Origin of the sequence: Streptomyces sp. NPDC007983 (genome assembly GCF_042958345.1) — a bacterium.
GTDB lineage: Bacteria > Actinomycetota > Actinomycetes > Streptomycetales > Streptomycetaceae > Streptomyces.
Genome location: NZ_JBIBJI010000002.1, coordinates 547,119 through 659,809, shown reverse-complemented (window position 1 = coordinate 659,809; position 112,691 = coordinate 547,119). Strand labels below are relative to the sequence as shown.

Annotated in this window: 96 protein-coding genes and 5 pseudogenes (2 of these 101 cut by a window edge); 60 read left to right on the top strand and 41 right to left on the bottom strand. The window is 72.3% G+C overall.

The window, feature by feature from the left end; all coding sequences use genetic code 11:
- Positions 1-1,428 carry the 3' portion of a hypothetical protein gene (locus ACFZCY_RS07365; protein WP_391170044.1) on the top strand. 24 nt of this gene lie to the left of the window's left edge, so the window shows 1,428 of its 1,452 coding nt (coding positions 25-1,452); its start codon lies beyond the left edge, outside the window; it ends in the stop codon at positions 1,426-1,428.
- A gap of 84 nt (positions 1,429-1,512) precedes the next feature.
- Here the strand turns inward: ACFZCY_RS07365 and ACFZCY_RS07360 are convergent, their stop codons facing one another.
- Positions 1,513-1,866 carry an iron-sulfur cluster assembly accessory protein gene (locus ACFZCY_RS07360; protein ID WP_020871998.1) on the bottom strand — a complete coding sequence of 118 codons (354 nt, stop codon included), beginning with the start codon at positions 1,864-1,866 and terminating at the stop codon, positions 1,513-1,515.
- Positions 1,867-2,091: 225 nt separating this feature from the next.
- Between ACFZCY_RS07360 and nadA the strand changes: the two genes are divergently transcribed.
- Positions 2,092-3,279, top strand: coding sequence for a quinolinate synthase NadA (gene nadA / locus ACFZCY_RS07355; RefSeq protein WP_391170043.1), 1,188 nt, complete (start codon positions 2,092-2,094; stop codon positions 3,277-3,279).
- 19 nt (positions 3,280-3,298) lie between these two features.
- Here the strand turns inward: nadA and ACFZCY_RS07350 are convergent, their stop codons facing one another.
- From ACFZCY_RS07350 to ACFZCY_RS07335, 4 genes are all read right to left on the bottom strand, one after another.
- Complete coding sequence (locus ACFZCY_RS07350; protein ID WP_391170042.1) at positions 3,299-3,976, bottom strand: response regulator; 678 nt, start codon at positions 3,974-3,976, stop codon at positions 3,299-3,301.
- A complete protein-coding gene (locus ACFZCY_RS07345) occupies positions 3,973-5,208 on the bottom strand; it encodes a histidine kinase (RefSeq protein ID WP_391170041.1) in 1,236 nt (411 codons plus the stop codon). The genes ACFZCY_RS07350 and ACFZCY_RS07345 overlap by 4 nt, the downstream gene beginning before the upstream one ends.
- Positions 5,209-5,318: 110 nt before the next feature.
- Positions 5,319-5,597 carry a hypothetical protein gene (locus tag ACFZCY_RS07340; RefSeq protein WP_361474463.1) on the bottom strand — a complete coding sequence of 93 codons (279 nt, stop codon included), beginning with the start codon at positions 5,595-5,597 and terminating at the stop codon, positions 5,319-5,321.
- Positions 5,598-5,643: 46 nt separating this feature from the next.
- Complete coding sequence (locus ACFZCY_RS07335; protein ID WP_391170040.1) at positions 5,644-6,429, bottom strand: PspA/IM30 family protein; 786 nt, start codon at positions 6,427-6,429, stop codon at positions 5,644-5,646.
- A gap of 308 nt (positions 6,430-6,737) precedes the next feature.
- Between ACFZCY_RS07335 and ACFZCY_RS07330 the strand changes: the two genes are divergently transcribed.
- Entirely contained in the window at positions 6,738-7,334 is a 597-nt protein-coding gene (locus ACFZCY_RS07330) for a DUF3043 domain-containing protein (protein ID WP_361474457.1), read from the top strand.
- Between the two features lie 80 nt (positions 7,335-7,414).
- The gene (locus ACFZCY_RS07325) at positions 7,415-8,125 is read left to right on the top strand and encodes a methyltransferase domain-containing protein (RefSeq protein ID WP_391170420.1); all 711 of its coding nucleotides are present in this window, start codon (positions 7,415-7,417) and stop codon (positions 8,123-8,125) included.
- A 59-nt stretch (positions 8,126-8,184) separates the two neighbouring features.
- Here the strand turns inward: ACFZCY_RS07325 and ACFZCY_RS07320 are convergent, their stop codons facing one another.
- Entirely contained in the window at positions 8,185-8,388 is a 204-nt protein-coding gene (locus ACFZCY_RS07320) for a hypothetical protein (RefSeq protein ID WP_391170039.1), read from the bottom strand.
- Positions 8,389-8,537: 149 nt separating this feature from the next.
- Here ACFZCY_RS07320 and ACFZCY_RS07315 point away from each other — a divergent pair, with 149 nt between their 5' ends.
- Complete coding sequence (locus ACFZCY_RS07315; protein WP_391170038.1) at positions 8,538-9,752, top strand: bifunctional adenosylcobinamide kinase/adenosylcobinamide-phosphate guanylyltransferase; 1,215 nt, start codon at positions 8,538-8,540, stop codon at positions 9,750-9,752.
- A 383-nt stretch (positions 9,753-10,135) separates the two neighbouring features.
- The gene (cobT, locus tag ACFZCY_RS07310) at positions 10,136-11,185 is read left to right on the top strand and encodes a nicotinate-nucleotide--dimethylbenzimidazole phosphoribosyltransferase (RefSeq protein ID WP_391170418.1); all 1,050 of its coding nucleotides are present in this window, start codon (positions 10,136-10,138) and stop codon (positions 11,183-11,185) included.
- 7 nt (positions 11,186-11,192) lie between these two features.
- Here cobT and ACFZCY_RS07305 read toward each other — a convergent pair whose 3' ends face one another.
- On the bottom strand, positions 11,193-11,933 hold the full coding sequence (locus ACFZCY_RS07305; RefSeq protein ID WP_391170037.1) for a hypothetical protein: 741 nt from the start codon (positions 11,931-11,933) through the stop codon (positions 11,193-11,195).
- Between the two features lie 34 nt (positions 11,934-11,967).
- On the opposite strand from ACFZCY_RS07305, the gene ACFZCY_RS07300 reads away from it, so the two are divergent.
- The 7 genes from ACFZCY_RS07300 to ACFZCY_RS07270 all read left to right on the top strand — a co-directional run bounded on the left by ACFZCY_RS07300 (position 11,968) and on the right by ACFZCY_RS07270 (position 22,560).
- Positions 11,968-12,897 carry an adenosylcobinamide-GDP ribazoletransferase gene (locus tag ACFZCY_RS07300; RefSeq protein WP_391170036.1) on the top strand — a complete coding sequence of 310 codons (930 nt, stop codon included), beginning with the start codon at positions 11,968-11,970 and terminating at the stop codon, positions 12,895-12,897.
- 97 nt (positions 12,898-12,994) lie between these two features.
- Positions 12,995-14,563, top strand: coding sequence for a leucyl aminopeptidase (locus tag ACFZCY_RS07295; RefSeq protein WP_391170035.1), 1,569 nt, complete (start codon positions 12,995-12,997; stop codon positions 14,561-14,563).
- Positions 14,564-14,797: 234 nt separating this feature from the next.
- The gene (lpdA, locus tag ACFZCY_RS07290; protein WP_391170034.1) at positions 14,798-16,186 is read left to right on the top strand and encodes a dihydrolipoyl dehydrogenase; all 1,389 of its coding nucleotides are present in this window, start codon (positions 14,798-14,800) and stop codon (positions 16,184-16,186) included.
- 54 nt (positions 16,187-16,240) lie between these two features.
- Complete coding sequence (gene sucB, locus ACFZCY_RS07285; RefSeq protein ID WP_391170033.1) at positions 16,241-17,989, top strand: 2-oxoglutarate dehydrogenase, E2 component, dihydrolipoamide succinyltransferase; 1,749 nt, start codon at positions 16,241-16,243, stop codon at positions 17,987-17,989.
- Positions 17,990-18,150: 161 nt separating this feature from the next.
- Positions 18,151-18,774: a GntR family transcriptional regulator gene (locus ACFZCY_RS07280; RefSeq protein ID WP_055551003.1), complete on the top strand. Its 624-nt coding sequence runs from the start codon at positions 18,151-18,153 to the stop codon at positions 18,772-18,774.
- Between the two features lie 93 nt (positions 18,775-18,867).
- Entirely contained in the window at positions 18,868-21,543 is a 2,676-nt protein-coding gene (gene aceE, locus ACFZCY_RS07275; protein ID WP_391170032.1) for a pyruvate dehydrogenase (acetyl-transferring), homodimeric type, read from the top strand.
- A gap of 36 nt (positions 21,544-21,579) precedes the next feature.
- The gene (locus tag ACFZCY_RS07270; RefSeq protein ID WP_391170031.1) at positions 21,580-22,560 is read left to right on the top strand and encodes a WYL domain-containing protein; all 981 of its coding nucleotides are present in this window, start codon (positions 21,580-21,582) and stop codon (positions 22,558-22,560) included.
- Positions 22,561-22,563: 3 nt separating this feature from the next.
- Here ACFZCY_RS07270 and ACFZCY_RS07265 read toward each other — a convergent pair whose 3' ends face one another.
- Positions 22,564-23,493 carry an SDR family oxidoreductase gene (locus tag ACFZCY_RS07265; RefSeq protein ID WP_391170030.1) on the bottom strand — a complete coding sequence of 310 codons (930 nt, stop codon included), beginning with the start codon at positions 23,491-23,493 and terminating at the stop codon, positions 22,564-22,566.
- A gap of 150 nt (positions 23,494-23,643) precedes the next feature.
- On the opposite strand from ACFZCY_RS07265, the gene ACFZCY_RS07260 reads away from it, so the two are divergent.
- Complete coding sequence (locus tag ACFZCY_RS07260) at positions 23,644-24,162, top strand: DUF4240 domain-containing protein (RefSeq protein ID WP_391170416.1); 519 nt, start codon at positions 23,644-23,646, stop codon at positions 24,160-24,162.
- A gap of 70 nt (positions 24,163-24,232) precedes the next feature.
- Here ACFZCY_RS07260 and ACFZCY_RS07255 read toward each other — a convergent pair whose 3' ends face one another.
- Entirely contained in the window at positions 24,233-24,763 is a 531-nt protein-coding gene (locus ACFZCY_RS07255) for a GNAT family N-acetyltransferase (RefSeq protein WP_391170029.1), read from the bottom strand.
- A gap of 68 nt (positions 24,764-24,831) precedes the next feature.
- On the opposite strand from ACFZCY_RS07255, the gene ACFZCY_RS07250 reads away from it, so the two are divergent.
- The 4 genes from ACFZCY_RS07250 (at position 24,832) to ACFZCY_RS07235 (ending at position 29,037) form a co-directional block, all read left to right on the top strand.
- The gene (locus ACFZCY_RS07250; RefSeq protein ID WP_391170028.1) at positions 24,832-25,731 is read left to right on the top strand and encodes a TIGR01777 family oxidoreductase; all 900 of its coding nucleotides are present in this window, start codon (positions 24,832-24,834) and stop codon (positions 25,729-25,731) included.
- Positions 25,732-25,914: 183 nt separating this feature from the next.
- Positions 25,915-27,243 (top strand): FAD-dependent oxidoreductase, encoded by a 1,329-nt coding sequence (locus tag ACFZCY_RS07245; RefSeq protein ID WP_391170027.1) that lies wholly within the window; start codon positions 25,915-25,917, stop codon positions 27,241-27,243.
- A gap of 219 nt (positions 27,244-27,462) precedes the next feature.
- Positions 27,463-28,263, top strand: a complete 801-nt coding sequence (locus tag ACFZCY_RS07240) for a nucleotidyltransferase domain-containing protein (RefSeq protein WP_391170026.1) — start codon at positions 27,463-27,465, stop codon at positions 28,261-28,263.
- A 9-nt stretch (positions 28,264-28,272) separates the two neighbouring features.
- Positions 28,273-29,037, top strand: a complete 765-nt coding sequence (locus ACFZCY_RS07235; RefSeq protein WP_391170025.1) for a metalloregulator ArsR/SmtB family transcription factor — start codon at positions 28,273-28,275, stop codon at positions 29,035-29,037.
- An 18-nt stretch (positions 29,038-29,055) separates the two neighbouring features.
- Here the strand turns inward: ACFZCY_RS07235 and ACFZCY_RS07230 are convergent, their stop codons facing one another.
- Entirely contained in the window at positions 29,056-30,576 is a 1,521-nt protein-coding gene (locus tag ACFZCY_RS07230) for a regulator (protein ID WP_391170024.1), read from the bottom strand.
- A 190-nt stretch (positions 30,577-30,766) separates the two neighbouring features.
- On the opposite strand from ACFZCY_RS07230, the gene lipB reads away from it, so the two are divergent.
- From lipB to ACFZCY_RS07210, 4 genes are all read left to right on the top strand, one after another.
- The gene (gene lipB / locus ACFZCY_RS07225; protein ID WP_391170023.1) at positions 30,767-31,585 is read left to right on the top strand and encodes a lipoyl(octanoyl) transferase LipB; all 819 of its coding nucleotides are present in this window, start codon (positions 30,767-30,769) and stop codon (positions 31,583-31,585) included.
- A gap of 147 nt (positions 31,586-31,732) precedes the next feature.
- Positions 31,733-32,677, top strand: a complete 945-nt coding sequence (lipA, locus tag ACFZCY_RS07220; RefSeq protein WP_361474413.1) for a lipoyl synthase — start codon at positions 31,733-31,735, stop codon at positions 32,675-32,677.
- A gap of 233 nt (positions 32,678-32,910) precedes the next feature.
- Positions 32,911-33,108: a hypothetical protein gene (locus ACFZCY_RS07215; protein ID WP_179933831.1), complete on the top strand. Its 198-nt coding sequence runs from the start codon at positions 32,911-32,913 to the stop codon at positions 33,106-33,108.
- A gap of 10 nt (positions 33,109-33,118) precedes the next feature.
- Positions 33,119-33,799, top strand: a complete 681-nt coding sequence (locus ACFZCY_RS07210; protein ID WP_055550980.1) for a DUF4191 domain-containing protein — start codon at positions 33,119-33,121, stop codon at positions 33,797-33,799.
- 103 nt (positions 33,800-33,902) lie between these two features.
- On the opposite strand, the gene ACFZCY_RS07205 is transcribed toward ACFZCY_RS07210, so the two are convergent.
- Positions 33,903-34,370 carry an RDD family protein gene (locus ACFZCY_RS07205; protein WP_391170022.1) on the bottom strand — a complete coding sequence of 156 codons (468 nt, stop codon included), beginning with the start codon at positions 34,368-34,370 and terminating at the stop codon, positions 33,903-33,905.
- A 202-nt stretch (positions 34,371-34,572) separates the two neighbouring features.
- On the opposite strand from ACFZCY_RS07205, the gene glnA (ACFZCY_RS07200) reads away from it, so the two are divergent.
- The gene (gene glnA / locus ACFZCY_RS07200; RefSeq protein WP_391170021.1) at positions 34,573-35,982 is read left to right on the top strand and encodes a type I glutamate--ammonia ligase; all 1,410 of its coding nucleotides are present in this window, start codon (positions 34,573-34,575) and stop codon (positions 35,980-35,982) included.
- Positions 35,983-36,064: 82 nt separating this feature from the next.
- Here glnA (ACFZCY_RS07200) and ACFZCY_RS07195 read toward each other — a convergent pair whose 3' ends face one another.
- The gene (locus tag ACFZCY_RS07195; RefSeq protein ID WP_391170020.1) at positions 36,065-36,922 is read right to left on the bottom strand and encodes a hypothetical protein; all 858 of its coding nucleotides are present in this window, start codon (positions 36,920-36,922) and stop codon (positions 36,065-36,067) included.
- A gap of 297 nt (positions 36,923-37,219) precedes the next feature.
- Between ACFZCY_RS07195 and ACFZCY_RS07190 the strand changes: the two genes are divergently transcribed.
- The 3 genes from ACFZCY_RS07190 to ACFZCY_RS07180 all read left to right on the top strand — a co-directional run bounded on the left by ACFZCY_RS07190 (position 37,220) and on the right by ACFZCY_RS07180 (position 39,941).
- Entirely contained in the window at positions 37,220-38,599 is a 1,380-nt protein-coding gene (locus ACFZCY_RS07190; protein ID WP_391170019.1) for a hypothetical protein, read from the top strand.
- 383 nt (positions 38,600-38,982) lie between these two features.
- Positions 38,983-39,747 (top strand): hypothetical protein, encoded by a 765-nt coding sequence (locus tag ACFZCY_RS07185; protein ID WP_391170018.1) that lies wholly within the window; start codon positions 38,983-38,985, stop codon positions 39,745-39,747.
- A complete protein-coding gene (locus ACFZCY_RS07180) occupies positions 39,744-39,941 on the top strand; it encodes a hypothetical protein (RefSeq protein WP_391170017.1) in 198 nt (65 codons plus the stop codon). The genes ACFZCY_RS07185 and ACFZCY_RS07180 overlap by 4 nt, the downstream gene beginning before the upstream one ends.
- A 59-nt stretch (positions 39,942-40,000) precedes the next feature.
- On the opposite strand, the gene ACFZCY_RS07175 is transcribed toward ACFZCY_RS07180, so the two are convergent.
- Together ACFZCY_RS07175 and ACFZCY_RS07170 are read right to left on the bottom strand one after the other, a co-directional pair.
- The gene (locus ACFZCY_RS07175) at positions 40,001-40,591 is read right to left on the bottom strand and encodes an Ig-like domain repeat protein (protein ID WP_391170016.1); all 591 of its coding nucleotides are present in this window, start codon (positions 40,589-40,591) and stop codon (positions 40,001-40,003) included.
- Between the two features lie 326 nt (positions 40,592-40,917).
- Complete coding sequence (locus ACFZCY_RS07170) at positions 40,918-41,646, bottom strand: SDR family oxidoreductase (protein ID WP_391170015.1); 729 nt, start codon at positions 41,644-41,646, stop codon at positions 40,918-40,920.
- 78 nt (positions 41,647-41,724) lie between these two features.
- Here ACFZCY_RS07170 and ACFZCY_RS07165 point away from each other — a divergent pair, with 78 nt between their 5' ends.
- From ACFZCY_RS07165 to ACFZCY_RS07155, 3 genes are all read left to right on the top strand, one after another.
- Positions 41,725-42,267: a MarR family transcriptional regulator gene (locus ACFZCY_RS07165; protein WP_391170014.1), complete on the top strand. Its 543-nt coding sequence runs from the start codon at positions 41,725-41,727 to the stop codon at positions 42,265-42,267.
- A 74-nt stretch (positions 42,268-42,341) separates the two neighbouring features.
- The gene (locus ACFZCY_RS07160) at positions 42,342-43,694 is read left to right on the top strand and encodes a histidine kinase (protein WP_391170413.1); all 1,353 of its coding nucleotides are present in this window, start codon (positions 42,342-42,344) and stop codon (positions 43,692-43,694) included.
- A gap of 16 nt (positions 43,695-43,710) precedes the next feature.
- Complete coding sequence (locus tag ACFZCY_RS07155) at positions 43,711-44,391, top strand: response regulator (RefSeq protein ID WP_391170411.1); 681 nt, start codon at positions 43,711-43,713, stop codon at positions 44,389-44,391.
- 42 nt (positions 44,392-44,433) lie between these two features.
- Here ACFZCY_RS07155 and ACFZCY_RS07150 read toward each other — a convergent pair.
- A pseudogene (locus ACFZCY_RS07150) lies at positions 44,434-45,051 on the bottom strand (phosphatase PAP2 family protein); the annotation flags it as partial.
- Positions 45,052-45,251: 200 nt separating this feature from the next.
- On the opposite strand from ACFZCY_RS07150, the gene ACFZCY_RS07145 reads away from it, so the two are divergent.
- Entirely contained in the window at positions 45,252-47,171 is a 1,920-nt protein-coding gene (locus ACFZCY_RS07145; protein WP_391170013.1) for an ATP-binding cassette domain-containing protein, read from the top strand.
- A 19-nt stretch (positions 47,172-47,190) separates the two neighbouring features.
- On the opposite strand, the gene ACFZCY_RS07140 is transcribed toward ACFZCY_RS07145, so the two are convergent.
- Complete coding sequence (locus tag ACFZCY_RS07140; protein ID WP_391170012.1) at positions 47,191-47,679, bottom strand: inorganic diphosphatase; 489 nt, start codon at positions 47,677-47,679, stop codon at positions 47,191-47,193.
- 53 nt (positions 47,680-47,732) lie between these two features.
- Complete coding sequence (locus ACFZCY_RS07135; RefSeq protein WP_391170011.1) at positions 47,733-48,401, bottom strand: WHG domain-containing protein; 669 nt, start codon at positions 48,399-48,401, stop codon at positions 47,733-47,735.
- 151 nt (positions 48,402-48,552) lie between these two features.
- Here ACFZCY_RS07135 and ACFZCY_RS07130 point away from each other — a divergent pair, with 151 nt between their 5' ends.
- The gene (locus ACFZCY_RS07130) at positions 48,553-49,587 is read left to right on the top strand and encodes a zinc-binding dehydrogenase (protein WP_391170010.1); all 1,035 of its coding nucleotides are present in this window, start codon (positions 48,553-48,555) and stop codon (positions 49,585-49,587) included.
- Between the two features lie 72 nt (positions 49,588-49,659).
- Entirely contained in the window at positions 49,660-50,286 is a 627-nt protein-coding gene (locus ACFZCY_RS07125; protein WP_391170009.1) for an FCD domain-containing protein, read from the top strand.
- Positions 50,287-50,378: 92 nt separating this feature from the next.
- Here ACFZCY_RS07125 and ACFZCY_RS07120 read toward each other — a convergent pair whose 3' ends face one another.
- The 3 genes from ACFZCY_RS07120 to ACFZCY_RS07110 form a co-directional block, all read right to left on the bottom strand.
- Positions 50,379-50,780, bottom strand: a complete 402-nt coding sequence (locus tag ACFZCY_RS07120) for a cupin domain-containing protein (protein ID WP_391170008.1) — start codon at positions 50,778-50,780, stop codon at positions 50,379-50,381.
- Positions 50,777-51,583 (bottom strand): nitrilase-related carbon-nitrogen hydrolase, encoded by an 807-nt coding sequence (locus ACFZCY_RS07115; protein ID WP_391170007.1) that lies wholly within the window; start codon positions 51,581-51,583, stop codon positions 50,777-50,779. The genes ACFZCY_RS07120 and ACFZCY_RS07115 overlap by 4 nt, the downstream gene beginning before the upstream one ends.
- A 92-nt stretch (positions 51,584-51,675) precedes the next feature.
- Complete coding sequence (locus tag ACFZCY_RS07110) at positions 51,676-53,031, bottom strand: MFS transporter (RefSeq protein WP_391170006.1); 1,356 nt, start codon at positions 53,029-53,031, stop codon at positions 51,676-51,678.
- Positions 53,032-53,229: 198 nt separating this feature from the next.
- Here ACFZCY_RS07110 and ACFZCY_RS07105 point away from each other — a divergent pair, with 198 nt between their 5' ends.
- Entirely contained in the window at positions 53,230-53,943 is a 714-nt protein-coding gene (locus ACFZCY_RS07105) for a DUF2848 family protein (protein ID WP_391170005.1), read from the top strand.
- 110 nt (positions 53,944-54,053) lie between these two features.
- Here the strand turns inward: ACFZCY_RS07105 and ACFZCY_RS07100 are convergent, their stop codons facing one another.
- Both ACFZCY_RS07100 and ACFZCY_RS07095 read right to left on the bottom strand, forming a co-directional pair.
- Entirely contained in the window at positions 54,054-54,494 is a 441-nt protein-coding gene (locus ACFZCY_RS07100) for an SPW repeat protein (RefSeq protein WP_391170004.1), read from the bottom strand.
- A 146-nt stretch (positions 54,495-54,640) separates the two neighbouring features.
- Entirely contained in the window at positions 54,641-55,012 is a 372-nt protein-coding gene (locus ACFZCY_RS07095) for a 5-carboxymethyl-2-hydroxymuconate Delta-isomerase (RefSeq protein ID WP_391170003.1), read from the bottom strand.
- A gap of 102 nt (positions 55,013-55,114) precedes the next feature.
- Between ACFZCY_RS07095 and ACFZCY_RS07090 the strand changes: the two genes are divergently transcribed.
- Both ACFZCY_RS07090 and ACFZCY_RS07085 read left to right on the top strand, forming a co-directional pair.
- Positions 55,115-55,246 carry a hypothetical protein gene (locus ACFZCY_RS07090; RefSeq protein WP_257231808.1) on the top strand — a complete coding sequence of 44 codons (132 nt, stop codon included), beginning with the start codon at positions 55,115-55,117 and terminating at the stop codon, positions 55,244-55,246.
- Positions 55,247-55,382: 136 nt separating this feature from the next.
- A complete protein-coding gene (locus ACFZCY_RS07085; RefSeq protein ID WP_391170409.1) occupies positions 55,383-56,000 on the top strand; it encodes a winged helix-turn-helix domain-containing protein in 618 nt (205 codons plus the stop codon).
- A gap of 64 nt (positions 56,001-56,064) precedes the next feature.
- Here ACFZCY_RS07085 and ACFZCY_RS07080 read toward each other — a convergent pair whose 3' ends face one another.
- On the bottom strand, positions 56,065-58,260 hold the full coding sequence (locus ACFZCY_RS07080) for an MMPL family transporter (RefSeq protein WP_391170002.1): 2,196 nt from the start codon (positions 58,258-58,260) through the stop codon (positions 56,065-56,067).
- A 247-nt stretch (positions 58,261-58,507) separates the two neighbouring features.
- Between ACFZCY_RS07080 and ACFZCY_RS07075 the strand changes: the two genes are divergently transcribed.
- The 4 genes from ACFZCY_RS07075 to ACFZCY_RS07060 all read left to right on the top strand — a co-directional run bounded on the left by ACFZCY_RS07075 (position 58,508) and on the right by ACFZCY_RS07060 (position 65,851).
- A complete protein-coding gene (locus ACFZCY_RS07075; RefSeq protein ID WP_391170001.1) occupies positions 58,508-59,785 on the top strand; it encodes a histidine kinase in 1,278 nt (425 codons plus the stop codon).
- 85 nt (positions 59,786-59,870) lie between these two features.
- Positions 59,871-60,539 (top strand): LuxR C-terminal-related transcriptional regulator, encoded by a 669-nt coding sequence (locus tag ACFZCY_RS07070; RefSeq protein WP_391170000.1) that lies wholly within the window; start codon positions 59,871-59,873, stop codon positions 60,537-60,539.
- A gap of 102 nt (positions 60,540-60,641) precedes the next feature.
- A complete protein-coding gene (locus tag ACFZCY_RS07065) occupies positions 60,642-63,779 on the top strand; it encodes an alpha-N-acetylglucosaminidase TIM-barrel domain-containing protein (protein ID WP_391169999.1) in 3,138 nt (1,045 codons plus the stop codon).
- Between the two features lie 95 nt (positions 63,780-63,874).
- A complete protein-coding gene (locus ACFZCY_RS07060; protein ID WP_391169998.1) occupies positions 63,875-65,851 on the top strand; it encodes a hypothetical protein in 1,977 nt (658 codons plus the stop codon).
- A 6-nt stretch (positions 65,852-65,857) separates the two neighbouring features.
- On the opposite strand, the pseudogene ACFZCY_RS07055 reads toward ACFZCY_RS07060, so the two are convergent.
- From ACFZCY_RS07055 to ACFZCY_RS07035, 5 genes and pseudogenes are all read right to left on the bottom strand, one after another.
- Positions 65,858-66,010 (bottom strand): annotated as a pseudogene (locus ACFZCY_RS07055) (alpha-1,6-glucosidase domain-containing protein); the annotation flags it as partial.
- A 74-nt stretch (positions 66,011-66,084) separates the two neighbouring features.
- Positions 66,085-67,476, bottom strand: coding sequence for an alpha-amylase family glycosyl hydrolase (locus ACFZCY_RS07050; RefSeq protein WP_391169997.1), 1,392 nt, complete (start codon positions 67,474-67,476; stop codon positions 66,085-66,087).
- Positions 67,477-67,499: 23 nt separating this feature from the next.
- Positions 67,500-68,330 (bottom strand): ABC transporter permease subunit, encoded by an 831-nt coding sequence (locus ACFZCY_RS07045; protein ID WP_391169996.1) that lies wholly within the window; start codon positions 68,328-68,330, stop codon positions 67,500-67,502.
- 5 nt (positions 68,331-68,335) lie between these two features.
- Positions 68,336-69,211 (bottom strand): ABC transporter permease subunit, encoded by an 876-nt coding sequence (locus ACFZCY_RS07040; protein ID WP_391170407.1) that lies wholly within the window; start codon positions 69,209-69,211, stop codon positions 68,336-68,338.
- A 71-nt stretch (positions 69,212-69,282) separates the two neighbouring features.
- Positions 69,283-70,557, bottom strand: coding sequence for an extracellular solute-binding protein (locus ACFZCY_RS07035; protein ID WP_391169995.1), 1,275 nt, complete (start codon positions 70,555-70,557; stop codon positions 69,283-69,285).
- A 264-nt stretch (positions 70,558-70,821) separates the two neighbouring features.
- On the opposite strand from ACFZCY_RS07035, the gene ACFZCY_RS07030 reads away from it, so the two are divergent.
- The 5 genes from ACFZCY_RS07030 to ACFZCY_RS07010 all read left to right on the top strand — a co-directional run bounded on the left by ACFZCY_RS07030 (position 70,822) and on the right by ACFZCY_RS07010 (position 76,243).
- Positions 70,822-72,483 (top strand): alpha-amylase family glycosyl hydrolase, encoded by a 1,662-nt coding sequence (locus ACFZCY_RS07030; protein WP_391169994.1) that lies wholly within the window; start codon positions 70,822-70,824, stop codon positions 72,481-72,483.
- A gap of 25 nt (positions 72,484-72,508) precedes the next feature.
- Positions 72,509-73,534 (top strand): substrate-binding domain-containing protein, encoded by a 1,026-nt coding sequence (locus ACFZCY_RS07025; RefSeq protein ID WP_391169993.1) that lies wholly within the window; start codon positions 72,509-72,511, stop codon positions 73,532-73,534.
- An 83-nt stretch (positions 73,535-73,617) separates the two neighbouring features.
- Complete coding sequence (locus ACFZCY_RS07020) at positions 73,618-74,496, top strand: phosphatase PAP2 family protein (protein WP_391169992.1); 879 nt, start codon at positions 73,618-73,620, stop codon at positions 74,494-74,496.
- Between the two features lie 204 nt (positions 74,497-74,700).
- Positions 74,701-75,501 (top strand): Cof-type HAD-IIB family hydrolase, encoded by an 801-nt coding sequence (locus tag ACFZCY_RS07015; RefSeq protein WP_391170405.1) that lies wholly within the window; start codon positions 74,701-74,703, stop codon positions 75,499-75,501.
- 85 nt (positions 75,502-75,586) lie between these two features.
- Positions 75,587-76,243 carry a PAS domain-containing protein gene (locus tag ACFZCY_RS07010; RefSeq protein ID WP_391169991.1) on the top strand — a complete coding sequence of 219 codons (657 nt, stop codon included), beginning with the start codon at positions 75,587-75,589 and terminating at the stop codon, positions 76,241-76,243.
- A gap of 6 nt (positions 76,244-76,249) precedes the next feature.
- Here the strand turns inward: ACFZCY_RS07010 and ACFZCY_RS07005 are convergent, their stop codons facing one another.
- The 3 genes from ACFZCY_RS07005 to ACFZCY_RS06995 all read right to left on the bottom strand — a co-directional run bounded on the left by ACFZCY_RS07005 (position 76,250) and on the right by ACFZCY_RS06995 (position 80,767).
- Complete coding sequence (locus ACFZCY_RS07005; protein WP_391169990.1) at positions 76,250-77,827, bottom strand: hypothetical protein; 1,578 nt, start codon at positions 77,825-77,827, stop codon at positions 76,250-76,252.
- Positions 77,824-80,013, bottom strand: coding sequence for a hypothetical protein (locus ACFZCY_RS07000; protein ID WP_391169989.1), 2,190 nt, complete (start codon positions 80,011-80,013; stop codon positions 77,824-77,826). The genes ACFZCY_RS07005 and ACFZCY_RS07000 overlap by 4 nt, the downstream gene beginning before the upstream one ends.
- A gap of 76 nt (positions 80,014-80,089) precedes the next feature.
- Positions 80,090-80,767: a response regulator gene (locus ACFZCY_RS06995; RefSeq protein WP_391169988.1), complete on the bottom strand. Its 678-nt coding sequence runs from the start codon at positions 80,765-80,767 to the stop codon at positions 80,090-80,092.
- 164 nt (positions 80,768-80,931) lie between these two features.
- Here ACFZCY_RS06995 and ACFZCY_RS06990 point away from each other — a divergent pair, with 164 nt between their 5' ends.
- From ACFZCY_RS06990 to ACFZCY_RS06955, 8 genes are all read left to right on the top strand, one after another.
- Positions 80,932-81,909, top strand: a complete 978-nt coding sequence (locus tag ACFZCY_RS06990; RefSeq protein WP_391170403.1) for a tripartite tricarboxylate transporter substrate-binding protein — start codon at positions 80,932-80,934, stop codon at positions 81,907-81,909.
- Positions 81,906-82,445 carry a tripartite tricarboxylate transporter TctB family protein gene (locus ACFZCY_RS06985; RefSeq protein ID WP_391169987.1) on the top strand — a complete coding sequence of 180 codons (540 nt, stop codon included), beginning with the start codon at positions 81,906-81,908 and terminating at the stop codon, positions 82,443-82,445. The genes ACFZCY_RS06990 and ACFZCY_RS06985 overlap by 4 nt, the downstream gene beginning before the upstream one ends.
- Positions 82,446-82,448: 3 nt before the next feature.
- The gene (locus tag ACFZCY_RS06980) at positions 82,449-83,942 is read left to right on the top strand and encodes a tripartite tricarboxylate transporter permease (RefSeq protein ID WP_391169986.1); all 1,494 of its coding nucleotides are present in this window, start codon (positions 82,449-82,451) and stop codon (positions 83,940-83,942) included.
- 57 nt (positions 83,943-83,999) lie between these two features.
- Positions 84,000-84,548: a GNAT family N-acetyltransferase gene (locus tag ACFZCY_RS06975; protein WP_391169985.1), complete on the top strand. Its 549-nt coding sequence runs from the start codon at positions 84,000-84,002 to the stop codon at positions 84,546-84,548.
- 88 nt (positions 84,549-84,636) lie between these two features.
- A complete protein-coding gene (locus ACFZCY_RS06970) occupies positions 84,637-85,266 on the top strand; it encodes a maleylpyruvate isomerase family mycothiol-dependent enzyme (RefSeq protein WP_391169984.1) in 630 nt (209 codons plus the stop codon).
- 87 nt (positions 85,267-85,353) lie between these two features.
- Complete coding sequence (locus tag ACFZCY_RS06965; protein ID WP_391169983.1) at positions 85,354-86,436, top strand: hypothetical protein; 1,083 nt, start codon at positions 85,354-85,356, stop codon at positions 86,434-86,436.
- Positions 86,433-87,560, top strand: coding sequence for a hypothetical protein (locus tag ACFZCY_RS06960; RefSeq protein WP_391169982.1), 1,128 nt, complete (start codon positions 86,433-86,435; stop codon positions 87,558-87,560). Before ACFZCY_RS06965 ends, ACFZCY_RS06960 begins: the two co-directional genes overlap by 4 nt.
- 130 nt (positions 87,561-87,690) lie before the next feature.
- Entirely contained in the window at positions 87,691-90,909 is a 3,219-nt protein-coding gene (locus ACFZCY_RS06955; RefSeq protein WP_391169981.1) for a bifunctional [glutamine synthetase] adenylyltransferase/[glutamine synthetase]-adenylyl-L-tyrosine phosphorylase, read from the top strand.
- Positions 90,910-91,004: 95 nt separating this feature from the next.
- On the opposite strand, the gene ACFZCY_RS06950 is transcribed toward ACFZCY_RS06955, so the two are convergent.
- Together ACFZCY_RS06950 and ACFZCY_RS06945 are read right to left on the bottom strand one after the other, a co-directional pair.
- Positions 91,005-91,397 carry a universal stress protein gene (locus tag ACFZCY_RS06950; protein WP_391169980.1) on the bottom strand — a complete coding sequence of 131 codons (393 nt, stop codon included), beginning with the start codon at positions 91,395-91,397 and terminating at the stop codon, positions 91,005-91,007.
- Between the two features lie 45 nt (positions 91,398-91,442).
- The gene (locus tag ACFZCY_RS06945) at positions 91,443-93,068 is read right to left on the bottom strand and encodes a sugar porter family MFS transporter (RefSeq protein WP_391170401.1); all 1,626 of its coding nucleotides are present in this window, start codon (positions 93,066-93,068) and stop codon (positions 91,443-91,445) included.
- Between the two features lie 212 nt (positions 93,069-93,280).
- Here ACFZCY_RS06945 and ACFZCY_RS06940 point away from each other — a divergent pair, with 212 nt between their 5' ends.
- Together ACFZCY_RS06940 and ACFZCY_RS06935 are read left to right on the top strand one after the other, a co-directional pair.
- Entirely contained in the window at positions 93,281-94,264 is a 984-nt protein-coding gene (locus ACFZCY_RS06940; RefSeq protein ID WP_391169979.1) for a substrate-binding domain-containing protein, read from the top strand.
- Between the two features lie 54 nt (positions 94,265-94,318).
- Positions 94,319-94,737: pseudogene (locus ACFZCY_RS06935) on the top strand (hypothetical protein); the annotation flags it as partial.
- Positions 94,738-94,808: 71 nt separating this feature from the next.
- Here the strand turns inward: ACFZCY_RS06935 and ACFZCY_RS06930 are convergent.
- Both ACFZCY_RS06930 and ACFZCY_RS06925 read right to left on the bottom strand, forming a co-directional pair.
- Positions 94,809-97,535 carry a DUF6493 family protein gene (locus ACFZCY_RS06930; protein ID WP_391169978.1) on the bottom strand — a complete coding sequence of 909 codons (2,727 nt, stop codon included), beginning with the start codon at positions 97,533-97,535 and terminating at the stop codon, positions 94,809-94,811.
- On the bottom strand, positions 97,532-98,959 hold the full coding sequence (locus ACFZCY_RS06925) for an SWIM zinc finger family protein (RefSeq protein WP_391170399.1): 1,428 nt from the start codon (positions 98,957-98,959) through the stop codon (positions 97,532-97,534). Before ACFZCY_RS06925 ends, ACFZCY_RS06930 begins: the two co-directional genes overlap by 4 nt.
- Positions 98,960-98,987: 28 nt before the next feature.
- On the opposite strand from ACFZCY_RS06925, the pseudogene ACFZCY_RS06920 reads away from it, so the two are divergent.
- Both ACFZCY_RS06920 and ACFZCY_RS06915 read left to right on the top strand, forming a co-directional pair.
- Positions 98,988-99,259: pseudogene (locus ACFZCY_RS06920) on the top strand (hypothetical protein); the annotation flags it as partial.
- Positions 99,260-99,340: 81 nt separating this feature from the next.
- A pseudogene (locus ACFZCY_RS06915) lies at positions 99,341-99,862 on the top strand (tyrosine-type recombinase/integrase); the annotation flags it as partial.
- 75 nt (positions 99,863-99,937) lie between these two features.
- Here ACFZCY_RS06915 and glnA (ACFZCY_RS06910) read toward each other — a convergent pair.
- Positions 99,938-101,299, bottom strand: coding sequence for a type I glutamate--ammonia ligase (gene glnA, locus ACFZCY_RS06910; protein WP_391169977.1), 1,362 nt, complete (start codon positions 101,297-101,299; stop codon positions 99,938-99,940).
- A gap of 422 nt (positions 101,300-101,721) precedes the next feature.
- On the opposite strand from glnA (ACFZCY_RS06910), the gene ACFZCY_RS06905 reads away from it, so the two are divergent.
- Together ACFZCY_RS06905 and ACFZCY_RS06900 are read left to right on the top strand one after the other, a co-directional pair.
- Positions 101,722-103,398, top strand: a complete 1,677-nt coding sequence (locus ACFZCY_RS06905) for a multicopper oxidase domain-containing protein (protein ID WP_391169976.1) — start codon at positions 101,722-101,724, stop codon at positions 103,396-103,398.
- A gap of 133 nt (positions 103,399-103,531) precedes the next feature.
- Positions 103,532-105,292 carry an NAD+ synthase gene (locus ACFZCY_RS06900; protein WP_391169975.1) on the top strand — a complete coding sequence of 587 codons (1,761 nt, stop codon included), beginning with the start codon at positions 103,532-103,534 and terminating at the stop codon, positions 105,290-105,292.
- 391 nt (positions 105,293-105,683) lie between these two features.
- Here the strand turns inward: ACFZCY_RS06900 and ACFZCY_RS06895 are convergent, their stop codons facing one another.
- Positions 105,684-106,280, bottom strand: coding sequence for a helix-turn-helix domain-containing protein (locus ACFZCY_RS06895; RefSeq protein ID WP_361474285.1), 597 nt, complete (start codon positions 106,278-106,280; stop codon positions 105,684-105,686).
- Between the two features lie 80 nt (positions 106,281-106,360).
- Between ACFZCY_RS06895 and ACFZCY_RS06890 the strand changes: the two genes are divergently transcribed.
- Positions 106,361-107,293 (top strand): zinc-binding dehydrogenase, encoded by a 933-nt coding sequence (locus ACFZCY_RS06890; RefSeq protein WP_391169974.1) that lies wholly within the window; start codon positions 106,361-106,363, stop codon positions 107,291-107,293.
- Between the two features lie 48 nt (positions 107,294-107,341).
- Here the strand turns inward: ACFZCY_RS06890 and ACFZCY_RS06885 are convergent, their stop codons facing one another.
- From ACFZCY_RS06885 to ACFZCY_RS06870, 4 genes are all read right to left on the bottom strand, one after another.
- A complete protein-coding gene (locus tag ACFZCY_RS06885; protein WP_361474280.1) occupies positions 107,342-108,547 on the bottom strand; it encodes an MFS transporter in 1,206 nt (401 codons plus the stop codon).
- Between the two features lie 139 nt (positions 108,548-108,686).
- A complete protein-coding gene (locus ACFZCY_RS06880; protein WP_391169973.1) occupies positions 108,687-109,712 on the bottom strand; it encodes an endonuclease/exonuclease/phosphatase family protein in 1,026 nt (341 codons plus the stop codon).
- A gap of 229 nt (positions 109,713-109,941) precedes the next feature.
- Positions 109,942-110,544: a TetR/AcrR family transcriptional regulator C-terminal ligand-binding domain-containing protein gene (locus ACFZCY_RS06875; protein ID WP_391169972.1), complete on the bottom strand. Its 603-nt coding sequence runs from the start codon at positions 110,542-110,544 to the stop codon at positions 109,942-109,944.
- Positions 110,541-112,136, bottom strand: coding sequence for a DHA2 family efflux MFS transporter permease subunit (locus ACFZCY_RS06870; RefSeq protein WP_391169971.1), 1,596 nt, complete (start codon positions 112,134-112,136; stop codon positions 110,541-110,543). Before ACFZCY_RS06870 ends, ACFZCY_RS06875 begins: the two co-directional genes overlap by 4 nt.
- Before the next feature lie 189 nt (positions 112,137-112,325).
- Here ACFZCY_RS06870 and panB point away from each other — a divergent pair, with 189 nt between their 5' ends.
- Positions 112,326-112,691, top strand: partial view of a 3-methyl-2-oxobutanoate hydroxymethyltransferase gene (gene panB / locus ACFZCY_RS06865; protein WP_391169970.1) — the start only. Its footprint extends 495 nt past the window's final position; 366 of the gene's 861 nt are visible here — the first part of the coding sequence; it begins with the start codon at positions 112,326-112,328; its stop codon lies beyond the right edge, outside the window.

The following is a 112,691-nucleotide window of genomic DNA, read 5'->3' as shown; positions in this document are numbered from 1 at the left end:
CCGCAGACCCCCGAGGACGACCATCCGCGGCCGCGTCGGCGTTCCCGGCTGGCCGTCGTATCGGTGGCGGCCGCGGTGCTGGTCGCCGGTGGCGGCGGCGCCTACTGGGCCTCGACCGCGGCGAACGGCGGCGCCCGGGGCCCGGGCTCGGCGGACGGGTCCCCCCAGCCCCTCGCACTGGACGCGTACGCCGCCCCGGCGGGGCACGAGGGGATCGCAGTCGGCGAGCCCGATCCGCACGGCGGCGGCCGCTATGTGGTCGACGGAAAGCTGCCGGACGGACCCGATGAGGCGCCCGTCTACCGGACCGACGCCAAGGTCGCCAAGGCCGACGTGGCGCGGCTGGCGAAGGCCCTGGACGTCTCCGGCAGCCCCCGCGACGACCACGGCAACTGGAAGGTCGGCGGCGCGAAGGACGGCCGGGGCCCGGTGCTGCGGGTGAGCCAGAAGGGGCCGGGCAGCTGGTCGTACTCCCGCTTCGGTACGCCGGGCGGCGACACCTGCGTACACCCGCCGGGCGCGGGGCCGAAAACCGCCGACGAGCGCTGCCCGACCTACCGCGAGGGCGACAAGAAGACCGACAAGGCCGACGAGGCTGACAAGGCCGACAAGGCCGTGTCCGAGGAGAAGGCCGAGCGCGCCGCCGAGCCGGTGCTGAAGGCGCTCGGGCTGACGGAGGCGAAGCTCGACGCGAGCGGCCGCTACGGCGCCGTGCGCATGGTGAACGCGGACCCGGTGCTGGACAAGCTGCCCACCCAGGGCTGGACGACCAGTCTCCAGGTGGGCGCGGACGGCCGGCTGACCGGCGGGAACGGCGCGCTGTCGGCGCCGAAGGAGGGCGACAGCTATCCGCTGATCAGCGCGGAGCAGGCGCTGAAGAAGCTCAACGCCACGGCCCCCAGGAGCGGCGCGGGCGACTCCGGCAAGGTGACCGTGAAGTCGGTGACCTTCGGGCTGGCCGCGCACTCCGTGGAGGGGCGGCGGGCGCTGGTGCCGTCGTGGATCTTCAAGACGGAACCGACCGGGGCCAACGGCGTCGAGGCGACCCTCCCCTACCCGGCCGTGAAGCCGGAGTTCATCAAGAAGAAGGCGGACACCCGCGACGCCCCGGGCCAGGGCCGCAAGCACAGCGAGCCGGGCACCCCGGGGCGCGGCTCCAGGACCGACGACATCACCTCGTACAGCGCGAACGGGAAGACCCTGACGCTGCGCTTCTGGGGCGGGGTGTGCGACACCTACTCGGTCTCCGCCGACGAGACGCCGAAGCGGGTGACGGTTGAGATCGAGGGCAAGCCGAAGCATCCGGGCCAGGCGTGCATCCTCATGGCCAAGGAGATGACGAAGAAGGTCACGCTCGACAAGCCGCTGGACGGCCGTCAGGTCGTGGACAAGGCCACCGGCGAGAAGGTCCCGGCCCAGAAGAAGTAAGCCCGGAAGAAGTAGGCACCCCGCACACACGCCGGAGGCGGCGGGTCCGGATGGACCCGCCGCCTCCGTGTGCCGTGCTCGGGCCTAGCTGAAGGAGTCGCCGCAGGCGCAGGAGCCCGTGGCGTTCGGGTTGTCGATCGTGAAGCCCTGCTTCTCGATGGTGTCGACGAAGTCGATCGAGGCACCGCCCAGGTACGGGGCGCTCATCCGGTCGGTCACGACCTTGACGCCGCCGAAGTCCTTGACGACGTCTCCGTCGAGCGAGCGCTCGTCGAAGAAGAGCTGGTAGCGCAGGCCGGAGCAGCCACCGGGCTGGACGGCGACGCGCAGCGCGAGGTCGTCGCGGCCCTCCTGCTCCAGCAGGCTCTTGACCTTCGACGCGGCGGCGTCGGACAGGATGATGCCCTCGCTCGCGGTGGTCTCGTCCTGAACGGTCATCTGCTTCTCTCCCGGGTCGTACGGACTGCTTGCCGTCGGAACCAACCAACGGCACCCCGGATTCATTCCGGGCCCAGCGCATGTTCCTGGCTCTTCATGCTCGCACACAGGACCGGTGGACCGTAATGCGTCACATCGACGCGATGTCCATCGTCAATATGACGTGAAGGAGCTATGATAGATAGCGTCAAATTGACGATTAGGGTTCCGAGTGAAGAAAGAAGGGTGCGTGTTGTGACCACCGCCCAACCCCTCGACGTCCAGCCGACCCCGCTCGCGCTGCTGCTCCTCGGCCGTGACGCCGACCCCAGGAGCGAGCGCGGCGTGGAGTGCCCCGGCGACCTCCCCGCGCCCTCCGACCCGGACCTGGTGGCCCGCGCCCGGGCGGCCAAGGAGAAGCTCGGTGACAAGGTCTTCGTGCTCGGCCACCACTACCAGCGCGACGAGGTCATCGAATTCGCCGATGTCACCGGTGACTCCTTCAAGCTCGCCCGTGACGCGGCGGCCCGGCCGGACGCCGAGTACATCGTCTTCTGCGGTGTGCACTTCATGGCGGAATCCGCCGACATCCTGACCGGCGACGCCCAGCAGGTCGTCCTCCCCGACCTGGCGGCGGGCTGTTCGATGGCCGACATGGCCACCGCCGAGCAGGTCGCCGAATGCTGGGACGTGCTGACCGAGGCGGGCGTCGCCGAGGCGACGGTGCCCGTCTCGTACATGAACTCCTCCGCCGACATCAAGGCCTTCACCGGCCGCCACGGCGGCACGATCTGCACCTCCTCCAACGCCCGGCGCGCGCTGGACTGGGCCTTCCAGCAGGGGGAGAAGGTCCTGTTCCTGCCCGACCAGCACCTGGGCCGCAACACCGCGGTGCGGGACATGGGCATGTCGCTGGACGACTGCGTCGTCTACAACCCGCACAAGCCCGGCGGCGGGCTGACCACCGAGCAGCTGCGCACCGCCAAGATGATCCTGTGGCGCGGCCACTGCTCGGTGCACGGCCGCTTCTCGCTGGAGTCCGTGCGCGAGGTCCGCGAGCGCATACCGGGCGTCAATGTGCTGGTGCACCCCGAGTGCAAGCACGAGGTGGTCGCGGCTGCCGACCTGGTCGGCTCGACCGAATACATCATCAAGACCCTCGAGGCCGCCCCGCCCGGCAGCAAGTGGGCCATCGGCACCGAGCTGAACCTCGTCCGGCGGCTGGCGAACCGATTCGCCGCGGAGGACAAGGAGATCGTCTTCCTCGACAAGACGGTGTGCTTCTGCTCGACCATGAACCGGATCGACCTGCCGCACCTGGTGTGGACCCTGGAGTCGCTGGTCGCGGGCAAGGTCGTGAACCGCATCCAGGTCGACGCGGAGACCGAAGCCCACGCGAAGGCCGCGCTGGAGCGGATGCTGGCGCTCCCGTAGGTCCTCCTCCGCCCGGGGGTCACGCCCCCGGGCGGACCAGGCCCGTTTCGTACGCGATGACCACCAGCTGGGCCCGGTCCCGGGCGCCCAGCTTCGCCATCGCCCGGTTGACGTGCGTCTTCACGGTCAGCGGGCTGACCTCCAGGCGGCCGGCGATCTCGTCGTTGGAGTGGCCGCCGCCGACCTGGACCAGGACCTCGCGCTCGCGGCCCGTGAGGGCGTCCAGCCGGGAGGCGTCGTACGCGGCGTCGCCGGAGCCCGGGGCGCCCTGGGCCAGGAAGCGGGCGATCAGGCCCTTGGTGGCGGCCGGGGAGAGCAGTGCCTCGCCCGCCGCGGCGATGCGGATCGCGGAAAGCAGCTCGCCGGGTTCGGCGCCCTTGCCGAGGAAGCCGCTCGCCCCGGCCCGCAGCGAGTCCACCACGTACTCGTCGACCTCGAAGGTGGTCAGCATGACCACCCGGACGTCCGAGAGCCGCGGATCCTCGCTGATCATGCGGGTGGCGGCGAGCCCGTCCGTGCCGGGCATGCGGATGTCCATCAGCACCACGTCGGCGCCCTTGGCCCGCACGATCTCGACCGCCTCGGCGCCGTCCGACGCCTCCCCCACCACCTCCATGTCGGGCTCCGAATCGACCAGTATCCGGAACGCGCTGCGCAGCAGCGTCTGGTCGTCGGCGAGCAACACCTTGATCGTCATGACTCCCCTCCCCTGCGGGTCTGCAGGGGAAGTGTCGCCCGTACCTGGAAGCCGCCCTCGGGGCGGGGTCCCGCCTCACAGGTGCCGCGCAGCGCGGCGACCCGTTCGCGCATCCCCAGCAGCCCGTGTCCGCCGCCGGCGTCGTCGGCCGGGGTTCCGACGCCGTCGTCCCGGACCGTGATCTCCAGCGCGCCGTGCGTGCGGACGATACGGACCTCGGCCTTGACCTCGGGCCCGGCGTGCTTGTGCACATTGGTCAGCGCCTCCTGGACGACCCGGTACGCGGTGAGGTCCACCGAACCGGCGAGCGTCCCGAGGCCCTCCCGTGGGTGCGCCTCGACCTCGACCCGCATCCCGGCCCGTACGAACCCGTCCACGAGCTGGTCGAGGACGCCGAGGCCCGGCGCGGGCTCGGTGGGGGCGGCAGGGTCGCCGTACTGCCGGAGCAGACCGACGGTGGCGCGCAGCTCGTCCAGCGCCGAGCGGCTGGCCTGGCGTACGTGCGCGAGCGCCTCCTTGGCCTGGTCCGGGCGGTTGTCCATGACGTGCGAGGCGACCCCGGCCTGGACGTTGACCAGCGCGATGTGGTGCGCGACGACATCGTGCAGCTCGCGGGCGATCCGCAGCCGCTCCTCGGCGACCCTGCGCCGGGCCTCCTCCTCGCGGGTGCGCTCGGCCCGCTCGGCCCGCTCCTCGATCGCGGCGATGAAGGCGCGGCGGCTGCGGACGGCGTCGCCCACGGCGGCGGCGAGCCCGGTCCAGGCGAAGATGCCCCAGTTCTCCTGCGCGTACCAGGGGGTGAGCCCGAACAGCATCCCGGTGCCGGTGAGCAGCACGGCCGTGACGGCGCCGATCCGCCAGGTGGTGGACCGGTCGGTGCGCGCGGCGACGGTGTAGAGCGCGACCACGACCCCGAACACGATCGAGGTGCGCGGCGGCCCCTGGTCGTTGGTGACGATCTCGATGACGCTGATCGCGCAGGTGAACGCCAGCACCGCGCGCGGCAGCTCGCGGCGCAGGACGAGCGACGCCGAGGAGAGGGTGGCCAGCAGCCCGAAGAAGACACCGATGTGCTGGTGCTCGTGCAGATGCGGGTTGGACGCCGCGCCGATCAGGATCAGGGCGAGGCAGCCGAGGGCCACCAGGGTGTCCAGGGCGCGTGGATGGGCGGCCAGCCAGCGGTGCGGACGGGCCAGGCCAGGCCCGACGGCGAGGGGAGTCACGGGATCCAACGGTAAACGCCACGCCCGGCCGCTTCGGCGGCGTCCTGCCCCCACGCCTCGTACGGCATCGCTGGGATCCGCTGTGACCTGGGACGGCGCACGGTCTGCGGGCACGGTGCTCAGCCCGGGATGAGGCCGTCGTCCTTGAGCATCGCCTTGACTTCCTCCAGCGTCGCCTCCGGGGCGGGCAGGATCAGCCCCGATGGTTCCAGCGCGTCCGCGGGCAGCGGCTCGCCGGCCGAGCGCACCGCGTCGAGGAGCGCGCCGAGCGTGCGCCGGAAGGCGTCATGGTCGCCGCCTTCGATGGCGGCGAGCAGATCGTCGTCCAGCTGGTTGAGTCCGGGCAGATGGCTGTCGTCCACCCGCATCTGCCCCTCCCCCATGATCCGTACGATCATGACGACCTCCTTGGGACGCCGGAGACCACGCCCGGGCGAGGGGCGGCTACTGCTTGTCGAACTTGTGCTGGTCCTGCGACTGCTGCGACTGCCCCTGGCCGCCGCTCTCGATCGCCTGCTGCGAGCCACCACCGGACAGCTCGGCCTTCATCCGCTGCAGCTCCAGCTCGACATCCGTGCCGCCGGAGATCCGGTCCAGCTCGGCCGCGATGTCGTCCTTGGCCATCCCGGACTGGTCGTCGAGCGCGCCGGAGGCCAGCAGCTCGTCGATCGCGCCCGCGCGGGCCTGGAGCTGCGCGGTCTTGTCCTCGGCGCGCTGGATCGCCATGCCGACGTCGCCCATCTCCTCGGAGATGCCGGAGAACGCCTCGCCGATCCGGGTCTGCGCCTGGGCCGCGGTGTAGGTGGCCTTGATGGTCTCCTTGCGGGTGCGGAACGCGTCGACCTTGGCCTGCAGCCGCTGCGCGGCCAGGGTGAGCTTCTCCTCCTCGCCCTGCAGCGTCTGGTGCTGCGTCTCCAGGTCGGTGACCTGCTGCTGCAGCGCGGCACGGCGGGACAGCGCTTCGCGCGCCAGGTCCTCCCGGCCGAGCGCGAGCGCCTTGCGGCCCTGCTCCTCCAGCTTGGCGGACTGGCCCTGCAACTGGTTCAGCTGCAGCTCCAGGCGCTTGCGGGAAGTGGCCACGTCGGCCACCCCGCGCCGCACCTTCTGCAGCAGCTCCAGCTGCTTCTGGTACGAGTAGTCCAGGGTCTCGCGCGGGTCCTCGGCCCGGTCCAGGGCCTTGTTGGCCTTCGCGCGGAAGATCATCCCCATACGCTTCATGACACCGCTCATGGGCCTCGCGCGCCCCCTTCTGACGGACTTGTGACACCGGCACACCCAACAGACCCAGCCTACGGGCCCTGCTTCCATTACCGCACTGTTCCGTCCGTCCCGCGCTCCTCCTCCAGAACGATCGCGGTCCGGGCGCCTCCGGCGCAGGGAGGAGCGCGACCACTCCGGCACCCCCGCCCGCCCCGCCCGGCTTGTCCGGTTGGCCGTGATTCGCCGCGGCTTCACCGCGGCTCACCGCGGAAAGCGGTTGCCGGATCTTTCCCCCTGACGCTGGGGCCCACACCCGGCAACCCGTACCCTTGGGCTTTGTGTTCCGAAGCCGTTCCAAGGATGAGCAGGCCGCCACCGCCAAGGTGACCGCGGGCCAGCCGCAGCAGCCCCGTGACCCTCAGGCGCCCAAGGGCCGCCCCACACCCAAGCGCAGCGCGTCGCAGTCGCAGCGCCGCAGCCTGGCGAATACGCCGACCAACCGCAAGGACGCCGCCAAGCGGCAGCGGGAGGCCCGGCGCTCCGACCTGGCGCGTCAGCGCGAAGCCCTGGCGGGGGGTGACGAGCGCTACCTCCCGGCCCGCGACAAGGGTCCGGTGCGCCGGTTCGCCCGTGACTTCGTGGACTCGCGATTCGTCATCGCCGAGTTCTTCCTGCCGCTCGCCGTGCTGATCATGGTGCTCAGCATGATCCAGGCCGGTGCCATGCAGAGCTATGTGCTGCTGCTGTGGATGGTCGTCATCGTGCTGATCGTTTTGAACTCGTTCGTGATCGCCTTCCAGCTCAAGCGGCAGCTGCGCCAGAAGTTCCCCGACGGGAACACCAAGGGCGCCATCGCGTACGCCCTCATGCGCACCCTCCAGATGCGCCGGCTGCGCCTGCCCAAGCCGCAGGTCAAGCGCGGAGAGCGGCCCTGAGCGGGACCTCCGGCTTCGCCGGAGGGGCGGCCGGCTGGCTCGGTGGCCTCGGGGGGTTACGGAACACGGTCCGGCAGGCCCTGGTCGCCCATCAGCTCGATGAGCAGATCACCTCGCGGTTCCGGTTCGACCAGCGCCTGAAGGTCCTCGACGTCGGCCCCGGCCAGGGCACCCAGGCACTGCGATTAGCCCGCGCGGGCCATGAGGTGACAGGGCTCGAATCCGATCCGGCGATGCTGGAGGCGGCCCGTACCGCCCTGGCCGACGAGCCCGAGGGCATCCGGCAGCGGGTGCGGCTGCTGGAGGGCGACGGCCGCGACACCGGGGCGCACTTCCTGCCCGGCGCCTTCGACGTGGTGCTGTGCCACGGGGTGCTGATGTACGTGGCCGAACCGGACCCGCTGCTCGCCGGGCTGGCCCGGGTCCTCGCCCCCGGCGGACTGCTCTCGCTCCTGGTGCGCAACGCCGACGCGCTCGCGATGCGGCCGGGGCTGGCCGGTGACTGGAGCACCGCGCTCAGCTCGTTCGACTCCCCGACGTACACCAATCGCCTCGGGCTCCAGGTGCGCGCCGACCGGCGCGAGGAGCTGACCACCACGCTCACCGCGATCGGGGCGCCCCTGCACGCCTGGTACGGGGTGCGGGTCTTCACCGACCAGGCCCCCGACGCCGCTGAGCCCCCGCCGTCCCCCGAGTGGGACCGGCTGCTGGCCGCCGAGGAGCGGGCCGGGCGCACCGACCCCTACCGCTCGGTGGCGGCGCTGCTGCACCTGTGCGGGGTGCGCGGCTGAGGCCGACGGATGGGCGGCGCCCTCCCGGCGCCGCCACCGCCCCCGCTCCCTGTGGTCGGCTACTCCGCCTGCAGGCTCATCGGGCCGTAGATCTTCGACCCGTCCTCGAAGAGCGTGACCTGTTCCGCCCCGCCCTCCAGGAGCGCCTTCCACTCCTCACCGATCCACGACTCCGCGTCCCCCTGGGTCGGGAACTCCTCGGGCTGCACCGCGGGCGCCGTCTCCGTCCCGTCGGACTTCTCGAACCGCCACGTCCAGGCCATGTTCGCCTCCTCCATCCCACCGGTCCACACGTGATGTCTGCCCGCAGCCTAGGCGACTGATCACTCCGTACGGCTCCGAACAGATCGGTACGTCTCCGCGGAGGGTGACCCGGCGCGCCCGCCCCGCGGGGACGCGAGACGATCGGGGCGTGGAACTCACTCTTCTGGGCACCGGGGCCCCCGACGGACTGCCGCGCCACGGCTGTCCCTGCGCGGCCTGCGCGACCGCCGTCGGCGACGAGGCGCGGGCGGCGACGGCACTTCTGATCGACAGCGCGCTGCTCCTCGACCTCACCCCCGGCGCCGCCTTCGCGGCGGCGCGGGCCGGATACTCGCTGGTCGGGGTGCGGCAGGTGCTGCTGTCTCATCCGCACGCGGGCCCCGCCGTCGAGTTCCCGGCCGGGCTCCCGGCGCCGGGGCGGGTCCCGGACGGGCGCGAACTGTCCCTGATCAGCGGGCACCGGGTGCGGGCGGTCGCCCTGGACTCGCCCGGTACGGGGTACGAGGTGACCGGGCCCGACGGCACCCGCCTGCTGTATCTGCCGCCGGGCGGCGCCCCGTCCGGGCTGTCCGGGCCGTCCGGGCCCGGGCACGCCGAGCCGTACGACATGGTGGTGCTCGACGTACTCGGCCGCCCGGACGCGCTGGCCCGGCTCCGGTCGTCCGGCGCCGTGGGGGCCACCACCGATGTCGTGGCCGTCCACATCGACCACACCGTGCCCCCCGGCGCCGAGTTGCACCGCCGCCTCGCCACGGCGGGCGCGCGGACCGTCCCGGACGGCAGCACGCTGAACGTCGGCGAGTACCACGAGGTGCCGGACCTGCCGCGGCGCACCCTGGTGCTGGGCGGGGCGCGCTCCGGCAAGTCCCTCGAAGCGGAACGGCGGCTGGCCGCCTTCCCCGACGTGCTGTACGTGGCCACCGGCGGCACCCGCGACGGCGACCGGGAGTGGGCCGCCCGCATCGCCGCCCACCGCGACCGGCGGCCCGGCTCGTGGCGTACCGCCGAGACCTGCGACCTGGTGCCGCTGCTCGCGGAGGGCGGCGCGCCGCTGCTGATCGACTGTCTGGCGCTGTGGCTCACCGACGCGATGGACTCGGTCGGCGCCTGGGATGACGAGAAGTGGTCCCACGGCGGTGAACGCGCCCTCCACGAACGGGTCGCCGCCCTCGTCGCTGCCGTGCGGTCGACGGAGCGGACGGTGGTGGCGGTCAGCAACGAGGTCGGCGCCGGGGTGGTCCCCGCGACGGCGGCGGGGCGCCGCTTCCGGGACGAACTGGGGCGGCTGAACGCGGCGTTCGCGGGCGAGTGCGAGCAGGTGCTGCTGGTGGTGGCGGGCCAGCCCCTCCCGCTCCGCGGCTGAGGCGGGGGCCCTTCCCCCACCCCGCCCCTCCCCGAAACCGGGGCTCCGCCCCGGCCCCCCGCTTGGGGGCTCCGCCCCCAAACCCCCGCTCCTCAAACGCCGGAGGGGCTGGAGGTGGGGCACCACCGCCCGGCCCCCGGTCGGCCGCGCCCCCGATTTCCGCTCCTCAAAAGGGCCCCAGCTACCGCTGGGCAGGCGGCCGAGCCGCCGGGGGGCCGGGGGTATCCCCCGGATTCGGGAAGGGGCGGGGCAGGGGACAGAACCCGCTCGCCTCGGCTCGGCGGTGGGCAGGCGGCCGAGCCGCTGGGGCCCGGGGTGGGCTCTTCGTGGGGCGTGGGCCCCAACAGCGCATGGCCGGTAGGGTTCACGCCGTGAGCAGCGGCCTGAATCTCGATGACTTCGTCGACCTGATCGAGCGCCCCGACGGGGGCATACGACGTGACGCCGAGGAGCGGCGGGAGCGGCTGGTGCCGCCGCCCGGGGCGCTCGGGCGGCTGGACGAGCTGGGTGAGTGGCTGGCCGCCGCTCAGCAGCAGGTGCCCGTCAAGCCCATCGAGCGGCCCCGGGTGGTGCTGTTCGCGGGCGACCACGGCATCGCGGAGCTCGGCGTCTCCGCCCGCCCCGCGGGAAGCGCCCACCGGCTCGTCCGGGCCGTGATCGACGGCGAGAGCAGCGTCGCCGTGCTCGCCCGCCGGTTCGGCGTACCCGTCCGCGTCGTCGACATGGCACTGGACTGCGACCCCGCCGAGCTGCCCGCGGAGGTCACCCGGCACCGGGTGCGCCGGGGTTCGGGGCGGCTCGACATCGAGGACGCGCTGACCGCCGAGGAGGCCGAGCAGGCGTTCCGTACGGGCATGGCCATCGCCGACGAGGAGGCCGACGCGGGGACGGACCTGGTGGTCCTCGGCGACCTCAGCGTGGGCGGCACCACCGCCGCGGCCACGCTCACCGCCGCGCTGTGCGGCACGGACGCGTCCGTGGTGACCGGGCGCGGCGGGGCCGGGATCGACGATCTGGCGTGGATGCGCAAGTGCGCGGCGATCCGTGACGGGCTGCGCCGGGCCCGCCCGGTCCTCGGCGACCAGCTTCAGCTGCTGGCCACGGTCGGCGGCGCGGACCTCACCGCGATCACCGGCTTTCTGCTCCAGAGCGCGGTGCGCCGCACTCCCGTGATCCTGGACGGCGTCGTCTCGGCGGCCTGTGCCCTGGTTGCCCAGCGGGTGGCGTTCCGTGCGCCGGACTGGTGGCTGGCGGGCCAGGCGAGCGGCGAACCGGCGCAGGAGAAGGCGCTCGACCGGATCGCGCTCACCCCGCTGATGGACCACGGCGTCACCGTGGGCGAGGGCGCGGGGGCCCTGCTGGCGCTGCCGCTGGTCCAGGCGGCCGCGGCGCTCGCGGGGGAACTGCCCGAGCGCGAGCCCGAAAAGGACTGACAGACGCTCAGGACGGTTCGGAGAAGCCGCCGATCCAGTCCTGGAGCCTGCGCCGCAGCCTGTTCCAGCGCGCGTCGTGGCGGGCGGCCCGGCGGCGGGCCCGCGCCAGGGCGCGCGGCCGGTGGCGGTAGACGCGGCGCGCCCACGGCGATCCGGGGCGCGCCAGCCGTACGGCGCCGACGATCGCCACCAGCGGCACCAGCACCCCGATCACCGCGACCCGCAGCTTGCCCTTGACGAGGGCCAGCAGGGCGAAGCCGAAGTTGACGGAGACCTCCGCGACCACCGCCCCGCGGTCGCCGCGCTCGGCGTCCGACACCTCGTTCACCCCGAACGGCAGGAAGCCGCTGAGCACGAGGGCGACCAGGGCCGCGGTGACCACGACGACCTCGACGCTCTGTCTGCCCTGCTCGGACCAGTAGACGTCGTGCAGATGGAGAATCAGCGCGAACTCGTCCAGCACCAGGCCCGCGCCCACCCCGAAGAGCACCGCCGAGACCGCCGCGCCCACCCCGTGCCGTCCGCTCCCGACCGCGCCGAAGCCGCCGATGACGATCAGCACGACGCCGGGCACCACATGGTGGATGTGCGTCCCGTCGGAGGAGACGTCGTGGAACGGGCCCTTGCCCGCCCTGATCAGCCGGGTGATGGTGCGCGTGATCACGAACGAGAGGATGAACGAGGCCAGCGCGAGGAGCAGTGGCAGCTTGCCGGGCTCGACGATGTTGCGTTCCCACCAATGGCCCATGGCCCGTCAGCGTCGCGCGATACTCTGCGGCGCGATGGACACCACGCCGGAGCAGTCCCCCGACCGCCAGCCGGACCCGGACCCGGAGCAGCCGCCGGAACCGGACCCGGAGATACCGCCGCACCCCGGCGCGGACATCCCGCCGGACCCCGGTGCGGAGATACCGCCGCGTCCCGCGCACCCGCCGCGCGCCTCCCTCGACGACGGCCTCCGCTTCGCCTTCGGCACGCTCACGGCGCTGCCCGTACGGGTGGCGCGCTGGGATCGCGAGGCGGCGCGCGTCGGCATGCTGTGCGCCCTGCCAGTCGGGCTGACGGTCGGGCTGTGCGCGGCCGCGGTGGGCGGTGTGCTGCTGTTCCTGGGTGCCGGGCCGCTGCTCGCGGCGGTCGCCACCGTCGCCGTACCCGCCGTACTGACCCGCGGCCTGCATCTCGACGGGCTCGCGGACACCGCCGACGGGCTCGGCAGTGGCAAGCCCGCGGACGAGGCGTTGCGGATCATGAAGCGGTCGGACATCGGCCCGTTCGGCGTCATCACCCTGCTGTTCGTGCTGCTCGCGCAGGTGGCGGCGCTGGCCGAGCTGTACGGGCAGAGCTGGACGCGCGGCGCGGTGGCCGCCGCCGCGTCGGGGCTCGTCGCCCGGTGCGCCCTGACGCTCGCGGCCCGTCAGGGGATGCCCGCGGCCCGGCCGGAGGGGCTGGGCGCCGCGGTGGCGGGGGTGGTGCCGTCACGGGCGGCCGTCGGCGCGGCCGCGCTGGCCGTCGTCGCTTGCGCGGCGGCGGGCGCGCTGGTCGATGTGTACGCCATGCCGAGGCACGGGCTGGCGGCACTGGCCGGGCTCGCGGCCGCGGATCTGCTGTCGCGCCACTGTGTGCGCCGTTTCGACGGTGTGACGGGTGACGTCTTCGGCGCCCTCGCCGAAACCGCGGGCACGGCGGCGCTGCTGGTCCTGACCTTCGGCTGATGGGCCCAGAAGGCGCGCCGCGCCTCGGAATAAGCTGGGCGCACGGCTGACCACACCCGACGTCGGCCGGACCTATCGGAAGAGGGATCCGACCACTGTGACTGCACTGACTCTCAGCACCTCCTCCGCCGCGACGCTGCGCGCGGATGCCATCGTCGTCGGCGTCGCGAAGGGGCCCAAGGGCCCCGTCATCGCCCCGGGCGCCGAGGCCGTGGACAAGGCGTTCGGCGGGAAGCTCGCCACCGTTCTGGAGACCCTCGGCGCGACCGGAGCCGAGGGTGAGGTGACCAAGCTGCCCGCCGCGTCCGGGCTCAAGGCCCCGGTCGTGCTGGCGGTCGGCCTGGGCGAGGCTCCGGCGAAGGGCGACGGCTTCGACGCCGAGGCGCTGCGCCGCGCGGCGGGCTCGGCCGCCCGGGCGCTCGCGGGGTCGAAGAAGGGCGCGTTCGCGCTGCCGGTCGAGGACGCGGCGGCCGCGGCCGCGGTCGCCGAGGGCGCGCTGCTCGGCGCGTACGCGTACGACAAGAGCAACAGCAACGGCAACGGCGCCAAGAGCGGCAAGGACGCCAAGGGCGGCAAGAACAAGGGCGACGAGGACAAGAAGAACAACGGTCCGCTCGCCGAGGTGGCCCTGCTCGGCGCCAAGCCGCGCGACAAGGCGTACAAGGCGGCGGCCGAGCGGGCCACAGCGCTGATCGCCGAGGTCAACCGGGCCCGCGACCTGATCAACACCCCGTCCAACGTGCTCGACCCGGCCTCGTTCGCGGCGGCCGCCGTGACCGCGGCCAAGGAGCACGGGCTGAAGACGGAGGTGCTGGACGAGAAGGCTCTCGCGAAGGGCGGCTACGGCGGCATCCTGGGCGTGGGCCAGGGCTCGGAGGCCCCGCCGCGGCTGGTGCGGATCGCGTACACCCACCCCAAGGCGGAGAAGACGCTCGCGCTGGTCGGCAAGGGCATCACGTACGACTCGGGCGGCATCTCGCTGAAGCCGGCCGGTCACAACGAGACCATGAAGTGCGACATGAGCGGCGCGGCCGCGGTGTTCGCCGCGGTGGTGACGGCGGCCAAGCTGGGGCTGCGGGTCAACGTCACCGGCTGGCTGGCGCTGGCCGAGAACATGCCGTCGGGTTCGGCGACCCGCCCCGGCGATGTGCTGTCGATGTACAGCGGCAAGACGGTCGAGGTGCTGAACACGGACGCCGAGGGCCGGCTCGTGCTCGCCGACGCGCTCACCCGCGCGTGCGAGGAGAAGCCGGACGCGATCGTGGACGTGGCGACGCTGACCGGTGCGATGGTGCTGGCGCTGGGCAACCGCACGTTCGGGATCATGTCGAACGACGAGGCGTTCCGCACCACGCTGCACGAGATCGCGGACGAGGTGGGCGAGGCGTCGTGGCCGATGCCGCTCCCGGCCGACCTTCGCAAGAGCATCGAGTCCCCGGTCGCCGACCTGGCGAACATGGGCGAGCGCATGGGTGGCGGTCTGGTGGCCGGTATCTTCCTGAAGGAGTTCGTCGAGGACGGCATCGCCTGGGGTCACCTGGACATCGCGGGTCCCGCCTTCAACGACGGCGGCCCGTTCGGCTACACCCCCAAGGGCGGCACGGGCTCGGCGGTCCGCACCCTGGTGCGGCTGGCGGAGCGCACCGCCGACGGGGATCTAGGCTGAGCGGCAGACCCCCTTACCGGGTACCGCCGGGTAACCCCCGATCCCACCAGATCCGGGGGCCGGAGATATCTCACACAGCGGCCCCGCGTCCCGCCTTCCGTCAACAAGTGCGAAGATGTTGTCCCGGCAGGACAGGGCCCCCACACCAGGGCTGCGAGCAAGAAGCGGCCGAACAATCGCCGCCGCCCGGCCACCCACGGTCGGCCCGGCGCACCCATGCATGGAGGACGTGACGTGGCGAACGACGCCAGCACCGTTTTCGACCTAGTGATCCTCGGAGGCGGTAGCGGCGGTTACGCCGCTGCCCTGCGCGCGGCGCAGCTGGGTCTGGACGTCGCCCTGATCGAGAAGGACAAGCTGGGCGGCACCTGTCTGCACCGCGGCTGCATCCCCACGAAGGCTCTGCTGCACGCCGGTGAGCTCGCCGACCAGGCTCGTGAGGGCTCGGAATTCGGCGTGAAGACCACCTTCGAGGGCATCGACATCGAGGGTGTGCACAAGTACAAGGACGGCGTGGTCTCGGGCCTGTACAAGGGCCTGCAGGGTCTGATCGCGTCCCGCAAGGTCACCTATGTGACGGGCGAGGGCCGGCTGTCCTCGCCGACCTCCGTCGATGTGAACGGCGAGCGCTACACCGGCCGCCACATCCTGCTCGCCACCGGTTCGGTGCCGAAGTCCCTGCCGGGCCTGGAGATCGACGGCAACCGCGTCATCTCCTCGGACCACGCGCTGGTCCTGGACCGGGTTCCGAAGTCCGCGATCGTGCTGGGCGGCGGCGTCATCGGCGTCGAGTTCGCCTCCGCGTGGAAGTCCTTCGGGGCCGACATCACCATCGTCGAGGCGCTTCCCCACCTCGTCCCGGTCGAGGACGAGAACAGCTCCAAGCTGCTGGAGCGCGCCTTCCGCAAGCGCGGCATCAACTTCTCCCTGGGCTCCCGCTTCTCGGGCGTCGAGTACACCGACGACGGCGTGAAGGTCTCGCTGGAGAACGGCAAGACGTTCGAGGCCGAGGTGCTGCTCGTGGCCGTCGGCCGTGGCCCGGTCTCGCAGGGCCTGGGCTACGAGGAGGCCGGGGTCGCCATGGACCGCGGCTACGTCCTGGTCGACGAGTACATGCAGACCAACGTGGAGACCATCTCGGCCGTCGGCGACCTGGTCCCCACGCTCCAGCTGGCCCACGTCGGCTTCGCCGAGGGCATGCTGGTGGCCGAGCGGCTGGCCGGCCAGAACCCCGTTCCGGTCGACTACGACGGCGTGCCCCGGGTGACGTACTGCCACCCCGAGGTCGCCTCCGTCGGCATCACCGAGGCCAAGGCCAAGGAGCTGTACGGTGCGGACAAGGTCGTCGCCCTGAAGTACAACCTCGCGGGCAACGGCAAGAGCAAGATCCTGAAGACCGCGGGCGAGATCAAGCTCGTCCAGGTCCGCGACGGTGCTGTCGTCGGCGTCCACATGGTCGGTGACCGCATGGGTGAGCAGGTCGGCGAAGCTCAGCTGATCTACAACTGGGAGGCGCTGCCGGCCGAGGTCGCGCAGCTCGTCCACGCCCACCCCACCCAGAACGAGGCGCTCGGCGAGGCCCACCTGGCACTTGCCGGCAAGCCGCTGCACTCCCACGACTAGTAGTCCGAGCGCGCGACCCATTCCGCACAGATCGTTAAGGAGCAACCGAACACCATGGCGGTATCCGTAACCCTGCCGGCGCTCGGCGAGAGCGTGACCGAGGGCACCGTCACCCGCTGGCTCAAGGCCGAAGGTGAGCGCGTCGAGGCCGACGAGCCGCTGCTCGAGGTCTCGACCGACAAGGTCGACACCGAGATCCCGGCGCCCAGCGCCGGTGTGCTGACGTCCATCAAGGTGGCCGAGGACGAGACGGTCGAGGTCGGCGCCGAGCTGGCCGTCATCGACGACGGCGAGGGCGCCCCCGCCGAGGCCCCCGCCCCGGCGGCCGAGCCCGAGCCGGCTGCCCAGCCCGAGCCCACCCCTGCCCCCGCCGCCGAGGCCCCGGCCCCGGCCGCCGCCCCGGCCGGCGGTGCCGAGGGCACCGACGTCGTCCTGCCCGCGCTGGGCGAGTCGGTGACCGAGGGCACCGTGACCCGCTGGCTCAAGGAGGTCGGCGAGTCGGTCGAGGCCGACGAGCCGCTGCTCGAGGTCTCCACCGACAAGGTCGACACCGAGATCCCCGCCCCGACCGCCGGCACCCTGCTGGAGATCCTGGTCGGCGAGGACGAGACCGCCGAGGTCGGCGCCAAGCTCGCCGTGATCGGCGCCGCCGGTGCCGCTCCGGCCGCCGCGCCCGCCGAGGCCCCGGCCGCCCCCGCCCCGGCCCCCGAGCCGGCCAAGGAGGAGGCCCCGGCCCCGCAGGCCCCGAGCGCCCCGGCGCCGCAGGCCGCCACCCCGGAGCCGGTCGCTCCGGAGCCGGCCCCGGCCGCTCCGGCGCCCGCCCCGGCCCCGGCCGCCAAGGCCCCGACCATCCCGGCTCCGGCCTCCCCCGAGGCCGAGGGCGCGTACGTGACCCCGCTGGTGCGCAAGCTCGCCGCGGAGCACGGCGTGGACCTGGGCACCGTCAAGGGCACCGGCGTCGGCGGCCGCATCCGCAAGCAGGATGTCGTCGCCGCCGCCGAGGCCGCCAAGGCCGCGGCCCAGGCCCAGGCGCCGGCTCCGGCCGCCGCCGCCGCGCCGAAGGCCAAGCAGGAGGTCTCCCCGCTGCGTGGCCAGACCATCAAGATGCCGCGGATGCGCAAGGTCATCGGCGACAACATGATGAAGGCGCTGCACGGCCAGGCCCAGCTGACCAGCGTGGTCGAGGTGGACGTCACCAAGGTCATGCGGCTGCGCGCCCAGGCCAAGGAGTCGTTCGCGCAGCGTGAGGGCGTCAAGCTCTCGCCGATGCCGTTCTTCGTGAAGGCCGCCGTCCAGGCGCTGAAGGCCCATCCGGCCGTCAACGCCCGGATCAACGACGACGACACGATCACGTACTTCGACGTGGAGAACGTCGGCATCGCGGTGGACGCCGAGAAGGGCCTGATGACCCCGGTCATCAAGGGCGCCGGTGACCTGAACATCGCGGGCATCGCCAAGAAGACGGCGGAGCTGGCGGGCAAGGTCCGCTCCAACAAGATCACCCCGGACGACATGTCCGGTGCCACCTTCACGATCAGCAACACCGGCTCGCGCGGTGCGCTGTTCGACACGATCATCGTGCCCCCGAACCAGGTCGCCATCCTGGGCATCGGCGCGACCGTCAAGCGTCCGGTGGTCATCAACCACCCGGACCTGGGCGAGACCATCGCGGTGCGCGACATGACGTACGTGGCGCTCTCCTACGACCACCGCCTGGTGGACGGTGCCGACGCGGCCCGCTACCTGACCGCGGTCAAGGAGATCTTGGAGGCCGGCGAGTTCGAGGTCGAGCTCGGCCTCTGAGCCCCCTGCGGCAGACGGCCGCGCCCCGCACGGGCTTTCCGTGCGGGGCGCGGCCCTTTTTCGTGTCTTCCGGCTCCGTGTCTTTCCGGCTCCGGACCGCGATGCTTCCGCTGCCTGGATAATGACTTCCGTTCACCGCTGGTTCCGAAGGAGCGCTCCCTATGATCCCGCCCGTCGTCCACTCGCTGCGCGAGCAGATCCGCGAGCACATCGTGGAGGGGATCGTCAGCGGGCGGTGGAAGCCGGGCGAGCGGATCGTGGAGCGGCGTATCGCGACCGAGCTGGAGGTGAGCCAGACGCCCGTGCGGGAGGCGCTGCGCGAGCTGGAGACGCTGCGGCTGATCGAGTCGGCCCCGAACAAGGGCGTCCGGGTGCGGAATCTGACCGCGGCCGATCTGGAGGAGATCTATCCGGTGCGGGCCGGTCTGGAGCAGATCGCCGCCGAGCTGGCGGCGCCCCGGCTGGCCGAGGACACCTCGGCGCTGGAGCCCGAGGTGCGGGCGCTGTACGAGGCGGACCGCAGGGCCGACGGCGAGGCCCAGGTGCGGCACACCGTGGCCTTCCACCGGGAGCTGGTGCGGGCGTCGGGCAACAGCGTGCTGCTGCACACCTGGGAGTCGCTGGGCATCGAGATCTGGACGACGCTGTCGATCCGCTGGCTGGGCACCGTGCAGCAGTCGTACGCGGAGGAGCACCAGGCCGTCGTGGACGCGTTCCGGCGGCGTGATCCGCGGGTGGGTGAGCTGGTCAAGGCGCATGTCCTCGGCTGTGCACCGCGTGCCTGATTTCGCGGCACGGAATGCCAATTTCGGCCTACGGACAAGTTTTTCCCTTCATCTACTTTGATCGATCATCGATCAGAACTTACAGTCGACCGCATGACCGATCTCGCTAGCACGCAGCCGAGTGCGCTCGACCAGTTCCCCGACCGGGACCCCGAGGAGACCGCCGAGTGGGGCGCCTCGCTCGCGGCCGTCACCCAGGCCGCCGGCCCGCATCGCGCCTCGTACCTGATGCGCCGCACCCTGGAGCGCGCCGAGGGCGCCGGTCTGTCGCTGCCGCCGCTGCTGGAGTCGGACTACGTCAACACCATCCCGACCGCCGCGGAGCCCGCGTTCCCCGGTGACGAGGCCATGGAGCGCCGGATCACCGCCTGGAACCGGTGGAACGCGGCGGCGATGGTCACCCGTGGCAGCGCGGACGGCCTCGGCGGCCACATCGCCACCTTCGCCTCCGCCGCCTGGCTCTACGAGACGGGCTTCCAGCACTTCTTCCGCGGCAAGGAGGCCGACGGCAGCGGCGACCAGCTCTACATCCAGGGCCACGCCTCCCCCGGCATCTACGCCCGCGCCTTCCTCGACGGCCGGCTGACTGAAGCGCACCTGGACCACTTCCGCCGGGAGGCCGGCGGCGACGGCCTGCCCTCCTACCCGCATCCGCGCCGGATGCCCTGGCTGTGGGAGTTCCCCACCGTCTCCATGGGCCTCGGCCCGATCTCCGCGATCTACCAGGCCCGCTTCAACCGCTACCTGGCCGCCCGCGGCATCAAGGACACCGCCGACTCCCACGTATGGGCCTTCCTCGGCGACGGCGAGATGGACGAGCCGGAGTCGACCGCCGCACTCGCCCTCGCCGGGCGCGAGGGCCTGGACAACCTCACGTTCGTCATCAACTGCAACCTGCAGCGCCTCGACGGCCCGGTGCGCGCCAACTTCAAGATCGTCCAGGAGCTGGAGGCCCAGTTCCGCGCCGCCGGGTGGAACGTCGTCAAGTCGCTGTGGGGCTCCGCCTGGGACGAGCTGTTCGCGGCGGACACCTCCGGCGCCCTGGCGCGGCGGCTGCGCGAGGTCCCCGACGGCCAGTTCCAGACGTACGCGACCCGCGACGCCGCGTACGTCCGCGAGCACTTCTTCGGCACCGACCCGGCCCTCGCCCAGCTGGCGAAGACGCTGACCGACGCCAAGCTGGCCGAGTGTTTCCACACCTCCCGCGCGGGCCACGAGCCGCGCAAGGTGTACGCGGCCTACCGCGCGGCCGTGGAGCACAAGGGCGCGCCGACCGTCATCCTCGCCCAGACCGTCAAGGGCTACACGCTCGGCCCCGGCTTCGAGTCGCGCAACGCGAACCACCAGATGAAGAAGCTGACGGGCAAGGAGTTCCGCGCCATGCGCGACCTCCTGGAACTGCCCATCCCGGACAGCGCGCTGGACGACAGCCTCGTCCCGTACGCCCACCCCGGCCAGGACTCCCCCGAGGTCCGCTACCTCCAGGAGCGCCGCGCCGAACTCGGCGGCCCCGCCCCGGCCCGCAAGGTCCACGCCGTGGCCCTGCCCGAGCCCTCGGCGAAGCCCTTCGAGACCCTGGCCAAGGGCTCCGGCAGCCAGGAGATCGCCACGACCATGGCCTTCGTGCGCCTGGTCAAGGACCTGATGCGGGACAAGGAGACCGGCCGCCGCTGGGTGCCGATCGTGCCCGACGAGGCCCGTACCTTCGGCATGGAGTCGCTGTTCCCGACCGCCGGGATCTACTCCCCGCTCGGCCAGACCTACGACCCGGTCGACCGCGATCAGCTCCTGTACTACAAGGAAGCCGAGAACGGTCAGATCCTCAACGAGGGGATCACCGAGGCCGGTTCGATGGCCGACTTCACCGCCGCCGCCACGTCGTACGCGACGCACGGCGAGCCGATGATCCCCTTCTACATCTTCTACTCGATGTTCGGCTGGCAGCGCACCGCCGACCAGATGTGGGCGCTCGGCGACCAGCTCGGCCGCGGCTTCCTGATCGGCGCCACCGCCGGCCGGACCACCATGACCGGTGAGGGCCTGCAGCACGCGGACGGCCACTCGCACCTGATCGCCTCCACCAACCCGGCGGCGCTCGCCTACGACCCGGCGTTCGCGTACGAGGTCGGCGTGATCGTGCGGGACGGGCTGCGGCGGATGTACGGCCCGCAGGCCGAGGACGTCTTCTACTACCTCACGGTCTACAACGAGACCAAGGTGCAGCCGCCGATGCCGCAGCGCGAGGGCATCGAGGAAGGCATCGTCAAGGGCCTCTACCGGTTCCAGGAGGCCGAGGCGCCCGCCGCCGACGCCCCCCGGATCCAGCTCCTCGCCTCCGGCACCGCCATCCACTGGGTGCTGGAGGCCCAGAAACTCCTCGCCGACGACTGGGGCGTGGCCGCCGACGTGTGGTCCGCCACCTCCTGGAGCGAGCTGCGCCGCGACGCCCTGTCCTGTGACGCGGCGCAGCTCAACGGCGAAGACCGGGTCCCGTACGTCACCCGTGCCCTGGCAGGCGCACCGGGCCCGGTCCTCGCGGTCAGCGACTGGATGCGGGCGGTACCGGACCAGATCAGCCAGTGGGTCGAGCAGGACTGGTACTCGCTCGGCACCGACGGCTTCGGCCTCTCCGACACCCGCGACGCGGCCCGCCGCCACTTCGGGGTGGACGTCCCGTCGATCGTGGTCGCCGCGCTCGCCCGGCTCGCCAAGCAGGGCGCGGTCAAGGCCACGGCCCCCAAGGAGGCCGCCCAGCGCTACGGCATCTGAGCGCGCACCGCCGCCCCGTCACGGCATGATGGGGCGGTGCGTGCCGCGCGACTGATCAAGATGGTGCTTCTGCTCCAGGCTCGGCCCTCGATGACGGGGGCCGAGCTGGCGCGTGAGCTGGAGGTTTCGGAGCGCACGGTGACACGGGACGCCGCCGCGCTCTCCGAGGCCGGGGTCCCGGTCTACGCGGACCGCGGCCGGGCCGGTGGCTACCGGCTCATCGGCGGCTACCGCACCCGGCTGACCGGCCTCGGCCGCACCGAGGCCGAGGCGCTGTTCCTCTCCGGGGTGCCCTCCGCGCTGCGCGAGATGGGCCTCGCCGACGCGGCCTCCGCCGCCCGGCTGAAGGTCTCCGCCGCGCTCCTGCCCGAGCTGCGCGACGCCTCCCACACGGTGGCCCAGCGCTTCCACCTCGACGCCCCCGGGTGGTGGCAGGAGCCGCAGACGCCCTCGCTGCTGCCGGACGTCGCCGAGGCGGTGTGGGACGACCGGCGGCTCACCGTCCGCTACCGCCGCCGGGACACCGAGGTGGACCGCGAGCTGGAGCCGTACGGGCTCGTCCTCAAGGCGGGCGTCTGGTATCTGGCGGCCCGCGCCGACGGTCCGCAGGGCGACTTCCGGGTCTACCGGGTGGACCGTCTCGCCGCGGTCGGGCCCGCGCCCGGCGAGGGCCGTTTCCGGCGCGACGAGACGTTCGACCTGCCCGCCTTCTGGGAGGAGCGGGCGGCGCAGTTCGCGCGCTCGATCCTGCGCGAGGAGATCACCGTGCGCCTCACCCCGGAGGGCGCCCGCGGCCTGCGTCACGTCATGGACCGTACGGCGGTCGAGGAGGCCGTACGGTCCGCCGGGGAGCCGGACGGGGAGGGGCGGATCACCGTGAGCCTGCCCGTGGAGTCGGCCGAGGTCGCGTACGCCCAGCTCCTCGCCCTGGGCCCGGAGGCGGAGGTGCTGGCGCCGCCGGAACTGCGGGAGCGGTTCGCGGCGGCGGCGCGGCGGATGAACGACCTCTACCGGTGAGGCTCACCGGTAGTCGGCTGCGGTGCCTTCCTTGCCGCCGAGGACGACGTCCCGGAAGTACCCGGCGGCGTCCGGCCGCGAGCCGTCGAGGTCGGTGAAGCCGTAGACCTTGGCCAGGTCCCCGCTGAAGACGGACTTCCCGTTCCAGCGCGCCCGGTCCGGGTCGGCGGCGAGCGCGGCGACCCCCCGCCCGACGAAGCGCGGGGTCTCGGCGATGGCGAAGTGCGGCTCCTTCTCCACCGCGTCCCGCCAGTTCTCCTCGGCCACCCCGAAGTGATCCAGCATCTGCTCGGAGCGCAGGAAGCCCGGGGAGACGCACACCGCCGTGCCGTCGAACTCCTTCAGCTCCTGGGCGAGCCCGAAGGCCGTGCGGATGGGGGCGTTCTTGGCGAGGTCGTAGAAGAGGTTCTCCCGATAGGTCTTGTTGAACTCCTCGTTACCGTCGGTCACCTCGACCACCAGGCCGCCCGGATTCCGGATCAGCAGCGGCAGCGCGTAGTAGCTGGTGATCAGGTGGGTCTCGACGCCGAGCCGGAGCATCCGCAGGCCGCCGTCCAGGTCGGTCTCCCAGGACTTCTTGCCGAACGTGATCAGATGCTCACCGCCCCAGACGTCGTTGACCAGCACGTCCAGCCGCCCCTGCTCCCGGTCGACGCGCTCGATGAGCGCCTTGACCTGCTCCGGCTCCAGATGGTCGGTCGGCACCGCGTGCCCCGTGCCGCCCGCCGCCGTGATCAGCTCCGCGGTCTCCTCGATGGTCTCCGTCGTCCGCCCGACCTCGCTGACCCGGTCCCGGGTGGTGCGCCCCGTCGCGTAGACGGTGGCGCCCGCCGCGCCCAGTTCGACGGCCATCGCCCGGCCGGCGCCCCGCGTCGCGCCCGCGACGAGTGCGACCTTGCCCGCCAGTGGCCCCTGTGCGCCCTGTGTGCTCACGTACGTGTCCTCTCCGTGGAGCCGTCATCAGTGACGCGTTCGACGATCGCAAGGAAACCCGACATCTCCTGTCGCATATAACAAGAGAGCCGCATCTGGGTCGCTCCGCGTGCGGGGGTGGGCGCGAGGGCCGATGCTGGTCCCGTGATGATGGACGAGACGGAGTTCTGGGGGCTGGTCGACAGCGCTCGGGAGGCCGCCGAGGGCGACCCCGAGGAGCAGTCCGACCTGCTCGTCGAGCAGCTGTCACAGCTCGACCCGGACTCCGTGCTGGACTTCGCCCGGCACTTCGAGGCCCGCGCCAACCGGGCGTACCGCTGGGATCTGTGGGGCGCCGCGTGGGTGCTGCTGGGCGGCGTCAGCGACGACGCCTTCGAGGCGTTCCGCTACTGGCTGATCGGCCAGGGCCGGGACGTCTTCGAGGGCGCGCTGCACGACCCGGACGCCCTGGCCGAACTGCTCGAGGACTTCGACGAGCAGGTGGACGGCGACTGCGAGGACCTGGGGTTCGCGGCGGACGAGGCGTACGAGCAGCTGACCGGCGCGGTGCTGCCGGAGCTGGCGCTTCCGCCGCGGCCGGACGAGCCGATCGGCACGACGGTCGACTTCGAGGACGACGCGGTGCTGGCGGAGCGGTATCCCCGGCTCTGGGAGCGCTTCCGAGGCTGACCGGTCTCCGGAGCCGGGCGATCGGCGGGTGAGGACGGTCCGGAGCCTGGCGGGCGGCCGGTGAGGACGGTCAGCCGGTGAGGGCGCGGCCCATCAGCACGTCGTCCACGTATCCGCCGTCCAGCAGGAACTCCCCCGGCAGGACGCCCTCGACCACGAAGCCCTCCGACTCGTAGAGCCGCCGCGCCGGGAGGTTGTGGCCGAGCACCCGCAGGGTGATCCGGCTCGCGCCCTGCCGCAGCGCCTCCTCGTACGCCGCGTTCAGCAGCGCCCGCGCGACGCCCCGGCCGCGCGCCTCCGGGGACACCGCGAGCCCCTGTATCTGGCGGACGTGGGCGTTGCTGGCCAGCTGCGTCGGCGGGACGAGCCGCAGATAGCCGACGGGGCGGCCCTCCAGCTCGGCCACCGTGACGTGCACCGGGCGGTTGCGGTGGGTGAAGAACGCGTCGTACGGCGGCTCCGGGGCCGGCAGTACGGAGTGCAGCGTGGACCAGGTACGGCGCTCCAGGGCGACCAGCGCGTGCTCGTCGTCGAGCACGGCGCGCCGGATGAGCGGCGCGGGCAGGGCTGACGGCTGGGGCGGGGCGGAGGGCTCGGACATGCCGGCCACTCTGCCACGCGCTCCTCGACGTCCGACATCCCCCGGAAGATCGGGGGCAGGATGGGGCCATGCGCATCGCGGTCACCGGTTCCACCGGGCTCATCGGCACGGCCCTCGTCCACTCTCTGCGCCGGGACGGCCACCAGGTGGTGCGGCTGGTGCGGCGAACTCCCCGCGAGGAGGCGGAGGTCGAGTGGGATCCGCACCGGCAGTGGGTGGACACCGCCGGGCTGACGGGGTGTGAGGCCGTCGTCCACCTCGCGGGCGCGGGCATCGGCGAGCACCGCTGGACGGCGGCGTACAAGAAGGAGCTGCGGGACAGCCGGGTGCTGGGCACGGCCGCCATCGCGGAGGCCGTGGCCTCCCTGGACACCCCGCCCCGGGTGCTGATCAGTGGAAGCGCGGTCGGGTACTACGGGGACACGGGGGAGCGCGCGGTCGATGAGAGCGCGCCCCCTGGGCACGGTTTCCTCCCCGACCTGTGCCAGGACTGGGAGGAGGCGACCGCCGCGGCGCAGGAGGCGGACGTGCGCACGGTGTTCATCCGCAGCGGTCTGGTGATCGCGCCCGAGGGCGGGGCGTGGGGGCGCCTCTTCCCGCTGTTCAAGGCGGGCCTCGGTGGACGGATGGGCAACGGCCGGCAGTACTGGAGCTTCATCGCCCTGCACGACCACATCGCCGCGCTGCGCCACATCCTGGACACGGCGGACCTCAGCGGCCCCGTCAACCTCACCGGCCCCTCCCCCGTGACCAACCGTGAGATCACCGAGGCCATGGGCCGGGTGCTGCGCCGTCCCGCGCGCCTCCATGTGCCCGCCCCGGCCCTGCGGATGGCCCTGGGCGAGATGTCCACCGACATCCTCGGCAGCGTGCGGGCCCTCCCCCGCAGGCTGCTGGACTCCGGCTTCTCGTTCACCTATCCGCATATCGACGAGGCCCTGAAGGCGGCGGCGGGCGGACGGCGCTGAGAAACCGCCGACGGCCCCGCTGACAGGTCCGAGAGGGCCCGAAAGGTCATCGAGAGGCCATACCCGATCAGCGTGCGACCGTTGTGCGCCCGTGCTCGGTCGATGCGCGTCTGTCATCGACCGTTTTTGCCCCTACCGTCGTGACCGTTCCGATCCGCTCCATCCCGATCCCGGGGAGGGCATGTGTTCAGCAGCGCGCACCGCACGGACGTCGTCATCGTGGGAGCCGGACTCGCGGGGCTGGCCGCGGCCCAGTTGCTGACCGGCGCGGGGATGGAGGTCACCGTCCTGGAGGCCGCGCCCCGGGTCGGCGGCCGTATGACGACCGATACGGTCGACGGCTTCCGGCTGGACCGCACCGGGCAGCTGGTGAACACCTCCTTCCCCGAGCTGCGGCACACCCCGGGACTCGACGCCCTCGCCCTGCGCCCCTTCTCCCAGGGGGTGCTGGTGCACAGCGACGGCCGTACGCAGCGGATCGGCGCACCCCGCGGCCCCCGGAGCACGAGGGGCGCACTCACCACGGCGCGCGCTCTCGCGAGCGCCGCCCGTGCGCCGCTGGGCGGCGGACTCGATCAGGCCCGACTCGGTGCCGCGCTCGGCAGGCTCGCCGCCCTGCCCGCGGACCGCCTCCTCGCCCGCCCCGACCGGCCGGTCCACGAGACCCTGGCGGGGCGGGGCCTTCCCGCTCGTACCGTCGAGGGCGTGCTGCGCCCGCTCCTCGTCTCGCTGCTGAGCGATCCGGGCCTGAACACGTCCAGCCGCTGCGCCGACCTGGTGCTGCGCGGCTACGCCCGCGGCCGGCTGTGCCTTCCGGCGGGCGGCGCCTCCACCATCCCCGAGCTGCTGGCCGCCACGCTGCCGCCGGGGACCGTGCGCACCGACGTACGGGCCACCTCGGCCGCCACCACCACCGTGACCACCGCCGGACACGGCGAGATCCGCTGCCGCGCGGTGCTGGTGGCCACCGGGGCGCACGACGCCGCCGAACTCCTCCCCGGGCTGCGGCTGCCCGCCTTCCACCCGGTCACCGTGCTGCACCACACCGCCGGCCGGCCGCCGCTGCGCGAACCCGCGCTGATCCTCGCCGCGGGCGGCCAGGGCCCCGTCGCGCACACCACGGTCGCGAGCGAGGTCGACCCCTCGCGCACCCCGCCCGGCCGGGTGCTGATCACCTCCACCGTGCTGGGCGCCTCCGCGGGCCTGCCGACCGCCGAACTCGACAGGCAGGCCAGGGCCCAGCTCGCCACGGTCTACGGCACCTCCACCGCCGACTGGGAGCTGCTGGCCGCCCACCACGACCCGCACGCGGTGCCCGCCATGCCCGCACCCCACGACCTGCGGCGCCCGGTGCGGCTGCTGTCCGGGCTGTACGTATGCGGCGACCACCGCGACGCCAGCACCGTGCAGGGGGCCCTCGTCTCCGGCCGCCGCGCCGCCCGCGCGGTGCTCCAGGACTTCGGCGCCACCCCCGGCTCCGACACCCCCGTCGTCCCCGCCGCGGCGGCCTGACCGCCCCTGCCGCCAAGACCCGCGTCCGCCAAGACCCGCGTCCGCCAAGGTCCGCGTCCGCCAAGGTCCGCGTGCGCCAAGTCCCGCGTCCGCTAAGGTCCGTGTCATGAAGCGATGGCCCCGGCGCACCGATCCGCATGACGCCGTCCGAGCCGCCCGCTCCGGCGTCCGTCCCGTGCGCCCGCATGGCCGTCATCCACCGCGCACGATCGGATCCTCATGACTCCCATGACCGACGACGACACCTTCCTCGACCACGCCGCCGACCGGCTGGCCGCCCTGCCCGGCGTGCACGCCGTCACCCTCGGCGGCTCGCGCGCCCAGCACACCCACACCCCGGACAGCGACTGGGACCTGGCCCTCTACTACCGGGGCGGCTTCGACCCGGCCGAGCTGCGCGCGCTCGGCTGGGAGGGCGAGGTCTTCGGGATCGGGGCCTGGGGCGGCGGTGTCTTCAACGGCGGCGCCTGGCTCACCGTCGACGGCCGCCACGTCGACGTCCACTACCGCGACCTCGACGTCGTCGAGCACGAACTCGCCGAGGCCCGGCAGGGCCGCTTCCACTGGGAACCGCTCCTCTTCCACCTCGCGGGCATCCCCAGCTATCTGATTGTCGCCGAACTCGCCATCAACCGGGTGCTCCGCGGCGCCCTGCCCCGCCCCGCGTACCCGGAGGCGCTGCGCGCGGCGGCTCCCCCGTTCTGGCGCGAGAGGGCCGCCCTGACGCTTCGGTACGCCGAGGGCGCGTACGTCCGGCGCGGCCAGGCCACCGAGGTCGCGGGTGCGCTGGCCACCGCCGCTCTGCAGACCGCCCACGCGGTGCTGGCGGCACGCGGTGAGTGGGTCACCAACGAAAAGCGGCTCCTGCGGCGGGCGGGCCTGGGCCACCTCGACACGATCATGGCCGGGCTGCGGCCGGAGCCCGAGGTGCTGGCGCGGGCGATCGCCGAGGCGGAGGAGGTGTTCGGCGCCGCTCGACGCGCCAACGCTTCGCCGGGCGCCGAAGCGACCGCGTCCTAGGCTGAATGCATGGCCGCCTCCCCTGTCTCCCCCGCCCGCGACGCGGACATCGCCCGCGCCGCCACCGCCCTCGCGGACGCCTCCCGCGCCCGGATCCTGCTGGCGCTGGCGGAGGGGCGGGCGCTGCCCGCGAGCGTGCTGGCCACCGAGGCGGGGGTGAGCGCGTCCACGGTGAGCGGTCATCTGGCGAAGCTGCTGGAAGCCGGTGTCGTACGCGTCGAACGGCAGGGGCGGCACCGCTACTACCGGCTGACCGGCCCCGCCGTCGGCGAGGCCATCGAGGCGCTGGCCAGGATCGCGCCGCCGCTGCCCGTCACCTCGCTGCGGGCGGCCACCCACGCCAACGCCCTGCGCCGGGCCCGCACCTGCTACGACCATGTCGCGGGCGGCCTGGGCGTGGCGCTGATGGGCGCCCTGCTGGAGCGCGGCGTGCTGACCGGCGGCGACGGACACCACCACCCGGAGACGGCCCAACGCGACCGGCTGTCCGCCCCCGGCAACGACACCCCGTACCGGCTGACCGACCGGGGGCGGGCCGAGCTGGCCGTGTTCGGCGTGCACACCGACCGGCTCCGCGGCCGCCGCCCCCTGATCCGCTACTGCGTGGACTGGACCGAACAGCGCCACCACCTGGCGGGCGCCCTCGGCGCCGCGATCACCGACCGCCTCTTCGAGCTGGACTGGATCCGCCGGGGAACGCGGCGCCGGGCGATCGACGTGACGAAGGCGGGCACGGCGGGCCTGGCGCGCACGTTCGGGGTGAGCACGGGCTAGCCCCGGCACCGCGACCCACTACCCCAGCGCCGCGACCCGCTCGCGGTAGCCACGCACCGGGGCCGCGTCCCGGTACGGCTCCAGTCGGCGTTCGAAGTCGCGTACGTAGTCCAGCGCCCGCGCCGACCGCATCTCCGAGGCCTGCTGCGCCGCCTCCGCGCCCAGCGTGCACGCCTGCTCCAGCTCGCCGAGGCCCAGCCGGGCCGTGGCCAGCACCACCCGGCTGAAGAGGCGGCTGCGGGCGAATCCGGCGCCGCGCAGCCGCAGCGAGCGCTCCGCGTGCTGGGCGGCGGCGCGGTACTGCTGGAGGTCCCGGTGGCAGTGGCCGAACTCGTCGGCCAGCTGCGCCTCGTCGAAGGTCCGCACCCAGTACGGCACGTCGTCGCCCGGCCGCGACGTCTCCAGCGCCCGCTCGGCGCGGGCGAGCGAGGCGGTGCAGGCCCGTACCTCGCCCAGCACCGCGTGCCCCCGCGCCTCGACCGCGTGCAGCAGGGACTGGAGCACCGGCGGGGCGCCGCCGCCCACGCCCTGCTGGGCCACCCGGGCGAGCTGGACGGCCTCCCGGCCATGGCCCAGGTAGACGGCCTGGCGGCTCATGGTCACCAGCACATAACTCCCGTACGGCCGGTCCCCGGCGGCCTGGGCGAGCCGCAGCGCCTGGACGAAATACCGCTGGGCCAGACCGTGCGCGGCGATGTCGTACGACGTCCACCCGGCCAGCCGGGTCAGGTCCGCCATGGCGCCGAACAGCCGCCGCCCGGTCGTCTCGCCGTAGGTGCCGCGCAGCATCGGCTCGCCCTCGTGCTCCAGGTAGCGCACCAGGGCCTGCCGGGCGTGGCCGCCGCCGTACGTCTGGTCCAGCGTCCGGAACAGCTCGCTGACCGAGCGCAGCGCCGCGATGTCGCCCGGGGTCACCCGGTGGCCGGGCCCGCGCTGGACCCGGTCGGCCTGCCGCTGCCGGGGCACGGGCGCCCGTTCGGCCCGGTCGGCGGTGGCCGCCCGGCCCGCGGCGGCTCCACGGCCCGCGGCGGGGCCCCTGCCGCCCTGGGCGGGGACGGTCGGGCCACCGGCGGCCGGGGGCTCACCGCGCGCCACCCGGTCGTCGGGCCGCCCGATCAGCCAGTCCCGGCTGGGGACGACCAGCCCGGCCGGGGTGAAGGCGATCTTCCGCAGCTCCGCGTGGCTGCCGGAGTCCTTCCGCCACAGCCCGCTGACGATGTCCACCGCCTCCTGCGGGGTGGCGGCGAACTCCAGCCCCGCGTAGACCGGCGCACAGGCGTCGAGGCCCAGGTCCTGGGCGGTCAGCCGGCGTCCCAGTCGCCGGGTGAAGACCTCGGCGATCAGCGCGGGCGTGGTGCCGCGCGGCTGCTGGCCGCGCAGCCAGCGGGTCACCGATGTCTTGTCGTACCGCAGGTCGAGGCCGTGCTCGATGCCGAGCTGGTCCACCCGCCGGGCCAGCCCGGCGTTGGAGAAACCTGCCTCGGAAATCAGCGCGGCGAGCTGACGGTTGGGGATGCGCTGTGGGGGTCGTTCCGTCATCAGCCTGCCGGTCTCCCTGATTCGCTCTCTGGAACGGCGTGAATTTAACTGCCTGTAGCGGGCTGATCGCGCTCGTCGGACTCCTTTCATCCGATCGTGTGAGAACGAGCCGGATACGGGTCGGAAAGCGCGCGGTCGTACAGTGGCGGAGGCACCGCCAACTGTTACGAGGTCCGAAAAGGAGCTTGCCGTGACCGCAACGTCCCCGGGGACGACCCCCGCTTCGCAGCTGCGACTGCGCTACGTCCATCTGGGGTTCGGGGCGGACGCCGTCGATTACCAGGAGGCGTGGCAGGAGCAGCGGCGCGTGCACGCGGCCCGCTTCGCGGACGAGGTCCCGGACACCTGTCTGCTGCTCGAGCACCAGGCCGTCTACACGGCGGGGCGGCGCACGGCCGACAACGAACGCCCGCTGGACGGCACCCCGGTGGTGGACGTGGACCGCGGCGGCAAGATCACCTGGCATGGCCCCGGCCAGCTGGTGGGCTATCCGATCCTCAAGCTGCCGCGCCCGGTGGACGTCGTCGCGCATGTCCGGCGGCTGGAGGAGGCCATGTTGCTGACCTGCGCCGACTTCGGCGTGGAGGCCACCCGGGTGGAGGGCCGCAGCGGGGTGTGGGTGCTGGGCGACCCGGTGGACCGGCGCCCGTCGCTCGGCGGGCTGAAGCTGGACTTCGACCCGCGGGTGGAGGACGAGGAGTTCGACCCGCGCCTCAACGGCCCGGAGTACGCCCCGTCCAACGCCGGACAGCGCCGCGAGGACCGCAAGCTCGGCGCGATCGGCGTGCGGGTCGCCAAGGGCGTGACCATGCACGGCTTCTCGTTCAACTGCAACCCGGACAACACGTCGTACGACCGGATCGTGCCGTGCGGCATCCGGGACGCCGGGGTGACCTCGCTCTCGGCGGAGCTGGGCCGGGACGTGACGGTCGCCGAGGTGATCCCGGTGGTCGAGAAGCATCTGCGGGCGGTCGTGGAGTCCTCCGTCCCGCTGCCGCGCGCCGTATAGCGGCGTCGCCGCCCCAGGGGAATGCGCCCCCGAGGTCGCCGGTTGCCCTGGACGTAAATCCGTACGAATGACGGGCGTACCCTGGTGACCGCCGACGATTCGAAAGCCGCGCCACCCAGACTCGCCAAGCAAAGAGGAGTGCCGGACGTGTCCGCAGTCGCACCCGACGGACGCAAGATGCTGCGTCTGGAGGTCCGGAACAGCCAGACCCCCATCGAGCGCAAGCCCGAATGGATCAAGACCCGGGCGAAGATGGGCCCCGAGTACACCGAGCTGCACGGCCTGGTGAAGCGGGAGGGCCTGCACACGGTGTGCCAGGAGGCGGGCTGTCCCAACATCTTCGAATGCTGGGAGGACCGCGAGGCCACGTTCCTCATCGGCGGCGACCAGTGCACCCGGCGCTGTGACTTCTGCCAGATCGACACCGGCAAGCCGCAGCCGCTGGACCGCGACGAGCCGCGCCGGGTGGCCGAATCCGTACGGACGATGGAGCTGCGGTACGCGACGATCACCGGCGTCGCCCGCGACGACCTCGACGACGGCGGCGCCTGGCTGTACGCCGAGACCGTACGGCAGATCCACTCCCTCATGCCGGACACCGGCGTCGAACTGCTGATCCCGGACTTCAACGCGGACCCCGACCAGCTCGCCGAGGTCTTCTCGTCCCGCCCCGAGGTGCTCGCGCACAACGTCGAGACCGTGCCGCGGATCTTCAAGCGCATCCGCCCCGGCTTCCGCTACGAGCGCTCGCTCGAGGTCATCACCAAGGCCCGCGAGGCGGGGCTCGTCACCAAGTCCAACCTGATCCTGGGCATGGGCGAGGAGCGCGAGGAGATCAGCCAGGCGCTGCAGGACCTGTACGACGCGGGCTGTGAGCTGATCACGATCACCCAGTATCTGCGCCCCTCCGCCCGGCACCACCCGGTGGAGCGCTGGGTCAAGCCGCAGGAGTTCGTGGAGCTGCAGGAGGAGGCGGAAGAGATCGGCTACGCCGGTGTCATGTCCGGCCCCCTCGTCCGCTCGTCGTACCGCGCGGGACGCCTGTACCAGCAGGCCATCGACCAGCGTGAGAGCACCGCGCAGGCGGTGTGACGCCGAAACAGCGATGGCCGGTGTGAGCAACACGCTGTGTGAGTACGGGCACACCGGCCACCCTGTCCGTTTCGGAAAACCGCAGGTCACGGGAGCGATAGAAGCCGCAGCTCAGGCTTCATCGGTGTTTGACCGGCCGGTCACACACTGGTAACACCATTGGGTAACGATAAAACCACGCACCGCTCATGGCCGCGTGTTTCGTGATAATCCACCGCTCCCGAGGGGTACCCATGCCGGCTGCGCCCGTACGCCCGTCCGTGACCGACGCGCTGCTCGCCCTGGAGGGACTGCTGCTGCGCGGCGGCCAGCGCACAGCCCGGCGCAACGCCTGGACCGCGGTCCTGGAGGACCGCCGCCGCGCCAAGGACCGGACCGAGGCCCAGCACGTACTGGAGGCCGTGTCCACCGGGGCTTCCCAGGCCACGTAAACTTCGCCTTATGGCGCGGAAGGAAACATCCGAGAACCCCGGGCGACTGAAGCAGATCGCCCTGACCTACAAGATGACCAAACGGGTCGACTCGAAGGTCGGCCTTGTGGTTGCCGGCGTGGGGATCATCACCTTCGGTGTCCTCCTCGCCATCGGCTTCCTGGTCGGTCACCCCGTCTTCCTGGGCATCCTGGGCTTCGTCCTGGCCTTCCTCGCGATGGCGATCATTTTCGGCCGCCGCGCCGAGCGGGCGGCCTTCGGCCAGATGGAGGGCCAGCCGGGCGCGGCCGCCGCCGTTCTGGAGAACGTGGGCCGCGGCTGGTCGGTGACCCCGGCGGTGGCGATGAACCGCAACCAGGACGTCATCCACCGGGCCGTCGGCAAGGCGGGCATCGTGCTCGTCGGCGAGGGCAACCCGAACCGGCTCAAGGGCATGCTGGCCGCCGAGAAGAAGCGCATGGCCCGCATCGTGTCGGACGTCCCGGTCCACGATGTGATCGTCGGCTCCGGCGAGGGCCAGGTGGAGATCAAGAAGCTCCGCACCAAGCTGCTGAAGCTGCCGCGGGTGCTGCCCGGCGCGCAGGTGACGGTCGTGAACGAGCGGCTGCGGGCGCTGGGCGACCTCATGAGCAACATGCCGATCCCGAAGGGCCCGATGCCCAAGGGCATGCGCATGCCGAAGGGCCGCTGAGCCGCCGGGCGCACCGGACGCCCACGGACGCCGAGACACCACACCACGTGACAAAGGCGGCCCGGGACACGAGTCCCGGGCCGCTTTCGTATGCAATACGGGTTCAGACCCGGATCTGCACGGCGCGGGAGAGCCGGTCGTGCAGCCCGCGGGTGTCACGGTCGAAGACGACCGCGGGGATGACGAGCACCAGCAGCACGCTGCGCAGCACGGCCCGCGGCAGGCTGAGCCGCGTCCCGTCCTCGCCGACCACCCGCAGCCTGAGCAGCAGCTTCCCGGGGGTCGCGCCGACGGTGCCCACGGTCAGCAGGCTGAGCACGAGGAAGACGAGCAGCGCCCAGTTCCCGGCGGCCTGCGGATTACGGTCGGCCAGCAGCGCGTACGAGACGAGCACGCACAGGGCCCAGTCGATGAAGATCGCCCCGAAGCGGCGCCCGAGCGGTGCGATCGCGCCCGGTCCGCTCTCGGGCAGCCCCAGCCCCTGGCCGCGGTAGCCCAGGTCGACGCCCATCTCCTCGGCGGCCGCGCGGGGGCCGGAAAGCCAGGATCCGATTGCTTGCCTCTTGTCCACCCCTCATACGTTACTGGGGTCGTCCGCATACGCCCGTAACGGCCCCTGACCCGGTTAACCTGGGTGAAACAAATGGGTCATGCTCGGGAAATCCCGCCTGCTTATCGTCGGCGACAGCGCGCCATGCACACGGACCGCATGCACACGGACCGCGCGACCGAACATATCCCCGTCCCCCCGCGGCCGGGCTAGGAGGAGTTGGATGTTCCAGAACGCCGACGACGCTCGGAAGTTCATCTCGGACGAGGACGTCAAGTTCGTCGACGTCCGGTTCTGTGACCTTCCCGGCGTCATGCAGCACTTCACCGTACCGGCGGAGGCGTTCGACCCGAACGAGGAGCTGGCCTTCGACGGCTCGTCGATCCGCGGCTTCCAGGCGATCCACGAGTCGGACATGGCGCTGCGTGCCGACCTGTCGACGGCCCGTGTCGATCCCTTCCGCCGCGACAAGACGCTCAACATCAACTTCTTTATCCACGACCCGATCACGGGCGAGCAGTACAGCCGCGACCCGCGCAACATCGCCAAGAAGGCCGAGGCCTACCTCGCCTCCACCGGCATCGCGGACACCGCGTACTTCGGTCCCGAGGCCGAGTTCTACGTCTTCGACAGCGTGCGCTTCGAGACCAAGGCGAACGAGGCCTTCTACCACATCGACTCCGAGGCGGGCGCCTGGAACACCGGTGCGCTGGAGGGCAACCGCGGCTACAAGGTCCGCTACAAGGGCGGCTACTTCCCGACCCCGCCGGTCGACCACTTCGCCGACCTGCGCGCCGAGATCAGCCTCGAGCTGGACAAGGCCGGCCTCCAGGTCGAGCGCCAGCACCACGAGGTGGGCACCGCCGGCCAGGCCGAGATCAACTACAAGTTCAACACGCTGCTGGCCGCGGCCGACGACCTGATGCTGTTCAAGTACATCGTCAAGAACGTGGCGTGGAAGAACGGCAAGACCGCGACCTTCATGCCGAAGCCGATCTTCGGCGACAACGGCTCGGGCATGCACGTCCACCAGTCGCTGTGGCAGAACGGCTCCCCGCTCTTCTACGACGAGCAGGGCTACGCGGGCCTCTCGGACACCGCCCGCTACTACATCGGCGGCATCCTCAAGCACGCCCCGTCGCTGCTGGCCTTCACCAACCCGACGGTGAACTCCTACCACCGCCTGGTCCCGGGCTTCGAAGCGCCGGTCAACCTGGTGTACTCGCAGCGTAACCGCTCGGCCGCGATGCGTATCCCGATCACGGGCTCCAACCCGAAGGCCAAGCGCGTCGAGTTCCGCGCCCCGGACTCCTCCGGCAACCCGTACCTGGCCTTCTCCGCGCTCCTGCTCGCGGGCCTGGACGGCGTCAAGAACAAGATCGAGCCGGCCGAGCCGATCGACAAGGACCTCTACGAGCTGGCCCCCGAGGAGCACGCGGGCGTCCCCCAGGTCCCGACCTCCCTCCCGGCCGTCCTCGACGCGCTCGAGTCGGACCACGAGTTCCTCCTCCAGGGCGGTGTCTTCACCTCCGACCTGATCGAGACCTGGATCGACTACAAGCGCACCAACGAGATCGCTCCGCTGCAGCTGCGTCCGCACCCGCACGAGTTCGAGCTGTACTTCGACGTGTGATCGACGCGCCTCAGCCGCGCTTCGGGGCCGCCACCCGCGAGGGGGCGGCCCCGCCGCGTTTCCGGGACCGCCGCGGAGGGGGTCACTCCCCCGGCGGTTCCGGGACCCGCCAGGTGATCCGGAACCGTTCGGCCGGGGGGAGGTCGGCACGGCCGACGGTTCGGACGTTCTGGATGAGATACCCGAACACCATGTGGTGCGCCTCCTCCGACACGTCGTTCCAGGTGTCCGGCGTCACCGTCATGACCTCCCGCATGAGGCCCATGTCCGACTCCGCCTTCAGCATCTCCGCCCGGTCGTCACGGCTCATGGTCTCGTCGGCGCGCATCGCACGGATCGAGTCCTGGAGGAGGTTGGGTTCGGATCGCAACCGCCGCAGAATCTCCTGACAGCCGTACCGGAACACGTCGAAGGCCTCGGCGGTCTCGAAGCCAGGGTTCTCGTAGCCGTAGGGCGCACCGCTCTCGGCTCCCACGTAGTCGCCCTTCAGGATGCGCAGCAGCGCGCGCAGGGCGAACTCGGCACCGGATTCCTCGATGAGCCGCACACCCACACGCACCCAGTCGTCCTCCGACATCAAGGGCTCGTGCGGAAGCGCGAGCGAGGGATGGATCTCGATGGCGTTGTACGGGTTGAGCAGCGTGCCGGCGACCTGTTCGGCGGTCCACCGGCCGTCCTCGCCTCCCCAACCGCCGAGGGCGAGTTCCTGGGCCGACTTCAGTGCGCCGGATTCGCCCTCGCCGATGGCGCGCCACAGCGGCAGGAACCGGGCCACCTCCTCCCCGGGATCGCGGGGCGGGCTGCACTGTTCGGCCAGCACGGCGACGATGGCGTGCAGGTTCTGCCAGCGCGGTACGCGTAGCCCCTGGAGGGCGGTCCGGACGCCCTCGTGGCTGAGCCTCCCCGGGAGATCATCCCGGTCCTTGATGAGCGCGCTCACCTTTCGTGGGCTCAGTCTGCCCGTAGCCCGGTGCAGTTCCTGTAAGGCCTCGATCAACTCCCGGTGAGCTCTGCTCGGTTGAGGGGAAGACGTGTCGATCACTGTCTGTGAAACCACCTTCCGGCACATGGTGTCAAGTTTTGCCAACATCTTAGGAGTCACCAGGCCAGCGGCGTGGCAGCTTTTGCCAATTCCCCGGCCGTCCCGTCAGACAGTGACTTCCCGTCGGCGGCGGCGAGGAGCATGGAAGTCGCCGCCGACGGGGGTCGGCACCTTCTTCCGAGGAGTTGTCCAGCCATGCACATCCCTGCCTACGCCCATGCCACGATCCGCGCCGCGCTGCCGACCATCCCCACGTCGCGTCACGTGGGCTGTCTGGACTGCTGCCTCTGCGACGTGCCGTTCAACGATCGTGTACCCGTCTCGCTCGGCCCGACCGAGACGTCCGGTCTGTTCGCGTGCCGTCCCTGCCTCACCCGCCTGGTGGCACGGGCACGCCGGTCGCGCGACGCCGCTCTCGCCCAGGACGCCGAGCGGGCCCAGGCGGAATCGGCCGCGTGGACACGGGCGCGCGAAGAGCACCTGGCCGGTCTGGGGAGCGTGCGTAAGGCCGCAGAGGCCGTGGCACGGCTCGCCGAGGACGAGGCCCTCGAGCCCCGGCGGGTTGCCTGGCTCCTCGTCTCACTGGAGTCCGCGCACGCCTGGGCCACGGATGACGCCCCCGAGCCACCGGCTTCCGCGGACCCCGATGACACGTCGCTCAAGGACGGTGACTTCGAGCTCACCTTGGCGATGATCTCGGCGAGGGCCGCAGTGGCGGACAGACTCGCCTACCACCTGATCAACGAGGCCATGCCCGCCGAGCCGGAGTTGTGCGAGGAGTTCGAGTGTCCGGAAGGGTGCTCCGGTCGGCACGACAGCTCGCACATCGACTGCGGGCCGGATGCCGTCTTCGAGGACCTGGAGCAGCACGATGTCGTCATCGAGCGCCAGGATCCCGTCCCGTCACACCGACCGCGGAACATGCCTGCCCCCGATCCCACCGAACAACTCGTCACCGTGCTGGACCACTTCGGCATCGATACGGACGACACGGAGCTTCTCGTCAGTGCGGCAGCGGTGGGCCTCGTCGCCGACGCGTGGCGCGACGGTCCGCTCGACGAGATTCACGCGGTCGGCGGAGGGCCGAGTGACGGAGAGATGTTCGCGCAGAGTGTCGATTTGTACCGCAGGGCGCGCGCGGCGCTCATCGCCGCCAGGGAAGACGGCCCCGAGGCGCTGCTCGCCTTTCAGGCCGTCGCGTCGGACGTAGACCTTCCGTGGGCGGGTGGCTCGCGCTTCACTCTGCGTACCAGCGGCGAGCCCACGGACGAATTCCTCCAGCAACTCGACGACCGGGTCCGGTTCACCTCGGAGACCATGCGGAAGCAGGGCTGGCGTGCCGGTGTGCTCCACCGAGCCTTTTCGGCTGCGGTCAAGGCCTCTGCTCACTTCGGCATGCCAAGCTGGCCCGGCTCCGTCACCGCGGCCATGGAACACCTCGCCGGGCTGGACCGGTCGGACGCGCCTGAAGTCCTGGGCGACCTCACGGCGGTGGAGGCCGCGCTGCACGAAGCTCCCGACCGGCTGGGGACGGACGCCCTCGACTGGCTCTGTGCCCGGGGCGTCCTCGGATGACCCGCTATTTCCCCACGCCCCGCCCCCTTCCACGAGGTCAGGTCGGGGCGACGTGGTCCGGCTGTGTAGCATCAGGACATCTGGCTCGCGGAGAGTCAGAGGGCGGCACATTCCCGTGGGCCCGGCACCCTGGGACGCTGCATATGGGCGTGGTTCGCCCAGCTCCGCTCGGTAATCGTTCGTGGGCTCACTGGGTATGTGACCTGAAGCGCCAGCCGGGGGCGTGAGGTATCAGCATGCCAAGAAGCACCGAAAAGACCATCGCCCGTACTCGAATGCAGTACCTGGGAGAACCCAGGCCAGCCGCTGTGGCCGCCGCACCACGTGACGGATCCCTCGGGCTGGACACCTGTTCTCCGCCGCAGCGTCGACTCCGTGCGCTCATGGCTCTGGGCCTGTTCAACCGGCCGGGCACTTGGCAGCCCTACCAGGGCGTTGCCACGTGGGGCCTCCACACTCTCGTCGCGTACGACATCATCATCTCGCCCCAGTTCAATCAGCTCGTCCTCATAACGGACGTGCCGCACAACGTGGCACCGTACCTTCTGCCGAGCCGTGACGGGGGCGCCTCGCTGCCGGGTCTCCGCCTCGAGGAGTTTCGCGGGAGCCGGACCTACGTGACTCGTCACCTTCCCACTGGGGCGCGGCTCGTCATCACGGGTAATCCTTCGGGGAGTTGGCGCGGGAAACTACGCCCCTCTCCTCGATGGCAGGCCTTCTTCTCCACGGACAAGTCCCTCACGGACGCCGAACGGTCGGCGCTGGGAGACGTACCCGACATGAGTGAGGATGCCGAACAGCTCCTGGCAGGCCTCATCTGCCGCATCGCCGCCAGGGACGCGGGGGGCGAATGGGCCGTTGGCAATTGGTTCTCCGACCCGCTGCTGCGTCCCGGTTGGCTCAACGACGGAGGCGAAGACCGGTACAGGAAAGAGCTCAGAGGGGCCGGAGACCGGTGGACCCTTCGCTGGAAGGGCTTCCCCTATGTCGAGGACGTGGCCGCCTCTCTGACCGCCTCTCCCATCGGCGTTCCCGGTGCCGTCGCTCGTTGGGTCGACGACACGGTCGAAGTCCGTTTGGGTCACGCAATCTTGCGACTGGACGGGCTGCTCGCCCCGCTGCGGCACCGCCGGCAGGCCGCGACATGAATTGGGACGACGTGACGTTGATCGTCCTCGCCTCCTGTGGTCTCGTCACCCTGCTCCTCACGCAGATCAACGACGTGCTGGACAAGGTGCCGCAGACCATCCGGGCCTGGCGACGGATTCGGCAGGAGTTGCGCGACGGAACGGAACCCGAGGACGGCTCACCGGGGGCCGGGGACGAGTCGACGGCTGGGTGAGCCCCGCCACCGCCTCTGGGCAGTGGCGGGCCCCGGCGCTTACGGCCGGCTGCCGCGGCCTAGGATGCGGGGATCACCGTGTGGGTGTCGATGCCGGAGGACGGCAGGAAGCTGGAGTCGCCGGTGTAGATGGCGACCACGGGGTGGGTCCCGACGCCCAGGGTGGAGAGGGTCAGGGTCGCCACCCCGGCCGTCACGGGCTGGGCGAAGGTGCCGCCGCCCGAGCCGCCGATGACGAAGGTCATCGTCCCGGTCGGGGCGCCCGCGCCGGGGGCGACCGGTGTGACCGTGGCCGTGAACGTCACCGGGGCACCGAGGGTCGACGGGTCCGGGGTGGACGTCACCGAGGTCGTCGTCGCGGACTGGACGACCGCGATGAGGGTGGTGCCGGTGGAGGAGAGGAAGTTGGTGTCGCCGCTGTAGGTGGCGACCACGGGGTGGATACCGGTGCTCAGCCCGGAGACGGTGACCGAGGTGGTGCCGCCCGACAGCGTTCCGGTCGGGATGGGGCCGTCGGTGACGGTGAAGGTGACGGTGCCGGTGGGGGTTCCGGCGCCGAGCGGGAGCACGGTAGCGGTGAGTGTGACCGTCTGCCCGAATGTCGCCGGGTTCGGCGTCGCCGTCACCAGGGTGAGGGTGGGGGTAGCCATGATGGGCCCTCCAAGCGAGGTGAGGTGGTGGGCCGTTGGTCGCCAGGTCGGCGCCTTCGTCGGGCGCGGCGGCGCATCGGATACCAGGGGTGCACACTTACGGCGATCGACGCCGGGGGCTGCCCGCGTCACCGTCCCCCGGCAGATGTGGAACCCACCGGTCTGTAGCACCAGTAGGCACGCGGGTGGTGGCACAAGGCCAGGTACGAGGGGGTGAATTGCCCTGAATGGCGCAGCGCTCAGCGGCTCGCGCCGCGTGCGCCGCGGGTACCGTCGAGCGCGGGCGCGGCGGCACGGAGGAGGTCCGTACCGCCGCGTCGGCTCGGTCATCGCGTGGTGAAGGCTCCGCCGTTGACGTGGATGGTCTGCCCGGTGATGTGCCGGGCGCCCGGGGAGGCGAGGAAGCCGACCGTGCGGGCGATGTCATCGACCGTTCCCGGCCGCTTGTTGTGGGTCTCCTCCACGAGCGCGCGGCGGCGGTCATCGGTCATCCCGCCGCGGAAGAAGTTGGTGGCCTCGATGTATCCCGCGGAGATGACGTTGCAGGTGACGCCCTTCGGGGCGAGTTCGGCGGACAGCGAGGCGTTCCATGCGGCGAGCGCGGCCTTGGCCGCTCCGTACGAGCCGCCTTTGCGCTCGGCGCCGATCGAGCCGATGCTGATCACGGAGCTGTCGCCGGAGAGCCTGTCCCGCACCGAGGCGGTGGTGAGCACCGCGGTGAGCAGGTTCTGCGTCAGGCTGGAATGCCACTGGGCGCGCAGCTCTTCGAGCGGCGACGCCTCGCCGGATCCGGCGTCGGGGAGCCCTCCGGCGGCGTTGACCAGGACGTCCAGTTCTCCGATGCGGGCGGCGAGTTCGGCGGCCTGCCCGGGGTCGGCCGCGTCGCAGACGACGCCGTGGACGACGCCGTGGGCGCTCAGCTCCTCGGCGGCCCGGGCGACGGTGCCGGAGTGGCGTCCGGTGATGAAGACCTCCGCCTCCTCGGCGGCGAAGCTCGCGGCGACTGCGCGGCCGATACCGCTGGTGCCTCCGGTGACGAGTACGGTGCGGGGCACGGTTCCTCCTGCTCGCTGCTATGTTGAGACCTACGTTTAGATCTAAACATAGCCTACGCGAGGACAGGGGATCACACCGTGGCCGACACGACCACCGCCGCACCGGGGGAACCCGAGCCTGCCCATTCCGCCGCCGGGATCGCCGCGGCCTGGCGGCGGGAGCGGCCGGGCACCCCGACCGCGTCGATCGAGATCGCCACGCCCATCTGGCAGTTGGCCAAGCTCTTCGCCGACGACCGCAACCGGGTGCTGCGGGAGGCGGGGATCGACGCGGCCACCCTGGACCTGCTGTCCGTCATCCGCCGCTCCGGGCCGCCGTACACGCTCAGCACCCGGGAGATCGCGCGGCGGACGCTGGTCACCGCGGGGGCGATTTCCCAGCGCGTCGCCCGCGCCGAACGCGAAGGACTGGTCGAGCGGGCGCCGGGGACCACCGGCCGCAGGACCGTTCTGGTGAAGCTCACGGCCGAGGGGCACGCGCTCATCGAGCGGTCCGTTGATCAGGTACTCGGCCAGGAGGCCGCCCTCGTCGAGGGTCTGTCGGAAGACGAACGCGCCACGCTCACCGCGCTGCTGAACAAGCTGATGGCCGACGTACGACGGCGCACCGCCGCGTACTGAGCCGCCGGCCGGCGTTGGACTTTCGGCAGTGTCCGGCGGCCGCCGCGTTCCGTAGCGTCAGCCCGGTGAAGACGATGGCGCGGGTGGCGGGACAGGAGCGGCTGTGGGCGGCGGGGGCGGCCGTGGGGGCCGGGCTGAGTGTGATGAGCCCATGGTGGGCGGTGCCCACCATGGTGGCCGCGTTCCGGGCGGGGCGGGGGCGCGGGCGGACGGGGTCCGCGGTCGTGGTGTTCGTGGGGGTGGTCTCGGCCGGGGTCGTCGCGGCGGCCGTGGCGCCGGCCCTGCTCGGGCTGGGGAGCCGGTTCGTCGCGGTGATGGTGTGCGGCGTGATGGTGCCGTGGTTCGCGGGACGTTTCCGGCGGCAGTACCAGGAGCTGGTACGGGCGGGCTGGGAGCGGGCCGAACAGGCGGAGCGCGAGCGGTGGTTGATCGCCGAGCAGGCCAGGCTGCGGGAGCGGGCCCGGATCGCGCGGGACATGCACGACGTCCTCGGGCACGACCTCAGCCTGATCGCGCTGTCGGCGGGTGCGCTGAAGCTGGCGCCCGGGCTGGACGAGCGCCACCGGCGGACCGCGCAGGACATCAGAGCGCGGGCGGCGGTCGCGGTGGACCGGCTCGGGCAGGTGATCGGGGTGCTGCGCGAGGAGGCGGAGGAATCCGCCACCGGCATCGCGCGGCTGGTCGACGAGGCGGCCGCCGCCGGGCTGGCCGTCGAACTCCGCGCCGACGGGGCGGACACGGGCCCGCCGCCGCTGGTGGCGCGGGTCGCGTACCGCGTCGTCCAGGAGACGCTGACCAATGCCGCCAAGCACGCTCCCGGGGCGGCGGTGACCGTCCGGCTGGTGTACGGGGAGGAGGAGACGGTCGTCCGGGTGGAGAACGCGGAGGCGGGCGGCGCGGGGCAGCGTGCGCGCAGCGGGGGTCACGGGCTCAGCGGGCTCGACGAGCGTGTGACGCTGGCCGGGGGCTCGTTCGCGTACGGCCCCGAGGGCGGCGGCTTCGCCGTCGAGGCCCGGCTTCCGCATACGCCTCCGGAACGGCCCGCGGGCGGCCTTCCCCAGGAGCACCGGCGGGCGCGGCACCGGGTGCGGCGGGTGCTGGTCGCGGCGGTCATGGTGCCGCTGGTGACCGGCGCGGGGCTGAGCGCCGCGCTGATGGTGTGGGACCGGGTGACGGCGTCGCGCGCGGTGCTCGACCCGGGTGACTTCGCCCGGCTGCGGGTGGGGCAGGATCGCTCCGAGGTGGAGCGGGTGCTGCCGGGCCGTCAGGTGGCCCATCACCCCTCGGCCGCCGAACCGGAGGGACGGGGCATCAGATGCGAGTACTACGCGATGACGGCCGATCGCTTCGACGACCGCTCCGGGGACGCGTACCGGCTGTGCTTCCGGGGGAACGTTCTGGTGGCGCGCGATGCCCTCACCCCCTGACGCCTGTGGGCTGCCGATGATCCGGGTGCTGGTCGCCGACGACGAGCCGATGATCCGCGCGGGCGTACGCGCCGTACTGGCCACCGATCCGGCCATCGACGTCGTGGCGGAGGCGGCCGACGGGCGGGACGCCGTGGAGCTGGTGCGGCGGCACCGCCCGCGGGTGGCCGTGCTCGACATCCGGATGCCGGTGATGGGCGGTATCGAGGCGGCGGAGGAGATCCGCAAGACGGTGCCGGAGACCGGGGTGATCATGCTGACGACGTTCGGGGAGGACGACTACATCCTGCGGGCCCTCGGCGGCGGCGCCGCCGGTTTCCTGATCAAGTCGGGAGAGCCCGAGGAACTGATCGCGGGGGTCCGCGCGGTGGCCGACGGCGCCGCCTATCTGTCACCGAAGGTCGCCGCCCGGGTGGTCGCGCACCTCGCGGCGGGCGGCGCCGGTGCCCAGGCCGGGCGGCGCGGGGCGGCCCGGGAGCGGGTCGCGGCGCTCACCGCCCGGGAGCGCGAGGTGCTGGCCTTCCTCGGCGGCGGGCTGTCGAACGGGCAGATCGCCCGGCGGCTCCATGTGGTGGAGGGGACGGTCAAGGCGCACGTCAGCTCCATCCTGGCCCGGCTGGGGGTGGACAACCGGGCCGCGGCCGCCGTCGTGGCGCATGAGGCCGGTGTCGTACCGCCGCCGCCCGAGCGCCCGTGAGCCGACGCGCACGGCGAGCGGCTCCAGCGCGAGCAGCGCGGCCGCCACGAGGCACCCGCCCAGGATCGCCCCGGCGAGCACGTCGTGCGGATAGTGCACCCCGGCCAGGACGCGCAGCAGCGCCGCGGCCACTGCCGTCGGAAGGGCCAGGGCGGCCCAGCGCGGCCGCAGGACGGCTGTGCCGACGGCGAGGGCGGCGGCCAGGGTGGCGTGGTTGCTGGGGAACGACCAGTCCCCCGCCGCTGGGCAGTCGGCGATCGCGGCGGCTCCGCGCACCGCACGGCAGGGCCGTTCCTCGTCCACCACCAGCTTCAGGGCCTCGCTGAGCGCGTACGCGGCGACGGTGCCCAGGCCGGCCACGGCGGTCCCGGCGATGCCGCGCGCGTCCTTGCGGCGCAGCGCCGTCCACCCCAATACGGCCAGCAGCAGCCCGAGGACGGCCACGGTGCCCTCGCTCGCCGCTTCCAGGAGCGCGGCCGGAACGTCGGCCACCGCTCCGGTCAGCGCGCGGTACGCGGATGCCGAGGCTCCGCCTTCGACCTCGACGGGGCCGGGGTCCCCCAGCCCGCCCGGGGCGAGCCGAACGACCGCCCCCGCGCCCGCGGCGAGCAGCGCCGCGGACCACAGGAGCCGGGGGATGGGGTGCGAGTGCGTATCCATGGCCCCGAACGTAGGAGCGACGCAGGCCGGGGGCTCGGGCCGAACGGCAGGGCGGGACCTGGACGATGGTCAGGGTTGACGGGGGCCGCTTCGCGAGCGTTCCCCGATCGTGTGGACCTCCGTCGTACGCCTGCGGCCGGTGAGGCTTTGCGGCAAGGTGACCGGCACCGCCGTGCTGGACCACACCGTCAGGGGGATCCGTGGCAGCGTCGCAGACCGCCGACCAACCGGCCGATCAACCGGCAGCGCAACCCGACAGAGCCGCTGAGGAGTTGCGGTTCAGGCCGCCCACGCCGGTGGCCCTGGAGACGATCACCACCCGGGCCATGGCCCGCCGCCTGCCGCAACTGGTGCGCCGCTCCCTGGGGTTGGCCTGGCGGGTGGACCGCAAGGCGGTCGTGACGCTGCTGCTGTGCCAGGCGCTCGCGGGGTTCTTCGAGGCGTTCGGGCTGCTGGCGACCACCGGCACCATCACGGCGCTCATCTCCTCCGGGCACATCGGCGAGCGGCTGCGGGAGGCGCTGCCGTCGATCGCGGTGCTGGCCGGGGCGGCGGGGTTGCGGGCGCTGCTGGGGATCGCGGTGTCGAACGTCTCCAGCAGGCTGTCGCCGCGGATCTCGCGGGAGGCCGAGACCCAGATGCTGGACGCGGCGATCAACGCGGAGCTGGCGGCGTACGACAATCCCGGGTTCAACGACAAGTGGGACGCGGCGGACCGGGGCGCGGAGGTCGCGCAGGATCTGATCGTCGAGTCGCAGCAGCTGATGGCGTGTCTGTCCTCGCTGGTCGCGGCGGCCGGGGTGGTGACCGTGCTGCATCCGGCGCTGCTGCCGCTGTTGCTGCTGGCCGCGCTGCCGCAGGGGATCGCGGGGATGAAGGGCGCGCGGGTGCAGTACGAGACGAGCCGGGCGATGAGCGCGGACCGGCGCACGCTCGGGCTGCTGCGCTGGTACATGGTGGACAAGGACATCGCCGATCAGCTGCGCTCGGGCACCATGGCGTCGTTCCTCCTGGAGCGGTACCGGGCGATCGGCGCGCGGGTGGACGCCGCGACGGACAAGGCGGTGCACCGGGGCGCCCGGTACGCGGTGGCGGGGGCGCTCGCCGGGGGTTTCGCGTCGGGGCTGGTGTGGGCGTCGCTGGCGCTGCTGCTGGGGTCCGGTCGGATGTCGGTGGCCTCGGCGGGGACGGCGGTGTTCGCGCTGCGGACGGTGGGCGCGTCGTTGCAGGGGATGGTCGGGTACGGGACGCGGCTGTTCCGTACGGGGCTGTACCTGGACGACTGGGCGGAGTTCATCGAGGAGGCGGGCGGGCACCGGATGCGGCGCGGCAGCCGGGCGCCGGACGTACCGCGGGTGATCCGTGCCGAGGGGCTGACGTACGCCTACCCGGAGGCCGAGGCTCCGGCGCTGGCCGAGGTGAGTCTGGAGGTGCGGCGCGGCGAAGTGCTGGCGCTGGTCGGGGAGAACGGCTCCGGCAAGACCACCCTGAGCAAGCTGCTGACGGGGCTGTATCTGCCCACGGGGGGCGCGGTGACCTGGGACGGTACGAGCACCGCTGAGCTGGACCCGCAGGCGATGTGGCGGCACACGGCGGTCGTGCCGCAGGACTACGCCCACTGGCCGCTGTCCGCGCGCGACAACATCACCCTCGGGCAGCCGCACGGCGGGGACGAGGCGGTCCGGTCGGCGGCGGTCCACTCCGGGGCGCATGAGGTGGTCGACGGGCTGCGCAGCGGGCTGGACACGCTGCTGGCCCGGCAGTGGTGGGGCGGGGTGGAGCTGTCCGGCGGACAGTGGCAACGGATCGCGCTGGCCCGCGCGTTCCACCGGCCCGCCGGGCTGCTGGTGATGGACGAGCCCACCAGCGCCCTGGACGCGCGCGCCGAGCACCGGATCTTCGCCGGGCTGCGGCGGATGGCGCGGGACCGCGCGGTCGTCCTGGTCACGCACCGGCTGGCGAACGTGGCGGTGGCCGACCGCATCGTGGTGCTGGACCGCGGGCGGGTGATCCAGCAGGGCACGTTCGAGGAGCTGACCCGATCGCCGGGCCTGTTCCGGGAGTTGTGGGAGCTGCAGAACGACCGCGGAGTGCCCGCCCCGCGCGGCGAAGCCACGTAGGCCGCTTACGGCGCGGGCCTCAGGCGGCGCGGGCGCGGGAGGCGGCGATCTCGGCGTACGCCCGCTCGCGGCCCTCCCAGTGGGATCCCTCGACGGACTTGCCGGGTTCGAGGTCCTTGTAGACGTCGAAGAAGTGGGTGATCTCCATACGGTCGAACTCGGGCACGTCGTCGATGTCCTGGACGTCCACATAGCGCGGATCGTGGGCGGGCACGCAGAGGATCTTCTCGTCCGGCCCCTTCTCGTCGCGCATGCAGTACATCCCTATGGCCCGGCAGAGGATCACACAGCCGGGGAAGGTGGGCTCGCCGACGGTGACCAGGGCGTCGAGCGGATCGCCGTCGCGGCCGAGGGTGTGGTCGATGTAGCCGTAGTCGGCCGGGTATTTGGTGGCGGTGAACAGCATCCGGTCCAGCCGGATCCGACCGGTCTCATGGTCCATCTCGTACTTGTTGCGGGACCCCTCGGGGATCTCCACGACGACATCGAATTCGGCGGCGGACTCCATCGCGACCTCCGGTCACCGGTGGGCGTGCTTCCAGTGTGCGCCGTGCGCGCCGCTTACGCACCGCGTACGAGGGCGCCGATCTCGGCCTCGAAGAGCGCCGCCGGGTCGAAGCCCATCCCGCTGAACTGGCCCTGCACTTCAAGGCTGATCACCCCGTGCAGCCGGGTCCAGGTGGCCAGGGCGCGGCTCTTCAGCTCGCCGTCCGGCTCCGGCCCCGGGGCCCAGGGGGGAACGCCCTCCAGCTGCCGCGCCAGCTCGGCCTCGAGGGGGGTCGGGGCGGCGGCGCGGTCCAGGGCGGCGCAGGCGTCGAGGATGGTGCGCATCAGGGTGCCCGCGCTCTCGGTGGTCTCGGGCGGCGCCTGGTAACCGGGCACCGGGGTGCCGTAGATGAGCAGATAGCGGTCGGGCTGCTGCTTCGCCCAGTCGCGCAGCGCGTGGGCGAGGGCGCGGAAGCGGTCGGCGGGGGCCGCGCCGTCGGCGGCTTCGGCGGCCGCGACGGCCACCGCGGCCAGTTCGCGGTAGGCGTCGGTGATCAGCTCGGTCAGCAGCTCGTCCCGGCCCGCGAAGTAGCGGTAGAGCGCGGGGCCGGTCATGCCCATCGCCTTCGCGATCGCGTTCACCGAGATGCCCGCCGTGCCCGACTCGGCGAGCTGGGTCAGGGCCACGGCCTTGGCCTCCTCCCGGGTCTGCTGCCGGTAGCGCTCTCGCCGTGCTGTGGCCATGGGCGCGCCCTTCCCTTCTCGTGCGGACCTCGTTGCCGACCTCGTGCGGACCGGAAAAACGGGGCTTGACACATCGAGGGTAACAGGTTCATTGTTTCGTTAGAAGTTCTCACAGTCGATAGAAGACCTCACGAGAAGCGGGGCAACCGCCATGTCGTCACTCACCGAAGTCGTCCTGCCCGGTCCGGTGGAACCGGAGGGGCTGCGGCTCCGCACCGGCCCGGTGCCCGAGCCCGGCCCCGGCCGGGTGCTGGTGGCCGTCGAGGCGTCCGGGGTCTCCTTCGCCGAGCAGCAGATGCGCCGCGGCAAGTACTACGACCAGCCGCCGTTCCCCTTCGTGCCGGGCTACGACCTGGTGGGCAGGGTCGCCGCGACGGGCGCGGGCGTGGATCCGGCGCTGCGCGGCCGCCGGTTCGCCGTGCTGACCAAGATCGGCGGATGGGCCAGCCATGTGGTGGCCGACGCGGGCGATCTGGTCGCGGTGCCGGACGGGGTGGGCGCGGCCGAGGCCGAGACGGTGGTGGTCAACGGGATCACGGCATGGCAGATGCTGCACCGGGTGGCCGGGGCCCGGGCCGGGATGACGGTGCTGGTCCACGGGGCCAACGGCGGGGTGGGCTCCACCCTGGTCCAGCTCGCCCGCCGCGCCGGTATCGCGGTCATCGGCACCGCGTCGCCCCGCCACCACGACGCGGTGCGGGCGCTGGGCGCCACCCCCGTCGACTACCGCGACCCGGATCTGGCCGCGCGGGTGCGCGCGTTGGCGCCCGGCGGGGTGGACGCGGTGTTCGACCACGTCGGGGGCGAGGGCATCGTGGAGTCGTTCCGGCTGCTGGCCCGTGGCGGCACGCTCGTCTCGTACGGCACGGCGGCCACCCGGGACGTGCCGGGCTCGTCCCGGGCGCCGGTCCTGAAGCTGTTCGCCCGGCTCGTGCTGTGGAATCTGCTGCCCAACGGCCGGAGGGCGCACTTCTACAACCTGTGGGCGGGCAGGCGGCGGCGCGCCGCCTACCAGGCGCGGACGCGTGAGGATCTGGGCCAGGTGTTCGCGCTGCTGGCGAGCGGTGAGCTCACCGCTCAGGTGGCCGCGCGCATCCCGCTCGCCGAGGCCGCGCGGGCGATGCGGCTGGCGGAGTCCGGCGCGGTCACGGGCAAGGTCGTCCTCGTGACCGGCGAGACCTCATGAGTACCGGGCTCCGGGCCCTCCTCGCCGTGATAATTTTCGTATACGAGTGGTATGCGAGGAGGCATGGGCCCAGTGCAGTCCGGACGAGAAAAGGCGTACGCGTTCCTCAAGGAGACCGTGCTGACCGATCCCGACATGCAGGGCAGGTTCCTCACCGAGCAGGAGATCGCCGACCGGATCGGCATCTCGCGGACCCCCATCCGCGAGGCCCTGCTGCTGCTCGCGGCCGAGGATCTGGTGCAGTTGGTGCCCAAGCGGGGTGCGCACATCGCGCCGCTGTCCGGCCGGGAGATCACCGAGCTGATGGAGTTGCGCGGGATCGTCGAGCGCCATGCCGCGGAGACGGCCATCGAGCAACGGAAGGTGCCGGTCGAGAAGCTGACGGAGCTGCTGGAGCGGCAGCGCGGGCTCAGCGGACCCGAGCACGCCAAGGAGTTCATCGCCGTGGACCATCTCTTCCACGCGACCATGGTCGCCGCGGTGGGCAACGAACTCCTCAACCGGCACTACGAGGGGCTGCGCAGCCGCCAGATCCGGGCCGGGGTGGTGGCGTTGTACAACCGGATCGGCCGCCAGGAGGCGGTGCTCGCCGAGCACCAGGCGATCCTGGACGCGGTGGCCTCCGGCGACCCGGAGGCGGCGCGCACCGCGATCAGCGGCCATCTGGAGTCGACGCTCAAGGTGCTGCTCGCGGGGTGAGCCGCTCCCCGGGACCGCGCCGGTCCCGGGACGCCTCGGCCCCCGGCCCGGCGGGAGCACCACAGCCCCGGGCCGCCGCGGCCCCGGCCGCCTCAGGCCCCGGCCGGGGCCTCCGGACCGGCTTCCGGATCGGCCGCCGAATCGGTGTCCGGATAAGTGATCACCAGCATCGTCACCCCGTCGTCGGAGATCCACGGGCCATGGGGCATGCCGGGCGGGCGGCACGCGTAGTCCCCCTGCGAAAAGGTCCGCCCCAGCGTCAGGTCGCGCATGCCGCCCTCGATCAGATAGACCTCCTCCCAGAAGTCATGGCGGACGACTCCGGACCCCGAGGTGTCCGTGCCCGGCTCCCACCGGACGAGCGCGGTGCGACGCGCACCGCTCCCGTCCGCGGCGAGGGTCTGCTCCCGGACCCCCGGGGCCGCCCCCTCGGGCACCTGCCAGGCGCCCGAGGGGCGGTGGAATTCGAGCTCAGGCTTGGCCCGCCCGCTCATGCGCGGGTTCCCAGCCTGCGGTTGGCCAGGACGGACACCGTGCGCCGCACCGCGGCGACCTCCTCGGTGACGACGTCCGCCACCAGCAGGCCGGGCGCCGCCTCCAGCCGCTCGCGCACCGTCCCGTCGGGGCCGACCAGGGCGCTGTATCCGATGCCGGTGGGGGCACTGGTCGAGGGGGCTTCGGCACCGCCCGCCGCCGGGTCGGCCTGCCCCACGGCGGCCAGCCACACGGTGGCGTCCAGCGCCCGCGCCCGGGTCAGCAGCTCCCACTGCTCACGCTTGCCGGGGCCCGCGCCCCAGGAGGCCGGAAGCAGCGACAGCACCGCGCCCGCGTCGGCGTGCGCCCGGAACAGCTCCGGGAAGCGCACGTCGTAGCAGGTGGCGAGGCCGATCCGGACGCCGTCCAGCTCGAAGGTCACCACCTGAGAGCCGGGGGCCACGGTCTTGGACTCCGCGAAGCCGAAGGCGTCATACAGATGGATCTTGTCGTAGGAGGCCTCGACACCGGGGCCGGTGGCCAGCAGGGTGTTGGTGACCCGCCCGTCCGGGGCCGGGGTGAACATGCCCGCCACGACCACCAGCCCGGCGTCCCGCGCGATCCGCCGGATCTCGGTGGCCCAGGGGCCGTCCAGCGGTTCGGCGAGCGGTCCCAGCCGGGTGCCGAAGCACGCCATGGCGGCTTCCGGGAAGACCACGAGCCGGGCGCCGTCCGCCGCCGCGCGCAGGGCATGTTCGCGCAGGGTGACGAGGTTCGCCTTCGGATCCGGGCCGGTGGTGATCTGGCTCAGTGCGATGCGCATGGGGTGTGTACTGCCTTCCCTGGTTGGCGCGGTGGGTGACCTGGCGATGATGCCCCGGGCGGGGCGGGACCGCCCGTTCCGGGGGTGGTGCGTCAGCCGATCGCGGCGGACGAGTGGTGCGGTGCGGCCACACCGTCCGGCTCCTCGTCCTCGGCGGGCGCCGCGTCCCGGCCCAGCCACAGCCCGGCGACCGTGGCCACCGCCGTGAGCGCGATGTAGAGCGCCAGCGGCAGCCAGGCGCGATACGTCCCCAGCAGCGTCGTGAACAGCAGCGGCGCGACCGCCCCGCCGACGACTCCGGCGAGGGTGTACGCGAGAGAGGAGCCCGTGTAGCGCAGCCGCGGCGAGAACTGCTCGGCGATGAAGGCCGCCTGCGGCCCGTACATCAGCGAATGGATCACCAGCGCCACGATCACGCCCAGCGTGAGCAGCGCCCAGCTCCCGCCCGCGACCAGCGGGAAGAAGACGAAGGGCCAGACGCCCGCGGCGACGGCGGAGACACCGTACAGCCACCGCCGGTTGACGCGGTCGGAGAGCGCCCCGGCCAGCGGGATCAGGAAGATCTGGAGGGAGGAGCCGATGAGGACGGCGGTCAGCGCGGAACCGCGCGACATGCCCAGCTCCCCGGTGGCGTAGGTGAGCACGAAGACGGTGAACATCGCGTACAGCACATCGGGGGCGATGCGGCAGAGGATCGCCGCGGTCAGCGCCCGGGGCTGGGAGGTGAACACCTCGCGCACCGGCGCCTCGGGGCGGTCCTGCGCGGCCTCCATGGCCCGGAAGACCGGGGTCTCCTCCAGCTTGGCGCGGACCCACAGCCCGAACACCACCAGCACACCGGAGAGGAGGAACGCCACCCGCCAGCCCCAGGACAGGAACTGGTCCTCCGTCAGCGTGGCGCCGAGCCCCGCGAGCACGCCGTTGGCGAGCAGATTGCCCGCCGGCGGACCGACCTGCGCGGCCGAGGCGTAGAAGCCGCGCCGCCGTGGATCGCCGTACTCGCTGGACAGCAGCACCGCGCCGCCCCACTCGCCGCCCACGCCGACGCCCTGGGCGAAGCGCAGCAGCACCAGGGCGGCGGGGGCCGCGACGCCGACCGTGGCGTAGGTGGGCAGCAGCCCGATCAGCAGGGTCGCGGCGCCGATGAGCACCAGGGTCGCGATGAGCACCTTCTTCCGGCCGATCACGTCTCCGAGGCGGCCGAAGACGAACCCGCCCAGCGGGCGGGAGACATAGCCGACGGCGTAGGTGGAGAACGCCAGGAGGGTGCCGGTGAACGGGTCCTTGGAGGGGAAGAAGAGGTCGCCGAAGACCAGCGCCGCGGCGGCGGAGTAGACGGCGAAGTCGTACCACTCCAGGGCGGTTCCGGTCAGGCTGGCGACGAAGGCGCGGCGGACCGCGGATCCGTCCGCCCGCGGCTCTGGTGCGCTCGTGGAGGTGCGCTGCATGGTCCGTCCTCTGGGTGGTGCGGGGGTGGGTGCGTGATCGGTGGCTGCGTGTCGGTGCTGGGTGATCGGTGGATGGAAGTGCCGGTGGATCCGTGCGGGGTGGTTGCGCGATGCACGGCTTCCGGCATACTTGTTGTATACCAAGCGTATGCGCAACCCCCTTGAGGGAAGTTCCTCGCGATCTGGAGAGCCCGCCCCATGACGACGCAGCCCCCGCAGTCCCCCCGCCCCGCCCTGACCTTCGCACTTCCCGACGGCTCCACCCGGCAGGTGGAGGTCGTCCAGGTGCTCAACGCGGGCTACGCCGGGCGCAGCCAGGAGGATGTGGCCGCCCATGTGGCCGAACTCGCCGAGCTGGGCGTTCCCGCCCCCAGCGTGACGCCCGCCCTCTACCCCGTCGCGCCCTATCTCGCCCAGCAGACCGGCCGGGTCAGCGTCCAGCACGGCCGCACCTCGGGCGAGGCGGAGTGGGCGCTGATCGTGGCCGAGGACGGGGAGCTGCTGCTCACCGCCGCCTGCGACCACACCGACCGGGAGCTCGAGGTCCACGGCGTGGCCTGGAGCAAGAACGCCGGGCCCGATGTGCTCGCCGCCCGCGCCTGGCGCCTGGCGGACGTGGCCGCGCGGCTGGACGAGCTGACCCTGCGGGCCTGGGTCACCCATGACGGCAAGGAGACCGAGCTGCAGAGCGGCACCCTGGCCGAGCTGCTGCCGCCCGCGTACTGGGTCGAGGTGCTGCGCGAGCGCGGCGGCCTGGTGCCGGGCACGGTGCTGATCTCCGGGACGATCCCGATGACGGACGGTGTCGACCAGTTCGCCGACCGCTGGCGGGTGGAGCTGGGCGATCCGGCCACCGGCGACATCATCGAATGCTCCTACGACGTGGTCCCGATGCCGGAGCCGATCGGCTGACGCCCCCACACCGTCAAGGCCGCCGGCCGCACCCCCGCGAAGGGGAGTGCGGCCGGCGGCCCTGTCCGTTGTGACTCGTGGCGTCTGATTCCGTGTCGTTCAGCTCTCGGTCAGGTCTCCCGTCCCTTCCGCATCACCACGCCTGCGGCGATCAGGCCGAACAGGCAGGTGAGGGCGCCGACGAGCACGTTGTTCCAGATCATTCCGGCATCCGGCCCCCTGGCAACGACCCAGGGAGAAATGATCATCCATACACCGATCGCGGACATGGCCCAGCACAGGCTGTACATCCTCCTCGGCGCCGATGTGAGGCCGATACCGAGCAGGGCGATGGCCACGCCGAGGATGAGGTTGTTGACCATGAGGTTGGGGCTGGTGCTCGAGAAGTGCACCACCCAGGGGGAGATGGCGAAGTACAGACCGGCGAGCAGCACCGGCCCGTCGAGGAACACAACGTCCCGCGCGTCCATCATGCGAGCGAAGCGCTCACGCATCTCGGACACGTCGGGGTGGCCCTTGAGATCACCTCGGGTACGTGAGACGTCGGCCATACGACTCGCCTCCTTCGTTCCATGCAAGTCTGACCGCGCAGTGCGGCAATATCACCGCACCACCATTGTGCGCCTCGCCTTGCTTTATAGGTAGATGTCTGTTTGAGGCCGCTGTCCACCGGTCCGCCACGAATCCGCGAGGGCGGTCAGCCGGGGTGGACCTGCTCGTCCTTCGCGTACCAGGCGCGGTCCAGGTCGGTGATGTTCACGGTGGTCTGCACGGTCAGGCCCGGCACCGGCGCCACATGGGCGCGGGCGACGTCCAGCACGGCACGGGACAGCTCCGCCTTGGTCCCGGCGTCCCGGCCGGACAGGATCGCCACCTCGATGTGGATCATGGCGAGATGATGCGCCCCGTCCGCGAGCACGGCCTCCTCGACCCGGCGGAACCGGGTCTTGCACCCGGCCACCGCGGTGTCGATGGTCTTGGCGACGACCGGATGCAGGGCGGTGCCGAAGCCCTGGCGGTCGAAGGCGTCGGCCAGGGTGTCGGAGTATTCGACGACGATGTGCGGCATGAGAGGGCTCCTCATCGGCTCTGCGAGGTGGAGTGGGCATCGTCGCACCCTGCTGCCCCGGAACCGAGCGCCCCGGCGCGTTCTTCTGCTTCAATAGGGGGCATGGTCAGCCTCATCAACGCCGCGACGGGTCGTCTCGACCTCGAGCCGTTCTGGCCGTCCCGGCAGGCGCACCACTTCGACCGCGAGTGTTGCCGCGCATCCGTTGCGCGGGCCCGCTCGCTCGGCTGCTGACGCCGCCCCACCGGCCGCTCAGCCCGCCGCCCGGCTCCGGGGCATCGTTCTCCCCGGTCCGGTTCCCCGGCCCAGCCCGCGCGCATGACGTCCACCGACGCCCCTCAGCGCGAAAGAGCTGACTCCCATGACGAACATGACGAACGTCCGTGCCCTCTCCGCCTCCCCGGCCACCGGCCCCGCGGCCACCGCCGTGCCAGGGCGGGCCCCGCTCACCGCCCGCCAGCGGCTACGAGCCGTCGCCCGGGACGAGGTGCCCCCGGTCGACGACCTGCTGCACCCCGGCGCCACCTGGCTGCCCGCTCCCCCGCACACCGTCCCCGCCCTCCCCGGGCAGCCGCCGATGATCGGCTACCTGGTGCTGGTCCCGGCCGACCAGCACCGGCCCCGGGCCGCCGCGGCCACCGCCGCGGCCACCACACCCGCCGCGCCCACACCCGCCGCGCCCGACCCGCTCACCATCGACGACGGGCCGGTGAGCATCGACCCCGAGCAGCGGACCGTGCGGGTCGCGGGGCGTCCGCTCGACCTCACCTATCTGGAGTTCGAGCTGCTGGCCCATCTCGTCGCCCATCCGCACCGGGTGCACACCCGCGATCAGCTGGTGACGACGGTGTGGGGGTACGGACACGTCGGCGACGGCCGGACCGTGGACGTCCATGTGGCCCGGCTGCGCCGCAAGTTGGGCGCGGAGCACCGGGCCTCGATCGTGACGGTGCGGCGCGTGGGCTACAAGTACGTCCCGACCGCGTAGCGCGGCGGCGAAGAGCGCCGTACGGGCCACGGCTCGGCCCGTACGGCGCTCCCGCGATCGGCGGTCAGCGTTCGGCGCCCACCAGCGGGCGGGACTCCTCGGCGGTCGGAGCGTCGCCGTGGCTGACGTTCGGCAGCCACCGCAGCGCGCGCGGCAGGTACCAGGTGCGCTCGCCGAGCAGCGCCATCAGCGAGGGCAGCAGCAGCATCCGTACGAGGGTGGCGTCCACCAGCACCGCGACCGCGAGCCCGACGCCCATCTGCTGCATGTCCTGCATCCGCAGCAGCGCCAGGACCGCGAACACCGCGACCATGATGGTGGCCGCCCCGGTGACCGAGCCCGCCGTCGTACGGATGCCCTCGCGGATCGCGTCCCGCGTCGTCAGGCCCCGCTCGTGCGCCTCGCGGATCCGCGAGACCACGAAGACGTGGTAGTCCATCGACAGCCCGAAGAGGATGACGAGGACGAACAGCGGCATCCACGACTCGATCGCCCCGGCCGGTTCCATGCCCATCAGTTCCGCGCCCCAGCCGTGCTGGAAGACGGCGGTCATGGTGCCGTACGCGGCGCCCACCGACAGCAGGTTGAGCAGGATCGACACGATCGCGATCGGCAGCGACCGGAAGCACACCAGCATGAGCAGGAAGGTGACCGCGGCGATGAAGAGGAAGACCGGTGCGATGTCGGTCTTCAGCTGGTCGGTGAAGTCGCGGCTCTCGGCGAGTTCGCCCCCCACGTAGGCCTCGTCGGACACCGGTCCGAGGACGTCCGGCACCAGGTCGTCGCGCAGGGTGTCCAGCGCCCGCCGCGACTCCGCGTTCTCGCCGTTGCCCGCGAGCGGCACCTCGATACGGGCCACGCCCTGCCGGGGGTGCAGATCGACGTCGACGGCCTTGCCGAACCGGCCGGAGTCGGCCAGCTGCTTCTTGAAGTCAGTGACGGCCGCGCCGAAGCGGGGCGAGGAGATGTCGTCGGCCCGCAGCACGACCTCGGCCGGGGCCGGGCCGCCCGGGAACGCGCCGGTGATCTCCTTGTACGCCACCGTCAGCGGGGCGTCCGAGCCGAACTGCTGCTCCATGCCGAGGTTTTCGGTCTTCATCCCGAGCGCCGGGGCGCACAGCACCAGCAGCAGGGCGGCCGAGATGGCGGCGAACAGCTTCGGCCGGGCCAGCACCGGCTTCATGAGCGTGCCGGAGATCCCGCCGCTCGCCTGGACGCCCTGCTTGCGGCGGCGGTTGAGCAGCGGCACCCGTCCCTTGTCGACCCGGTCGCCGAGCCAGGACAGCGTGGCGGGCAGGACCGTCACCGACCCCAGCATCGCCATCAGGACGACCAGCAGGGTGGCGACCGCGAAGCCCTGGAACAGCATCAGCCCGGACAGGAACATGCCCGACATCGCCAGCATGACCGTGATCCCCGAGACCAGCACCGCCCGGCCGCTGGTCTCCGCGGCGATGCGCAGCGCGGTCTGCGGGTCCCGGCCCGCGGCCCGCTCGTCCCGCTCGCGCCGCAGGTAGAACAGGCAGTAGTCGACGCCGACGGCCAGCCCGACCAGGAACATCACGGAGTTGGTGGAGTCGTACAGCGGCAGCTTGTGGCTGACCAGGGCCAGCAGCCCGAAGGTACCGATGCAGGCGGTCACCCCGAGCAGCACCGGCAGCAGGGCCGCGACCAGCGCCCCGAAGACCACCAGCAGGATGCCCAGCGCCAGCGGCACGGCCGTGAATTCGGCCTTCTTGAAGTCGTCCTTCAGCATCCCGTCCAGCTCGTGCTGGGCGGTGGCGTCGCCGAACTCATGGACGGTGATCCCTTGGTGCGCGGACCCGGTCGCCGCCACCGCGTCCAGGACGGGCTTCACCCGCTCCCCCGCGGTGTCCGGATCGCCCTTCATCTGGAAGGTGACCAGCCCCTCACGGCCACTGGCCGAGCGCACCGGCGGCTGGACACGCGCGGTCTCGCCGGTCTTCTCCAGCCGGCCGGCGAGGTCGCGGGCCGCGGACCGCCAGCCGTCCGGGTCCGCGCTGCGCAGCATCACCATCTCGCCGGCCGGTGTGGTGAGCCCGGCGTCCTCGAGGATCTTCTGGGCGCGTGCGGAGTCGCCCGCGCCGTTCTCGGAATTCGTCATCTGCCGGGATCCGGACATGCCGCCGACGACTGCGACGACGACCACGAACAGCAGCCATCCGATGATCGCGGACTTGCGGTGACGGGTGCTCCACCCGCCGAGCCGCACGGCCAGGCCTCGCCTCGTTGCGCTCATGGCGTCTCTCCCACTGGGGATGCGTACTGGATACGGACCGGATCGGTCATGTCCTAGACGCTAGAAAAAGGCGCGTTCCCGCCCCAGCCGGTCAACACCCGAATCCCCGAGGCATAGGGCGAGGCCCGGGGTGGTGTTGGGTGTACCCCTCGAACGGGGCGCGGCCCCCGTGACCGATCATGCGGCGTCCAGCAGACTTGAGCCATCGAAGGATGCCGCACAGCTGAAGAACCCTGGAGGGCGTGCGATGAAGGTCCGCAGCGGACTGTTGGCCTGTTTACGGGGGCTCGCCCTGGCGTTCGTCACGCTCGCGGGTTCGATCACGCTGTTCGTGCTGACGGTGCTGTCCATCGCCTTCATGCTGCTGGGCCTGGGTGTTTTCACCACTCCCGCGCTGATCGGCGCGGTGCGCCGGCACGCCAATCAGCGCAGGCTGCTGGCCGCCCGGTGGTCCGGGGTCCAGATCCGGCTGCCCTACCGGCCGCTGCCCGCCGACCGGCGCTCCGGTCTGACCGGGCAGGTGGAGCTGTGCACCCATCTGCTGAAGGACCCGGCGACCTGGCGGGACCTGCTGTGGCTGCTGGTCGACATGACGGCGGGCTGCGTCACCGCGGCGCTCGCCTGTGTCTTCCTGCCGTACGGGGTCGAGGGCTGGGTGCTGGCCGCCGGGGTCTGGGAGCCGATCGTCGACGCGGGCGACACGTACTGGTATGCGTTCGTCCCCGTGACCTCGCAGACGACCGCGAACCTCGCCGCCCTGACCGGAGCCGGCTTCGCCCTCCTCGGGCTGTTCGCCTCGCCCCTGCTGCTGCGCGCCCACTTCCTGCTGGCCCGCGCCTTCCTCGCCCCCACCCCGCAGATGGCCCTCGCCGAGCGCGTCGAGCGGCTCACCGAGACCCGGCACGACGCCGTGGACACCTCGGCCGCCGAGCTGCGCCGCATCGAGCGCGATCTGCACGACGGCGCGCAGGCCCGGCTCGTGGCCATGGGCATGAGCCTGGGCACCATCGAGGCGCTGGTCGAGAAGGACCCGGCCAAGGCCAAGGAACTCCTCGCCGCGGCCCGCACCAACTCCGCCGAGGCCCTGGCCGAACTGCGCGATCTGGTCCGCGGCATCCACCCGCCGGTGCTGGCCGAACGCGGCCTGGGCGACGCGGTGCGCGCCCTCGCCCTGCGGATGCCCATCCCGGTGGAGACCGAGGTGGAGCTGTCGGGCCGGTTCGAGGAGCCGGTCGAGGCGGCCGCGTACTTCGCCATCAGCGAGATCCTCACCAACGCGGCCAAGCACTCCGGCGCCGAGCGCATGTGGCTCGACATCCACCACGAGGCCGGGATGCTGCGCATCGCGGTCACCGACAACGGCAGCGGCGGCGCCCGCGTCGCGGAGGGCGGCGGCCTCAGCGGCGTCGAACGGCGGCTGGGCACCTTCGACGGCGTCCTCGCCGTCAGCAGCCCGCCCGGCGGGCCCACCATGGTGACGATGGAGATCCCCTGCGTCCCGACCGCCCCACGACCGGCGGTCTGAGCCCCGGCGAGGGCCGTACGACGGTACATTCGACGCATTCGGCCCGGAGTTCCGTTCCGGGCCCGATGACGTCATGGAGCCCGCCGTGCGCGTAGTCGTTGCCGAGGATCTGTTCCTGCTCAGGGACGGGTTGGTGCGGATGCTGGAGGCCTACGATTTCGAGATCGCCGCCGCCGTCGAGAGCGGGCCGGAGCTGACCCGGGCGCTGGCGGAGCTGAAGCCGGACGTGGCCGTGGTGGACGTACGGCTGCCGCCGTCGTTCACCGACGAGGGCCTGCAGTGCGCGCTGGCGGCGCGGCGGGACCGGCCGGGGCTGCCCGTGCTGGTGCTGTCGCAGCACGTGGAGCAGCTGTACGCGCGGGAGCTGCTGGCCGACGGGAGCGGCGGCATCGGCTATCTGCTCAAGGACCGGGTCTTCGACGCGGACCAGTTCATCGACGCGGTGCGGCGGGTCGCCGAGGGCGGTACGGCGATGGACCCGCAGGTGATCTCGCAGCTGCTGACCCGGCGCTCGCAGGACCGGCCGATGGGGCATCTGACGCCCCGGGAGCGCGAGGTGATGGAGCTGATGGCGCAGGGCCGGTCGAACGCGGCGATCGCGGCGCAGCTGGTGGTGACCGAGCGGGCCGTCGCCAAGCACACCTCGAACATCTTCGGGAAGCTCGGCCTGCCGCAGTCCGACGACGACAACCGCCGGGTGCTGGCCGTGCTGGCGTACCTGGACCGGGGGCGTACGGAGGCGAGCGGCGGCTGACGGGCGCTTCCCCCGGCGCGCGCGCCCCATTGCTCCCGCCCCGCATCGCTGGTTAAGTGCCTCGCGCACCACAACCGTTGGCCGTTGTCCGTTGGGGGGCGCATGAGCGACCTGAGCAGACGTACGCTGATCGGAACCGCCGGAGTACTCGGGGCCGGGGCCGCGTTAGGGGCTCACTCCCCCGCGCTGGCCGACACACCGCGGCCACCACAGGACAGCGCACAGGACACCGCCGTGACCGCCTTCGACACCGCGCCCGCGCACGCCGCGCTGCGGCGCCTGCTGCCCGAGCACGCCGAGCAGTTCCGCCTGGTGGCCCTTCCCGGCGGGACGAAGGAGCGGTTCGAGGTCACGGGTAAGGCGGGGCGGATCACCGTGGCGGGGACGAGCCCCGCGGTGCTGCTCACCGGCGTCCACTGGTACCTCAAGTACACCTGCCACGCCCAGATCACCTGGGCGGGTGATCAGCTGGAGCTGCCGAAGAGGCTGCCCGCGCCGCGCGGCACCGTCGAGCGGTCGACGGCGCTGCCGCACCGCTTCGCGTTCAACGACACCCACGACGGCTACACCGCCCCGTTCGCCGACTGGGACCGCTGGGAACACCTGATCGACATCGCGGCCCTGCACGGCTGCAACGAGCTGCTGGTCACCGCGGGCCAGGAGGCCGTCTACCACCGGCTGCTCCAGGACTTCGGCTACACGGACGCGGAGCTGCGCGCCTGGCTGCCCACCCCCGCCCACCAGCCGTGGTTCCTGATGCAGAACATGAGCGAGTACGGCGGCCCGGTGTCCACGGCGCTGATGGAGAAGCGGACCGATCTGGGGCGGCGCATCGCCGACCGGATGCGGGAGCTGGGCATGCGGCCCGTCTTCCCCGGCTACTTCGGCACCGTCCCCGACGGCTTCGCCGACCGCAACCCGGGTGCGCGCACCGTGCCGCAGGGCGACTGGAACGGGCTCCGGCGGCCCGACTGGCTCGACCCGCGCACCGACGCGTTCCACGAGGTGGCCGCGGCGTTCTACCGCCACCAGCAGGACCTGTTCGGCGAGTGCGATCTGTTCAAGATGGACCTGCTTCATGAAGGCGGCAATGCCGGTGACGTTTCGGTGCCGGACGCCGCGCGCGCCGTGGAGAAGGCGCTGCAGACCGCCCGCCCCGGCGCCATCTGGGTGATCCTGGGCTGGCAGGCCAACCCCCGGCGCGACCTGCTGGACGCGGTGAACCACGACCACATGCTGGTCGTGGACGGTCTGTCCGATCTGGACACGATCACCGACCGGGAGAAGGACTGGGGTTCGGTGCCGTACGCGTTCGGCACGATCCCCAACTTCGGCGGCCGTACGACGATCGGCGCCAAGACCCACATCTGGGCCCAGCGGTTCACCGTCTGGCGGGACAAGCCGGGCAGCAAGCTGGCCGGCACGGCGTACATGCCGGAGGCGGTCGAACGCGATCCGGCGGCGTTCGAGCTGTTCAGCGAGTTGGCGTGGCGGGATCAGGCGGTGGACCGGGACGAGTGGTTCCGTACCTACGCCGATGTCCGCTACGGCGCTCCGGACGGGAAGGCGCGGGAGGCGTTCGCGGCGCTGCGCGACACCGCGTACGAGATCAGCAGCAAGGACGGCCGCCCCCATGACTCCGTCTTCGCCTCCCGGCCCTCGGTCGCCGCGCGCTCGGGCACGTACTACGCCACCCATGTGCCCGCCTTCGACATCGCCCGCTTCGACGCGGCCCTGGCGGCGCTCCTGGGGGTAGGGGCCGGGCTGCGCGGCAGCGACGCGTACCGCTACGACCTGGCCGACACGGCGCGGCAGGCGCTCGCCAACCGGTCCTGGCAGCTCGCCCCGCAGCTCTCGGACGCGTGGGCCCGCAAGGACCTGGACACCTTCCGGGCGCTGTCCCGGCTGTGGCTCAAGCTGATGCGGCTGAGCGACGACATCACCGGCACCCACCGGCGTCTCCTCCTCGGCCCCTGGCTGGAGGACGCCAAGCGGATGGCCTCGGGCGAGGAGGAGTCCGTACAGCTGGAGTTCGCCGCGCGCGCTCTCATCACCACCTGGGCGGACCGGGGCGCCGCGGACACCGGCAAGCTCGCCAACTACGCCAACCGCGACTGGCACGGCCTCATCGGCGACTTCCACCTGCCCCAGTGGCAGTCCTACCTGGACGAGCTGGAGGACGCGCTCGCTGAAGGCCGCGCGCCGCGCGCCTTCGACTGGTACGCGCTCGAGGAGCCGTGGACGCGGGAGCGCAAGAGCTATCCGGTACGGCCGGTGGCGGACGCGTGGCAGACGGCGCGCCGGGTGTACGAGGCGCTGGCCAAGGCCCCGTACCAGGGGACGCTGACCGTCGGCACGGAGCCGGGGACGCTGCCGCCGGGCGGCTCCGGGGTCATCACCGCGACCCTGCGCAACGTCAACGGGCTGCGGGCCACCGGCCGCGTCGACTTCGACCTGACCGTGACCGGCCTGGACCCGGCGCCCCAGGGCCCCACCTCGCTGCCGTCGGTTCCGGCGGCGGGCAGCGGCGCGGTCCACTGGCGGGCCACCGCGCCCGACGACCCGCCGGCCGATCCGCTGAAGCCGTATCCGTACGAGCTCGCCGTACGGTACGGGCCGCGCGGCGAGGACCCGGTGCGGGCGGTGCGCACCGGCACCCTGTGGGTGGCGAGCCCCTTGGCCGACGGCTGGAAGACGGTCACCAACAACGGCGCGGTGTTCGGGCAGTTGGGCGAGCGGTTCGCGATCGACGGGGCCGGCCAGGACCTGTGGAAGGCGACGGCCGAGTTCGGCGCGGCGTACCGGGAGGGCGCGCTGCGGGCGGGGGTGGCGGTGACGGTGAAGGTGGATGCGCAGGCCGTCACCGGGCCCTGGGCCCGCGCCGGGATCATCGTCCGCAACGCGCTGGCGACGGCGGGCTCCCCGGGGTTCCTGAACCTGTCGGTCACGCCCGCCAACGGGGTCGTCCTGTCGTACGACTCAGGCGGCGACGGCACGCTCGACACCTACCAGCGGGTCACCGGTGTGAAGGCTCCGGTGCTGCTGCGGCTGACGCGCGCCTCCGCCACCTCGTGCACCGGCGAGCTGTCGACCGACGACGGCGCGAACTGGCGCAAGGTGGCGACGGTGACCGTGCCGGGCGCGGCGGCCGCGCAGGACGCCGGGCTGTTCATGAGCGCGGCCCACGGCGGCAGCGGGGCGCGCGGCACGGTCGAGTTCAGCGGCTGGCGCGTGAGCTGACGCGTCACGCTTCCCCGTCAAGGCTCCGCCCCCGCTCGCCGTGGGCGGAGCCGCCCGCTTTGTGACCTACTCCTACCGCCGCTCGTTTACGCCACGTGGAGCAGCAGCAGGCGACAGCCATTCCCCTCGACGACACCGCCGGCCTTGACGACACCGCCGAGGCCGCAGGCCCGATCGACGTCGAGCAGGCCGAGGCCGCCATCGTCGAGCACTATCCGCGGCTGGTGCGGCTCGCGTATCTCATCCTGCCGCCCGGAATGGGCCGCACCCGGCGCGTGCTGGCCGCGCACGCGCTGGCGCAGCGGGCACTGCCGCGCAACCAGAGCAGGCCCGAGGCCCAGGAGGTCGAACTGCCGTGGCAGCGCGGCACGAAGGGCGCGGCGGGCGACGCGGGATACGCCTATGTGCGGCTGCGCGTGCTGCGCTCCGCGCTGCGGGCCGCGCGGCCGAGGCGCCCGTGGGCGCTGACGGCGCCGCTGCCCCTGGTGTGGGGGCTGCGGCTGTTCCCCCGCTCCGGCGGGGCCGATGAACTCGCCCTGGACAAGGCGCTGTCCGAGCTGTCGGGCCCCGGCCGGGCCGCGTACGTACTGCGCGAGCTGGAGCGGCTGGAGGACCGCGACGTGCGGGCGCTGCTGCAGGCCGCGGGCGTCGAGGACGCGCGGGACGCGCTCGACGAGGCGGACGAGGTGCCGGAGCCGGCGGGCAGCCGGGACGACGGTTCGCTGCTGGAGTCGGCCGAGTTCGACGCCTGTTCGCTGCAGGCGCGGCCCACCGATCTGATGCGCCGCCGCCAGCATCTGCGGGCGCTGCTGGTGACCGTGGTGGCGCTGGTGGTGTGCGGGTCGCTGCTGGGGATGCCGGGCGAGGGCTGGGGGCGAAGCGGCGCGGCGGCGCCGAGTTACGCCCGTAACCCGTCCTCCGAACGGGCGCTGGACCCGGACCGGTTGACGCGCGCCGAGCCCGCCGCGTGGCGCACCGCGACCCGCGCGGACTTCTCGTCCTGGCCCGCCCGCGGCGACCGGCTCGGCGACACCGCGCTGCTGCGCCGCGCGCTGGCGGTCTGGGCGCGGCCGGGGCGTTCGGTGCGGGTGTCGGCGACGGCGGGCACGCAGTCGGGGCCGCCGTCCGGGCCGCCGCAGCTGCTGTACGCGGGCGTGGTGGACCAGGCGGCGGTGGTGCTGCTGTACGACGGGCTGCGGGTCGCCCGGTACGCGGAGGGGCGCGGCAGCGAGAGCGGTGCGGTGGCGCTGGACCTCGCCCGCCTCGACGCGGCGGACGCGGCCGCCTCGACCGCGCTGGTGCTGGGCCGCGCGGATGGCAACGTCCGCTATCTGGCCGCCCCCTGGGTGCGCCACGCCTCCGTACGGGACCTGCTGCGCCCCACCGATCGGCCGCGCCCGGTGCGCCTGGCCGCCGACGGGGTGACCGACCCGGTGCGCACCATGCCGCGGCTGCGCCCGTGCCGGGGCTGGCCCGCGCTGCGGTTCGGCTCGCGGCTGGTGGCCGACCTGGGCGAACTGGCCCCGGCCCGGCTCACCTACGGCGCCCCCGGGTCCGCGGCGCGCGGCGGGCCGCGCGATGTGGCGGGCCGGGCGGCCCGGTTCGACTGGGCGCGGACGGCCTGCCGGCTGCCGGTGATGGCGGGGCGCGGGGTGCGGTCGGTGAACGTCTGGCGGTTCGGGACCCAGCGGCTGCCCGAGGCGGGCGGCCGGGCGGCCTGGCTGTGCACCCGGGCCGAGACCTGGCGGGGCGCGGGCAGCAGGGTGCTGGCCCAGTTCCAGCCGTGGAACACCCGCCGGGGCTCGGCGGGCGCGGTCGCCGCCACGGCGGACGGCTCCCCCGCCTGCGGGCCACGCGCACCGCGCGTCCTGGCGGGCGTGCTGTGGAAGGCCCGGTCCGGCCACTGGTTCCTGCTCGCCGCGGGCAGCCGCCAGGTGGCCGGGATCGCGGCGAGCGGCGGCGTGAAGGGCCGGTCCCACGGCCGCGCCCTGACCGTCCCGGTCAAGCCCGGCGCCCACGCCACCCTCAAGGCCCGCCTGAGGAACGGTGCCCGGCTGGACGCCTTGCACTGAGCCCCCCTAGCCCCCGGCCGTGTAGACGGCGACGGTGCGGCCGGGGACGGTGAAGGTGCCGCTGGCGCGTTCGTAACCGGACCTCTTCACCGTGGAGTCGGCGCCGTGCGCCTGGACCGGGTGGAGGGCGTACGGGGTCCCGGCCAGGGCGGCGAGCGCGGCGGCCGTACGGAACACGGTGGATTTCACGGGGCGGGTGACTCCTTGAGGGGGGTTGGGGGCGACGCCGGGGGTCAGCCACAGCTACGCGCACCCGTGTGGAGGGCCACCGCCGTGTTCGTGCCCAGCGTGGCGGTGAACCGGCCCGAGGAGTCGACCGTGACGGACTTGCCGCTCTGTATGTCGCAGTAGCCGCCCGCCGGGAGCGAGGTCTGGAAGGTCCGGGTGAGGGAGCCGCTTTCGTGGTTGATGGCCACGTACGCCGTGTCGCCGCGCCCGAAGGCGATGGCGTCGTTGCCGTTGTCCCACCAGTTGGTCACCGAGCTGCCCCGGGCCGTGTTGCGGAGGGCGACCATGCTCATGATCTCGGGCCATTTGTGCTGGCACTTCCAGCCGTCCTGGTAGCAGCCGCTCACCGTGCCGCCGTTCGGCGGGCCCGCGTCGTTGTCGCCGAACTCGTAGCCGGAGTGGACGTCCGGGGAGCCGTAGGGCCAGGCCAGCATGAAGACGCCTGCCAGGGTGTAGTCGGCGCCGTCTTTGTAGGTGAGGGTGGAGCCGTTGCGCTCAGTGTCCCAGTTGTCGACGAAGACACCGGACTGGCCGCTCGCCATATAGCCCCAGCCCTCGCCGAAGTTCTTGAGATACGCCAGCTTCTCGGATCGGAAGACCCGCTTGAGGTCCCGGCCGTAGCGGAACTCCTGCACATCGCCGTTGCGCAGATACTCCGTCGGGGAGACCGCCTCGCCCTCGCCGTAGATGACCTCCTGCTTCCAGTAGACGCCGGGGTCGTTCAACTGACTCTTGATGGCGGCCAGGTCATCGGCCGGGATGTGCTTGGCGCCGTCGACGCGGAAGCCGTCCACGCCGAGCGAGAGCAGGTCGTTGAGATACCGCGCGAGCCGGGTGCGGACGTACGGCTCGCCGGTGTCCAGGTCCGCGAGGCCGACCAGCTCGCAGTGCTGCACATTCCAGCGGTCCCGGTAGTCGCTGATCTGCGAGGTGCAGTCGTCCATGTCCTGGGGCTGGTAGATCCCGGGGTAGGCGTACTTGGTGTACGAGGAGCCGCCGGTGCCGGTGCCGGAGCCGGCGGACATGTGGTTGATGACGGCGTCGGCGACCACCTTGACGCCCGCGGCGTGACAGGCGTCGATCATGTTCTTGAAGGCGGTGCGGTCGCCGAGCCGTCCGGCGATCTTGTAGCTGACGGGCTGGTAGGACGTCCACCACTGGCCGCCCTGGATGTGCTCGGTGGCCGGGGACACCTCGACATGGCCGTATCCGGCGGGGCCGAGGGTGCTGGTGCACTCCTTGGCGACGGAGGCGTACGTCCACTCGAAGAGTTCGGCGGTGACGTCCTTGCTGCCGGGCGGTGCCGCCCGCGCGGTCTGCGGGGGCAGGGCGACGAGCGCCGTCGCGCTCGCCGCGAGGGCGAGCGCGGTGGCGAGGGACGTGCGGCTGCGGGCCATCGTTCCTCCGTGGGGACGTCTCGTCATGACTTGGTCGCTCCGGCCGTGAGCCCCGCCACCAGATGACGCTGCACCCAGGCGAACACCAGCGCCGCCGGGACGGCGATCATGACGGCGGCGGCGGTCATCGCGCCCCAGTCGGAGGTGTACTGGTTGACGAAGGTCTGGAGGCCCGCCGCGAGCGTCAGGTTCTCCTCGCCCGTCATGAAGGCGGACGCGTAGGCGACTTCGGCCCATGCGGTGATGAAGGTGTAGAAGGCGGTGACCGCGATGCCCGGCTTGGCGAGCGGTACGACCAGCCGCCAGAAGGCGCCGAAGGGATTGAGCCCGTCGACCCGCCCCGACTCGTCGATCTCGGCCGGGATGGTGTCGAAGTAGCCCTTCATCATCCAGGCGCAGAACGGCACGGCCACCGTCAGATAGGTGACGATGAGCGAGATCGGCTGGTTGAGCCAGCCGAGCGTCGACATGATCGTGTAGAGCGGCACGATGAGGATGGCCACCGGGAACATCTGGGTGATCAGCAGCAGCCACATCAGCGGCCGCATGCCGGGGAAGCGGAAGCGGCTGACGGCGTAGCCGGTGGTGGCCGCGATGAACACCCCCAGCACGGTGGTGCAGCCGACGACCAGAGCTGAGTTGCCGAACCAGGTCAGGAACTCCGTATCGCCCAGGACATGGGTGTAGTTCCGCAGCGTGGGGTCCTTGAACACTTCGGTGCTGAACGCCTCGCCCTTGGGTTTGAACGAGGTCACCAGCAGCCACAGCGGCGGGAAGACCGCGATGGCCGAGGCGAGGATCAGGGTCGTGTGCAGCCCGATCGAGGCGAGCGGGCCGCGTCTCCGGTCGCGCATGGCTGTCACACCTCTCCCTGCTTGCGGAGCGCGCGGCGGTAGACCACCGCGAAGAGCATGAGGATGAGCAGGATGAGGACGCCCCAGGCGGAGGCGCCCCCGTAGTCGCGCGGGCTGTTGACGAAGGAGATCCGGTACGCGTACGTCACCAGGATCTCCGTGGCGTCGCCGGGCCCGCCCCGGGTGAGCAGGTAGATCACCGGGAACATGTTGAAGGTCCAGATGGTGGAGAGCAGGACCACGGTGGCGGAGACCGGCCGCAGCCCGGGCAGGGTGATGTGGCGGAACCGCTGCCAGGGGCTCGCGCCGTCCATCTCGGCGGCCTCGTACCGCTCGCCGGGGATGGACTGGAGCCCGCCGAGCAGGGCGACCAGCATGAACGGCACCCCGAGCCACACGTTGACGGCGATCACCGCGATCTTGGCCAGGGTGGGGTCGTTCAGCCAGGGCACGGCGTCGATGCCGCCGCCGTCGAGCAGCTTGTTGAGGATGCCGTTCTTCTCGTTGTAGAGCAGCCGCCAGGCGAAGACGGAGACGAAGGCGGGCACCGCCCACGGCAGGATCAGCATCGAGCGGTAGACGGCGCGCCCGGCGAACCGGCGGTTCAGCAGCACGGCGAGGCCGAGGCCGAGGCCGAAGGTGACGGTGACGCAGGAGACGGTCCAGGTCACGGTCCACAGCAGCCGGTCCAGGAAGACCTGGTCCTTCAGGACCGCGGTGAGGTTGTCGAGGCCGGTGAAGCGATAGGTGGCGGGGATGTGGTTGATCCCGATGGTGCGCTCGACATTGGCCTCGTTGGCGTCGGTGAGGGAGAGATAGACGCCGCGGCCCAGCGGATAGCCGATGATCAGGCCGAGGACGATCACGACGGGCGCGACCATGGCCCAGGCATACCAGTGGCGGGCCAGCGCGGTGCGGATGCGGCCGGGGCCCGCGGCAGTCGTCGGAAGGTTCACTTCCAGTCGCCCTTGAGGAGCTTGCGGTACGCGTCCCCGACCGATGTCGCGGCCTTCTCGGGCGACGTCCGGCCGGCGAGCACGTTCGGCAACTGCACCAGGATCGCCTGGAAGAGGCTGTTGCCCTCGGGGATCCACGGGCGCTCGACGGCCTTGTCGACGGCGGCCTTGAAGAACTTCACATTGGGGTTCGCGGCGACCGTCTTGTCGGAGTAGACGGAGGTGCGAGTGGGCAGCAGGGAGAGCTTCTCGGTGGTCTTGGCCTGCACCGCGGGCGAGCTCATGTACCGCGCGAAGGCGTAGGAGGCGTCGAGGTTCTTGGAGCCCGCGTAGACGGTGAGGTTGTGGCCGCCCTGCGGGGCGCCCCGGCCCTTGCCGCCGGCCGGGACGGGGACCACACCGAGGTTGGATTTGTCCTTGAACGCCTTGCCCGCCAGGGTGTCCTCGATCGCCCACGGCCCGTTGATCGTCATCGCGACGTCGCCGTTCTTGATGGCGTGCTGCATGGTGTCCCAGCCGTCGGTGGCATCGGTCTCCGCCGCGCCGGAGGCGACCAGGTCGCGGGCGGTGGCGAACGCCTTGACTCCGGGCGCGTCGTCGACGGTGACCTTCTTCGCGCCGGTGTCGAGCAGATCGCCGCCCTCCCCGTAGAGGAAGGGCAGATACCAGTAGGCGTCGTCGCCGCGCAGATACAGCCCGGTCTTGCCGGTCTTCTGCTTGATCTTCTTGGCCGCGGCCTTCAGCTCGGCCCAGCTGGTGGGCGGCCGCACCCCGGCGTCCTTCAGCATCGTCTTGTTGTAGAAGAGGCCGAGGGTGTCGATGACCTGCGGTACGCCGTAGGTCGCGCCCTTGAACTTCGTTCCGGCGGCCGCCTTGGGCAGATAGTCGGACTGGTCGGCGAGGGCCGGGGTGCCGTCCAGCTTGGCGAGGTAGCCGATGTTGGCGAGGTCCTGGGTCCAGGCCACCTCGGCGCGCAGCACGTCGGGCGCGCCGGAGCCGCCGGACCCGGCGGCGTTCTTGAACTTGGCCAGCGCCTCGCCGAACGGGACGTTGACGTACTTCACCTTCACGTCCGGATACTTCTTCTCGAAGCCGTGGGCGAGCTGCTCGTACGTGCCCTTCTCGGCCTCGTTCGAGGTGTCCCAGTAGGTCACGGTGCCGGAGATCTTGCCTCCGGACTGCTTTCCGCCGCCGTCGCCGTCACCGCCGCACGCGGTCGCCGCGAGCGCGATGGCCGCGATCAGTGCCGTGGCCGTGATGCCGTGTCGCATGTGAACCCCTCCCGAGCCGGCCTGCGGCGCCGTGGCGCCGAATTGCGGAGGAACGTAACAGCGCGGCGGGACCCCGGAAAGACCCCCGGAAAGGTCTTGCGGAGGTTTTCTGCAAGAGACCCGAATCGTTACGCCCGCGTGTCCCGGTGGTAGCCGCCCAGGCGCTTGACAGGGGCGCCATAAGGCCCAGGAGTGCGCCTTTTGGCGCCACCCACCCCTGCAAGCTCTTCCGCAAGTCATTGCAGAGCTGTTACGTTCACCGGCATGACCCAGGAGCTCACGACCTCCCTCCAGGCCGAGCCGAGGCGATCGCCCGAAGCGGCCGCCTGGTGGCGGGACGCCGTCATCTACCAGGTGTACGTCCGGTCCTTCGCCGACAGCGACGGCGACGGGATCGGGGATCTGCGCGGCGCGCGTGAACGGCTGCCGTATCTGGCCCGGCTCGGGGTGGACGCCGTCTGGCTGACGCCGTTCTACGCCTCGCCGCAGGCCGACGGCGGCTACGACGTGGCGGACTACCGCGCCGTCGATCCGCTCTTCGGCACTCTCGGGGACGCCGACGATCTGGTGCGCACCGCCCATGAGCTGGGGCTGAGGGTGATCGTCGATGTCGTCCCCAACCACACATCGGACCGCCATCCGTGGTTCGTCAGCGCGCTCGCGGACCGGCCTCGGGGGGCGGCCCGCGAGCGGTACCACTTCCGTCCCGGCCGGGGCGCGGACGGTGAACTGCCGCCGAACGACTGGGAGTCCGTCTTCGGCGGCCCGGCCTGGACCCGTACCACCGGACCCGAAGGCACCCCGGGCGAGTGGTATCTCCACCTGTTCGCGCCCGAGCAGCCCGACCTCAACTGGGACTGTCCGGAGGTCCGCGAGGAGTTCGACTCGGTGCTGCGCTTCTGGCTGGACCTGGGCGTGGACGGATTCCGTATCGACGTCGCACACGGCATGGTCAAGGCCCCGGGACTGCCGAACATCGGCCGCACCGAACAGGCCAAGCTGATCGGCTCGCAGGTGCTGCCGTTCTTCGACCAGGACGGGGTGCACGAGATCCACCGCGGCTGGCGGCGGCTGCTGGACTCCTACCCGGGGATGCGGATCGGCGTCGCCGAGGCCTGGGCGCCCAGCGCCGAGCGGCTGGCCCTGTACGTACGCCCGGACGAGCTGCACCAGGCGTTCAACTTCCAGTTCCTCAAGTGCCCGTGGGACGCGGCCGCGATGCGCGAGGTGATCGACGAGTCGCTGGCCGCCACCGCCTCGGTCGGCGCCCCCACCACCTGGGTGCTCTCCAACCACGACGTGGTCCGGCACCCCACCCGTTACGCCGACGGCGGCCCCGGGCAGGGGCTGCGGCGGGCCCGGGCCGCGGCCCTGCTCACCCTGGCGCTGCCGGGGTCGGCCTATCTGTACCAGGGCGAGGAGCTGGGCCTTCCCGAGGTGACCGACCTGCCGGACGAGGCCCGCCAGGACCCGGCGTTCTTCCGCACCTCCGCCGAGGGGCAGGACGGCCAGGACGGTCAGGAGGGCCGCCGCGACGGCTGCCGGGTGCCGCTGCCCTGGTCCCGTTCGGGCACGTCGTACGGGTTCGGGCCGGGCGGCAGCTGGCTGCCGCAGCCCGACGGCTGGGGCGAAGCCTCCGTGGAGGCGCAGACCGGCGACCCGGAGTCCACACTGGAGCTGTACCGCGCCGCGCTCGCGCTGCGCCGGGAGCTGCCGGGCCTGGGCGACGGGCCGATGAGCTGGCTGAACGCCCCGGCGGGGGTGCTCGCGCTGTCGCGCCCGGGCTTCGTGTGCACGCTCAACACCCTCGGGGAAGAGGTCGAGCTGCCGCTCCCGGGGCGCGCGCTGCTGTCCTCCGCGCCGCTGGCGTACGGCGCCGGTACGGTGCGCATTCCTCCCGAATCCTGTGCGTGGTGGGCAATCTGACATGCGACCGGTAAGGTCCCACTCCATGACCGCACGGCTTGCCGACATCGCAGCCCAGGCGGGGGTCAGCGAAGCCACCGTCAGCCGCGTCCTCAACGGCAGGCCGGGGGTGGCCGCGGCCACCCGCGAGTCCGTCCTCGCCGCCCTGGACGTCCTCGGCTACGAGCGGCCGGTGCGGCTGCGGCAGCGCAGCGCCGGGCTGGTGGGACTGATCACGCCCGAGCTGGAGAACCCGATATTCCCCGCGCTCGCCCAGGTGATCGGGCAAGCGCTGACCCGCCAGGGCTACACCCCGGTGCTGGCCACCCAGACCCCCGGCGGCTCGACCGAGGACGAGCTGACCGAGATGCTGGTGGACCGGGGCGTGGCCGGGATCATCTTCGTCTCGGGGCTGCACGCGGACACCTCGGCCGATATGCAGCGCTATGACCGGCTGCGCGGCCAGGGCGTGCCGTTCGTGCTGGTGGACGGCTTCTCGCCGAAGGTGCGGGCGCCGTTCATCTCCCCCGACGACCGGGCGGCGATGCTGCTGGCCGTCACCCATCTGGTCTCCCTCGGGCACACCCGGATCGGGCTCGCGCTCGGGCCCAGGCGGTACGTGCCCGTGCTGCGGAAGATCGAGGGCTTCCAGCACGCGATGCGGGACCGGCTGGGGATGCCGCCCGAGGAGTCGGAGGAGCTGATCCAGCATTCGCTGTACTCCCTGGAGGGCGGTCAGGCGGCGGCGGGCGCCCTGATCGACCGGGACTGTACGGCGGTGGTGTGCGCGAGCGACATGATGGCGCTGGGCGCCATACGCGCGGCCCGCCGGCGGGAGCTGCGGGTCCCCCAGGACGTCTCGGTGGTCGGCTTCGACGATTCCCCGCTGATCGCCTTCACCGATCCGCCGCTGACCACCATCCGCAAGCCGGTGCAGTCGATGGGGCAGGCGGCGGTGCGGGCGCTGCTGGAGGAGATCGGCGGCACCCCGGCGCCGCCCAGCGAGTTCGTCTTCCTGCCCGAACTGGTGGTCCGCGGGTCGACCGCCGCGGCGCACGGCGCCCGCCCGTAACGGGACATAAGCCCACCCCGTACCGGGCATAAGCGACGAAGAAGCGACCTGCGGATGGACGCCGTCTGGCAGACTGTTGCCCTATGGGTGAAGCGACATCTCGGACCACGGCGGGCCAAACGGCCACCCCGTCACCCATCGAGGAGCCCGAGGCGCGACGGGCCGCGGGCCGGACCGCGATGGCCCGGCTGCGCACGCCCCGCAGACCCCGGCTCTGGTTCGAGGTCGCCCTGATCGCGGCCGCCTACTGGACGTACTCCCTGATCCGCAACGCCGTCCCCGAGCAGCGCGCCGAGGCGCTGCGCAACGCGAGCTGGGTCTGGGACTCGGAGCACCGGCTCGGGATGGGCTTCGAACACGGCGTCAACCATGCGGTCGACTCGATCAGCTGGTTGATCGTCGGCATGAACTACTACTACGCCACGCTCCACTTCATCGTGACGCTCAGCGTGCTGGTGTGGCTCTACCACTGGCATCCGGGCCGCTACGCCGCCATCCGGCTGGCCCTCTTCGCGACCACCGGCGTGGCCCTGCTCGGCTACTACCTCTTCCCGCTGGCCCCGCCTCGGCTCATGCACGGCGGGCACTTCATCGACACGGTCGTGGTGCACCACACCTGGGGCTCGATGGCCTCGGGAAACCTGGCCACCATGTCCAACCAGTACGCGGCGATGCCCTCGATGCACATCGGCTGGTCGCTGTGGTGCGGCCTCACCATCGCCACCCTGGCCCGCCCGGTGTGGGTGCGGGTACTGGGTCTGCTGTACCCGACGGCGACGCTGCTGGTGATCGTCGCGACGGCGAACCACTTCTGGATGGACGCGGTCGGCGGCGTCGTCTGCCTGTCCTTCGGCTTCGGGCTCTCGTACGCCTGGTACGGAGCGCTGCCGTACCGGCTGCCGAAGCAGGTGACCGGGCGGCGGCGGGCGCCCGAGCGCGAGGGCGAGCTGCGTACGGCCTGATCGGCGCCTGCCTGCACGGTTTGATCGTCCCCGGCCGACCCGCCATTCTGATGCACCGTGTACATCGCTGACGCCACTTCCGCCACTCCCGCCTCTCCGGAAGCCGTTCCGGAGGCATCGCCGGAAGCCACTCCGGAAGCCGCTCCGGAGGCCTCGCCGGGAGTCCTGCTTCCCCGCCCCCGAGCCGCGGGGCCGCGCTTCCGGCTGGTGGCCACCGACCTCGACGGCACCCTGCTGCGCGGCGATCTGACGGTCTCGCCGCGCACCCGGGCGGCGCTGGCCGCCGCGGTCCGCGCCGGGGCGCGGCATCTGGTCGTCACCGGGCGCCCGGCCGCGTCCTGCCGGGAGTTCCTGGTGGCGATGGGCTACCGGGGGCTCGCGGTGTGCGGACAGGGCGCGCAGCTGTACGACGCGACCGCGGACCGGCTGCTGGTCTCGGCCGCGCTCGACCGCGACCTGGCCCGGTCGGTGGTGGAGCGCACCGAGGAGGCGCTGGGCGCGGGGCCGCTGGAGCTGGCCGTGGTGACCGCCGCGCCGGAGAACCGCTTCGTGGTCACGGCCGGGTTCGCCGACGGGCGGCGGCCGGGCTGGGACGAGAGGGTGGAGCGCGAGGCCCTGTGGGCGCGGCCGATCGAGAAGGTGCTGATGCGTCACCGGGAGATGGCGGACGACCGGGTCGCGGCGGCCGCGACCCGGGTGGGCGCGGGCGAGGTGTCGGTGACGCACTCGGAGAAGGGCATGATCGAGGTGCTGCCCGCGGGCATCACCAAGGCGGTGGGGCTGGAGCTGGCCGCGGAGCGGATGGGGTTCACCCCCGCGGACACGGTCGCCTTCGGCGACATGCCGAACGACATCCCGCTGCTGGGCTGGGCGGGATACGGGGTCGCGATGGGCAACGCCCATCCGGACCTGATCGCGCTGGCCGACGAGGTGGCGCCGCGCAACGACGAGGACGGGGTGGCGGTGGTGCTGGAACGACTGTTCGCGCACGTCGCGCCCGCTTGAGTGGACCTTGATGCCGACTTGTCTCCCACTTGAGTCACCCTCAGGGACCTTGACGGTCGTTTTACAACTAAACAGAATGTCCAAGGTGCAAGCTGAACCACAGGAGCCGCGCGACAGCGCCGAGGACGACGTGCTGCTGCGCGAGGCCGAGAAGATCGTCACCGCCATCGGACGGATGTTCCCCGGCCTGTGCGAGGTGGTGCTGCACGATCTGCGCCGCCCCGACCAGGCCATCCGGGCCATCGAGTCCAACCTCTCCGGCCGGTCGGTCGGCGACCCGGCCACCGAACTCGGCCTCGCCCGCATCGAGGACCCCGGCTTCCCCGGCATCGTCCAGAACTACTCCAACCGCTTCCCCGACGGCCGCCCGGCCAAGAGCACGTCCATCGGCATCAAGAACAGCGCGGGCACCTACATCGCCGCCATCTGCCTCAACCTGGACGTCTCCCTCTTCGCCAGCGTCGCCCGCAGCCTCAACAACCTGGTGCGCACCGACGATCAGGAACAGCCCCTCGTGGAGACCCTGAGGGCCCGCACCGTCACCGAGCTGCGCACCGTCGTCGAGGAATTCGCCGCCGCCCGTGGCCACACCCCGCGGGGCCTGGGCACCGCCGCCAAGAAGGAACTCGTCCGCTCCCTCCAGACCCGCGGCTTCCTCCAGGTCAAACACTCGGTGCGGGTGGTCACCGAACTCCTCGGCGTCTCCCGCGCCACGGTCTACAACTACCTCCGCGCGCCGTGAGCGGTCTCAGTCCGGTGCGGCCGTGCACTGTTCGGCGGGCGGGTGGCCGTCCGGCCAGGCCAGCTTCTCGAACTCGATGTGCCGGTCCTTCCTGGGCGACAGCTTCACGATGGCCACCGCCTTGTCGTACGGCGTCCCGTACCCGTTGAGGCAGATCCAGCCGCCGGCCCCGCGCACCATCTGGTCCCCGTGCAGCCGTGGCCACGCCGCCGCGATGGAGTCCAGGTCCGGCACCTGCCCCTTGGTGGTGGTGCGGTTGCGGATGCCCGCGATGGCCGTCGTCGCGGAGTCGTAGGTGGTGATCGTCCGGCCGTCGGCGAGCCCGGTCGGGCCGATGTCGCCGACCGCCGAGGACTTGTCCCCGCCGCCGACGAGCGTGCTGAGGGCCCGGAAGTCGGCGGCCGAACCGCCCGTCGCGGGCGGGTTGCCGGTGGTCCAGGCGCTCTCGTGGGTGATGGTCGCGTACTCGACGGTCAGCCCGGCGCCGTAGGAGAAGGCGTCCCAGTCCATCGCCGGGTCGTACGCCAGCGTCGACGCGCCCGAGACCGTGACCACGCGGTAGTGCCGGTCCGCGCAGCCGCGCTTGCCCAGGGCCCTGATCAGCTGGGCGAGCGCGGGCGGGCGGCCGGAGAAGTAGATGGTGGTGGCCCGGGAGTCACAGAGGTTGTTGACCATCTGGACGAAGTCGTTCGGGATGGCCTTCGACGAGTCGTACTGCTCGGAATACGGCGTTCCCGTGGTCTCCGCGCGGAAGGCGGCGCGCAGCGACCTCGCGTAGAGGTCGTCCGCGTGGGTGTCCTCCACCAGGAAGGTGTCCCGGGGCTTCACCTTCAGGTGGTGGGTGAGCGCGCTCGCCTGGTCGCGGTTGGACGGAACGATCTTCGCGAGGCCGGGGTATCTCCGGGGGTGTTCCCGGTCGTTGCCCAGATCGTCCGCGGTGATCGGGCCGCCCACGACCGCGATGCCCTTCTCCCTGGTCAGATAGGCGATGGTCTGCTCGGTCCGGGTGACGCTGAGGTTGAACCCGAACACCGCGCGCAGCCGGTCCTTCCCGGAGTGCGCCATCCCCGCGAGCTGGTCGGACACCTCCTTCCAACGGGTCATGTCGCGGCCGGGGTTGGCGAGCACCAGACGGATCGACGGCTCGTCGCCGCTCTCGTGGTTCGCCCGGTACTGGGCGAGATACGCGCCCTGGACCTCCCGTACCACCTGGGCCCGCTCCGCCACGTCGTCCTCCGTGAACGTCATGGGGATCATCAGGGCGATGGTGGCGTACGCCTTGCCGCTCTTCGTGACCTTGCTGTTCTCGGCCTTGATGCGGTCCGACACCGGGCCCAGTTCGGCCATGAAGGAGTAGCCGCCGTCGGTGACGCCCGTGCACTCCTTGTCGCCCGCGCGCTTGTCGACCCCGGCGCCGCACGAGCGGTCGGGCGTCAGCGTGACGATGCCCACCGCCACCAGACCGCCCACGACCAGCCCCACCAGCAGCCAGTTCAGGACCCGGCGGATCGGCGGAAGGGCGGAGTGCCGGCTCCGGACGGCTCTGAAGGGACGGGCCAGGGCATGGGTCAGGGCGTGGGTCATCGGCTACTTCCCTTGACTGGAAGATCAGGGGCCTGCACCCCGTTGACCAGGGCGTCGATCCAGCCGCCGTCGGCGATGGCGTCGACGTACGCGTTGTACGCCCGCTCACGGCGCGGGCTGTTGCCGTAGTCGGTGCACAGCGCTTCCAGCGCGGTCCGCACATGCACCAGATCGGCGTCCCGGTAGCTCGGCGGCACCGCCGACAGCGGCGCGGACAGCCGCCATGCGGTGGCCAGCAGCAGCCGGATCGTGGCGTGGACCCGCTGATCGGCGCCGGCTTCGCAGGACGCGCAGCCGGGCGCGTCGTCGTCGGGCGGACCCCCGGGGGCGAAACCCTCCCACGCCTGGGGCGCGGCCGCGATCAGATTGAGGTCGCCCAGCCACTCGGCGGGGGCGCGGTGCAGATACCGGTAGTGCATCGCCCGCACCACCAGGGTGTCGATGCGGCCCTGGGCGAGCGCGTGGTGCAGATAGCGCCGGTCGTGCCGGTCGGAGTCGTCCGACCGTACGTCCCCGTCGTTGTAACGGGCGGCCGACAACGCGTGCAGGCCGGTCCAGCGCGCCTCGTCGGCCCCGGTTCTCAAGCGATGCAGCAGCAGCGCGCGCAGCGCCCGGTCGGTGATCAGCGGCGTCGGCTCGGAGTGCCCCGTCGGCCAGGGCCGGTGGTCCCAGTGCGGCCGCTCCAGGGTGGCGTCCCGCAGCCGTCTGACGCGCAGTTCGGGGCTGGTGCCGGGCAGCGCGGCCCGGTCGGCCCGGAGCAGCCGCGCCGCGGCCTCCGCGTCCAGCGCGGGCGCGATCCGCAGCACCTCCTCCCGTACGTCCGGCTCCGGCAGCAGCCGCTCCAGCAACCGCGCGCCCACCGGCTCGGCCGAGCCGGGGACGGCAAGCGACAGCAGCTGGTCGAGGGCGAAGGGGCCCGGCTCGTCCAGCCGCGCGGTCGCGGCCCCGGCGAGCAGCAGGGCGTCGCCCGTACGCCCGCCGCTCAGCCGGGCGATGACGTCGGGCAGCGACGGCGGGTACGCGGCGTCGCCGAGCATCGAACGGATCTCCGCGTCGTCGACCTTGGGGATGCCGAGCCGCAGCAGCCACGCATGCGGCGGGCACCGCTCCGGCTTCGTCCACGGGGGCGCGTCGGTGGTGAGGGACGGCGGCGCCGAGCCGTCCCCGAGCGAGGTGGCGAAGACGACGGGAAGCATGATCCGCCCGCGCCCGCGCCACTCCCGGCTGTCCCGCGCGTACCGGTCGACGAACGGGCCGAGGAAGCGCTCGCGCAGCGCCTCGTCCACGTTGTCCAGCAGGATCAGCGGCGGATGCTGGGTCCTGCGCGCCCAGGGGCCGTACGAGCCGTTGATGTCCGCCAGCAGGGCGGCGATCAGATCGGCCTCCACCTCGGCCCGGGCCGCTCCCCCCCGGCGGAACTTCCGCACCAGCGCGAACAGCCGCTGCACGGCGTCGCCGTCGATACGGTCCAGGTGCGAGCGCCACCACGACGAGCCGTCCCGGCCGTCGTCGCTCCGGGCGAGCAGGGTGTCGGTGGCGGCGCTCAGCACCTCCTGGAGCCCCGGCACCCCGGGCAGCAGCCCCGCCACGACCCCGCCCAGCGCGTTCAGCCATCGCCCGACGACCACCTTCCGCGCCTGCGGGTCGGGGTTGCGCTGCGCGAGGATGTCCCCCAACTCCTCCTCCGCCGCCACCAGATCGGCGGGCGCCACGTCGTCGCGGTGCGGGGAGTCACGGTGCGGGGCGTCACGGTCGCGCGCGTCGCGGTCCCGGGGCTCCGGCCGCCACGCGCTGATCACCAGCAGCGCGGGCGCGAGCCGGGGAAAGGTCAGGGTGTGCCTGCTGCCGTCGCGTTCGTAGCCGAGCTGATGGGAGGCGGTGAAGAGCAGATTGGTCACCGGGGACGCGTTCGCGGTGTCCAGCCGGGCGCGGTCCCCCTGGTCGTCGGCCGAGTACGGGGCCTCCCCCAGATCCACCCGGGCCGTGGGCACCCAGGCGTGGTAGCCGTCGTACAGCGCGTCCAGCAGCGCCGTCTTGCCGGTGGCCCGGCCGCCGACGACCTCCACCACGGGCTCGCCCGCCGGGAACGTCCGCTTCCCCCACGGACCGCCGCCCGGCGGCATCCCGAGCAGCGCGGGGGCCAACGTGTCCATGACGCGGCTGAGGTTGTACAGGCCGCTCCCCATCGTGCCCCCCGTGGCTCGCCCTTCCCCCGCTATACCCGGGGAGCGCGCGCCTATACCAGGGCTTGGTGGAGGGCCGTCAGGCGATCCAGCGGTAGCGGTGCTCGGGGCGGCCCGTGCCGCCGTAGCGCAGGGTGACCTCGGCCTGGCCCGTATCGGCGAAGTACTCCAGATAACGGCGCGCGCTCACCCGCGAAAAGGCGCCCACCTCGGCGCATTCGGCGGCGGACAGCCCGTCGGCGTGGGCCCGCAGGGTCCGCTCGACGAGGTCGGCGGTGTGCGAGGCCAGCCCCTTGGGCAGCTCGCGGGAGGCGCGCGGGCGCCCGCCGAAGATCTGGTCCACGTCCTCCTGCCGTGCCTCGCCGAGGGTGTCGAGCCGGGCGCGCAGGGCCGCCGCGTGCCGCAACTGGTCCTGGAGCGCGGCCCGGTCGAACGGCTTGATCAGGTAGTGCAGCGCCCCCGCGCGCAGCGCCTCCCGCACGACATGCGCGTCCTTGGCGGCGGTCACGAACAGGGCGTCCACGTGGTGCCCGCCCTCCTCCTTCGCGCGCAGCTCGCGCAGCACGCTGATGCCGTCCATGTCCGGCAGATAGATGTCGAGGAGCACGAGGTCGGGGCGGAGCTCATCGGCGGCGCGCAGCGCCTCGGCCCCGGTGTGCGCGACCCCGACGACGGTGAAGCCGTCCGTGGCCGCCACATAGCGGCTGTGCAGCTTGGCGACCATGAAGTCGTCCTCGACGACCAGCACTGTCGTCACCGACCGGCCCCCTTTCTCGCGACCACAACGACCACAAAATCTTTTAATACCGGAAGCGAGACAGCCCGGTAACCCATAGGCAACATGTGGCGCACCTCACAGGCAAGTCCGAAAGGTGGTGTCACCAGGTGCGACAGCGTCCGAGTCTGCCGCTGCCTTCTGCCCTGCGTACCCCGCTGGCCGTGCTCTCGGCGGCCCTGCTCGTCCTCCTCGCCCCGCCACTGCTCAGCTCCGGGGACGGCTCCGCGGGCGGTACCCACATTCCGGGCCTGCGCTTCATGGTGCCCAACACTCCCGGCGGTGGCTACGACATCACCGCCCGTACGGCCGCCAAGAGCGCCGAGGACGCCGACCTCGCCAACAACATCGAGGTCTTCAACCTCCCCGGCGCCGGCGGCACGGTCGGGCTGAGCCAGCTCGTGGCCGAGCGCGGCAACGGCAAGCTCGCGATGTCGATGGGGCTGGGCGTCGTCGGCGCCGTCCACACCAACCACGCGCCGTCCTCGCTCGCCGACACCACGCCCGTGGCCCGGCTCACGGAGGAGCCGGACATCGTGGTCGTCGCCAAGAACTCCAAGTACCGGACCTTCGACCAGCTCCTCGCGGACTGGCGCAAGAAGCCCCACTCGCTCCCGGTGGGCGGCGGCTCCTCCCCCGGCGGGCCGGACCATCTGGCCCCCATGCTCATGGCCAAGGCCGCCGGGATCGCCCCGAAGACCGTCAACTACATCGCCTACGACGGGGGCGGCGAACTGCTCGCCTCCGTCCTCGGCGGCAAGGTCGCCTTCGGCGTCTCGGGCATCGGCGAATACCTCGACCAGATCAAGTCCGGCGATCTCCGGGTACTCGCGGTCACCAGCGCCGAGCGGCCGAAGGGGCTCGACGCGCCGACGCTCAAGGAATCCGGGCTGGACGTGACGTTCACCAACTGGCGCGGCATCGTGGCCCCGCCCGGCCTGAGCGACAGCGAACGCGACAAGCTCACCGGCCTGATCGCGAAGCTGCACGCCTCCCAGGAGTGGAAGGACGCCGTCGAGCGCAACCAGTGGACCGACGCCTATCTGCCGGGCGAGGACTTCGGGCGCTTCCTGGACGCGCAGGACAAGCGCGTGGACACCGTGCTGAAGGAGCTGGGGCTGTGACCGAAACCGCCGACACACCCGACACCCCCGGCAGCCCTGCGCTCGCGGAACGCCTGCGCGGCCGCTCCGAACTCGGCGTCTGCGCGCTGCTGCTCGTCCTCGGCGTCCTCGTCCTCTCCGACGCCCTCACCATGGACGCCAGCTTCACCCAGCGCGGCCCGGTCGGCCCCAAGACCGTGCCGCTCGTGGTCGGCGCGGGGCTCCTCCTCGTCGCCGTCCTCCTCGCCGTGGACGTGCTGCGCGGCGGGCGGGGCGAGGCCGAGGGCGGCGAGGACATCGACCTGAGCGCGCCCGGCGACTGGCGCACCGTGCTCCTCCTCACCGGGGTCTTCCTCGGCAACGCCGTCCTCATCCAGCCCCTCGGCTTCCCCATCTCCGGCGCGCTGCTCTTCTGGGGCTCCGCGTACGCGCTGGGCAGCCGCTCCTTCCACCGTGACCCGATCGTCGCGGCGGTCCTGTCCGTGGCCACCTTCTTCGTCTTCGACCGGCTGCTCGCGGTGCCGCTGCCCGGCGGCCCGCTGATGGGGGTGCTCTGACCGATGGATTCCCTGAACTCCCTCCTCGACGGATTCGGCACCGCCCTCTCCCCCATCAACCTGCTGTGGGCGGCCGTCGGCGTGCTCCTGGGCACCGCGATCGGCGTCCTGCCCGGCATCGGCCCGGCGATGGCGGTCGCGCTGCTGCTGCCCGTCACGTACGGGCTCGACCCCACGGCCGCGTTCATCATGTTCGCGGGCATCTACTACGGCGGCATGTTCGGCGGCTCCACCACGTCCATCCTGCTCAACACCCCGGGCGAGACGGCGGCCGTGGTCGCCGCGATGGAAGGCCACCCGATGGCCAAGTCCGGGCGCGGCGCGCAGGCCCTCGCCGCCGCCGCCATCGGGCACTTCGCGGGCGGCATGATCGGCACGACGCTGCTCGTCTTCCTCGCCCCGACCGTCGCCGACCTCGCCGTCGACATCGGCGCCCCCGACTACTTCGCCATCATGGTCCTGGCGTTCGTCGCCGTGACCTCCGTCCTCGGCAGCTCGCGCATCCGCGGCTTCGCCTCCCTGCTCATCGGCCTCACCCTCGGCCTCGTCGGCCTGGACCGGCTCACCGGGCAGCAGCGGCTCACCTTCGGTTCGCTGCAGCTCGCCGACGGCGTCGACGTCGTGATCGTCGCCGTCGGGCTCTTCGCCATCGGCGAGGCGCTGTGGGTGGCCCTGCACTTGCGCACCCGCCCCGACCAGCCCATCCCCGTCGGCCGCCCCTGGCTCGGCAAGGCCGAACTGCGCCGCACCTGGCGCCCCTGGCTGCGCGGCCCCGCGATCGGCTTCCCCTTCGGCGCCATCCCCGCGGGCGGCGCCGAAATCCCCACCTTCCTCTCCTACGTCACGGAGAAGCGGCTCTCCAAGCACCGCGACGAGTTCGGCAAGGGCGCCATCGAGGGCGTCGCGGGCCCCGAGTCGGCGGCCTCCGCGTCCGCCGCGGGCACGCTCGTCTCCATGCTCACCCTCGGCCTGCCCACCACCGCCGTCGCCGCGGTGATGCTGGCCGCGTTCCAGCAGTACGGCATCCAGCCCGGCCCGCTGCTCTTCGAACGCGAACCGGACCTCGTCTGGGGGCTCATCGCCTCCCTGTTCATCGCCATGGGCCTGCTGATCGTCCTCAACCTGCCCCTGGCCCCGGTCTGGGCCAAGCTGCTCCGCATCCCCCGCGCCTACCTGTACGCGGGCATCCTCTTCTTCGCGGCGGTCGGCGCGTACGCGGTCGGCGGCGAGCCGCTGGACCTGGTCATCCTGCTCATCATCGGCCTGCTGGGCCTGCTGATGCGGCGCTACGGACTACCCGTCCTGCCCGCCGTCATCGGCGTCATCCTCGGCCCCGGCGCGGAACTCCAACTGCGCCGCGCACTCCAGATCAGCGACGGCAGCCTCACGGGCCTGGTCAACACGCCGTTCGCGGTGACCGTGTACGTGGTGATCGCCCTGATCGTGGCCTGGCCGGCGATCCGGAAGCTGCTCCCGCGTGCGAGGACGGGAGCCTGAGGTGCCGACGTCCCGGCCTTGCTCCGCGGAGCGGGGGCCGGGGCAGCATCCCCGAGCATGGGACAGCCTGCCGAAACACTCCGCAACGGCCACGTCGAACTGCGCCGTTGGCGTGCGAGCGACCTCGAGCCCCTGCGCCGGGCGATCGAGGAATCGCTTGATCACCTCATACCGTGGATGCCCTGGGCCGCCGTCCAGGAGCGGCAGCGGACGGCCGCGTACCTGGAGCGGAGCGCGAGGGAGTGGGATTCGGGCGAGGTCTACGGCTACGCCATCGTCACGGAAGACACAGTGGTCGGCAGTTGCGGGCTCGCGCGCCGGATCGGTCCCGGCGGGCTCGACATCGGCTACTGGCTCCACCCCGCGTGGACCGGCCGGGGCCTGGCCACGCTGGCGGTGGCGGCGCTGGTCCGGCAGGGATTCGCACTGCCGGGGATCGACCGGCTCGACATTGTCCACGACGAGGCCAACCGGGCCAGCGCCGCCATCCCGCGCCGTCTGGGCTTCACCGAGGTCGCCCGTCATCAGGTACCCGACGGCCCGACCGCCCCCGGCGAGGTGGGAGTCGATGTGATCTGGCGGATGCACAAGCCGGTCACCGCGTGAGCAGGACGGAACTCATACCCGTCGCTTCTGCCCGTCAGAAGAACCAGCTCTTGGACTGATGGCCCTGGCCCCCGTCACCCTGAAGCACATGGAGACCACGGGGAGCATCAGGGACGCGATCGCGGCCGAACGGCGGGAGCTGGCCGACCTGTTGGACACCCTCACCCCCGCGCAGTGGGACGCGTCCTCACTGTGCGCGGGGTGGCGGGTGCGGGAGGTGGCGGCGCACATGTCGCAGGGGTTCCGCTACCCGGCGCCCCGCACGCTCCTCGAACTCCTCAAGGCGCGCGGCAGCCTGCACCGGATGACCGGCCGCCTCGCCCGCGCCGACGCGGCCGCCATCTCGACGGACCAACTCGCCGCATATCTCCGCGACAACGCCCACCACCCCTGGAAGCCCCCGGTCGGCGGCATCACGGCGGCGCTGGGCCACGACGTGATCCACGGCCTGGACATCACGGTCGCGCTGGGCCTGGACCGCCGGGTGCCCGAGGCCCACCTACGCCCCCTCCTGGCGGCCATCGCCCCCAGAACCCTGAAGTTCTTCGGCGCCGACCTCACCGGCGTCCAGCTCCGCGCCACCGACCTCGACTGGTCCTACGGCACCGGCACCGTTCTGACCGGCGCCGCCCAGGACCTGCTTCTGGTCGCCTACGGCCGCACACTCCCCCCGGGCCACCTCCACGGCGAAGCCGGCGCGCGGTTCGTCAGCGCCTGAGCGGCCATCGCCATCGGTGCCCGTAGCAGAAGTCGTCATAGCCCCTGGGTAACATCGGCCGTCACACACGGGGGACGGGGATGGACGATGAGGCAGTTCGTACGTGCGCGCCGCAGGACCGCTTGGGCGGGTGTCGCCATCGCGGTGGCGGTGGCGGCGGGGCTGGGTACGTGGGCCACGGGCACGTGGCCGTTCGACGGCAGGGACACGTACTGCTGGGGCGCGTGGGAAGAGGACAGCGGGCCGGAGTTCCTGAGCAGTGAGGCCGAGCGTACGTCCGAGGAGACCGCGCCGACTGCGGAGCGGCCGCGCGGCCGTTGCACCGTCGCGCTGCATGCCGAGGACGTCGGCAGCGATGGCGAGAAGAACGTCGACACGACCGAGATCAGGGTCGGTTACGGCCCCGCGCCCGAGGATGCCGCGCGGCGTATGACGTGGATCGGCGGATACCTCAACGGCCGTGCGATGCCGCTGCCGGACGGGCTGCCGGGCGTCACGGACGGCAAGCACGCGCTGTTGGTGCTGCCCGAGCGGTGCGACGCGGGTGACGGCCGGCCGACCGCCGTCACCCTGGACGCGAAGGCGGAATCGGCCTGGAGCGGCGGCACGTTGCCGGCGGACGCGGGGCTCGGCGACGCCCGTTCCGTGGCCGAGCTGCTCGTGGCGGCCGCCAACCGGGGCATGGAGGGGGCGGGGTGTGCCGGGGCGAAGCCGCTGCGGGTCGTCTCGCCGGTGCTCACCCTGCCCGAGGAGGTGGAGTCCTACCGCTCCCCCATGTGCCGGATCAGGGGACTGGACCTGGGCGCGGCAGCGGAGGACCTGGAATACCAGGTCGGCGCGGTCACCCGGGACCTCCAGCTCTGTTCGGTGCGGACAAGGCCCGGCGGGGACCAGTACTTCGACGCCGTGATGGTCGCCCAGCCGCGGCTCGCCACGCTCTTCGACGGCGCCACGGGCAGCAAGGCGCCCGCCTGCGGGTGGCGCGGCACGGGGGTGTTCGCCGACGACTACAAGGTCGTACGGGCCGACTGTGCGGGGCGCCCCGTCACCTTCGCGATGCTGGCCCCGTCCCTGCGGCGGCAGACCGCGCCGCACTTCGTCGCCTTCACCAACGCCGTGACGCGACGCGTCGGTTGCGTGCCCGTCGCACCCGGGGGGTCCGGCCGATGACCGACGTAGAGAGCAGCAAGGACAGCCGGTGGTGGCGGCGTCGTCCGACCCGCGGGCGGCTGCGGCTCGCCGTGACCATGGGGGTGGCCGGAGCCGTCGCCGGGGCGCTGCTCGGCGGCGCGGGGGTGGCATGGCAGGCGGAGGCGGGCCCGTTCGCGGACGACCGGGCCTGCTGGGGCGCGCTCGCCGGGGACGACGTGGCGGCGCTGTTCGACGGCAAGACGGACGTCGAGACGTCCGAAGTGCCCATTACCACCGGCCGCGTGGGCAGCGAGGGACCGTCGGGCATCTGCCGTCTCACCTCGCCGCGCGGCTGGCGGATCACCGTCCAGGCGCACCGGCTGGACCCCCGGTTCGGCGGCGCGGGCGACCGTTGGGCCGATGAGTACCTGTCCTCCCGGCTCACTCCGCTGGGCGGCGGACTGCTGGGCATGGCCTCGGACACCCGGGCCTGGCTCGCGGTGCCCGAGGGCTGTGCCGGCCGGCAGAGCGACATCGACGGCCCCGTGGTGATCGACATGGATGCCGGCTGGACCATCTACGACGACGAGGTCAATACCGCGTCGCGCGATCAGCTCGCCCGCGCCGTCGTGAAGCTCGTCAACGGCTACATGGCCGACAGGGGGTGTTCCGGCACTCTCGCCGACCCGGTGGACCGGTTGCCGAAGCCGGCGCGGTTCCTGGACGAGAAGCCGGACGCCCTGTGCGGTATCGAGGGGCTGCGTTTCCCCGGCGCGGACGGGCGCGACGCGCTGGGCCGTCCCATGGTGACCCGGGGCGCGGGCCCGGTGCGCACCTGCGACCGCCATGTGCTCTTCGGCCACCCCGAGCTGCGGCTGATGACGGTCGAGGACCCACGGCTTGCCGCGCTCTACGGCCCCCTGTCCCTGGACGGCGCCGCCCACCGGATCAGGGCCCGTGATCATGACGGGACCGGGTTCGTCCGCGACGACCTGGGCCTGTTCCAGGCCGAGTGCCAGACCGGGGATGTCACCTTCCTGGTCCGGGCGGACGATGCCAGCCGCCCCGGTGCCATCCGGGCGCTCCTCCCCCGCTATGTGGCCGCGGAAGCCGACCGCATCGGGTGCGGGCCGCTCCGTATCACCGTGTCCGGGGGCGCCTGACGGGCCGGGGCTCCGGCCCTCCCGGTGGGGGCCGGACCTGCCGCCGTGCGGGGCTCGTCGCTTAGGCTCGGCAGCGGGCCTTGATCGCGGCAGGGCGTGGGACGCCAGACACGGGACGGAGGCGGCACGCATGGCCGTACCGCAGGGACGCAGGAGCAGCACCTTCACCCGGCTGCTCCGGCACGGCTTCACCGACCCCTCCGCCGCTCAGCGGCTGCTGGACTCGCCCGAGATGGCGGGCGTACGGGCGGACTCGGTGCTGCTGGACGCGCTGGGCGGGACCGCCGATCCGGATCTGGCGCTGCGCGGGCTGGTGCGGCTGGTGGAGGCGCTGCCGGAGGAGGCCGGGGACGGGGAGGAGGCGGGGTCGCGGCAGGCGCTGCTGGACACGCTGGTCACCGCCAAGCCGCTGCGGGACCGGCTGCTGGGGGTGCTCGGGGCGTCCGAGGCGCTGGGCGATCATCTGGCGCGGCATCCGCAGGCCTGGCACGCGCTGCTGACGTACGAGCCCGCGGATCTGCATCCGACGACGCCCGAGTTCGAGCAGGCGCTGGCCGAGGGGATCTGGGGCGTGCCGGGGGCGGGGATGCCGCGGCCGGACGCGCTGCGGGTGGCGTACCGCAAGGCGCTGCTGGCGATCGCGGCGCGCGATGTGTGCGGGACCACCGATGTCACGCAGGCGGCGGCCGAGCTGGCGGATCTGGCGACGGCGACGCTGCGGGCGGCGCTGGAGATCGCGGCCGAGGAGCAGCCCGAGGACGCCGCCGCGTGCCGGCTGGCGGTGATCGGGATGGGCAAGTGCGGCGGGCGCGAGCTGAACTACGTCTCGGACGTCGACGTGATCTTCGTGGCGGAGAGCGTGGACGGGGTCGAGGAGGGCAAGGCCGTGCAGGCGGCCACTCGGCTGGCCGCGCGGCTGATGCGGATCTGCTCGGATGTGACCATCGAGGGCACGATCTGGCCGGTGGACGCCAATCTCAGGCCGGAGGGGCGCAACGGGCCGCTGGTGCGGACGCTCTCCAGCCATCTGGCCTACTACCAGCGGTGGGCCAAGACGTGGGAGTTCCAGGCGCTGCTGAAGGCCCGCCCGGTGGCGGGCGACGGCGCGCTCGGGCAGGCGTATGTGGACGCGCTGGCGCCGCTGGTGTGGCAGGCGTCCGAGCGCGAGAACTTCGTGCCCGATGTGCAGCAGATGCGCCGCCGGGTCGTCGAGAACATCCCGGTCGCGGAGATCGACCGGGAGCTGAAGCTGGGTCCTGGCGGCCTGCGGGACGTCGAATTCGCCGTGCAGATGCTGCAGTTGGTGCACGGGCGGAACGACGCGTCGCTGCGCAGCGGCACCACGCTGGACGCGCTCGCCGCGCTGGCCGCGGGCGGCTATGTGGGGCGTTCGGACGCGGCGGCGCTGGACGAGGCGTACCGCTTTCTGCGCTCGATGGAGCACCGGATCCAGCTGTACCGGCTGCGCCGTACCCATCTGGTGCCGGAGGACGAGGCGGATCTGCGGCGGCTGGGCCGGTCGCTGAACTTCCGTACGGAGCCGGTGCCCGAGCTGGGGGCGGCGTGGCGGCGGTACGCGCGCGAGGTGCGGCGGCTGCACGAGAAGCTGTTCTACCGGCCGCTGCTGGACGCCGTCGCCCAGCTGGAGCCGGGTGAGGCCCGGCTCAGCTCCCGGGCGGCGGGGCAGCGTCTTGAGGCGCTGGGTTACGCCGATCCGGCCGGCGCGCTGCGTCATCTGGAGGCGCTGGCGTCCGGTGTGAGCCGCAAGGCGGCCATTCAGCGGACGCTGCTGCCGGTGCTGCTGGGCTGGTTCGCCGATTCCGCGGACCCGGACGCCGGGCTGCTGGGCTTCCGCAAGGTCTCGGACGCGCTGGGCAAGACGCCCTGGTATCTGCGGCTGCTGCGGGACGAGGGCGCGGCCGCGGAGAATCTGGCGCGGGTGCTCTCGGCCGGGCGGCTCGCCCCCGATCTGCTGCTGCGCGCCCCGGAGGCGGTCGCCCTGCTCGGCGATCCGGAGGGGCTGCGGCCGCGCGGCCGGGACCATCTGGAGCAGGAGGTGCTGGCCGCGGTGGGCCGCGCGGACGGGGCCGAGCAGGCGGTGGCGGCGGCGCGCGGGGTGCGGCGGCGCGAGCTGTTCCGTACGGCCGCGGCGGATGTGATCGAAAGCGCGCGGCTGGCCAACGGGTCGGTACGGCCCACCGTGAGCTGGCCGCCGCCGGGCGGCGAGGAGACCCCGGCCGCGGCGAAGGCCGCCGCGACCGCCGCCGTGCCGTCGAGGACGCCGGAGGTGCCCCGCGCGCTGCGCGACTCCGAGCCCCACGTTCCGGCCCGCCCCGCCGGCCATGCGCCCCCGGCCGAGGAGCACCGGGACGCGGCGGCGCTGGCCGATCTGGTCGGCGACGCCGTCTCCGACCTCAACGCGGCGACCATCGCGGGCGCGCTGCGCGCCGCGGTCCGCGACACCTGGGGCGACGAGCTGCCCACCCGCTTCGCCGTGATCGGCCTGGGCCGGTTCGGCGGCCATGAGCTGAGCTACGGCTCCGACGCGGACGTGCTGTTCGTCCACGAGCCGCGCGAGGGCGCCGACGAACAGGAGGCCTCACGGGCCGCGTTCGCCGTGGCCAACGAGATGCGGCGGCTGCTGCAGCTGCCCACCGTCGATCCGCCGCTGCTCATCGACGCCGATCTGCGCCCGGAGGGCAAGTCCGGCCCGCTGGTGCGCACCCTCGCCTCGTACGCCGCGTACTACCGGCGCTGGTCGCTGGTCTGGGAGAGCCAGGCGCTGCTGCGCGCCGAGCCGGTCGCGGGCGATCCGGACCTCGGGGCGCGCTTCATCGAGCTGATCGACCCGCTGCGGTATCCGGCCGAGGGGCTGGGTGACGACGCCATCCGCGAGATCCGCCGCCTGAAGGCGCGGATGGAGTCCGAGCGGCTGCCCCGGGGCGCCGACCCGACCACCCACGCCAAGCTGGGCCGCGGCGGTCTGAGCGATGTGGAGTGGACGGTGCAGCTGCTCCAGATGCGCCACGGCTGGGAGCAGCCGGGGCTGCGCACCACCCGCACCCGCCGGGCCCTGGCCGCGGCGCACGCGGCCGGGCTGATCGGCACCGAGGACGCCCAGACCCTGGACGAGGCGTGGGTGCTGGCGACCCGGGTCCGCAACGGCGTGATGCTGGTCCGGGGCCGCCCGGGCGACACCTTCCCCAGCGACTCGCGCGAACTGGCCGCGGTGGGCCGCTACCTGGGCTACGGCCCGGGGCATGTGGGCGAGATGCTGGACGACTACCGCCGCACGACGCGCCGGGCGCGGGCGGTGGTGGAGCGGCTGTTCTACGAGTACGAGGACTGACGGTCCTGCCGCCGCCGTGGCCTCGTCGGCCCGGCGGCAGCAGGGTTCGTGCGGCAGGGGGCCACGTGCGACGGGACGCCAGGTGCGACGGCACGTCAGCCCGGCGAGCCCGCCCCGGGGCGTTCCGACGGGGCCGGGGGCTTGACCGCGAGGACGGGCACGGGGCTCTGCAACAGCAGCCGCTGGCTCACGCTGCCCAGCAGGGCCTTGCCCACCGGTGAGCGGCGACGGATGCCGATGATGAGCCGGTCGACGCCGGAGCGGGCGTCGATCTCGTCCAGGACGGCGTCGACGGGGTCCCGGTCGCCGGGTCCGCTGCGCTCGACCAGCGTGATCTTGAGGTCTTCGGGCAGGCCGGAGCGGTCCAGTGCCGACAGGCGCAGGTTGACGACCACCAGATCGGTGCCCAGCAGCCGGGCTTCGGCGATGCCCGCGGCCAGGGCGTGGTCTCCTTCGCGGCCCTCGGCGACGGCAGTCATGACGGTCATGTGGGGTGAACCCTTCTCTCGAGGCGGGTCTCGGCGCGGGGCGGGTCAGGAGTAGCGGGCGCGGAAGTCGTCCTCCAGCTCCTCCAGCGAGCGGTCCTTGGTCTCGGGGACGCAGGTCCCGATGAACACGATGGCCAGCACCCCGAAGGCGGCGAAGGCGAGGAAGGTGTTCGAGATGCCCAGGGCCTTCACCACGGGCGGGAAGCCGAGGGCGACCAGGGCGTTGGCCATCCACAGGACGAAGATGCTGATGCCGATGGCCATGCTGCGGATCTTCAGCGGGAACATCTCGGAGAGGATGAGCCAGACCAGCGGGCCGATGGTGGCCTGCATGGAGAAGACGAAGAGCACGACGAACACCAGGATGAACCAGGCCTTCGCGCCGCCGTCGGGCATCAGCATCGCGGAGAGGCCGACGAGCAGGTGGAACGTCGTGGTCAGGGCGAACCCGCCGAGCAGCATGGTGCGCCGCTTGACCTTGTTGATGACCGACAGGCCCACGGTGATGCCGATGACGCTGAAGGCGCCGTTCAGTGTGTTCGCGATGATGGCCGAGTCGCCCGAGAACCCGGCGTCGCCGAGGAGCTGTGTGCCGTAGTACATGACGGAGTTGATGCCGGTGAACTGCTGGCAGATGCCCAGCGCGGCCCCGATCAGGATGAGCACGCGGACCCATCGCACCCCGAGGTCCACCGCGCCGGCGGTCTTGGCGGCCCGCTCCTCCTCGGCGAGCCGGTGGACCTCGGCCATCTCGGCGCGGGCGCGTTCGTCGGTGCGGACCTGGGAGAGGACCGCGAGCGCCTCCTCGTCGCGGCCCTGGGCGACCAGCCAGCGCGGGCTCTCCGGCAGCCGCAGCATGCCGATGAACAGCCCGATCGCGGGCAGGACGGCGACCAGGAGCATGAGCCGCCAGATGCCGTCGGTCTCGCCCCAGACGTTGAAGATGAGCGCGTTGATGACGAACGCGGCGAACTGGCCGCTCACGATCATCACCTCATTGCGGGTGACGATGCTGCCGCGGCGTTCGACCGGGGCGATCTCGGCCAGGTAGACCGGCACCGTCGCGGAGGCGCCGCCCACGGCGAGCCCGAGGATGAAGCGGAAGAGGGCGAGGATCTGCCAGTTCGGCGACAGGACGCAGCCCAGGGTGCCGAGCATGAACACCAGGGAAAGCATGATGATGTTGTGGCGGCGGCCGTACCGGTCGGACAGGGCTCCGCCGATCATGGCCCCGAAGGCGGCGCCGAAGACCAGGATGCTGACGACCACTCCCTCGGTGAACGCGGTGAGACCGAGATCGGCGGTGAGTGGTTCGAGAGCACCGTTGACCACGCCGGTGTCGTAACCGAACAGCAGGCCGCCGAAGGTCACGATGACGGAGACCAGGCCCAGCCGTCGCGAGTGGGGACCCGGTGCGTCCGGGGGGAGGCCGTGGGAGGCGGGGCTCGGGCTGATCCTGGTCATGCCGGTGGCTCCTCTGGGGACGTTCGCGAGGGCTTCATGAGGACGTTCGCGAGGGCGTTCGTGGGGGGAGGACGAGGGGGTCCGTGGCGCGGAAGGGGGACCGTGCGTTCCACGGCGCCGTCCGGGCCCGGGGCAGCAGCGGTGATGGCGGGGTGGCCTCGGCGGATGCGGTGGGCCCGGTGCCGAGTGGGTGCGGGCATCGGGCAGGGTTCAGCCGCTGCGGCAGCGCCCGCTCGTCGTGGGTGACGCACAGCCAGGCGCTTGTTCGTACTACTAATACGTACTAGTTCCCCGGTACTATGTGCCTCGGTGCTATGCATGTCAATACCTGAACCCGGGAGGCGCACATGCGGGATCCAGAGGTCACCGGTCGGCCGGGCGAACTCGGATCCCCTCCAGGACGCCCGAAACGCCCCACCATGTCCGATGTCGCGGCGCGCGTCGGGGTCTCACAGGCCCTCGTATCGCTGGTGTTCCGCAATCAGCCCGGCGCGAGTTCCCTGACCCGCCAGCGCGTGTTCCAGGCGGCCGAGGAGCTGGGCTACCGCCCGGACACCGCCGCCCAGCTCCTGCGCCGCACCCGCAGCCGCCAGTTGGGCGTGCTGTTCACCATGCGCCACCCGTACGACGTGGGCATCGTCGAAGCCCTCTACCCCGCCGCCCAGAAGCACGGCTACCACCTCGCGCTCAGCGCCATGGTCGCCACCCGGGACGAGCGCCAGGCCGTGGAGCAGCTGCTCGGGCTGCGCAGCGAGGCCATCATCATCATCGGCGCCGAGTCCAGCCCGCAGCACTTGGTCACGGTCGCGGGCCACACGCCCCTCATAGAGATCAACCCGTGCACGAGGGCCGCCGGCGTGGACGTCGTACGGACCGCCAACAGCAAGGGGATACGGGAGGCCGTCGACCACCTCACCGCGCTCGGCCACCGCGCCATCACCCACATCGACGGCGGCACGATGCCCGCCGCCGACGAGCGGCGCCGCGGATACCGCACCGCCATGCGGCGCCACGGGCTCGCCGAGCACATCCGGATCCTGCCCGGCGACTACACCGAGGAGTCCGGGGCCCGGGCGGCCCGGGAGATCCTCCGGCAGGGCGAGCTGCCCACCGCGGTCATCGCGGGCAACGACCGCTGTGCCCATGGCGTCCTGAACACGTTCCTGCGCGCGGGCCTCACCGTGCCGACGGACGTGTCGATCGTCGGCTACGACGACAGCCAGCTCGCCCAGCTGTCGTTCATCGACCTCACCTCGGTGCGCCAGGACGCCGCCGAGGTGGCCGGGCTCGCGGTCCAGGCCGCCGTCGAACGCCTCGACGAGGGGCGCACCGCGGACCGGGACATCGTGCTCGACCCCACCCTCGTCGTCCGCGGCAGCACCGGCCCGCCCCGCGCCCCGTAGAACCGGGCGTGGACGGGCCGTACGGCCGCGGGCTACAGCACCGGTCGTGCCGGCGGGGCGGCGGTGCTGTTCTGGGGCTCGGGGCATCGCTGGGCTTCCCCGTCGCGCTGTCCGCCGCGGGCGATTCCGGCCCTGAACAGACCGCCCGTGTCAGCCTGGTGGCCACGATCGGCTATGTCGCCTTCCTCGTCGGGCCGCCCGGCCTCGGCTTCCTCGGCGACCACTTCGGGCTCCGCCCGGCCATGCTGGTGGTACTCCTTTTCGTCTCTTCCGCCATCTTGCTGGCGCCCGCGGTCGACACCATCGCCGCCCCACGGTGGCGAGGTCCGCACACGACAACGAGTCGGAACGATCCCGCAACTCATAACGGCCTCGGCTCGACAACGCTTTCGCCGGGGGCGGCGAGCAAGCCCTGGCGGCGATCCGACTCGCAAACCACAATTGGGTGCCGGGTTCAGTGTTCGGGCGGGTGATCCGGTGCCGTGCGTCGCGGGGCGCCGGAGCCCTCGACGGGGGTAGGACCCGAAGAGGGCGTGGGCGCCGCTCAGCCCAGTACGTCGCGCAGCAGTCTCGCGTTCTTCACCACCTGGCTCGATGCGGAGCCCGCCGCGACGGCCGTGACCGCGGGGATCTCCCCCTTCGCCGCGCAGCGCGAGGCGCAGTCGACGCCGAGGGCGAGCAGCGGTCCGGCGCCCCGGACCACGGGGTCGCGCAGCAGGTGGGGCAGGGCGGCTTCGAGCACGGACCAGACGGTGGCGTAAGCGCCGGTCTCGGCCGCCGTCCGCAGGGAGGCAGTCACCCGGTGCGCCTGGTTCCACTCGGCGCGCAGCACCTCGGCCAGCTGTCGTCCGAGCAGGTCGCTGTTCAGCTGTCCTCGCGCGGCGAGCACGAGGAGTGCGTCCACCCCCGCGTCGCGTTCGGCCGGCTGGTCGTACGTGAGGCTGTACACCAGCGCCATGTGCAGCGCGAATCCCGCGGGGCCTCCGGATTCCGCGGCGATGGGCAGGGTGGGGGCCCAGTTCTGTATGAAGACGAGGTAATCGAAGTCGCCGCGGGCCAGCACGGCTTCGCGGTGGTGCGGCAACTGGGCGAGCCAGAAGGGAAGCATCCCGGAGAAGCCGGAGGGGCGGTACGGCCCGAGCAGGGCCGCGGCGGCCGGGAGCAGCGGGGGGCCGGTGGTCGGCTGGGGGCGTTCGTACCTCAACCAGTCGGTCAGGCTCTTGCCCGGGTGGTCGCCGGGCCAGTTCTCCGGCTCGGAGTCCCGGTGCGGCAGACCGCCCTCGTGCAGCCACTGTGCCAGCCGCCGCCCGGCCTCGGACCTCAGCTCCCCCGCCGCGGCCAGCACCTTCTCGTCCACGGTCGTGGTGACGCGCAGCAGCGCCTGAGCGAGGTCGACCGGCGCGGGCGTGACACCGAGTCCGTCGAGCACCGAGATCCGCCGCACGAGTACGGAAGCGTCCAGCGCACCGGTGGCATCGGTCGGCACGGCCAGGAGGAACGGCTGTGCGTCGGCTTCGGTGATGTCGATCGCCTCGGCAAGGCGCGCCGCCAGCAGATCCCCGGCCACGGAGAAGCCAAGGGACCGCAGGCGGGCGGCGAAGTGGCGCTCCCTCGGCTCCTCGCCCACGAGCGCGGCGGCCACGTCGTACACGTCCGACTGAGTGGAGTCGGTGTACCAGGCGGGCTCCTGGCGCATGACCGGCTTCAGCGCCCGGGCCAGCGCGGCCCGGTCGAGGTGGGCGTGGCGGACCAGCCCGTCCAGGGCGCGCTCGAACATCACCACGTCCCGGTCGTTCGCGACGACCGCGGCGACCTCCTCGGCGACCTCGGCGGCCGTCTCGATGGGGTCCGGCACCGGGCGCGGCTCGGGCACCGCGGGCAGCGTGTCGGCGTACGGCTCGGTGAGGTCGTCCGGGCCGGTGCCGAACAGGTCGGCGGCCCGGGTGGCGAGACCAGGGCTGATCCGTGCGGCGGCGGTACGCAGCTCGGGCAGTACGGAGTCGCCCGCGGCCCCGAGATGCCGGGCGATCACGTTGAGGGCGCGCTCCTGCACGTCGACGTCCCGGTGGTCGAGGGCCGCCGCCGCGTCGAGCACGGTCCGGGCGGAGCGCGCGGGGTCCTTCCGGGCCGCGCGGTCGAGCCGGGTGAGCTGGGCGCGGACCAGCTTCTTCTCCGGGCGGAGCAGGACCCGTTCGCACACCTCGGTCAGCACCTCGGGCTCCAGCAGCCCGGCCTCGTCGAGAGCGGTCAGGACCTCCTGGGCGTAGGTGGCCACCGGCAGTGACAGGTCGAGCAGTGCCACATGGTCCCGCAGGGCGGGCGCGTTCTCGGCCGGTGTGAGGGCGAGAGCGCGCAGGTACGCGAGCGGCGGGGCGGTCTGCCTGCGCGGGCCGTCCTGGAGCACCTGCGAGAGCAACTGCTCGGCGATCGCGGCGCATTCGCGGGACACGGAGGCGCGTTCCGCTGGGGTGAGGGCGAGTACCGTCAGCACATCCGTGGCGCTCGACGCCTGTTCCGCAGTGGCGGCCAGCTCGGAGAAGACACGCCGGATCAGCGCGCCGCGGTCGACCATGCCCTCGGCGGAGAGGCTGATGAACACGCCCAGCAGGGTGTTCTCCATGGCGTGCGTGAGGCTCTTGGCGTCCCACACGTGGTGGAACAGGTGCACATCGAATTCGATGCCCGGACGCTCCAGCACCAGCGGGAGGAGCTTCGGCGACAGGTCGTCCGCGCGCAGCCGCTCCAGGAGGCTCTCGCCGGGCTGGCCCCCACCGCGGAGGTGCGCGGGGTGCCGATGGCCGGGGCGGCGGCTGCTCAGCCAGCCCGCGATGAACCCGTCGGTGGTCGGGAGGGGACAGCCCGTGTCATGGACGAGATGCTCGATGAGGTCAGCCGTGTCCTCTTGCTGCGAGTAGGGCTCCCACTGCTCGGCGAGCTGTGCGGCCAGTTCGGCCCGCCAGGCGACGGGGTGAAGGTTCACGACGTCGAGCATCCACGTGCCGCCAAGGGGCAGGCGGCGGCCGAGCACTCCGTGGTTGTCCTCTTGATGGATCCAGTCGGCCGCGGCCACAGGGTCGGTCCGGCATCCGAGTTCGGCGGCGAGCTGGGCGCCCCGCTCCATTTCGGGGCGGCTGTACCAGCCGTCCCGCAGCGTCGTGCGCCGGGCTTCCAACGCGTCGGCCTGTGCCGCGCGTTCGTCCGGCGTCAGGGCGCCGAGTTCCCGAAGCACTCCCTCGACGTCGCAGGCTTCCGCGAGTTGGACCAGCTTCATCGTGCCGTCTCCGATCGTGCCGACTTCGATCGTGCGGCGTTCGGCGTCGCTTCGGCGGCCGCCGCCGTGCCGCGCACCATGCCCACCGCGAGCACGTGTCTGCAAGGACCGCGTCCGCCCCGGTACTTCGCCCACCAGAAGCAGGTGCAGCTCAGCTCTCCCGACGTCTTGTCGGTGCGGACCACATGGGCGTCGTCGCCCGTCCCGACCCGGGCCAGGGTGCCGTCGAGCCGCACCGACCCGTTCGCGACGAGCGCCCGCGCCCCGCGCAGCCGCGGATTGCGGGTCTCCGCGGCGCCCAGGTGGTACGGCAGGTGGCGATGGAAGTACGCCTCCTCGGCGAGGTCGTAGCCGATCTGGCCGGACGTCCCCAGCATGGTCAGCGCGGCCCGCACCCGGTCGGCGGACAGACCTGCCCGCCCGGACAGCTCGGCGACGTCGATCCTGGGCTCCCAGGCCAGCAGTTCACCGACCCGTTCCGCGTCGGCCGCCGCGGGTCCGGTGGCGAGGTCGTGGAGCACTCCACCCTCGCCGGAGAAACCTCGCGGCGCGCTCGGGGAGAGCAGCAATGTCAGCCGCATGCCCGGCAGCCCGACCTCCCACGCGACGGCGGCGGTCCCGTCCGCCGCGGCCGGGGCGGTCGGCGCGTACACCCGTACGGTCGTCGCGTGCCGCAGTACCGTCCGCAGGGTCAGCAGCCGCTCCGGCCCGGGCAGGCACACGGCACCCGGCGCCGGCCTGGACGTGGGACGCAGGGTGTGGCCCGAGGGCACCACCCAGCGTGTCGTGCGGGCATCGGAGCGGCGGGTGGGCGGGGGCAGCGCCCGCAGCATGGCGGCCGCCTCCGCGGCGGGCACCTCGGCCCGAAGGCCGAAGCCCGCCGCGAGCACCTGGGCCTCGGCGAAGCCGCGCAGCCAGCGCTCCGGCAGCGGGACCCGCTTCTCCACGAACTCACCGTCGAAGGTGCGGACCGTCAACTCCTCCGGGCCGAGGGTCAGATGGAGCGGGTCGAGCCCGCCGAGCCCGGCCAGCGCCCGCCGCAGTGGCAGGTTGACGTCCACGTTCGTGGTGCCGTGCCCGACATCGTCACCGTCGAGGCCGGGCGCGAGGACATCGAGCCGGGCGTACACACCGCAGCAGCCGGAGAAGGACTCGAACCGCAGCCGGTCGCCGTCGGCCGTCACCACCGGATCGAGCAAGGCTCTGACGCTCGGATTCGGCCGGTAGTAGCGGGCGGCCGCCACGTCGGCGACCGCGAGCAGCGCCGTCGCCGCGGCGGTCGGCGCGGCCAGGAACCCGCTGAAGAAATGCGGATTGGCCGCCTCGCCGGCTGGGGTGGCACCGCCGGAGGTCTCCAGCGCGAGAGCCCGTCCGGCCGTGGAATCGCGCACGGCGGAGGGGCGCAAGTACGAGTAGGCCTGCATGAGTTGGGTCACGCGCACACGCTACGATCACCCACTGACACGGAGGGCACCGCCCGGGTCAGATCTGATCGACAGCCTGCCCCCGGCAGGGGAGTGAGCGGGTCGGCCCCGGCGCAAGTCCCGGCCCCGCCGCGGGTCCGGCACGCCATATGCCGACCGCGGCTACGGCCACGGCGTCTGCCGTCGCCGCCCGCGCGAGCGCGGCATCGCACCGAAGATCGCCCGGCGCGGCGAGCCGCACGGCTCGGGCCCGGTTGGTGTCCGGTTCGCGCCCAGTGGGTCACCGAGTCCGCTGTCGCGCGCGGCGCCGTGGTCTCTTCGTCTCCGGCCCGCGCCGAGTGGGACCGGACCGTGGCCACCGGGTGCCGGCACACCGAGCGCGGTCACCTGGCCTTCGCGCCACCGAAGCGCAACAAGGAACGGGAGGTGCCGCTGCCGGACCGCGTCGGTCGTGTACTCAAGGAGCACCGGAAGTCCTTCCCGCCGGTGGAGGTGACGCTCCCCTGGCTGCGGCCGGACGGCTCGCCCGTCACCAAGCGCCTGCTGTTCTCCCTCGTAGGCGGCGGCGCGGTTCGCCGGACCGACTTCGACACTCGGCTGTGGAAGCCCGCCCTCGTCGCGGCCGGAGTGATCCCGGAGCCTGAGAAGGGTGAGCGGCACGAGGCGGCCCGGGAGCACGGCATGCACGCGCTGCGGCACTTCTACGCGTCGGTCCTGCTGGACGCCGGAGAGAACATCAAGGCTCTGAGCGGCTACCTCGGGCATACTGACCCCGGCTTCACGCTCCGGACGTACACGCACCTGATGCCCAGCAGCGAGGGGCGCACCCGAAAGGCCGTGGACCGGCTGTACGAGGGGGCTGAATCCGCGCCGGACGGCCCACAGACGGCCCAGGAGGAATGAGACGACTCCGGGCCAGCGTCGTGACGACGCTGGCCCGGATCATCGGTCTAGCGGTACACAGCCGCTGACCTGCGCTTACAGCACCGGCAGGCTCTTGCGCAGCTCGAAGGGGGTCACCTCGGAGCGGTACTCCTCCCACTCCTGCTTCTTGTTGCGCAGGAAGAAGTCGAAGACGTGCTCGCCCAGGGTCTCGGCGACCAGTTCGCTGCGCTCCATGAGGTTGATGGCCTCGCCGAGGTTCTGCGGCAGCGGCTCGATGCCGAGCGAGCGGCGCTCGGCGTCGGACAGCGCCCAGACGTCGTCGTCCGCGCCCGCCGGGAGTTCGTAGCCGCCCTCGATGCCCTTGAGGCCCGCGGCCAGCAGCACGGCGTAGGAGAGGTAGGGGTTGGCGCCGGAGTCGAGGGAGCGCACCTCGACCCGGGTGGAGCCGGTCTTGCCGGGCTTGTAGAGGGGGACCCGGACGAGGGCGGAGCGGTTGTTGTGGCCCCAGCAGATGTACGAGGGGGCCTCGCCGCCCGCGCCCGCGGTGCGCTGGGAGCCGCCCCAGATGCGCTTGTAGGAGTTGACCCACTGGTTGGTCACGGCGGAGATCTCCCCGGCGTGGCGGAGCAGCCCGGCGATGAAGGAGCGGCCGACCTTGGAGAGCTGGAACTCGGAGCCCGACTCGTAGAACGCGTTGCGGTCGCCCTCGAAGAGGGAGAGGTGGGTGTGCATGCCCGAGCCGGGGTACTCGGAGAACGGCTTCGGCATGAAGGTGGCCTGGACGCCCTGCTCCAGCGCGACCTGCTTCATGACCAGGCGGAAGGTCATGATGTTGTCGGCGGTGGAGAGCGCGTCGGCGTAACGCAGGTCGATCTCCTGCTGGCCGGGGGCGCCCTCGTGGTGGGAGAACTCGACCGAGATGCCCATCGATTCGAGCATGGTGATGGCCTGGCGGCGGAAGTCCATGCCGATGTTCTGCGGGGTGTGGTCGAAGTAGCCGGAGGAGTCGGCGGGCACCGGGCGGGTGCCGTCCATGGGCTTCTGCTTGAGCAGGAAGAACTCGATCTCGGGGTGGGTGTAGAAGGTGAAGCCGAGGTCGGAGGTCTTGGCGAGGATGCGCTTGAGCACGTAGCGCGGGTCGGCGAAGGAGGGGGAGCCGTCCGGCATCAGGATGTCGCAGAACATCCGGGCGGTCCCGGGGGCCTCGGCGCGCCAGGGCAGGATCTGGAAGGTGCCCGGATCCGGCTTGGCGATCATGTCGGACTCGTAGACCCGGGCGAAGCCCTCGATCGCGGAGCCATCGAAGCCGATGCCCTCGTCGAAGGCGCCCTCCAGCTCGGCGGGGGCGACGGCCACGGACTTGAGGAAGCCGAGGACGTCGGTGAACCACAGCCGCACGAACCGGATGTCGCGCTCTTCGAGGGTACGGAGCACGAACTCCTGCTGCTTATCCATGGTCCCCTATCCTTGCAGGTCAAACGGCTCTTTCAGCGGGCGCGGGGCACCTCGACGTCCCCAGTATCACGCGGCGGGGTTTCGGCGAGGTTTCGGATCCGCCCGGACCCGCTCCTCGCGCTCCGACACGATGTGTGCATCGTACTTTCATGCGGGCCTCCGGCGGACCCGTGCGTTCGGCGGCGCGGGGACGACCCCGGCCGCACGATGCCCCCTTTTATACCCCTTGGGGGTAAGCTGTCGTATTGTCACGATCATCAGAGGATGAGACCGGGGAGACGGCGGTGCGCGAACGCCACCGGCTGCTGGTGCAGCGCATATAGCGGCGCGTCCGCCGCCTCCCGCCCCGATGCGGCGCGGGACGCGGCGGACGCGGCCGCCGCCCATGCGCACATCTCCCACCAGCATTGGGGTCCTCACTCATGCACGCACACTCTCGCCGCGCCGTGCTCGGCGCGGGAATCGCCGTCGCGAGCGGCAGTCTGCTCGGCGCCTGCAGCCCCTCCGGCGGCGGAAACGGAATGGACAGCTCCGGGCTGGACGGGCAGGCGGGACCGGCCGCGGCAAACCCGTCGGAGTACATCTCCCCGCACGGCCCGGAGGTCCGGGACCGCGAAGACCGGCGTGGCCCGGGGCCGGTCCGGCGGCTCCAGCTCACCGCCACCACCACCACGCTGGACCTCGGCGCCCGCCAGGTGAAGTCCTGGGCGTACGAGGACCAGGTGCCCGGCCAGGCGATCCGGATCACCGCGGGCGAAACCCTCGCCCTCACCCTGGTCAACCAGCTGCCGCAGCCCACCACGCTGCACTGGCACGGCATCCGGCTGCGCAACGACATGGACGGCGTCCCCGGCATCACCCAGCCGCCGATCGCGACCGGCGCGGCCTTCGACTACCGCTTCACGGCGATCAACCCGGGCACCTACTGGGTCCACCCCCACGCCGGTGTCCAGCTCGACCGGGGTCTGTACGCGCCGATGATCGTCGAGGACCCGCGGGAACCGCTGAAGTACGACAAGGAGTGGATCGTCGTCCTCGACGACTGGCTCGACGGGGTCGGCGGCAACACCCCCGACAAGGTGCTGGCCCGGCTGAACGGCGGCCGGCCCATGGCCCACGGGACGGACGCCCGGCCGATGGCCTCCGGGACGGCGGCCCAGCCCCTGGCCCGGGGGACGGAGGCCCGGCCCCTCGCCCAGGGGACGGAGACGGCCGCGAGCGGCATGCCGCCGATGTCCCGGCCCGGCGGCATGCCGTCCCCCTCCCCCTCCGCCCCGTCCGGCCTGCTGACCGGCGCCACGAGCGAGCTACTGGGCGGCGAGGCGGGCCATGTCGCGTACCGGTACTACCTCATCAACGGGCGCACCCCCGACTCCCCGCAGGTCTTCCGGGCCAAGCGCGGCGACCGCATCCGGATCCGCATCATCAACGCGGGCGGCGACACCGCCTTCCGGGTGGCGCTCGGCGGCCACAGGATGACCGTCACCCACACCGACGGCTATCCCGTGCGGCACACCACCACCGACGCGTTGCTGCTGGGCATGGGCGAGCGGTACGACGTGCTGGTGACGGCGAAGAGCGGGGTGTTCCCGTTCGCCGCCCTCGCCGAGGGCAAGCGGCGGTCCACGCTGGCCGTGCTCCACACGAGCGGCAAGGGCGCCAGGAAGTTCAAGCGCCCCAAGGAGCTGGACGGCGAGCTGGTCCGGGCGGACCAGCTGAAGGCCGCGGAATCGGTACGGCTGGAGTCGCGCCCGCCGGACCGCACGCTCCGGCTGCGGCTGACGGGGTCGATGCGGAAGTTCGACTGGGCGATCAACGACAGGCCGTACGAGCCGTCGCAGCGCTATCCCGTGCGGGAGGGCGAGCGGGTGCGACTGACCTTCATCAACGGCACCGAGATGTGGCACCCCGTGCATGTGCACGGCCACACCTACGAGCTGCCGGACGGCGGGCCGCGCAAGGACACCACGATCCTGCTGCCGCACCGGAAGGTGAGCGTCGACTTCGACGCGGACAATCCGGGGCTGTGGATGGTCCACTGCCACAACGTCTACCACTCGGAGTCGGGGATGATGACCGTCCTCGGCTACCAGAAGTAGCCACGGCCCTCCGGCCCTCATCATCCGGGCCGTCCGGGCCGCCCGGGCGGGGGCCGGATGGGGGCCTGGGCCCCGGGCGTGAGACCGGACACGCACCGGTTATCGCGTCAGACAGACGATTACACTGGGCGCCGTGCCTCAACTTCGCCTCGCTCTGAACCAGATCGACTCGACCGTCGGCGACCTCGCCGGAAACGCCGAGTCGATAGTCCACTGGACCCGGCACTCCGCCGAGCAGGGCGCCCATCTGGTGGCGTTCCCCGAGATGGTGCTGACCGGGTACCCCGTCGAGGACCTCGCGCTGCGCTCCTCCTTCGTGGAGGCGTCGCGCGCCGCGCTGCGCGCGCTGGCCGAGCGGCTGGACGCCGAGGGCCTGGGCGAGCTGCCGGTGATCGTCGGCTATCTCGACCGCAGCGAGCGGGCCCGGCGCTACGGCCAGCCCGCCGGCTCCCCGCAGAACGCCGCCGCCGTGCTGCACCGCGGCTCCGTCGTCCTCACCTTCGCCAAGCACCATCTGCCGAACTACGGCGTCTTCGACGAGTTCCGCTACTTCGTGCCCGGCGACACCATGCCCGTCGTCCGCGTCCACGGCATCGACGTCGCCCTCGCCATCTGCGAGGACCTGTGGCAGGACGGCGGCCGGGTGCCCGCCGCGTGCTCCGCCGGGGCCGGGCTGCTGCTGTCGATCAACGCCTCGCCGTACGAGCGCGAGAAGGACGACACGAGGCTGGACCTGGTCCGCAAGCGCGCCCAGGAGGCGGGCTGCACCACCGCCTACCTCGCGATGATCGGCGGCCAGGACGAGCTGGTCTTCGACGGCGACTCGATCATCGTCGGCCGCGACGGTGAAGTGATCGCCCGCGCCCCGCAGTTCGCCGAGGGGTGCGTCGTGGTCGACCTCGACCTGCCCGCCGCCGACCCGGGCGCCGTCCCCGAAGGCATCGTGGACGACGGCCTCCGCATCGACCACCGCACCCTCTCCGCCGACCCGCTCCCCGCCTACGACCCGGAGCCGGGTCTCGCGGGCGGCGAGGCGGAGCGGCTCGACGACGACGAGGAGATCTACACCGCGCTGGTGGTCGGGCTGCGGGCCTACGTCGCGAAGAACGGCTTCCGCAGCGTGCTGATCGGGCTCTCCGGCGGCATCGACTCCGCCCTCGTCGCGGCGATCGCGTGCGACGCGGTCGGCGCGCAGAACGTCTACGGCGTGGCCATGCCGTCCCGCTACTCCTCCGAGCACTCGATCGCCGACGCGACCGAGCTGGCGCGGCGCACCGGGCTCAACTTCCGCACCGTCCCGATCGCCCCGATGTTCGACGCCTACATGGGTTCGCTGAACCTCACCGGGCTCGCCGAGGAGAACCTGCAGTCGCGGCTGCGCGGCACGATGCTGATGGCGCTCTCCAACGAGGAGGGCCACATCGTGCTCGCCCCGGGCAACAAGTCCGAGCTGGCGTGCGGGTACTCGACGCTCTACGGGGACTCCGTGGGCGCGTACGGCCCCATCAAGGACGTCTACAAGACGTCCATCTTCCGGCTCGCCAAGTGGCGCAACCGCGCCGCGGAAGAGCGGGGCCAGACCCCGCCCATCCCCCAGAACTCCATCACCAAGCCGCCGAGCGCCGAACTGCGGCCGGGCCAGGTCGACACCGACTCCCTCCCGGACTACGACGTGCTCGACCGCATCCTGGAGCTGTACGTGGACCGCGACCAGGGGCGGCAGGAGATCGTCGCGGCGGGCTACGACGATGAGCTGGTGACCCGGATCCTGCGGCTGGTCGACACGGCGGAGTACAAGCGCCGCCAGTACCCGCCGGGGACGAAGATCTCCGCGAAGGGCTTCGGCAAGGACCGCCGCCTCCCCATCACCAACCGCTGGCGCGAATCCGGCTGAGGCGGCCTGCGTGGTTCCGGTGCGGGTGCGGGGTGGGGGCGCCTGGGGTCTGTTCCGGGTGCCGGGTGCGGCGCCTCCGGGGCAGGACCCCACCCCTCCGACCCCGCCCCCTCCCACGTCGTAGGCGGCCCCCCGCCAGTGGCCCCGGCCTGCGGGCAGGCGCTGGCGGCGGGGCGCCCCCGCCCGTGACCGGACCACGATCCGCCTTCGGCCCCGCCGGGGAGGGGTGAGGCGCCACGCCCCGCCCCTCCCCGCCGCATCGGCGGCCACCCGCCGCTGGACCCGGCCCTCGGCCCGCTTCCGACCCGCCGGGGCAGCGCCCCCTCCCGCCGAGCCGCGGCACCCGCCCGTGACCTGACCCACGGGTGGGGTGGGGGCTGAGTCCCCGGGCTCACGACGGGGGCGGGGGCAAGGGGGCTGGTGGGTCGGTGGGGTGGGCCTGGAGGGACTGGAGCAGCAGGGCCACGAGGCGGCGGGAGGCGGCGGCGGAACCGATGCTTCCGTTGGCCATGATCAGCAGCTTGATGTCGCCCGGTACGAAGTCGGGCCGCAGCTGTCCGCTCCGCTGGGCGCGGCGCGTCAGCTCGGCGAAGCGGCGCACGTTGTGGTCGCGGACGCGCTCGAAGTCGGTGGCCAGGGAGTCGGGGAGGGTGGCGAGGAAGGCGGCGGTGAAGCCGCGGTCCGTGGCCTGCATGGCGCACACCTTCTCGATGAGCGCGCAGAAGCCGTGCCAGGGGTCGGGGTCGGCGAGGGCGGCGTCGAGGGACGCCACGCACTGGGCCAGCTGCTCGGCGAAGGTCTCGGTGACCAGCGCCTCCTTGGTGGGGAAGTGGCGGTAGAGGGTCGCGGGTCCGATGCCGGCGCGGCGGGCGATGGCGCGCATCGGCACGTCGAGCCCGTGCGCGGCGAAGGTGTGGTGGGCGACCTCGAGGATGCGGTGGCGGTTGCGCCGGGCGTCGGTGCGCTTCCGAGACGGTTCGTCGGCCATGTCTCTCACTTTACGCGGAAACGGACGCCCTGTTCCGATTCGTTGTTAGCGTCGGTGGAAGTCGAGCGAGAGGTACCGAAATGTTTGCTTTGCAGTACTCCGAGCTGGGCCCACCGGAGGTGCTCACCGTCGGCGAGGCGGACGAGCCGCATGCCGGGCCCGGTGAGATCCGCATCGCCGTACGGGCCGCTGGGGTCACCCCGAGTGACTGGAAGCTGCGGGCGGGGGCGATCCCAGCCGGGTTCCTGCCCGACCTGCCGCTGCCGCATATCCCCGGGATGGACGCCGCGGGGGTCGTGGACGAGATCGGGGAGGGCGTCAGCGGGGTGGCGGTCGGGGACGCGGTGTTCGGGATCGTCGCCACCGAGCGGCTCGGGGGCGCGGCCGCCGAGTTCGCCGTGCTGACCGCCTGGGCCGCCAAGCCGGACGCGCTGAGCTGGGAGGAGGCGGGCGGGGCGGCGGGCAACGTGGAGACCGCGACCCGCGCGCTGAACCTGCTGGGCGTCACCGCGGGTACGACGCTGCTGGTCGAGGGCGCGGCCGGGGGCGTCGGCACGGCGGTGGTGCAGCTCGCGGCCGCGCGAGGGGCCACCGTGATCGGTACGGCCCGGGAGACGAACCACGCGTTCCTCGCCGGACTCGGGGCGACGCCCACCACGTACGGGCCCGGCCTCGGGGAACGGGTCGCGGCGCTGGCGCCCGGCGGGGTCGACGCGGTGCTGGACGCGGCGGGCTCGGGCTCGCTGCCGGATCTCGTCGCGATCGCGGGGGACGCGCGGCGGGTGGTGTCGGTGGCCGACATGGCCGCGCACGAGCACGGCGCGCATATGACCTGGGCCGGCAGCGGGGACGCGCCCGGCCACGACGGGCTCGCGGTGGCGGCGGCCCTGGCCGCCGAGGGCCGGTTCCGGGTGCCGCTGCACGGGGTGTTCCCGCTGACGGACGCGGCGAAGGCGCACGAGCTGAGCGCCACCGGCCGCACCCGGGGGAAGATCGTGCTCACGGTGCCGTAGACGCACGCGTGCGCCCCCGCCACACGGCGGGGGCGCATGTACAGAGGGTCAGCGCACCTCGGACAGCGTGGGCACCGAATCGCTGCCCGCGACGACGCGGGACTTCTCCGAGGAGCCGCGGTCCAGCAGGCCCGCGGTTACGGCTATCGCCAGGCCGACCACCGCGAGCGCCGCGCCGACCAGGGTCGGGGAGGTCCAGCCCCAGCCGGCCGAGATGGCGGCGCCGCCGGCCCAGGCCCCGCCCGCGTTGGCGAGGTTGAAGGCCGAGTGGTTGGAGGCGGAGGCGATGGTCGGGGCGTGCTTCGCCTTGTTCATGACGAGCATCTGCAGCGGGGTGGTGGTCATGAAGCCCACCGCGCCGAGCAGGACGACCGAGACGAGCGCCGCCCACTTGATGTGCACGGTGAAGTCGAACACCACCAGCATCACGGCCAGCGCGGCCAGCGACCCGTACAGCGTGGGCCGCAGCGCGCGGTCGGTGAGCGGCCCGGCGACCAGCGCGCCGAGGGTCATGCCGATGCCGAAGAGGGCGAGCACGATCGTGACGGAGGACTCGGCGAAGCCGGTGACCTCGGTCACCATCGAGGCCAGGTAGCTGTAGACGGCGAAGACGCCGGCGAAGCCGAAGACCGCGGTGAGCAGCCCGAGCAGCACCTGCCGGTTGCCGAGGGCGCGCAGCTCGTGCGCGAGGCCGCCGTGCTGGTTCTGCGGCACCTGCGGGACGAGCCGGGCGAGGGACGCCATGGCGACGACGCCGATGCCGGTGACGACCAGGAAGGTGGCGCGCCAGCCCAGGCCCTGGCCGAGCGCCGTGCCCACGGGGACGCCGACGATGTTGGCGATCGTCAGGCCCAGGAACATGGTGGCGACCGCGCGGGCCTGCTTCTCCTCGCTCACCAGCCGGGAGGCGACCACCGCGCCGACACCGAAGAACGCGCCGTGCGGCAGCCCGGCGAGCACCCGCCCGGCGAGCAGCAGCCCGAACGAGGGGGCGAGCGCGGAGGCGAGGTTGCCGACCGTGAAGAGCGCCATCAGCAGGACGAGCATGCGTTTGCGGGGGATGCGCGCACCGAGGGCGGTGAGCAACGGGGCGCCGATGACGACGCCGATGGCGTAGGCGGAGACGAGGTAGCCAGCGGTCGGCACCGAGGTGCCCAGATCGTCGGCGACGTTGGGCAGCAGGCCCATCATCACGAATTCTGTGGTGCCGATACCGAAGGCAGAGATCGCGAGAGCGAGCAGTGCCAGGGGCATGAGAGACCTTTCACAAGCGGTAAGGAAGGAGATCGTGCGATCGTGCGTATGTTCTCTACCGGAACAAAGTCTCTCACGCACTTATTTCCTGAGCACCATCCTCAAGGTGAACAGCGTGTTAGATCTTCGATTAGCAGGCTCAGAGCGTGACGGACGCCGCTACCGGAAGGTGGTCGCTGCCGGTCTGCTGCAGTGTCCAGGCCGAGACCGGGTTCACCCCGCGCACCATGATCTGGTCGATGCGGGCCATCGGAAACGAGGCGGGCCAGCTGAAGCCGAAGCCGTCGCCCGCGGCGCCCTGCGCGGAGCGCATCTGCGAGGTGACGGGGGCCAGCGAGCGGTCGTTCATCGTGCCGTTCAGATCGCCGAGCAGGATCACCTTGTCCAGCGGCTCGTCGCGGATGGCCTCGCCCAGCGCGTCGGCGCTCGCGTCGCGCTGCCCGGCGGTGAAGCCCGCGTTGAACTTCACGCGCACGGAGGGGAGATGGGCGACGTAGACGGCGACCTCGCCGCTCGGCGCGCTGACGGTGGTGCGCAGCGCCCGGGTCCAGCCCATCTTGATGTCGACCGGCTTGGTCCCGGACAGCGGGTACTTGCTCCACACCCCGACCGTGCCCTGCACGGCGTGGTAGCGGTAGGTGCCCGCGAGCGCCTTCGCGTACGTCGGTACGGCCTTGGTGGTCAGCTCCTCCAGCGCCACCACCTGCGCGCCCGAGGCGGCCACGTCCTTCGCGGTGGCCACCGGGTCGGAGTTGTCGGCGTTGACGTTGTGGGTGACGACGGTCAGGTCGCCGTCGCCGCCGGACTTGTCGGAGAACATCAGCCCGCCGAAGAGGTTCAGCCAGACGGCGACCGGCAGCACCAGCGCCACCAGGGCGCTCGCCGACCGCCGCACCAGGCCGAGCACCAGCAGCACCGGGACGAACACCCCGAGCCATGGCAGGAAGGTCTCCAGCAGGCTGCCGAGGTTGCCGACGCGGTTGGGGATGTCGGCGTGGAGGATCATGATCAGCGCGAGCAGGATCGCGAACGCCGCGAGCACCAGACCGCGCCGCCAGATTCCGCGGCTGTGCCGGAGCCGGTCGCGCAGGCGGTCGAATCGGGAGCCGGTCCACTGGGGTGCGCCCCCGGACTGTCCCGTCTCCTGCGTGTACGCCTGCACCATGCGCTGTCCGTCCCTCACTTGCCGCTGCCCGCCTACCGCTCAAGACCCTAGGCGATGACCAGGGCATTCCCGACGCCCCCACCGGGCGTCCCTGCCCGGTGGACGCCCGGGCGTCCACCGGGGGTTCCGCATCCCGCGACAACGGGGGCGGTTGTGACGCAACAGGCACAAAGCAACAGGCGCCACGGCGCCGGGACGCGCCGTCCGTCATACGCTCGCATACGCCGTCTCAGCCGCGCGCCGAGACCCCCTCCAGAACGGTGTCCACGATCCGTTCGGCCAGCCCCTCCGGCAGCTCCCGCCGCTCGTGCAGGATCGCGCGCGAGAGCATCGGCCCGGTGAACAGGTCGGCCAGCAGCTCGGGATCGGTGTCCGCCCGGATCTCACCGCCGGCGATGCCCCGCCGCAGCACCGACCGCAGCATCTCCCGGCGGACCTCGATGACGCTCTCCTCGTACGCCCGCCACAGCTCCCGGTGGGCCTGCGCCTGGGCCAGGACGCTGCGCATCAGGGCGGAGTCGCGCTTGGCCAGTCCGCGCCGCCGCAGGAACTCCAGCAGGGTGACGAGGTCGTCGCGGGCCGAGACCCCGGCCGGTTCGGGGCCCGGTTCCTCCAGTGACCGCAGGACGTCCAGCATCAGCGCGTTCTTGTTGGACCAGCGGCGGTAGACGGTGGCCTTGCCCACCCCCGCCGCGCGCGCGATCCCCTCGATGGACAGCGTGCCGACGCTCGAGCCCTCCTCCAGCAGCCGCAGCGCGGCCTCGATGATCGCGGCGTCGGTGGCGGCGCTGCGCGGCCGCCCGCGCGCCGGGACGGCGTGCGGTGCGGTCATCGGTCGGCCCCCGCCCCGGCCTTCTCGCGCGGCCGCCCGCTGCCGGGGCCGCCGCCGTCCGCGTCCTTGCCGGGCAGGAAGGCCGCCACGACCAGCGCGCCGAACAGGGCGACACCGGAGGAGCCGAGCGCGGTGAGGTGCATCGCGTGGATGAAGGAGTCATGGGCCGGGCCCAGCAGCACGTGCCCCGCGGGCCCCATGCGATCGGCGAGGGCGAGGGTGGCCTCGACGGACTCGCCCGCCGAGTGCCGTACGGAGTCGGGCAGCCCGGGGACGGCCGCGAGGGTGCCCTGGATGCCCTCGCGGTACGTGGCGGAGAGCACCGAGCCCAGGACGGCGACCCCGAGCGCGCCGCCGACCTGCCGGAAGGTGTTGTTCAGGGCCGAGCCGGAACCGGCCTTCTCGCGCGGCAGCGCCTGCATGATCGCGGTGGTGACCGGCGGCATGATGTGCGCCATCCCCGCGCCCTGGAAGAAGAACAGCGCCTCCAGCACCCACAGCGGCGAGTCGACGTCCAGCAGCAGGAACCCGGCCATGGTGGCGGCCACCAGCAGCATCCCGCCGGTACACACGGCGCGGGCCCCGAACCGCTCCACGACCAGCCGGGCGCGCGGCGCGAACAGCAGCTGGGCGACGGCCAGCGGCAGGAGCAGCAGCCCGGAGTCCAGGGCGCTGAAGCCGCGCACGCTCTGGATGTAGAAGACCATGAAGAACGTCACGCCCATGAGCGCGAAGAAGACCAGCGCGACGGCGGCGATGGCGGCCGAGAAGGCGGGATTGCGGAAGTAGTCGACATCGATCGCCGGATGGTCGCTGCGCTTCTCGTGCCAGACGAACAGGCCCAGCACGAGGAGTCCGGCGCCGATCGTGGCCAGCACCTGGGCGTCGGTGAAGTCGGCGAGCTGGCCGCCCTTGATGATCCCGTACACCAGCAGCACCAGGCCGATGACGGACAGCAGCACGCCCAGCGGGTCCAGCCGGCCGGGCGCGGGGTCCCTGGAGTCGGGGACGAGAAGGATCATGGCGATGATCCCGGCGGCCACGACGGGCACGTTGATGAAGAAGACCGAGCCCCACCAGAAGTGCTCCAGCAGCACACCGCCGGTGATCGGCCCGATGGCGATGGCGAGACCGACCGCGGCGACCCAGATGCCGATGGCCTTCGCCTGCTCCTCACGCTCGAAGACGTTCACCAGGATGGCCAGGGTGGCGGGCATCACGAAGGCCGCGCCCAGGCCCATCAGCGCCCGGAAGCCGATCAGCTCGCCGGGCGAACCGGAGAAGGCGGCCAGCACCGAGCCCATGCCGAACACGGTCATGCCGCCGAGCAGCACCTTCTTGCGGCCGATCCGGTCGCCGAGCAGCCCGGCGGTGAACAGCAGCCCCGCGAAGACCAGCGTGTAGGCGTTGATGGCCCACTCCAGCTGGCTCTGGGTGGCGCCGAGACCGGTGGGCTTGGGGGTGGCGATGGTCTTCATCGCCACGTTGAGTATCGAGTTGTCCAGGACGACGACCAGGACGCTGAACATGAGGACGACCAGGATCGCCCACCGTCTGCGGTGAATCGCCTCGGCGGAGGGGGCTGCTGCCATACGGCCCAGGCTAGAACCGTTTCGATACGGCCCCGTCTCGTACGGGAAAGACTTTGCGAGCCTTTGTCCATCGAATGCTCATCCGTGCGCGAATGTCCCCACTTTCGCAGCGTCGGGAGGCGTGCCAGCATGGGGGTGGTCCGGGGACGCCGTCAGGGCGCCTCGAGATGACGAACAGGAGCCGTCGTAATGACGCACGTCAGCCCTGCGCACAAGCAGTCACCGAAGGCGCTGTACGGGGGGACGAGTTCCCGCCGCGTCACCGTCCGTGACATCGCCGCCGCCAAGCAGCGCGGCGAGAAGTGGCCCATGCTCACCGCCTACGACGCGATGACCGCCTCCGTCTTCGACGAGGCGGGGATTCCCGTCATGCTGGTCGGCGACTCGATGGGCAACTGCCATCTCGGCTACGAGTCCACCGTGCCCGTCACGATGGACGAGATCGCCCTGCTGTCCGCCGCCGTCGTACGCGGCACCAAGCGTGCCCTCGTCGTCGGCGACCTGCCCTTCGGCTCGTACCAGGAGGGCCCGGTCCAGGCGCTGCGAAACGCCACC

What these genes read in the sequence shown, in the direction of transcription:
- ACFZCY_RS07360 (WP_020871998.1), bottom strand. Translation starts at nt 1,866, where the DNA reads ATGACCGTTCAGGACGAGACCACCGCGAGCGAGGGCATCATCCTGTCC.
- ACFZCY_RS07080 (WP_391170002.1), bottom strand. Translation starts at nt 58,260, where the DNA reads ATGAGCGCAACGAGGCGAGGCCTGGCCGTGCGGCTCGGCGGGTGGAGC.
- ACFZCY_RS07135 (WP_391170011.1), bottom strand. Translation starts at nt 48,401, where the DNA reads ATGGCCACAGCACGGCGAGAGCGCTACCGGCAGCAGACCCGGGAGGAG.
- ACFZCY_RS07035 (WP_391169995.1), bottom strand. Translation starts at nt 70,557, where the DNA reads ATGCGACACGGCATCACGGCCACGGCACTGATCGCGGCCATCGCGCTC.
- ACFZCY_RS07180 (WP_391170017.1), top strand. Translation starts at nt 39,744, where the DNA reads ATGAATTGGGACGACGTGACGTTGATCGTCCTCGCCTCCTGTGGTCTC.
- ACFZCY_RS07280 (WP_055551003.1), top strand. Translation starts at nt 18,151, where the DNA reads ATGATCCCGCCCGTCGTCCACTCGCTGCGCGAGCAGATCCGCGAGCAC.
- aceE (WP_391170032.1), top strand. Translation starts at nt 18,868, where the DNA reads ATGACCGATCTCGCTAGCACGCAGCCGAGTGCGCTCGACCAGTTCCCC.
- ACFZCY_RS07190 (WP_391170019.1), top strand. Translation starts at nt 37,220, where the DNA reads ATGCACATCCCTGCCTACGCCCATGCCACGATCCGCGCCGCGCTGCCG.
- ACFZCY_RS07140 (WP_391170012.1), bottom strand. Translation starts at nt 47,679, where the DNA reads ATGGAGTCCGCCGCCGAATTCGATGTCGTCGTGGAGATCCCCGAGGGG.
- ACFZCY_RS07185 (WP_391170018.1), top strand. Translation starts at nt 38,983, where the DNA reads ATGGCTCTGGGCCTGTTCAACCGGCCGGGCACTTGGCAGCCCTACCAG.
- ACFZCY_RS07255 (WP_391170029.1), bottom strand. Translation starts at nt 24,763, where the DNA reads ATGTCCGAGCCCTCCGCCCCGCCCCAGCCGTCAGCCCTGCCCGCGCCG.
- ACFZCY_RS07130 (WP_391170010.1), top strand. Translation starts at nt 48,553, where the DNA reads ATGTCGTCACTCACCGAAGTCGTCCTGCCCGGTCCGGTGGAACCGGAG.
- ACFZCY_RS07160 (WP_391170413.1), top strand. Translation starts at nt 42,342, where the DNA reads ATGGCGCGGGTGGCGGGACAGGAGCGGCTGTGGGCGGCGGGGGCGGCC.
- ACFZCY_RS06975 (WP_391169985.1), top strand. Translation starts at nt 84,000, where the DNA reads ATGGGACAGCCTGCCGAAACACTCCGCAACGGCCACGTCGAACTGCGC.
- ACFZCY_RS06980 (WP_391169986.1), top strand. Translation starts at nt 82,449, where the DNA reads ATGGATTCCCTGAACTCCCTCCTCGACGGATTCGGCACCGCCCTCTCC.
- ACFZCY_RS07120 (WP_391170008.1), bottom strand. Translation starts at nt 50,780, where the DNA reads ATGAGCGGGCGGGCCAAGCCTGAGCTCGAATTCCACCGCCCCTCGGGC.
- ACFZCY_RS06885 (WP_361474280.1), bottom strand. Translation starts at nt 108,547, where the DNA reads ATGCCCCTGGCACTGCTCGCTCTCGCGATCTCTGCCTTCGGTATCGGC.
- ACFZCY_RS07335 (WP_391170040.1), bottom strand. Translation starts at nt 6,429, where the DNA reads ATGAGCGGTGTCATGAAGCGTATGGGGATGATCTTCCGCGCGAAGGCC.
- ACFZCY_RS07340 (WP_361474463.1), bottom strand. Translation starts at nt 5,597, where the DNA reads ATGATCGTACGGATCATGGGGGAGGGGCAGATGCGGGTGGACGACAGC.
- ACFZCY_RS06930 (WP_391169978.1), bottom strand. Translation starts at nt 97,535, where the DNA reads ATGAAGCTGGTCCAACTCGCGGAAGCCTGCGACGTCGAGGGAGTGCTT.
- ACFZCY_RS07300 (WP_391170036.1), top strand. Translation starts at nt 11,968, where the DNA reads ATGGACACCACGCCGGAGCAGTCCCCCGACCGCCAGCCGGACCCGGAC.
- ACFZCY_RS07175 (WP_391170016.1), bottom strand. Translation starts at nt 40,591, where the DNA reads ATGGCTACCCCCACCCTCACCCTGGTGACGGCGACGCCGAACCCGGCG.
- ACFZCY_RS07040 (WP_391170407.1), bottom strand. Translation starts at nt 69,211, where the DNA reads ATGGTCGCGCCCGTCGTGATCGTCCTCGGCCTGATCATCGGCTATCCG.
- ACFZCY_RS07305 (WP_391170037.1), bottom strand. Translation starts at nt 11,933, where the DNA reads ATGGGCCATTGGTGGGAACGCAACATCGTCGAGCCCGGCAAGCTGCCA.
- ACFZCY_RS07095 (WP_391170003.1), bottom strand. Translation starts at nt 55,012, where the DNA reads ATGCCGCACATCGTCGTCGAATACTCCGACACCCTGGCCGACGCCTTC.
- ACFZCY_RS06950 (WP_391169980.1), bottom strand. Translation starts at nt 91,397, where the DNA reads ATGACCGTCATGACTGCCGTCGCCGAGGGCCGCGAAGGAGACCACGCC.
- glnA (WP_391169977.1), bottom strand. Translation starts at nt 101,299, where the DNA reads ATGGATAAGCAGCAGGAGTTCGTGCTCCGTACCCTCGAAGAGCGCGAC.
- ACFZCY_RS07005 (WP_391169990.1), bottom strand. Translation starts at nt 77,827, where the DNA reads ATGACCCACGCCCTGACCCATGCCCTGGCCCGTCCCTTCAGAGCCGTC.
- ACFZCY_RS07025 (WP_391169993.1), top strand. Translation starts at nt 72,509, where the DNA reads ATGACCGCACGGCTTGCCGACATCGCAGCCCAGGCGGGGGTCAGCGAA.
- ACFZCY_RS07020 (WP_391169992.1), top strand. Translation starts at nt 73,618, where the DNA reads ATGGGTGAAGCGACATCTCGGACCACGGCGGGCCAAACGGCCACCCCG.
- ACFZCY_RS07090 (WP_257231808.1), top strand. Translation starts at nt 55,115, where the DNA reads ATGGTCAGCCTCATCAACGCCGCGACGGGTCGTCTCGACCTCGAGCCG.
- ACFZCY_RS07320 (WP_391170039.1), bottom strand. Translation starts at nt 8,388, where the DNA reads ATGGCCTGGACGTGGCGGTTCGAGAAGTCCGACGGGACGGAGACGGCG.
- sucB (WP_391170033.1), top strand. Translation starts at nt 16,241, where the DNA reads ATGGCGGTATCCGTAACCCTGCCGGCGCTCGGCGAGAGCGTGACCGAG.
- ACFZCY_RS06905 (WP_391169976.1), top strand. Translation starts at nt 101,722, where the DNA reads ATGCACGCACACTCTCGCCGCGCCGTGCTCGGCGCGGGAATCGCCGTC.
- ACFZCY_RS07105 (WP_391170005.1), top strand. Translation starts at nt 53,230, where the DNA reads ATGACGACGCAGCCCCCGCAGTCCCCCCGCCCCGCCCTGACCTTCGCA.
- ACFZCY_RS06875 (WP_391169972.1), bottom strand. Translation starts at nt 110,544, where the DNA reads ATGACCGCACCGCACGCCGTCCCGGCGCGCGGGCGGCCGCGCAGCGCC.
- ACFZCY_RS06895 (WP_361474285.1), bottom strand. Translation starts at nt 106,280, where the DNA reads ATGGCCGACGAACCGTCTCGGAAGCGCACCGACGCCCGGCGCAACCGC.
- ACFZCY_RS07230 (WP_391170024.1), bottom strand. Translation starts at nt 30,576, where the DNA reads ATGACGGAACGACCCCCACAGCGCATCCCCAACCGTCAGCTCGCCGCG.
- ACFZCY_RS07240 (WP_391170026.1), top strand. Translation starts at nt 27,463, where the DNA reads ATGACTCCCATGACCGACGACGACACCTTCCTCGACCACGCCGCCGAC.
- ACFZCY_RS07045 (WP_391169996.1), bottom strand. Translation starts at nt 68,330, where the DNA reads ATGCGCGACCGGAGACGCGGCCCGCTCGCCTCGATCGGGCTGCACACG.
- ACFZCY_RS06870 (WP_391169971.1), bottom strand. Translation starts at nt 112,136, where the DNA reads ATGGCAGCAGCCCCCTCCGCCGAGGCGATTCACCGCAGACGGTGGGCG.
- ACFZCY_RS07235 (WP_391170025.1), top strand. Translation starts at nt 28,273, where the DNA reads ATGGCCGCCTCCCCTGTCTCCCCCGCCCGCGACGCGGACATCGCCCGC.
- ACFZCY_RS06880 (WP_391169973.1), bottom strand. Translation starts at nt 109,712, where the DNA reads ATGGTGCAGGCGTACACGCAGGAGACGGGACAGTCCGGGGGCGCACCC.
- ACFZCY_RS06940 (WP_391169979.1), top strand. Translation starts at nt 93,281, where the DNA reads ATGTCCGATGTCGCGGCGCGCGTCGGGGTCTCACAGGCCCTCGTATCG.
- glnA (WP_391170021.1), top strand. Translation starts at nt 34,573, where the DNA reads ATGTTCCAGAACGCCGACGACGCTCGGAAGTTCATCTCGGACGAGGAC.
- ACFZCY_RS07260 (WP_391170416.1), top strand. Translation starts at nt 23,644, where the DNA reads ATGGACGAGACGGAGTTCTGGGGGCTGGTCGACAGCGCTCGGGAGGCC.
- ACFZCY_RS07065 (WP_391169999.1), top strand. Translation starts at nt 60,642, where the DNA reads ATGAGCGACCTGAGCAGACGTACGCTGATCGGAACCGCCGGAGTACTC.
- ACFZCY_RS06890 (WP_391169974.1), top strand. Translation starts at nt 106,361, where the DNA reads ATGTTTGCTTTGCAGTACTCCGAGCTGGGCCCACCGGAGGTGCTCACC.
- ACFZCY_RS07155 (WP_391170411.1), top strand. Translation starts at nt 43,711, where the DNA reads ATGATCCGGGTGCTGGTCGCCGACGACGAGCCGATGATCCGCGCGGGC.
- ACFZCY_RS07050 (WP_391169997.1), bottom strand. Translation starts at nt 67,476, where the DNA reads ATGGCCCGCAGCCGCACGTCCCTCGCCACCGCGCTCGCCCTCGCGGCG.
- ACFZCY_RS06960 (WP_391169982.1), top strand. Translation starts at nt 86,433, where the DNA reads ATGACCGACGTAGAGAGCAGCAAGGACAGCCGGTGGTGGCGGCGTCGT.
- ACFZCY_RS06965 (WP_391169983.1), top strand. Translation starts at nt 85,354, where the DNA reads ATGAGGCAGTTCGTACGTGCGCGCCGCAGGACCGCTTGGGCGGGTGTC.
- ACFZCY_RS07100 (WP_391170004.1), bottom strand. Translation starts at nt 54,494, where the DNA reads ATGGCCGACGTCTCACGTACCCGAGGTGATCTCAAGGGCCACCCCGAC.
- ACFZCY_RS06955 (WP_391169981.1), top strand. Translation starts at nt 87,691, where the DNA reads ATGGCCGTACCGCAGGGACGCAGGAGCAGCACCTTCACCCGGCTGCTC.
- ACFZCY_RS07110 (WP_391170006.1), bottom strand. Translation starts at nt 53,031, where the DNA reads ATGCAGCGCACCTCCACGAGCGCACCAGAGCCGCGGGCGGACGGATCC.
- ACFZCY_RS07030 (WP_391169994.1), top strand. Translation starts at nt 70,822, where the DNA reads ATGACCCAGGAGCTCACGACCTCCCTCCAGGCCGAGCCGAGGCGATCG.
- ACFZCY_RS07215 (WP_179933831.1), top strand. Translation starts at nt 32,911, where the DNA reads ATGCCGGCTGCGCCCGTACGCCCGTCCGTGACCGACGCGCTGCTCGCC.
- ACFZCY_RS07075 (WP_391170001.1), top strand. Translation starts at nt 58,508, where the DNA reads ATGAAGGTCCGCAGCGGACTGTTGGCCTGTTTACGGGGGCTCGCCCTG.
- ACFZCY_RS07250 (WP_391170028.1), top strand. Translation starts at nt 24,832, where the DNA reads ATGCGCATCGCGGTCACCGGTTCCACCGGGCTCATCGGCACGGCCCTC.
- ACFZCY_RS07000 (WP_391169989.1), bottom strand. Translation starts at nt 80,013, where the DNA reads ATGGGGAGCGGCCTGTACAACCTCAGCCGCGTCATGGACACGTTGGCC.
- ACFZCY_RS06925 (WP_391170399.1), bottom strand. Translation starts at nt 98,959, where the DNA reads ATGCAGGCCTACTCGTACTTGCGCCCCTCCGCCGTGCGCGATTCCACG.
- ACFZCY_RS07085 (WP_391170409.1), top strand. Translation starts at nt 55,383, where the DNA reads ATGACGAACGTCCGTGCCCTCTCCGCCTCCCCGGCCACCGGCCCCGCG.
- ACFZCY_RS07115 (WP_391170007.1), bottom strand. Translation starts at nt 51,583, where the DNA reads ATGCGCATCGCACTGAGCCAGATCACCACCGGCCCGGATCCGAAGGCG.
- ACFZCY_RS07350 (WP_391170042.1), bottom strand. Translation starts at nt 3,976, where the DNA reads ATGACGATCAAGGTGTTGCTCGCCGACGACCAGACGCTGCTGCGCAGC.
- ACFZCY_RS06970 (WP_391169984.1), top strand. Translation starts at nt 84,637, where the DNA reads ATGGAGACCACGGGGAGCATCAGGGACGCGATCGCGGCCGAACGGCGG.
- ACFZCY_RS07210 (WP_055550980.1), top strand. Translation starts at nt 33,119, where the DNA reads ATGGCGCGGAAGGAAACATCCGAGAACCCCGGGCGACTGAAGCAGATC.